The sequence below is a fragment of the Pseudomonas sp. Gutcm_11s genome, from assembly GCF_028649395.1.
Taxonomy (GTDB): domain Bacteria; phylum Pseudomonadota; class Gammaproteobacteria; order Pseudomonadales; family Pseudomonadaceae; genus Aquipseudomonas.
In genome coordinates this window covers 110,309-220,668 of sequence record NZ_JAQSUW010000016.1, presented here as the reverse complement: position 1 = coordinate 220,668, position 110,360 = coordinate 110,309, and the positions used below count along the sequence as shown (strand labels likewise).

Here is a 110,360-nt window from a genome sequence, read left to right as displayed (position 1 = left end):
GACTCGAACCAGGGACCCAATGATTAACAGTCATTTGCTCTACCGACTGAGCTATCGCGGAACTACTAACTTCCAACCTCTTCTACGTTTGGCTTTCGCCGTTTCCCGTATCAGAGGCGCGCCATTTTACGTAGCCGAACATTTATGTCAACCCTGGCAACGACTTATTTGATTCACAGCGTGCTGCCGCACCTTGGCGCCGAGGAAACGGCTAGGATATTGCGTATCTGGTTTGACACGGCGGCGACCCTCCGCCAGCAGGACGATCCCGCATGAGTTCACAGGACGCGCCACCTCCTCCCCCACAACCGGGCGTCGCCAACCGCGCCATCCAGCCGCGCTTCGGCGCACTGGTGCAGGACTGCCGCAAGCTGGTGATGAACAACCTCGCCGAACACCTGGCCGGATTGTTCGCCCAGGTCGACGACACCCTCTTCGACGGCGCGGAAAAGGCCGAGAACAACAAGGTCCAGACGCTGTTCTTCGACGCCATGCGCGATCTGCGCAAGCTGCGGCCGCAGATCGAGCGCAGCTATCACCAGCGCATCGCGCAGAACTTCTCCGACTTTCTGGAGGGCAGGCTCAAGCCGCGCCCCCAGATCAGCGAGGCAGACACCGCAAGCCTGGCGCTGGTGCACAACGACGAATATGAAGAAAGCCTGCAGATCACCAATATGGTCAGCAAGGTCCGGGCGCGCAGTGCTCAGACCCTGTTCCTTCTAGAGCAGCGCCTGGCCCTGCTCAACAATGGCCAGAAGCTGGTCGAGGACACCAACCCTTTCGGCCCCCAGGCCCTGGCCGAAGCCTTCCGCGAAGCGCTGACGCCCCATCCGCTGCCACTGCGGATCAAGGTGATCCTCTACATGCTCTTCGATCGTCACGTGATGCAGGGCCTGGACACCCTCTACGAGATGCTCAACCAGCGCCTGATCAACGCCGGCATCCTGCCCAACCTCAAGTTCACGGCGCAGCGTTCGGCCAACACCACAGCGCCGGCGAAACCGGCGGAGCCTGCACCGACCACCGCAGCCCAGCCCGGCACCTCACCGGCGGCACCCGCCAGCAGCTCGGCGACCGGCAGCACCCAGCCGGCATACACGGCGGCACCGGTGATCCAGGCTCCAGCCGATCTCGGTGCACCGCCGCCGCTGGACCCGGGCCAACTGCTCGGCGGCCTGGCCGCACTGCTCGGCGAGCGGCGCCAGCAGGACATCGACGCCCCGTTGCCCGGTGGCGCCCGCAGTATCGCTAGCTTCGCCCCGCGCACAGCTACCAGCACCTACAGCGCCGGCGAACTGCTGGAGGCGCTGACCCGCCTGCAACAGCAGTCCGCCAGCACCCTGAGCCAGCGCCTGCAGGGGCCGCAGCCGGTAGAAGAACTCAAGGTCAGCCTGCAGCAGCAACTCGACACCCACAGCAGCCTGCCCGGCCAGCAGAAGCTGGCCGATCAGGAGGCCGATGTGATCGACCTGGTCGGCATGCTGTTCGACTTCATCCTCGATGATGAAAACCTGCCGCACACCTGCAAGACTGCCCTCTCCCACCTGCACACGCCGTACTTGAAGGTGGCGCTGCAGGACAAGGCCCTGTTCACCCAGCACCACCACCCAGCGCGCCGCCTGCTCAACAGCATGGCCCAGGCCGGTGTGCTCTATGGTGGCGAAGGCGACGAGCGTGGCCTGGTGGCGAAGATCCACTGGGTCGTGGAGCGGGTGATTAATGGCTTCAACGGCGACCTGCAGCTGTTCGACAACCTGCTCGAAGAGTTCAACGAGTTCGTCGCCACCCTGCGGCACAAGGTCGAACTGCGCGAGAAGCGTGCAGTGGAAGCGGCCAAGGGCCGCGACCGCCTGCTCGGCGCGCGCCAACAGGCGGTCGACGTGATTCAGGGCGTGCTGCGCAACCGCCAGCTGCCCAGCGTGATCCACAACTTCCTCGAACTGACTTGGGCCGACGTGCTGGTCTTCATCCTGCTGCGTCACGGCGAGCGCAGCGCCGAATGGCAACGCGCTGGCGAAGTGGCGGAGCAACTGGCCTGGAGCGGCTCGCCGTTGGATGCCGACGGCCGCACCCGCCTGCAGAGCCTGCGCGTGCCGCTGCTCGATGAACTGCGCAAGGGCCTGGAGCTGCTCGGCGGCTATCACGAAGACGGCATCCGCCGCCTGCTGCAGGACATCGTCGCCTGCCAGCACGCGGTTCAGAATCAGCAGCCGCAACTGGCCGCGCAGATCAAAACCCAGCTGCAGGAAAGCCCGCTCGGCGCCATGCTCGGCGAGGACGCCGCGCTGGCCCAGCCAGTGAAGGCCGACACTCCACCACCCTCGCCACGCGCACAGGCGCTGATCCGTGAGCTGCAGCAACTGGAGTTCGGCACCTGGTTCGAGTTCGTGCAGGGCACGGGCAGCGTCATGCTCAAGCTGTCCTGGTTCAGCCCGACCACCCACAACTACATGTTCGTCGATCACAGCGGCCAGCGCGTGGCGGTCAAGCCAATACGCCAGCTGGCCAACGAAATGGAACAGGGCCTGGCGCGCATTGTCACACCAGAGCGCAATGCGCCACTGGTGGACCGCGCCCTGGGCGCCATCTACCGGGTCTTGCAGCGCTTCACCGGGCGCGCCACCGAAGTCGGACAAGGAGCTTGAATGGACGACCGTCGCCAGCACAGCCGCCACACCACGCAACTGGGCATCGATGTACTCGACCTGCATAGCGGTCGCCGCCTAGGCCGCGTGGTCGACCTCTCGGAAGAGGGCTTCATGCTGATCAGTGACAATCCCCCCGAGGCCGACTCGGTCTGGGAGTGTCGCCTGGTACTGGACCAGCCCCTAGATGATATCCACGAAATCCGCGCGGGCGCCGACTGCCTGTGGAGCCGCGCCGGCGAGGCCGGGCACAGTGGCTGGTGCGGGTTCCAGATCATCGACCTGGCCGATGACCAGGTCGCCCCGCTAGCCCTGCTGCTGCGCCAGCTGGAAGCCTGAACAAAAAAGCCCCGGCATCTGCCGGGGCTTTTTTCGTCCACCATCTCAGCCTCAGGCGAAGACGATCTCCTCGCCCTCGACCCGCGCCTGGATGGCCATGCCGGGCAGGAAGGTACCGGCGAGGATCTGCTGCGCCAGCGGGTTCTCGATCCAGCGCTGGATCGCCCGTTTGAGCGGCCGCGCGCCGTATACCGGATCGAAGCCAACCGCCACCAGCTTGTCCAGCGCCTCGGCTGACAGCTCCAGGCTCAGGTCGCGCTCGGCCAAGCGCTGACGCAGACGCGCCATCTGGATCTCGGCGATGCCGGCGATCTGCTCGCGGCCGAGCGGCTCGAACACCACCACCTCGTCGATACGGTTGATGAACTCGGGACGGAAGTGGCTGCTCACCGCATCCATCACCGCCGCACGCTGCGCCTCGCGATCGCCGACCAGCTCCTGGATCTGCGTCGAACCTAGGTTCGAGGTCATCACCACCACCGCATTGCGGAAGTCCACGGTGCGGCCCTGGCTGTCGGTCAGGCGGCCGTCTTCCAGCACCTGCAGCAGCACGTTGAACACGTCCGGATGGGCCTTCTCCACCTCGTCCAGCAGCACCACCGAGTAGGGTTTGCGACGGATCGCCTCGGTCAGGTAGCCGCCCTCCTCGTAGCCGACATAGCCCGGCGGCGCACCGATCAGGCGGGCCACCGAGTGCTTCTCCATGAACTCGGACATGTCGATGCGCACCATGGCGTCTTCGGTATCGAAGAGGAACTCGGCCAGCGCCTTGCACAGCTCGGTCTTGCCCACCCCGGTCGGGCCGAGGAAGAGGAACGAGCCGCTGGGGCGATTCGGATCGGCCAGGCCGGCGCGCGAACGACGCACGGCATTGGCCACCGCCACCACTGCCTCGTGCTGGCCGATGACACGCTTGTGCAGCTCGTCTTCCATGCGCAGCAGCTTCTCGCGCTCGCCCTCGAGCATCTTGGCCACCGGGATGCCGGTCCACTTGGAGACCACCTCGGCGATCTCCTCGTCGGTCACCTTGTTGCGCAGCAGCTGGTTCTCGCTCTTACCGTGCTGGTCGACCATCTGCAGGCTGCGCTCCAGGTCCGGGATCACCCCGTACTGCAGCTCGGCCATGCGCTGCAGGTCGCTCTTGCGCCGCGCGGCCTCGAGGTCGACCTTGGCCTGCTCGATCTTCTGCTGGATCTGCGCCGAGCCTTGCACCTCGGCCTTCTCCGACTTCCAGATGTCTTCCAGGTCGGCGTATTCCAGCTCCAGCTTGGCGATGTCGTCCTCGAGCTTCTCCAGACGCTTGCGAGTCGCCTCGTCGTCTTCCTTCTTCAGCGCCTCGCGCTCGATCTTCAGCTGGATCAGGCGGCGATCCAGGCGATCCAGCTCCTCCGGCTTGGAGTCGATCTCCATGCGGATGCGACTGCCGGCCTCGTCGATCAGGTCGATGGCCTTGTCCGGTAGCTGGCGGTCGGTGATGTAGCGGTGCGACAGCTTGGCCGCGGCGATGATCGCGCCGTCGGTGATGGTCACACCGTGGTGCACCTCGTAGCGCTCCTTGAGGCCGCGCAGGATAGCAATGGTGTCTTCCTCGGACGGCTCGTCCACCAGCACCTTCTGAAAGCGGCGCTCCAGGGCGGCGTCCTTCTCGATGAACTGGCGGTATTCGTCCAGGGTGGTGGCGCCAACGCAGTGCAGCTCGCCGCGGGCCAGGGCCGGCTTGAGCATGTTGCCGGCGTCCATCGCGCCCTCGGCCTTGCCGGCACCGACCATGGTATGCAGTTCGTCGATGAACAGGATGATACGGCCTTCCTGCTTGCCCAGCTCGTTGAGCACTGCCTTCAGGCGCTCCTCGAACTCGCCTCGGAACTTGGCGCCGGCGATCAGCGAGCCCATGTCCAGCGACAGCAGGCGCTTGTCCTTGAGCCCGTCCGGCACTTCGCCGTTGACGATACGCTGGGCCAGGCCCTCGGCGATGGCGGTCTTGCCCACGCCAGGCTCGCCGATCAGCACCGGGTTGTTCTTGGTTCGACGCTGCAACACCTGGATGGTGCGGCGGATCTCGTCGTCGCGACCGATCACCGGGTCGAGCTTGCCGTCCTCAGCGCGCTTGGTCAGGTCGACGCAGTATTTGTCCAGCGCCTGGCGCGACTCCTCGATATTGGGGTCATTCACCGCCTGGCCGCCGCGCAGGTTGGCCACGGCGTTTTCCAGCGCCTTCTTCGATACGCCCTGGCCGAGCAGCAGCTTGCCCAGGCGAGTGTTTTCGTCCATGGCGGCGAGCAGCACCAGCTCGCTGGAGATGAACTGGTCACCCTTCTGCTGGGCCAGGCGGTCGGCCTGGTTGAGCAGGCGCGCCAGGTCCTGCGACAGGTTCACGTCGCCGGTAGGGTTCTGCAGCTTGGGCAGGCCGTCCAGCTCCTTGGACAGGGCCTGGCGCAGGCTGTTGATGTCGAAGCCCACCTGCATCAGCAGCGGCTTGATCGAGCCGCCCTGCTGCTCCAGCAGGGCTTGCATCAGGTGCAGCGGCTCGATGGCGGAATGGTCCAGGCCCACGGCGACGGATTGGGCATCGGACAGGGCAAGCTGAAGCTTGCTGGTTAAACGGTCTATTCGCATGAATATGTCCTTCCTTCGATGAGCGGGTCGGAGCGCTGAACTGCTCCCGATAGTGAAGCCCGCAATGGCTCTCTAAACGAGGATGCTCTCTAGATAAGGACAGTTTTCACCGATTCAAGCATCAGTGAGTTGATGCGGGTCAGTCGGCCAGCCAGACCAACGAGGCGAAACGCCCGGTGCGCGCGGCGCGGCGGTAGGAGAAGAAGCGCGGATCAGTGAAGGTATCCAGGCCGCCGCCATGCACGGCGGTGACGCCGATGGCGGCCAGGCGGATGCGCGCCAGGGCATAGATATCGGCCATGAACTTGCCGGCGTTGCGACTCGCACTGAAGGCCTGCTCGGCCTGCGCATGCCGAGCCAGGAAGGCCTCGCGCACCTCGGGGCCGACCTCGAAGGAATCGGGGCCGATGGCTGGCCCCAGCCAAACCAGCAGCTCGCCGGGCTCGACGCCCAGCGCCGCGACGGTGTTTTCCAGCACGCCTGCCGCCAGACCACGCCAGCCGGCATGGGCGGCGGCCACGCGGGTGCCGGCGCGGTCACAGAACAGTGCGGGCAGGCAATCGGCGGTGAGCACCGCGCAGGCGATGCCCGGCGTAGCCGTCCAGCTGGCGTCGGCGATCGGCACCGAGGCCGGATCGGCCGCGACCACATCGGGGCTGTGCACCTGTTTCAACCAGGCAGGCTGGCAGGCGAGGCGCTCGACCAGGCGTTGGCGATTCGCGGCGACAGCGGCGGGATCGTCCTCGACATGGTCGCCGAGATTCAGGCTGTCGAAGGGCGACAGGCTGACCCCGGCGGCGCGGGTGGTGATGCAGGTACGGACATTGGCCGGCGCCGGCCAGTCCGGCTGCAGCCAATCAGACGAAGGACTCATTGTCCTGGCGCAGCAGCGAGAGCATCCACACCAGATCTTCGGGCAGCGGCGAAACCCATTTCATGCGCTGCCCGGTGGCCGGGTGTTCCAGCTCGAGGAAGCGTGCATGCAGCGCCTGACGCGGGAACTCCTTGAGGGTCTGCACCAGGGTCGGGCTGGCCGCCGGCGGAATGCGGAAGCGCCCGGCATACAGCGGATCGCCCACCAGCGGGTAGCCGGCGTGGGTCATGTGCACACGGATCTGGTGAGTACGGCCGGTCTCCAGCTTGACCCGCACGTGGGTGTGCGAGCGGAACCGCTCCAGCACCCGGTAGTGGGTCACGGCCGGCTTGCCGCCGTCGATCACCGCCATGCGCTGGCGGTTGGCCGAGCTGCGGCCGATCGGTGCGTCGATGGTGGCGCCGGAGGTGATCACGCCGATGCAGATGCATTCATAGATGCGGCTGACGGTGCGTTTCTGCAACTGGTCGACCAGCTTGGTCTGCGCCTGCAGGGTCTTGGCCACCACCATCAGGCCGGTGGTGTCCTTGTCCAGACGATGGACGATACCGGCGCGCGGCACATTAATGATATCCGGCACGTGGTGCAGCAGGGCGTTGAGCAGTGTGCCATCGGCATGCCCGGCCGCCGGATGCACGACCAGCCCGGCGGGCTTGTCGATCACCAGGATGTGCTCGTCCTCGTAGACGATGTTCAGCGGGATGTCCTGCGCCACCCACTCGCCCTGGGCCTCCTGCTCGGCCTCCAGGCTGAGCACGGCACCGCTGTGGACGATGTCACGCGGGCGAATGACAGAGCCATCGACGGTCAGACGACCGTCCTTGATCCAGCCGGACAGGCGCGAGCGCGAGTACTCGTCGAACAGCTGGGCGGCGACCTGGTCGAGGCGCTGGCCACCGAGGTCGGAAGGCACTTCGGCGGTGAGTTGGATGAGCTGATCGGAATCTTCGGACATGGGCTGCTGCGGAGGGCGGTGCGGCTTTTGGTTTCGGCGGCACGCTGTGGTTAAATACGGCGTCTTTGTCCCGGCGTTTTCCGGGGCGCCCATCATAACAGGACGGTCGAGGCCTAGACAGCCGCCGTCACAGGGACGCAAGCCACCATGCAAGTGAAACACCTGCTGCTGATCGCCACCCTCGCCTTCGTTACCGCGTGCTCCTCCAACAAGCCGGAAGTGGACGAGAACCTGAGCGAGACCGAGCTCTACCAGCAGGCCCAGGAAGACCTCAACAACAACAGCTATACCAACGCCGTTGCCAAGCTGAAGGCCCTGGAGTCGCGCTATCCGTTCGGCCGCTATGCCGAGCAGTCCCAGCTCGAGCTGATCTACGCCTACTACAAGAACGTCGAGCCCGAGGCTGCCAAGTCCGCTGCCGAGCGCTTCATCCGCCTGCACCCGCAGCACGCCAACGTCGACTACGCCTACTACCTCAAGGGTCTGGCCGCATTCGACCAGGACCGCGGCCTGATCGCCCGCTTCATTCCGCTGGACCTGACCAAGCGTGACCCAGGCGCCGCGCGCGACTCCTACAACGAGTTCGCCCAGCTCACCAGCCGCTACCCCAACAGCCGCTACGCCCCGGACGCCAAGGCGCGCATGATCTATCTGCGCAACCTGCTGGCCGCCTACGAGATCCACGCCGGCCAGTACTACCTGACCCGCCAGGCCTACGTCGCCGCCGCCAACCGTGGGCGTTACGTGGTGGAGAACTTCCAGGAAACCCCGTCCGTGGGTGACGGCCTGGCCCTGATGGTCGAGGCCTACGAGCGTCTGGAGCTGAACGACCTGGCTGCCAGCAGCCTGGAAACCCTGAAGCTGAACTACCCGGACCACCCGACTCTGGTCGATGGTCAATTCGTGCCGCTTGAAGAGGAAGCGGACAACCGCTCCTGGCTGGCCAAGGCCACACTCGGCCTGATCGAGTCCGACGCGCCGCTGCCGCCAGGCGAAACCCGCGCCAGCCAGGACGTGATCAAGCAGTACGAAGATGCCAAGGAGCAGATTCCGGAAGATCTGCTGCCGGAAAACCAGGAAGCGGCAGAGGAAGACCTGAGCAGCGAGGCCGAAGGCAACACCGGCGACCGCTCCTGGTTCAGCTACATGACCTTCGGTCTGTTCGACTGAGACAGTCCAGCGATACAACAAAGGGAGGCGCCAAGCCTCCCTTTTTCATTTCCGCCTGATCATGCCTGGAACCGGCGCTGGAAATACCGCACAGGACGACAGCCAACGGCTGCGCCCGGCCCGCCTCTTTGGCTAAACTGCCCGCCTGCCAACAAGAAGAGCACATCATGTTCCGTCTGCTGTTCTGGATCGCCCTGATCGCCGCCGCCGTCTGGCTGTGGCGCCGCTTCAACCGCCCTGCCCGCCCCACTCCAAGCGCGGCGCAGGAACATGAGGCCGCCCCCATGGTGCGCTGCGCCCAATGCGGCGTGCACGTCCCGCAGAACAAGGCGCTGCCGCAGGGCGCGCAGTGGTATTGCAGCCAGGCCCATCTGGACCAGCACCAGCAGTGAACGCCGAGCAGCTGTCCCTGCACGAGGTACCCGGCCGGCGCATCATGCGTCTGTACCACCTGTACCGGGTGACTGTCGGTCTGGCCCTGGTGGTGCTGATCTCCAGCCAGCTGGACAAGGAATTACTGGAGCTGGCCCACGCCCCGCTATTCCGCTACGGCAGCTGGGCCTATCTGATCCTCAACATCCTGGTGGCCGTACTGATGCAGCGGCCACGCCACCTGGCCCAGGTATTCACCCTGGCCCTGCTCGACGTGCTGATGCTCTGCGCCCTGTTCTATTCAGCAGGAGGCACGCCCAGTGGCATCGGCAACCTGCTGGTCATCGCCGTAGCCATCGCCAACATGTTGCTGCGCGGACGCATCGGCCTGCTGATCGCCGCTGTCGCGGCCATCGGCATGCTGGTGCTGACGTTCTATCTGGGATTGCAACGCCCGTCCGCCGCACAGTTCGTTCAGGCTGGCGCGCTAGGCGCACTGTGCTTCGCCGCCGCACTCTTCCTCCAGGGCCTGACCAAGCGCCTGCAGCAGAGCGAGAGCCTGGCCGAACAGCGCGCCGTCGACGTTGCCAGCCTGGAGGCCCTCAACTCGCTGATCCTGCAGCGCATGCGCACCGGCATCCTGGTGCTGGACAAGCAACAGAAAGTCCTGCTGGCCAACCAGGGCGCCCTCGGCATGCTCGGCCGCAACAAGCTGGAGAACAAGCTGCTCGCCCCAAACTGCCCGGAGCTGGTGCAGCGCCTGCAGCAGTGGCAGCACAACCCCACCCTGCGACCACAGAGCCTGCAGGCAATACCCGACGGCCCGCTGCTGCAACCGAGCTTCATCCCGCTGCAGCGCGGTGAAGAACGCCACACCCTGATCTTCCTCGACGATATCTCGCAGATCACCCAGCAGGCTCAGCAGCTGAAGCTGGCTTCCCTGGGGCGCCTGACCGCCGGCATCGCCCATGAGATTCGCAACCCGCTGGGCGCGATCAGCCACGCTGCACAACTGTTGCAGGAATCCGAGGAACTGGAAGAGCCGGACCGCCGCCTGGCGCAGATCATCCAGGACCATTCGCGACGCATGAACATGGTGATCGAGAACGTGCTGCAGCTGTCGCGCCGCCGCCAGGCCGAGCCGCAGCTGCTTGATCTGCGCTACTGGCTGCACCGCTTCGCCAGCGAGTTCCGCAACTCGGCGCGCCTGGACCAGAGCCTGCACCTGGACACCGTCAGCGGCAGCCTGCAGACCCGCATGGACCCGCACCAGCTGACGCAAGTGCTGACCAACCTGGTGCAGAACGGCTTGCGCTACAGTGCTCAGGTACATCAGCTGGGGCAAGTCTGGCTAAGGCTATACCGTGACACGGAGAGCGACCTGCCGGTACTCGAGATACTCGACGACGGCCCCGGCGTACCAGCCGAGCAGCTGCAGCACATCTTCGAGCCCTTCTACACCACGGACAACAAGGGCACCGGCCTGGGCCTGTATATTTCCCGCGAGCTGTGCGAAAGCAACCAGGCCCGTCTCGACTACAAACCCCGCGAGGGCGGTGGCAGTTGCTTCCGCATCACCTTCGCCCACCCACGCAAGCTGAGCTGAGCTGAATCATGAGCACCCGGCAGAGAGCCCTGATCGTCGACGACGAACCCGACATCCGCGAACTCCTCGAGATCACCCTGGGGCGCATGAAACTCGACACGCGCAGCGCGCGCAACGTCAAGGAAGCCCGCGAGTGGCTGGCCCGCGAGCCCTTCGACCTGTGCCTGACCGACATGCGCCTGCCCGACGGCACCGGCCTCGACCTGGTACAGCACATCCAGCAGCGCCACGCCCAGGTACCGGTCGCCATGATCACCGCCTACGGCAGCCTTGATACCGCGATCAACGCGCTCAAGGCCGGCGCCTTCGACTTCCTGACCAAGCCGGTCGACCTCGGCCGCCTGCGCGAGCTGGTTGCCACTGCCCTGCGCCTACGCAGTGGCGAGACCGAAGAAGGCCCGGTGGATACCCGCCTGCTCGGCGAGTCGCCGCCGATGAAGTCCCTGCGCAACCAGATCCAGAAGCTCGCGCGCAGCCAGGCGCCGGTCTACATCAGCGGCGAGTCGGGCAGCGGCAAGGAGCTGGTGGCCCGCCTGATTCACGAGCAAGGGCCACGCATCGAGCGCCCATTCGTACCAGTGAACTGCGGCGCCATCCCCTCCGAGCTGATGGAAAGCGAATTCTTCGGCCACAAGAAGGGCAGCTTCACCGGCGCCATCGAGGACAAGCAGGGCCTATTCCAGGCCGCCAATGGCGGCACTCTGTTCCTCGACGAGGTCGCCGACCTACCGCTGAGCATGCAGGTCAAGCTGCTGCGCGCCATCCAGGAAAAGGCCATACGCGCCGTCGGTGGCCAACAGGAAGTGGTGGTGGACGTGCGCATCCTCTGCGCCACCCACAAGGACCTGGCTGCGGAAGTAGCTGCCGGCCGCTTCCGCCAGGACCTGTTCTACCGACTGAACGTCATCGAGCTGCGCGTACCGCCGCTACGCGAACGCCGCGAGGACATCCCGCTACTGGCCGAAACCATGCTGCGCCGTCTAGCCGAAGGCAGCGGCCTGCCTGCCGCCAGGCTGAGCGGCGAAGCCCTGGACAAGCTCAAGTGCTATCGCTTCCCCGGCAACGTGCGCGAACTGGAGAACATGCTCGAGCGCGCCTACACCCTGTGCGAAAACGATCAGATCCAGGCCGCCGACCTGCGCCTGGCCGATGCCGCCCCTGCCGGGGAAGCCGGTGAGGCCTCGCTGGCACAGATCGACAATCTTGAGGATTACCTCGAGGAGATCGAGCGCAAGCTGATCATGCAGGCACTGGAAGAAACCCGCTGGAACCGCACCGCGGCAGCGCAGCGCCTGGGTCTGACCTTCCGCTCCATGCGCTATCGCCTGAAAAAACTGGGGATCGACTGAGTCTGAGGCGAGCTACGCCCACCTCTCAGCAACTCAACCCAGACGCCCTGCTGGCGAGTAGGGTGCCGGATCAACGATTGGCGTCTCGCCGAGCATCAGGTTCTTCAACAACTCGCAGGACGCCGGCGCCAACACCAGGCCATTGCGGTAATGCCCGCAGTTCAGCCACAAGCCTGGGAACTGCGGCACCTCCCCAATAAAGGGAATCCCCTCCGGCGAGCCCGGCCGCAATCCAGCCCAATGCCCGACCACCTCGGCATCGGCAAGCGCCGGGAGCAACTCCTCGGCCGACGCCTTGAGGCTGGCCAGCGCCTCTTCGGTAGGGGTCTTGTCGAAACCAACATGCTCCAGCGTACTGCCCACCAGGATGTGCCCATCCTTGCGCGGGATCGCATAGCGCCCCTTGGCCAACACCATCGCCGGCAGGAAATCCTCGGCGCATTTGTACAGAATCATCTGCCCCTTGACCGGTTCGACGGGGAGCTCTAGTCCCAAGGTTGCCAGCAACTCTCCGCTCCAGGCGCCTGCGGCGAGGACCACGTGATCGGCCTGAACAGCGCCCGCCTCCGTCATCACTCCAATGACTTGCTCCTCCTTGAGCAGAAAAGAACTCACTGCACAGTGTTCCAACACTTGTACGTTAGGACTCCCAGCCAATGACATCCGCAACGCCTGCAAAAGCCGCGGATTTCTGACATTAGCGACGTCCGCCATGTGCACCGCATGCTGAAAGCCGTCGCCTACCTGGGGTAGCTGCCGCCGCACCTCCGACCTGGCTACCGAATGCAGTGAAGCCCCCTCTCGAGCGGACCACTCCAAGGCATGCTGCTCATCCTCAAGATCAAGCCAATAGAGGCCTGTCTGCCGCACTTCAGGGTCCACCCCCGTAGCTCTATACAAACGAGCCCCCAGCGCTGGGTAGTAGGCACGTGACCAGTTCGACAGGGCGCTTACAGCCGCGCCGTAACGCCACGGATAGAGCGGAGAAACAATTCCGCCACCAGCCCAAGAAGCTTCACTACCCAACCCGAGGCGGTCGATCAACTGCACCGACCAACCCTCCGCGGCCAGCAAGCTCGCTGTCAGCATCCCGGCTACGCCGCCCCCCACAACCAAAACCTTCCCCACTCTTCCTCCAACTTGCAAAAGTAAAACTCGAAAGCTAAACCCTGTGACTGCCAGGACGGCACTTCAAAAAATGGACGAATAACATGCACAAACGCTCCCAACATGCGTTCAGCTTGGCTGAACAGATGCTGACCCTTGCCCTCATTTCCATTGCATGCGGCATCGCACTACCCAGCTTGAGTGCTGCAGTACAGAAAAATCAAAGCGAAGCCCTTCGCGACAGACTGCAGGCATCGCTGCATGCGGCCCGTACCTACGCAGTCCTACATCGACGTCCAGTAGAAATTTGCGCGAGTCAAAATGGCAAGCAGTGCAGTTCGAACTGGGATGAAGGCTGGATGACTCGTCTCAGCAAAAGCCCGAATAACCTCATCGAGCGCCATCAGATACTCCAACCCACGCAGTTGGACTGGCAAGGCTTCGGAGCAAACATCCGATTTCTTGCCAATGGCACCAGCCCAGCCAGCAATGGCCGGTTTTATCAATGCCAGGCAGGAGCAGTCTTCTGGCAATTGATCATCAACAGACAAGGCCGCGTCAGAGCTGGAAGCCGCGCTGAGAACCAAGCCCTATCGTCGAAGTGCCCGTAGTCCGAGGTTGACAACCAGTCATCCCGCTCGAAATACCAGTCGTCCAAGCTACTGCGACATCCAGCTTGAGCTCAGTGGATTATGCCTGCGGAAGACTATTAGGAGTACACCATGTCTCGACCTCAGGGCATGAGAGGATTCAGCCTTATCGAATTACTGACAGCGATTGTCCTCATGGGCATTGCGTTGGCCATTGCGGTGCCTAATTTTGCGTTTTTGATTCGCAAGAGTCAGATCGAAACCCAGGCTCAAACGCTCAATAGTCTTCTGCAGTTCGCCAGGTCGGAGGCAGTGGTTCGCCGAGCCCCCGTCACCGTTAGCAGGGCCGGTGATGTCTGGACGGTATCGACAGCTACTCAGCAACTTCGCCAGGAGACCTTCAACTCCGAGCAAGCAACCATCATGTCAGCCCCCAACCCCTTGGCACTGAGCTACACCTCCAGCGGCACTTCTTCTCTCGCCACAACAGCCAACATCACCATCTGCCGAGACAATGATCTGACGACAGCTTTCGTACTGACCGTTGACCGCAGTGGAAGCAGCAGGCTGCACACCCGCGGCCTGAAGAGCGATAACAAAACAGTCTTAGCGAGTTGCAACCCATGAAAACAACCAACTCGAGGCCAAATGGCTTCACCTTGATTGAAGTCTTGGTCACGCTCGTACTCCTGACAATCGGCATGCTTGGTCTAGTGGCCATGCAAGGGCGTGGAATCCAGTACACCAGCGACTCTGCGCAACGCAACAATGCGGTCATGCTGGCAAATGAGCTGCTTGAGCAAATTCGAGCAAACCCATCGGCACTGTCCGATTTTTCGATGAAAAAACTGCCGGAAATAGGCACCTGCGACACATCAACGGCCATTCAGGTAAATGATGTAGAGAAGCAATTGACCTGCTGGGCGAATAAAGTTCGCCTGATCCTCCCGGAAGCGGAAGCACTCAAAGACGAATTTTACGTTTGCCGCTCCGCCACACCTGGGTCTTGCGCTGCCGGCTCCGCCATAGAGATACAACTAGCCTGGAGAGCAGCCGGCGGTAATTGCCTGGACGACTCTGCCGAAGCCAATGCAGACACAAGCATTTGCCATTTCCGTCTACGCGGGGAACTTTAACCATGCCTAAACAATCCGGCATGTCCATGATCGAAGTCATGGTCGCCCTACTGCTTAGCAGTTTCCTGATCCTTGGAATCACCCAAGTTTACTTGGACAACAGAGAGAACAACCTTTTCCAACAGAGCCAAGGTAACAATATCGAGAATGCCCGTTTTTCCATACTAATTCTCGAGCAGGAGCTTTCAAAGACCGGTTACAGGCGCCAGCCTAGTCACACCCTAGAGCATGCATTCCCACAAATCACCGACACAAACTGTGGACTCATGACCAAGGGACAAATCGTCAAAAGAATCAGCGACACATCCTTTTGCATTCGCTATCAACCAGCCTTTACTGGCGCAAAAACATGTGACGGCAATGATATTACCGGCATCCCGAGCACTCCTTATAGCGACGCTGAGCCGGTAGTTGAGATATTCACCCTTAAAGACCTTGACACGACCGACGGAGTCAACACTCCACAGCTAACCTGTAACAACCAAGTCATCGCCAGCAATATCTCTGCTATTCGCTTCGAATACGGAGTTAATAGCAATGAAGAAAAAATTGTAGACAAGTACACAAGCAGCCCAACAAACACTGAAAACGTACGCGCTGTTCAATTTTCCGTCTTGAGCGCCAGCTCCACAGAGGTCACCAAGGAAGCAAGTAGCACAGTCTACAAGCACTGGTTCGGTAACGAGCCTACGGACAAGAAGCTCTATACAATGTTCTCCAACAGCGCCAGCATGAGGAATGTGATGCCATGAAATTAAAGCCTCATAGCCAACATTGGAGTTCTAAAACCAAGCAGTCTGGCGTTAGCTTGATCATCGCCCTCGTATTCTTACTTATTATAACTATCCTCGCAGTAGCCAACCTGAGGGAAGCGACTCTTGAGTCACGCATAACTGGCAACATGATCGAAAGCCGGCAACTTTTGAATGCCGCAGATGCGGCCGTGCGCGACGGAGAACGCCGCGCGGTAGAACGAGGCGTACAAGACCCCAAAGACGATTGCGCCAACATTGCACCACACAAGCTTTGCTTGCTAAATCGCGTTCCTGCGTATGCGCTCGACACATCAAACGTGCAAGTTTACTCCCCCAGTGACGGCACCACTCTCTCCACCACAGCGAATTGGTACGCCCAGCCTGCTCCTGGAGGAAAAGGCACAGGCGAGTCAGAAAACCCTCAATACTTGGAAGAGGGTGGGTTGGGGATTGGAATTTTCCGCTACGAAATTAATGGCATCGCATCGAAAGGCGATGCCAAAACCGCAGTCCGCTCAACCGTAGCCTATAACTCGAAAGGCACTGTTCAGCAAGCAGAATAATAGTAAATAAACTTACCCCACCCTAAACGCCCACGGGGATAGAAACATGAAAGAATACAGCCTCAATAATAGTGCCAAAATTAGCGCACTAGGCTTTTTTCTATATTTCGCAGCCACATTCCATGCCAGCGCTGCGGCTCTAAACATCAGTCAGAAACCATTGATTCTTAGTGAAACAGTGGCCCCAAACCTGCTACTCACCATTGACGACTCAGGCAGCATGCGCTGGGCTTTTGTGCCAGACAATGTCAATGGAACCAGTACATCTCGCAGAGCAAAGTCGGCCGCGTTCAACCCAATGTATTACAACCCGGATGTAACCTACCGGATTCCAACTCGTTACGATTCGGCTGGTGCCATTTCAGCAACTCCTTACACCACCGACTTTACTAACGCCTATAATAATGGATTCAACAACACTCGCGGAAGCTATGACCTGTCGAGCAGCTATCGTGTAACTTGGACATACAACCCCAAAGGCAGTTTAGACACCACCACCTCTTATACCTATAACAACACCACCAATGCGTTCGCAGCCAACGCTGCTGCAGACTTCAATTTCAGTAGCGGCAGCTTTGCCGGCCCAACAACAAACGGCTCGTCGCTCGCAAAAACTGTTTCAGGGGTTAGTTTCACAGTTACTCGGACCAGCGGCGGCTGTACAGTCAGCGTCTCCAGCGCCCCCACTGCACTAAGCGGCGTAACAGCTAGTTGCAGCAGAAGCAGTAGCAACTACACGGTGACCATTGATGCTCGGCAAGTCGGTCGCCCTGCCTACTACTATGTTCGTGATACCAGCCTTAGCAACTGCACCGCTACGGATAAGACAGATGAGGATTGCTACAAACTGGTATTTGTATCCTCGACATCCGGCAAGTCTCGGGCAGATGACAGCGCATCGGGAACTGATGAGCGTAAGAATTTCGCCATTTGGTATTCCTTCTACCGAAATCGGGCACTCGCTACACAATCGGCAGCACAAATTGCCTTTGCCACACTCCCTCCCGAGATTCGTCTCACTTGGCAAAACCTCGCCAACTGCACCAACCTCGACGGTAGCGACACAACCAACTGCAAAGACAACAAATTCCGCGAGTACACAACGGCCCATCGTGGCCGCCTGATGTCCTGGTTGCAGGATCCGCCTTTCGATGGAAGCACCCCCCTGCGTTCAGCCATGTATCGCGCCGGAGAGTTCTTCAAAACTGCAACGCCTTGGCAGAAATACCCGAACGACAGTACCCAGACCAATACAACAGCCAACACCTACGCCTGCCGCCCCAGCTATCACATTTTGATGACCGACGGCATCTGGAACCAAGCGTTCACCTATCCAAGCGGCGCCCTGCAAGACAACAGCAGCACAACGCTGCCTGACAGCACAAAATACGACGGAAAAACAACACCTTTCGCCGACTCGCAGACAGCAACGCTTGCCGACTTAGCATTCAACTACTGGGCAACCGATCTGCGTAGCGGGCTGGATAACAAGCTCCAGCCCTACTATCCCTTCAAGAGCAATGACACTGCAAAGAACTACTGGGATCCGCGCAACGACCCTGCAAACTGGCAGCACATGGTTAACTTCACCATGGGCCTGGGTCTATCTAGTGCCCTGAGCCAATCAGGACTGGAATGGGATGCCGAAAAAGGGACATTCGGAGGCACCGGATATGACAATCTGGTCAGCGGAGCCAAGTCTTGGCCCGCTGCCTCAGCTGACAGCGCCAACAACGTTTACGATCTGTGGCATGCCGCAATTAACTCGCGCGGTGAGTTTTTCAGCGTTGACAGTCCAGATGCCATGGTTCAGGCCTTCAAAGATATCCTCAACCGTATTGCTGACCGCACGACATCTGCGGCGCGTCCCGCAGTCTCCGCCTCATTCGTATCAGACTCCGATGCCAGCATTGAAAGTAATGTCTATGCCACACAGTTCTCCAGCAACGACTGGAGCGGAGAAATCATCAAGACCTGGATTGATGGTGGCGGCGCGCAAACAGTGAAGTGGAAGGCTCAAACTGCCAATCAGAGCATCAATCACTCGACCCGCACGGTGATGATGAAGGACCTCACCAACACAACCAGCAAACTCAAGAGCTTCACTTGGTCTAACCTCGGCACACTACAGCCATTAATGAGCGTTAACCCTGATAGTCTGGTCGGAGCGACGGATAGCCTAGGTGAAGCCCGCGTAGCATACATTCGCGGCGACCGTAGCAAAGAAGGTAGCGCCAGCCCAGCCTTCCGTACGCGCAGTACCGTACTAGGAGACATCATCAACTCCAGCCCAGTGATTGTATCCACTCCCACGTATCTATCTTACTGGGCAGATGGCATTGAGAATCCGACTGGCACGAATAGTGGTTACAAAACCTATGCCGCCTTTAAAGCCGCAAACAAAAAAAGCCTTCGCAAAGAAATGGTTTATGTGGGCGGAAATGACGGCATGCTGCATGGATTCAACGCTGCCACCGGCGTAGAAGAGTTCGCCTTCATTCCAACAGAGGTCATAAAAAATCTCTACCGATTGACCGGTCAAAACTATACCGGGGCAGAGCACCGCTACTTTGTCGACGGAACCCCTCTCGTACGTGATGTTTATTTTGGCAATGCAGCCAATGAGGGCTGGCGCACCGTTCTGATCGGCACTCTACGTGCTGGCGGAAAGTCCCTATTTGCCCTGGATATCACCGACCCCAACAACATCAAACTACTCTGGGAGTTTGATTCTACCAACGATAGTGATCTTGGTTACACCTTCGCCCAGCCGGAGGTCACCCGGCTTCATAGCGGACAATGGGCCGTACTGATGGGCAATGGCTACAACAGCACCAATGATAAAGCAGCAATGCTAATTATCGACCTCAAGACAGGTAGCCTACTGAAGAAACTAACCATCCCAGACATTGTTGAAAACGGTGTAACTCTACCAAACGGCTTGTCCAGTGTACGGGGCGCCGATAACAACGGAGACGGGCTGGTAGACTACGCCTATGCGGGTGACCTTCAGGGCAACATGTGGCGCTTTGATCTAGTGCCCACTACTACCGCCACGCTTACAGGAGACCCATTTGCCAGAAGCACCTTCACCACCACATTAACCGACTTTAAAATTGGCTATGGTGGTAACCCCATATTCACCGCTCGCGACTCCCAAACTGGCGTAGGTAAAAGACAAGCAATCACCATCCAACCATCGTTGGTACGCCACCCATTAGTCCGCGGATATCTTGTTCTATTCGGTACAGGGAAATACATAGAGAGCAGCGACGCCAATGTCGATACAAGTCGCGCGATGACTATATATGGAGTATGGGATAGAAACACCAAGCGCCAGGCAACGTCGACATCCACAGCTCGCGCTACAGACCGCAGCAAAACACAGTCTCAAAGCTTCACAGCACAGGTCGATAATGCGCTAATTGGCGAAGATGGACAGACGGACATCAACGACATCAGACTGCTAAGCCAGAACACCATTAAATGGCAGAAGGACTATGACGCCGCCAACCCTAGCAGCCCTGCCAACGACTCCAACAACGATGCATCCGTCAACCTGTGGGGCTGGTCGCTCAATCTATCTGTCAACAACCTACTATCTGGCGAGATGATAATTAACAACATGTCCGCAAGTGGACAGACGCTCTTCTTTAGCAGTCTAACCCCAAATCAAGACCCCTGTGCAGCTGGTGCCGATACTTGGCTCTACGCAATAGATGCGTACACAGGCGGCCGCACCAGATACAATGTCTTTGACCTTAACAATGACAAAACCGTTAGCAAACTAGATGCCTATGGCGCCAACAAAGACATAGTGTCAGGCAGACGATTCCCGGCCATTGGTGGATTTACCCTTGCCCCAGGCAACCAAGCATATGGCAGCGATGGGGCTAATGACCCAGCAGTTGTTGGCGACGACCCAAATAGCAACGGCCGCCAGAGCTGGCACATCATCCCAGAGGAGTTCCAATGATTAAGCAGCAAAAAGCATTCACACTCATCGAGGTAATGCTAGTAGTCGCCATTATTGGGATTCTGGCTGCAATTGCCGTCCCCAACTATCAGGAATACGTAACCCGTACCAAGCGTTCAGAGGGCATGACACTACTTAGCGATGCGGCCGCGCAACAAGAGCGCTTCTACGCACAGAACAACTCTTATGTAACCGACAATAACGATATCGCCAAACTAGGCTTGCGCAACACCGACGCAGGCAACAATAAGGTTATGTCGGATAACAGCTACTACACGCTAACAATAAGCTCTGATGCCGGTGACGGCGGCTATACGCTGACTGCAACCCAAGCCATTGGCGATACCGCGTGCGGCAACCTTACGCTGAATGCATTAGGAGTGAAGGGCAGAAGCGGCGCAGAAACCCTCGAAAAATGCTGGAAATGATAAAAAGCCCGGTTATCCGGGCTTTTATTTTTAGCGCAACGGCTTGAGAGACGGAGTGGGGCTAAGGCCGTTAAAGCCTTAGCCCCCACCAATAACAACGCAACTATAGCTAAGCTTTAAAGCGCTTTTACACGTAGCTCCTTCGGCATCGAGAAAGTTACATTCTCCGGTCGCCCCTCCAACTCTTCAGCGCCTACCGCCCCCCACTCTCGGAGCTGCGCGACAACACCAAGCACCAACACCTCTGGCGCCGATGCACCGGCGGTAATACCAATCCGCGGCTTACCCTCAAACCACTCCTGCTTGAGATCCTCAGCCCCATCAATCAGATAGGCCGGAGTATCCATGCGCTCAGCCAGCTCACGCAGGCGATTGGAGTTGGAGCTGTTGGGGCTGCCCACCACAAGTACAACATCGCACTCGCTCGCCAGCTGCTTGACCGCATCCTGGCGGTTCTGCGTGGCGTAGCAGATGTCGTCCTTGCGCGGACCGCCGATGGCGGGGAACTTGGCGCGCAGGGCGTCGATGACCTTGCTGGTGTCGTCCATGGACAGGGTGGTCTGGGTGACGAAGGCCAGGTTCTCAGGGTTTCGCACTTGCAGGGCTGCCACATCCTCTTCGTCTTCGACCAGATAGATGGAGCCACCATTGCTGGCATCGTACTGCCCCATGGTGCCTTCCACTTCCGGGTGACCTTCGTGGCCGATCAGGATGCACTCGCGACCGTCGCGGCTATAGCGACTGACCTCCATGTGCACCTTGGTCACCAGCGGACAGGTGGCGTCGAACACCTTGAGGCCACGGCGCTCGGCCTCCTGGCGTACGGCCTGGGACACGCCATGGGCGCTGAAGATGACGATGGTGTTGTCCGGGACCTGGTCCAGTTCCTCGACGAACACCGCACCGCGGGCACGCAGGTCCTCGACCACGAACTTGTTATGCACCACTTCGTGGCGCACATAGATCGGCGCACCGAAGACTTCCAGGGCGCGGTTGACGATCTCGATGGCGCGATCGACGCCGGCGCAGAAGCCGCGGGGGTTGGCGAGTTTGATTTGCATGCTGGGAATCTCGGCGCACGAAGGAGGCGATGGGGAGAGTGTACGCCTCTCCCCGGCGAAGCAGGTCAGGCTGGGCGAACCTCGATGATCTCCACATCGAAGCTCAGGGTCTTGCCGGCCAAAGGGTGGTTGAAGTCGATGGTCACCTGCGACTCATCGAAGGTTTTGACCACCCCCGGCAACTCGGTATTGGCTGCATCGTTGAAAATGATCAGCAGCCCCTCGGACAGCTCCATGTCCTGGAACTGGCTGCGCGGCATCACCTGCACGTTCTGCGGGTTGGGCTGGCCGAAGGCGTTCTCCGGCTCGATCTGCAGGCTGCGTTTGTCTCCGGCCTTGAAGCCGTAGAGCGCAACCTCGAAGCCCGGAAGCAGGTTGCCGTCACCGACCTTGAAAGTGGCCGGCTGCTTGTCGAAGGTGCTGTCGACCACATCGCCGTTTTCCAGCTTGAGGGCGAAATGCAGGGTGACTTCCTTGTCCGGCCCGATACGCAGCTCTTGAGAGAGTGGATCAGTCATGCGCGGGTTCTCCGGACTTCTTGCTCTTGAACATATCCAGCGCCAGCATCAAAGCACCGACGGTGATACCGCTGTCGGCCAGGTTGAAGGCCGGGAAACGGTGGCGGTCCTGCCAGTGCACCAGGATGAAATCGACCACATGGCCAAGCACGATACGGTCGTACAGGTTGCCCAGTGCGCCACCGAGGACCAGGGCCAGAGCGATGGCCAGCCAGGTCTCGTCGCTCTTGAGGCGCTTCATCCATACCACCAGCACCGCGCTGACACCGATGGCGATGGCGGCGAACAGCCAACGCTGCCAGCCGGACTCACCTGCCAGAAAGCTGAAAGCGGCGCCACGGTTATAGACGTGGACCCAGTCGAAGTAGCCGTCGATCACGGTAACGCGCTGACCGTACTCCAGCACCTGCAGCACGATCTGCTTGCTGCCCTGGTCGAGGACGAATACCAGCACCGCCAGCCATAGCCAGGCCAGGCGGCCGAAGCGCGAAGCGTCAGACATGCTTGCGCACCTCGCCCACACCTTCAATGTTGCTCACGCAGCGCTCGCACAGCTCCGGATGGGCGGCATTGCTGCCGACATCGGCGCGGAAGTGCCAGCAGCGACCGCACTTGGCGTGGGCCGATTTGACGATCTTCAGCTTCAGGCCTGGCACCTCGGTGACCACTGCATCGGCCGGCGCATCGGCCAGCGGCGCGACGGTGGCAGCAGAGGTGATCAGGGCGAAGCGCAGCTCGTCGTCGAGCTTGGCCAGGGACTGCTGCAGCGCGTCGTCACCGTACAGGGTGACCTCGGCCTGCAGGTTGCCACCGATGGCCTTGCTGTTGCGCAGGTTCTCCAGCTCCTTGTTCACCGCGGCGCGAACAGCGGTGAGCTGTTCCCAGTAGGCACGGTCCAGTTCGAAGCCTTGCGGCAGACGATCGAGGCCCTCGTACCAGGTGTTCAGCATCACCGACTCGTTGCGACTGCCCGGCAGGAACGACCAGATCTCGTCGGCAGTGAAGGCCAGGATCGGCGCGATCCAGCGCACCAGCGCCTCGGCGATGTGGTACTGCGCGCTCTGGCAGGAGCGGCGCGCCGCACTGTCGGCGGCAGTGGTGTACTGGCGGTCCTTGATCACGTCCAGGTAGAAACCACCCAGCTCCTGCACGCAGAAGTTGTGCACCTTGGAGTAGACGTTCCAGAAACGATATTCGCCATAGGCTTCGATGATTTCGGCCTGCAGACCTGCGGCGGCATCCACTGCCCAGCGGTCGAGGTCGAGCATCTGCTCCGCCGGCATCAGGTCCTTGGTCGGATCGAAATCGCCGAGGTTGGCCAGCAGGAAGCGCATGGTGTTGCGGATACGGCGGTAGGCGTCGGCGCTGCGCTGCAGGATGACCTTGGACACGGCCATCTCGCCCGAATAGTCGGTGGAGGCGACCCACAGGCGCATGATGTCGGCGCCCAGGCTGTCGTTGACCTCCTGCGGGGCGACCACGTTGCCGAGCGACTTGGACATCTTGCGGCCGTTCTCGTCGACCACGAAGCCATGGGTCAGCAGCGCCTTGTACGGCGCGTGGCCGTCGATGGCGCAGCCGGTCAGCAGCGAGGAGTGGAACCAGCCGCGGTGCTGGTCGGAGCCTTCCAGGTACAGGTCGGCGCGCGGACCGACTTCGTGGCCCAGCGGGTGCGAACCACGCAGCACGTGCCAGTGGGTGGTGCCGGAGTCGAACCAGACGTCCAGGGTGTCGCTGATCTTGTCGTAGTCGGCCGACTCATTGCCGAGCAGCTCGGCGGCGTCCAGCTTGAACCAGGCCTCGATGCCCTGCTCCTCGACGCGCTTGGCCACCTCTTCCATCAGCTCGACGGTGCGTGGGTGCAGCTCGCCGCTGGCCTTGTGCAGGAAGAACGGGATCGGTACGCCCCAGTTGCGCTGACGCGAGATGCACCAGTCCGGGCGGCCGGCGATCATGCCGTGCAGGCGCGCCTGGCCCCAGGTCGGTACGAACTGGGTCTGCTCGATGGCGCTCAAGGCGCGCTCGCGCAGGGTGCTGCCGTCGTTGGCCTGCTTGTCCATGCCGACAAACCACTGCGCGGTGGCGCGGTAGATCAGCGGGGTCTTGTGGCGCCAGCAGTGCATGTAGCTGTGCTGGATACTCTCGTGCTTGAGCAGCGCGCCGACTTCGCCCAGCTTGGCAACGATGGCCGGGTTGGCCTTCCAGATGAACTGGCCACCGAAGAACGGCAGGTCGGTGACATACACGCCGTTGCTCTGCACCGGGCTGAGGATGTCGTCGTTGTGCATGCCGTACTGCTTGCAGGTACGGAAGTCGTCCTCGCCGTAGGCCGGTGCGGAGTGCACCACGCCGGTACCGGCGCCCAGCTCGACGTACTCGGCCAGGTACACCGGCGAGAAGCGCTCGTACAGCGGGTGACGGAAGCGGATCAGGTCCAGCGCGCGGCCTTCGGCACGGGCGATGATCTCGCCGGTCAGGCCGTAGCGCTGCAGGCAGCTCTCGACCAGCTCCTCGGCCAGCACCAGCAGGCGCTCGCCGGTATCGACCAGGGCGTAGTTGAATTCGGGGTGGACGTTCAGCGCCTGGTTGGCCGGGATGGTCCAGGGAGTGGTGGTCCAGATGACGATGGACGCCGGCTTGCTCAGCTCGTTCAGACCGAAGGCGGCGGCCAGCTTGTCGGCATCCTCGACCTGGAAGGCCACGTCGATGGCGTCGGACTTCTTGTCCTGGTACTCCACCTCGGCCTCGGCCAGCGCCGAGCCACAGTCGAAGCACCAGTTGACCGGCTTCAGGCCCTTGAACACGAAGCCCTGCTTGACCATCTCGGCCAGCGCGCGGATCTCGCCGGCCTCGTTGGCGAAGGCCATGGTCTTGTAGGGGTTGTCCCACTCGCCCAGCACGCCGAGGCGGATGAAGTCGGCCTTCTGCCCTTCGATCTGCTCGCCGGCATAGGTACGGCAGCGCTCGCGGGTCAGGTCGGACGGTTGGTTCTTGCCGAAGGTGGTCTCCACCTTGTGCTCGATCGGCAGACCGTGGCAGTCCCAGCCCGGCACGTAGGGGGCGTCGAAGCCGGCCAGAGTCTTGGAGCGGGTGATCATGTCCTTGAGGATCTTGTTGACCGCGTGACCGATGTGGATGCTGCCGTTTGCATAGGGCGGGCCATCGTGCAGAACGAACTTCGGCCGGTTCGCGCCGATCTCCCGCAGCTTCTGGTACAGGCCAATGCTGTCCCAGCGCGCCAGGGTTTCCGGCTCGCGTTGCGGCAGGCCGGCTTTCATCGGGAAGGCAGTATCCGGGAGGTTCAGCGTGGCTTTGTAGTCGGTCATCTCAGGCTCTTCGATCAATCAAGCGGTTGGCCAAGCCAGTAGGCCCGGGCGGCGGCGACATCCGCGTCGATCGCCGTCTTCAGCGCCTCCAGGGAGGCGAAACGCTGCTCATCACGCAGCTTGTGGTGGAATTCCACCGTCAGGCGCTGGCCATACAGATCGCCAGCGAAATCCAGCAGATGCACCTCCAGGTGCGGGCTGCCGTCCCCTTGTACCGTCGGGCGCTGGCCGATATTGCCAACGCCGTGAAAATGCCGTGCGCCATCGCGCACGCTGACCAGAAACACCCCACGCAGCGGTGGCTTACGGCGCTTGAGCTGCACGTTGGCAGTCGGCGTGCCGAGCTGACGCGCCAGCTTCTGGCCATGCAGCACACGCCCGGCCAGAGCATAGGGGCGGCCCAGCAGGCGCTCGGCCACCTCTAGCTCACCGGCCTGCAAGGCCTCACGCACACGGGTGCTGCTGATCCGTTCGCCATCCAGCTCAACGGTCAGCGCCGCCTCGACGCTGAAACCATGGCGCTCACCAGCCTCGACCAGGAAGGCGAAATCGCCGGTGCGACCGGCGCCGAAGCGGAAGTCGTCACCGACTTCCAGATGCTTCACGTGCAGACCATCCACCAGCACCTGGCGCACGAACTCGTCCGCCGACAGCTCGCGCAAGCGGCGATTGAAGGCCAGGCACAGCACCCGATCCACGCCCTGTGCCGCGAGCAGCTCGAGCTTCTCGCGCAAGCGAGTCAGGCGCGCCGGGGCGCTGTCCGGGGCGAAGAACTCACGCGGCTGCGGCTCGAAGATCACCACGCAGCTCGGCACACCGAGCTCAATCGAACGCTCGCGCAGACGCGCCAGGATTGCCTGGTGACCACGGTGCACGCCATCGAAATTGCCGATGGTGGCAACGCATCCCTGGGTGAGGGGTAGCAGATTGTGGAGACCTCGAACCAGCTGCATAGCGCGCTTCTTGCTTACAAAGTGGTCGATTATACGCACAGCCGCCGGGCGGTGACAGGCGAAGCCATCGCCATCAGCGCACCGCGCGACGGGCGAAATCCCGCGGACGGAAGCCAAGCAGCGCGAGCATGGCGAAATAGGCCAGTGCACCGGAGGCCACCAGCACGCCGAGACGCAGCAGGCGCCAGAACATGTCGCCCTCCGCCCAGGCCGGCATCTGCTCCATGACCAGCAGCAGCACCCCAACCATGACCGCAACCGCCAGCAGCAGCTTGCCGAGGAACTTCAACCAGCCCAGTTGCGGCATATAGATGCGCTTGCGACACAGCTGCCAATAGAGCAGCCCGGCATTGAGGCAGCCCGCCAGGCTGATCGACAGGGCAAGCCCCGCGTGCTGCAGCTCGAAGACGAAAACGAACAGCGCATTCATCGCCTGGGTCGCCAGCAGGCTGACGATGGCGATGCGCACCGGCGTCTTGATGTTCTGCTGGGCATAGAAGCCAGGAGCCAGAATCTTCACCAGGATCAGCGGCAATAGGCCGACCGAGTAGGCAATCAGCGCCCGCTCGGCCATCAGCGCGTCGAAGGCAGTGAACTTGCCGTACTGGAACAGCGAGACCACCAGCGGCTCGGCGATGATCGCCAGAGCCAGGGTGCAAGGCAGCGCCAGCAGGAAGCACAGGCGCAGCCCCCAATCGAGCAGCTTCGAATATTCATCGCGATCGGCACTGGCGTAGGTCTTGGCCAGCGCAGGCAAAAGAATGGTACCGAGCGCCACGCCGAGCACGCCGGAAGGCAGCTCCATCAGGCGGTCGGCGTAATACATCCAGGACACCGAGCCCGCTACCAGGAAGGAGGCGAAGATGGTGTTGATGATCAGCGAGATCTGACTCACCGAGACGCCGAAGATCGCCGGCCCCATCTGTTTGAGCACGCGCCACACGCCGGTATCGCGCAAACTCAGGCGCGGCAGCACCAGCATACCGACGCGTTTCAACGCCGGCAGCTGCCAGAGCAGCTGCGCCAGCCCCCCCACCAGCACCGCCCAGCCCAGCGCCATGATCGGTGGATCGAAGAAGGGCGCGAGCCAGACGGCGAACACGATCATGCTGACGTTCAGCAGAGTCGGCACGAAGGCCGGCACCGAGAAACGGTTCCAGGTATTGAGCACCGCCCCGACCAGAGACGACAGCGAGATCAGCAAGATATAGGGGAAGGTCACCCGCAGCAGATCGGTCGTCAGATCAAAACGCTCGGCATCGTCGGCGAAGCCCGGGGCGCTGATCCAGACGATCCAGGGCGCTGCGAGGATGCCCAGCAGAGTGACCAGCGCCAGCACCAGGCTCAGCAGGCCGGCGACATAGGCCAGGAAAGTGCGCGTCGCCTCCTCGCCCTGCTGCGTCTTGTACTCGGCGAGAATCGGCACGAAGGCCTGAGAGAAGGCACCCTCGGCGAAGATGCGGCGCAGCAGGTTGGGCAACTTGAAGGCGACGACGAAGGCGTCCGAAGCCACCCCGGCACCGAAGGTTCGTGCGATGATAGTGTCGCGAACGAAGCCCAGCACGCGGGAAAGCATGGTCAGAGAGCTGACGGCGGCCAGGGATTTGAGCAGATTCATGGAGTCTCGGCGCTACAAGGAGCCGGCGCAGGGGCTCGGCTGACGAAGGCGACGAGTGTAACCAGCCGCCATCGGTCAGGCCAGCACACCGAGGCACTTATGCACTTGACATGTGCTTTCCGCATCGGCATGATTCGCGGCCTTATTTGTTTGCTATCCCCTAGTTTTCGAGGAGCTTGACGGTGGCCAATACACCTTCTGCCAAAAAACGCGCCAAACAGGCTGAGAAGCGTCGTAGCCATAACGCCAGCCTGCGCTCCATGGTTCGTACCTACATCAAAAACGTGGTCAAGGCTATCGACGCCAAAGACCTCGCCAAGGCACAAACCGCTTACACCCTGGCTGTTCCGGTCATCGACCGCATGGCTGACAAAGGCATCATCCACAAGAACAAGGCAGCTCGTCACAAGAGCCGCCTGAACGGCCACATCAAGGCAATGGCTACCGCCGCCTGATTGGTTGAGCTCTTGAAAAACCGGCTCTAGGGCCGGTTTTTTATTGCCCGCGATTTGACCAAGCGAATATCGCAGACAGAAAAAAGCCGGAGCATGCTCCGGCTTTTTTGCTTACTGCGCCGCCCAGGGCAGGATCGGAATAGCCGTCACCGCATTCTGCGGACTGCCTTCGATCACCCTGTCGCTGTACACCAGATAGACCAGGGTATTGCGCTTCTGATCGAAGAACCGCACCACCTGCATGGTCTTGAACACCAGCGAGGTGCGCTCCTTGAACACTTCCTCGCCATCCTTGAGCTTGCCAACGAAGCGAACCGGACCAACCTGGCGGCAGGCAATGGAGGCTTCGGCGCGATCCTCAGCCAAACCCAGGCCACCCTTGACCCCTCCGGTCTTGGCTCGCGACAGGTAGCAGGTCACACCCTCCACCTTGGGGTCATCGAAGGCCTCGACCACGATCTTGTCGTTCGGGCCGACCCACTTGAACACGGTGGAGACCTCGCCGATCTCCTCAGCCTGCGCCACCAGCGGCAAGGCCGCGCACAAAACCAGCAATCCCTTGATGATGCGCATCGCGCAACCTCCTCAGACCAGAATCAGGTTATCCCGATGCACCAGCTCCGGCTCATCGACGTAGCCAAGCAGCTTCTCGATGGCATCGGAGGACTGACCAACAATCTTCTGCGCCTCTAGAGCACTGTAGTTGGCCAGACCGCGCGCAACCTCGCGACCATCAGGCCCGACACACACCACCATCTCACCGCGACGGAAACTGCCCTGCACCTCGCGCACACCAACCGGCAACAGGCTCTTGCGATCAGCTGTCAGCGCCTTGACCGCACCCGCATCCAGCACCAGAGTGCCGCGGGTCTGCAGATGCCCCGCCAACCATTGCTTGCGCGCCGCCAACAGGCCGCGCTCAGGCGCCAGCAGAGTGCCGAGGCGCTCGCCCACCTTGAGGCGATCCAGTACGCGCTCGATACGCCCACCCACAATCACGGTATGCGCACCGGAGCGCGCCGCCAGACGCGCCGCACGCAGCTTGGTCTGCATGCCACCGCGCCCCAGAGCACCACCGGTACCGCCAGCCACCGCATCCAGCGACGGATCATCGGCGCGCGCCTCGAAGATCAACTGGGCATCGGGATTGTGGCGCGGGTCCGCATCGAACATGCCGTCGCGATCGGTGAGGATCACCAGCAGATCAGCCTCCACCAGGTTCGCCACCAGAGCAGCCAGGGTGTCGTTGTCGCCGAAGCGGATCTCGTCGGTGACGACGGTGTCGTTTTCGTTGATCACCGGCACCACGCCCAGATCGACCAAGGTGCGCAGGGTGCTACGGGCATTCAGGTAGCGCTTGCGATCGGAGAGATCATCGTGAGTCAGCAGCACCTGAGCCGTGTGCTTGCCATGCTCGGCAAAGCTGGACTCCCAGGCCTGCACCAGCACCATCTGCCCGATGGCCGCCGCCGCCTGCAACTCATGCATGGCACTCGGTCTGGCCGCCCAACCCAGGCGACTCATGCCCGCCGCCACGGCGCCGGAAGACACCAGCACCAGCTCGACGCCCGCCTCGCGCAGCGCCACCATCTGCTCGACCCACACCGCCATGGCGGAACGATCCAACCCACGACCATCGGCAGTCAGCAGCGCGCTTCCGATCTTCACCACCCAGCGCTGCGCGCCGGTCACCTTGTCCCGCATGATGCCCTCTGCATTCAAGCCAATCAGCAAAACGCCGCTGTGAAAGCGGCGCTGCAAGATACCCAGTCTCAGTCCCGAACGTAAATGATCTCGGGACCGTCTTCGTCATCCTCGAAGTCGTCCCAGTCATCATCTTCGCCCACATCGTCGACGCTCTTCAGACCCGCCTTACGCAGAGCTCGCTTGTCATCCAGCGCCTGCAGACGAGCACGCGCCTCGTCCTCGATGCGACGATCCAGATCGGCCAGCTCGGCAGCGAAGTCTGCCTCTTCCTCGATGCGCACAGCCCGCTCGTCCATGTAGCGCATGATGGCCTGGCTCAGCGCCTCGGTACCTTCACGCTCCAGGGCGGAAATGACGAAGACCGGCCCCTGCCAACCCAGGCGCTCGACTACCGCACGCATGCGCTCCTCGCGCTCGTCGTCGAGCAGTTGGTCCGCCTTGTTCAGTACCAGCCAACGCTCGCGCTCGGCCAGCGCCGGGCTGAATTTCTCCAGCTCGCCAATGATGACCTCGGCCGCATCGGCCGGATCACTCTCATCCAGCGGCGCCATGTCCACCAGATGCAGGAGCAGACGGGTACGCGCCAGGTGCTTGAGGAAGCGGATACCCAGACCGGCACCTTCGGAAGCACCCTCGATCAGACCCGGTATGTCGGCGATCACGAAACTCTTGTAGCGCCCGACACTGACCACACCCAGGTTCGGCACCAGGGTAGTGAAGGGATAGTCGGCAACCTTCGGCTTGGCCGCAGACACCGAGCGAATGAAGGTGCTCTTGCCGGCATTCGGCAGACCGAGCAGACCGACATCCGCCAACACCTTGAGCTCCAGCTTGAGATCGCGCTGCTCGCCCGGCTTGCCCGGCGTAGTCTGGCGCGGCGCGCGGTTGGTACTGGACTTGAAGCGCGTGTTGCCCAGGCCGTGCCAGCCACCTTGAGCCACCATCAGCCGCTGACCAGCCTTGGTCAGGTCACCGATGACCTCCTGGGTCGCCGCATCGATCACCGTGGTACCGACCGGCACCGGCAGGATCAGGTCCTCGCCCTTGGCACCGGTACACTCGGTACTGCCGCCCTTCTCACCATTCTGCGCATTGAAGCGACGGGTGTAACGGTAGTCCACCAGGGTATTGAGGTTCTCGTCGGCCTCGAGGAACACCGAGCCGCCGTCACCGCCGTCGCCGCCGTTGGGGCCACCCTTCTCGATGAACTTCTCACGACGGAAGCTCATCATGCCGTTACCGCCGTCGCCGGCTTTTACAAATATCGAAACTTCGTCGACGAATTTCATCGGGTCGCCTCCCACCACGACGGCGGGCTAGTTAACTCAGGAATACAGGATACACAGAAACAAAAAAGCCCCGTCGCGAGACAGGGCTTTTTCAGCAAGCTCGGACTTAGGCAGTCACGACGCTCACGTAACGGCGACCGAAGGCGCCCTTCACTTCAAACTTAACCACGCCGTCGACTTTCGCGAACAGGGTATGGTCTTTACCCATGCCAACGCCGTAGCCAGCGTGGAATTGGGTACCGCGCTGACGCACGATGATGTTGCCGGCTTTGATAACCTGGCTGCCATACATCTTCACGCCAAGGCGTTTACTTTCTGAGTCGCGGCCGTTACGAGTACTACCGCCAGCTTTTTTGTGTGCCATGAGTCATAGCTCCTAAAAAGGGATCAGGCCTGAATGCCGGTGATCTTGATTTCGGTGAACCACTGACGGTGACCCTGACGCTTCATGTGGTGCTTACGACGGCGGAACTTGATGATAGTCACTTTGTCGTGACGGCCTTGGGAGACCACCTCAGCAACAACCTTGGCACCATCAACCACCGGAGCGCCGATTTTCACGTCGTCACCGTTGCCAACCAGCAGAACGCGGTCGAAAGTCACGGATTCGCCGGTGGCGACTTCCAGCTTCTCAACCTTGAGGAATTCACCTTCGGCGACTTTGTATTGCTTGCCACCGGTAACAATTACTGCGTACATGGATTTTTCTCCGTTAAACCTGCTCACCCGACTCTTTATAGGAAGAGTTATTGGCCGGCATGGCTGCATGGGGCCGGACTGACACCCGTGCAATTGCGTAAGGCAGGGAGTTGCCCATAGAAGTTTGGGGCCGCGATTGTACGGAAACCGCCGTCGCGAGGCAAGCCCCGCCAGGCCTCGCCTTGACAGCCCCTAACCCGCCCCCTAGCATGCCGCGCAGCCCGGTCGGCCACGCCCGACCCGACTTTCGCCGCCTCCCGCCCGGGAGCGCCGCCCGATTCAGGAGCTCCCCTCACCCATGCAAGCCCAGGCCTTCCAAAGCGTGGTCGCGGACGATTTCGTCGCCGTCGACGGCATTATCCGCCAACAGCTGAAGTCCCGTGTGCCTCTGGTAGAGAAGATCGGCGACTACATCATCTCTGCCGGCGGCAAGCGTCTGCGCCCGTTGCTGGTGCTGCTCAGCGGCAAGGCCCTGGGCTATCAGGCCGACGACCTGCGCCTGCTGGCCGCCACCATCGAATTCCTGCACACCGCCACCCTGCTGCATGACGACGTGGTCGACATGTCCGGCATGCGTCGCGGCCGTGCCACCGCCAACGCGCAGTGGGGCAACGCCCCGAGCGTGCTGGTCGGCGACTTCCTCTATTCGCGCTCCTTCGAGATGATGGTCGAACTCGGCTCCATGCCGGTCATGAAGATCCTCTCCCACGCCACCCGCGTGATCGCCGAGGGCGAGGTGCTGCAGCTGTCCAAGGTGCGCGACGCGAGCACCACCGAGGAGACCTACATGGAGGTCATCCGCGGCAAGACCGCCATGCTGTTCGAAGCCTCAACCCATAGCGCCGCGGCGCTTGCTGGCGCTTCCGAAGGCCAGCGTGATGCCCTGCAGCGCTTCGGCGACCACCTCGGCATCGCCTTCCAGCTGGTCGACGACCTGCTCGACTACCAGGGCGACGCCACCACCCTGGGCAAGAACGTTGGCGACGATCTGGCCGAAGGCAAGCCGACCCTGCCACTGATCTACACCATGCGCGAAGGCAGCGCCGAGCAGGCCGCCCTGGTCCGCACTGCCATCCAGAAGGGTGGCATCGAAGACCTGGAAAGCATCCGCGCCGCCGTTCAGGCCTCTGGCTCCCTGGACTACACCGCGCGCCTGGCACGCGAGCATGCCGAGCAGGCGATTGCTTGCCTCGATGCCCTACCCAGCAACGTCTACCGCGACGCGCTGGTCGAGCTGAGCCGCTTCGCCGTCGCCCGCACTCACTGAGTCGCCGCGAAATCCAGAAGCCCGTCCTCGTGACGGGCTTTTTGTTTTTGCCGACAAGAGACGATTGGCACTTGCTATTTTGATAATAGGAATTATTCTCATCTCATAGTTATTCAAAGGAGATGAGCCATGACCTATCTGATCGACGCCTGGCTGGATCGCCCCCACCCCTATCTGCGCATCCTCAATCGCGAGACCGGCGAGGTCTGCGCCGTGCTGCACGAGGACGCCATCTGTGAGCTGCGCGAGCAGGGTGATCTAGATCTACACGACTTCGGCTCCAGCGAGCCGGGTGTACTCAAGGAGCTGGTGCGCGGGCTGTTCCTGTTCTGCTATGCGCGGGCGCTGAGGCCCCAGGGCGAGCTGCACTGAGCGACGCGCGACGGGAGCGGCCAACGGCGGCCGCCTCGTCGGCAAACCCGACGCCAGGACGGCATCGGGAGAGACCGGGAGCACAGGCGCTCCCACGGATGCCCGGCGCGATCAGGACGACCGCCTGGGCATCTCCTTTACAGGATGTCGAGCAGCTCGACGTCGAACACCAGCACGCTGTGCGGCGGAATGCTGCCGGCGGCCTGGCCACCGTAGGCCAGCTCGCTCGGTACGTGCAGGCGCCACTTGCTGCCAGTGTTCATCAGCTGCAGAGCCTCGACCCAACCGGCGATCACACCACCCACTGGGAATTCGGCCGGCTGGCCACGCTCGTAGGAGCTGTCGAACACAGTGCCGTCGATCAGGGTGCCGTGGTAGTGAGTACGCACGTGGTCCTCGCGGGACGGCTTGGCGCCCTCGCCCGCCACCAGCACTTCGTACTGCAGGCCGGACTCCAGCACGGTCACGCCATCACGCTTGGCGTTCTCGACCAGATATTCGCGACCTGCCGCAGCGGCTTTCTCGGCCTTGGCAGCGGCTTCGGCCTGCATGACTTCACGGATCACGCGGAAGCTGGCATTCAGCTCCTCGGCGGACACCTGGCTCGGCTCGCCATTGAAGGCATCACGCAGGCCGGCCACGATGGCCTCCAGGCTGGCACCGGGCGGCGGGTTGTCGCGCAGCTGGTCGCCCAATTGGCGGCCGATGCCGTAGCTCACACGGGTTTCGTCAGTAGACAGATTGAGTTCGGACATCGCCGTGCTCCAGATGGGGGTCGAAAAAGGCCGGCCAGACTAGCACAGCCATCCACAAACGAAACCGCCCGGGCGTCTTGCAACGGCCGGGCGGCGAATACGGCGTGAATCTCAGTCGTGCTTGGTCAGCTTGTCCAGGTAACCCATGGCGAAGGCCGAGACCACGAACGCCATATGGATGATCACGTACCACATCAGGTGGTCGGGATTAACGTTCTGCGCATCCATGAAGATCTTCAGCAGATGGATCGAGGAGATCGCCACGATGGAGGCAGCCACCTTCATCTTCAGCGAGCCTGAGTCCATCTTGCCCAGCCAGCTGAGCTTCTCCTTGCCTTCATCGATGTCCAGTTGGGAAACGAAGTTCTCGTAACCCGAGATCATCACCATCACCAGCAGGCCACCGACCAGCGCCATGTCGATCAGCGACAGAATCACCAGAATCAGGTCAGCCTCCGCCATGGCAAAGACGTTCGGCAGGATGTGGAAGATTTCCTGAAAGAACTTCAGCACCAGAGCCAGCAGGCCCAGCGACAGGCCGAAGTAGATGGGGGCCAGCAGCCAGCGCGAGGCGTACATCGCGTTCTCGATAAAGCGTTCCATGTTGTCTCGTCGAGTAGAGGGAAAACAGGCCGCGAGTATACCCAGCCAGGCATGACGGGCAAGGCGACAAGCGTTGCGGATTTTTTATCCCCGCTTACTGTGGATAACCTTGTGGGCAGGCGCGGGAACGATGGCTGCACACCTCTGCTTGCGGGCGAGCGCTACAGGTTGGGCAAAAACCGCTCAGCTTTCCGGGCGGAACTGATAATCGCCGAGCCGCCGCCTGCGTTCGCCGTTGAGCTTGCGCAGCTCGGCCTGCAGGTGCAGGCGCCAGATCATCGGCTCGGTACAGGGCTCATAGCCCTGTACGGCCAGGCACTGGGCGATCGAGTCGAGCACAGCTTCTGCCACGAAAGGCCCGTGGAATGGGCCCTGCGCCTTGATTGCCGAAGGTTGTGCCGCCGACATGCCGGCGGCACACAGCAGCGTCCACAGTCCTCGCTCGCCGGCCAGCGGGCGAATCTCGCACTCGATACGGGTGATCAGGCCGAGGCACTGACGGGTGAGACAGAGGCTGCGCGGCATGACGGCGATCCTCGCAAGGTCTGGCTTCAGACTACACCTCGTGGCGCCGCTTCGGAAAGGCAAAAGTTATCCCCGCGCACTGTGGATAACTCTGTGGATTGAGCGGGGGAAAAACCGTAGCGGCAGCGCCCGCCGTGGGCGCCGCCGGAATGGGTAACGACTGACCAGTTGTCGCCGTTACTCCTTGGCCGCTTTCGGTGCCGGTTTGGCGCGCGTCTTCACTTCCTTGATCTTCGGCTCCTTGTCCTTCTCGTCCTCCTCCAGGCCCATTTCGGCGATGCTGCGCAGACGCTCTACCACCCGCGCGTTGACGCTGCCCTTGGGGAACTGGCCCTTGGCGTCCGGCGCTCCGGCAGGCTCGCCCAGCAGCAAGCCGAGGGCCTCGTCGACATGGCGCACGGCGTAGACATGGAACTGGCCATTGCGTACCGCCTGCAACACGCGCTCGTCGAGCATCAGGTTGCTGACGTTGGAATGCGGGATGATCACGCCCTGCTCACCAGTCAAGCCCCGGGCCTCGCAGAGGCGGAAGAAGCCCTCGATCTTCTCGTTGACCCCACCGACCGCCTGCACCTCGCCGAACTGGTTGATAGAACCGGTGATGGCGAAGCACTGCTTGAGCGGCGTGCGCGACAGCGCCGAGATCAGGGTGCAGACCTCGCCCAGCGAGGCGCTGTCCCCATCGACATAGCCGTAGGACTGCTCCAGGGCGATGCTCGCCGAGATCTCCAGCGGGAACTCCTGGGCGTAACGGCTGCCGAGGAAGCCGGTGAGGATCATCACCCCCTTGGAGTGGATCGACTGGCCCAGGCTGACCTCGCGCTCGATGTCGACGATGCCGCTGCCGCCCGGATAGACGGTGGCAGAGATGCGCGCCGGTACGCCAAAGGCCGAGTCACCGACCTGCAGCACGGTGAGGCCGTTGCACTTGCCGATGGCCTCGCCGGCGCTGTCGATCAGGATGATGCCGGCCAGCATGTCGTCGATGATGCGCGCCGAGACCCGCCCGGTACGGTCCGACTTGGCCTTGAGCGCGCGCTCGATGTGGCCGACATCGGTGATCGCGTCACCGGCCAGCTGGCGCACGAAGTCGGCCTCGCTGACCAGCTGGAACAGGTCACCAATGCGCGCCGACAGGCGCCCCTGGTGCTCGGCCAGGCGCGCGCTGTAAGTGGCCAGGCGCGCCACTGCCGCTGCGGTCAGCGACGCCAGGCCCTCCTCCGAGGTACGTGTCTTGAGCAGTTGAGCGAACTGTTCGAGGCTGTCGTCGCCGACGGCGATCTCCTCGTCGAAGTCGACCAGCACGCGGAACATTTCCTGGAAGTCGGAATCCAGGTCCTGCAGCGTGTAGTACAGCTGGCGCGAGCCGATGATGATGACCTTGAGCTGCAGCGGGATCATCTGCGGGGTCAGGGTCACCGTGGCGATGCGACCGAGGTCGCCCAGCGGCGATTCCATCTTCAGCTGGCGCGAATGCAGGGCACGTTTGAGCGCATCCCAGACGAAGGGCTCGCTGAGCAGCTTCTCTGCCTCGACGATCAGGTAGCCGCCGTTGGCGCGGTGCAGCGCGCCGGGGCGCAGCTGGCGATAGCTGGTGTAGAGCGCGCCCTGGTCGGTGCTGTACTCGATGCGGCCGAACAGGTTGTCGTAGGTCGGATGCGACTCGAACACCACCGGCGCACCACCGTCGACATGGTGGCCGACCACCAGGCTGGGGCTGTATTGCTCCTCGAGCATCTCGCGGCGCTGCAGGTCCGGTTTGTCATCCAGCAACTGGTCGACCACGGTGCGCAGCAGGTTGACCTGCACCGCCTGCAGGTAGGCGCAGACGCCGGCGTTCTCCGCATACTGCGCCGACATTGGCGACAGCAGCGGCTGCAGGGCCAGGGTGATGGTCTCCTCGTTGAGTTGGCGCAGCTGGTTGCTGGTCTCGCGCTTCCACTGCGGCAAGCTGGCCAGCTCTTCGTTGAGGCGTTCTTCCAGCGCGGAGATGTCGTCGTGGAAGCGTTCGCGCTCGGCTTCCGGCAGCTGGGCAAAGTCCGCCTCGTCCAGGGCCTTGCCATCCTTCATCGGGGTGAAGGCGATATTGGTGCTGTCGCGGTACAGCGCCACGTCCTTCTCCAGCGCCAGCTTCTCGATCAGGTCCAGCGCCTTGTCGTAACGCTGGTTGAAGACGCGGTCGATGGCGCTCTTCTTCTGCTGATAGGTAGGCGTCTCGAATACCGCCGGGAAGGTCGCCAGCAGGTTGTCGATCAGGTGACCGATATCGGCGATGAAGGCCGCCGCGGTACCGGGCGGCAACTCCAGAGCGCGCGGCTCGCGCGATTCCTCGAAATGGTTGACATAGACCCGGTCCACCGGCGTGGCCTGGCGCTTGGCCTCGGCCTTGAGATAACGCTGCACGAAGGAGAAGCGACCGGTGCCCGGCTCGCCCATGACATACACGTTGTAGCCCGGGCGCGGCATGGCCACGCCGAACTGCAGGGCCTCGACGGCGCGTTCCTGGCCGAGCACACCACGGAAGGGCTCGAGGTCATCGGTGGTGGTGAAGTTGAACTGGTCGGGGGCGCAGGGGCGGGTCAGGGCATCGGGCGCCAGACGCAGGCTGGCAGCGAAGGATTCGGGCATCGGAAGTCCTTATCGAAGCGGTCTAGCCGCGAGGTGACTCCATAATGGCGCTGCCCCGGCGCCGCTGGCAAGGCGCCGTTCAGAGCGGCGCGCGATCGGCACAGGCGAGGCAGAATTCCGCCGCCGGCAGGGCCTGCAGCCGCGCTGGCTCGATCATTTCACCGCAGCGCTGGCACGTACCGTAACTGCCGTCGGCCAGGCGCAGACGCGCCAATCCGACCAGTCGCAGGCCCGCCTCGGCCTCCACCAGCAGGGCATTCAGCACCTCGTCATTCTGCCGCTCGCCGGCCTGTTCGGCGAAATCAGCGCTGCGCTGCAGACCGAGGTCGTGGCGGATGGCATTGGCGCGGCGGCTGTACTCGTCATACAGCCCATCCAGAGCGGCTCGGGGATCGAAGCTGGTCATGGCGAAGCTCCTGGTGGCCTTTCTTTCAGTGTGGCCCCGATTGCCCGCGGCGTACTGACTCCGATCAAGCCTTGCACACCAGAAGCAGCGGCAACCTGAGCGGCCCGCGAGCAGTGCTTTCCGACGGTGGAATAAATGGCGCCCATGAAAAAGGCCGCCAGATGGCGGCCTTCGGGCAGCGCGTGGGATCAGACCACGCCCTGGGCTAGCATGGCGTCGGCAACCTTCACGAAGCCGGCGATGTTGGCGCCCTTCACGTAGTTGATCCGGCCATTCTCCTCGCCATGCGTCACGCATGCGTGGTGGATGCTCTGCATGATGCCGTGCAGGCGCTGGTCCACCTCACCGGCGGTCCAGTGCAGGCGCATGGCGTTCTGGCTCATCTCCAGGCCGCTGGTGGCCACGCCGCCGGCGTTAGACGCCTTGCCCGGCGCATAGAGGATGCCGGCCTCGATGAACAGGTCGACGGCCTCCAGGGTCGACGGCATGTTGGCGCCTTCGGCGACGCAGATGCAGCCGTTGCGCAGCAGCGTGCGGGCATCGTCGGCGCCCAGCTCGTTCTGGGTGGCGCAGGGCAGCGCGATGTCGCACACGAGATTCCACGGGCGCTGGCCAACCAGGAACTGCAGGCCGAAATGCGCGGCCATCTCACTGATGCGGCCACGGCGCACGTTCTTCAGGTCCATCAGGTACTGCCACTGCTCATCGGTCAGGCCCGCCTCGGCGAACAGGGTGCCTTCGGAGTCGGACAGCGAGATGACCTTGCCGCCCAGCTCCATGACCTTCTGCGCGGCGTACTGGGCGACGTTACCCGAGCCGGAGATCGCCACGCGCTGGCCGTCGAAGCTGCGCCCCTGGCGCTTGAGCATTTCCTCGGCGAAGTACACGCAGCCATAGCCGGTGGCTTCCGGACGAATCAGGCTGCCACCGTAGGTCAGCCCCTTGCCGGTGAGCACGGAGGTGAACTCGTTGGCCAGGCGCTTGTACTGGCCGAACATGTAGCCGATCTCGCGTGCACCCACCCCGATGTCGCCCGCAGGCACGTCGAGATCGGCGCCGACATGGCGATACAGCTCGCTCATGAAGGACTGGCAGAAGCGCATCACCTCACCGTCGCTGCGGCCCTTTGGATCGAAGTCCGAACCGCCCTTGCCGCCGCCCATGGGCAGCGAGGTCAGCGAGTTCTTGAATACCTGCTCGAAGGCCAGGAACTTGAGTACACCCAGGTTCACCGACGGATGGAAGCGCAGACCGCCCTTGTACGGGCCGATGGCGCTGCTCATCTGCACGCGGAAACCGCGATTGACCTGGACCTGGCCACGATCATCGACCCACGGCACGCGGAACAGGATGGCGCGCTCGGGCTCGACGATACGCTCGACGATACCCGCCTCCACATAATGCGGATTGGCTTCGAGGAAGGGCCACAGGGAACGCAGCACCTCTTCCACCGCCTGGTGGAACTCGGGCTGATCGGGATCACGCTGCTTGAGGCGCGAGAGGAAAGCATCGACGGACTGGATCATGAAACACCCGCACTGGTTCGATATTTCAGGGGGCGAGACTCTAACAATCGAAATTGCACCAATAAAGAACAAAATGACGCCTTTATGAAACTTTTTGGTGCAAAATCATAAATCCAAGGGCTTAACCCATAAAAAATGGGGCCGAAGCCCCATTCTTTTTTGCACCAACTCAGCGCATCACGCGGTCATTGGGCCAGCTTCTTGTAGCGCACGCGATGCGGCTGCGCAGCGGCATCGCCCAGGCGTTTCTTGCGATCGGCTTCGTACTCGGTGTAGTTGCCCTCGAAGAACTCGATGTGCGAGTCATCCTCGTACGCCAGGATGTGGGTGGCCACGCGGTCCAGGAACCAACGATCGTGAGAGATCACGATGGCGGCGCCAGGGAAGTCGAGCAGCGCCTCTTCCAGCGAACGCAGGGTTTCCACGTCGAGGTCGTTGGACGGTTCGTCGAGCAGCAGCACGTTGGCGCCCTGCTTCAGGGTCAGGGCCAGATGCAGACGGCCGCGCTCACCACCGGAGAGGTCCTTGACGAACTTCTGCTGGTCGCCGCCCTTGAAGTTGAAGCGCCCGACGTAGCCGCGCGACGGAACTTCGTAGTTGCCAATCTTGATCATGTCGAAGCCGTCGGACACGGCTTCCCACACGGTCTTGCTGCCGTCCAGGTCGTCGCGGCTCTGGTCGACGCAGGCCAGCTGCACGGTATCGCCCAGCTCGATGCTGCCGGAATCCGGGGTTTCCTTGCCCATCAGCATGCGGAACAGGGTCGACTTACCGGCGCCGTTACCGCCGATCACGCCGACGATGGCGCCTTTCGGGATGCTGAACGACAGGTTGTCGATCAGCACGCGGTCGCCGTAGCCCTTGGTGACGTTGACGAAGTCGATGACCTTGTCGCCCAGGCGCGGACCAGCCGGGATGTAGATCTCGTTGGTCTCAGCGCGCTTCTGGAACTCCTGCGACTGCATTTCTTCGAAACGCTGCAGACGGGCCTTGGACTTGGACTGGCGGGCCTTGGCGCCTTTGCGCACCCACTCCAGCTCGTCCTTCATGGCCTTCTCGTGGGCCGACTGCTGCTTGGACTCCTGGGCCAGACGGTCGGACTTGGCCTCCAGCCAGCCGGAGTAGTTGCCTTCGTACGGGATGCCGGCGCCGCGGTCGAGTTCGAGGATCCAGCCGGCGACGTTGTCGAGGAAGTAACGGTCGTGGGTGATCGCCACCACGGTGCCCGGGAAGTCGTGCAGGAAGTGCTCCAGCCAGGCCACCGAGTCGGCGTCCAGGTGGTTGGTCGGTTCGTCCAGCAGCAGCATGTCGGGGGCCGACAGCAGCAGGCGGCACAGCGCCACGCGGCGCTTCTCGCCACCGGACAGGTGCTCGATGCGCGCATCCCAGGCTGGCAGGCGCAGGGCGTCAGCGGCGACTTCCAGCTGGCGCTCCAGGTTGTGGCCATCGCTGGCCTGCAGGATGGCTTCCAGCTTGGCCTGCTCGGCGGCCAGGGCGTCGAAGTCGGCGTCCGGCTCGGCGTAGGCGGCGTACACCTCGTCCAGGCGGGCCTGGGCCTGCTTGATCTGGCCTACGGCCTCCTCGACGATCTCGCGCACGCTCTTGCTGGCGTCGAGCTGCGGCTCCTGCGGCAGGTAGCCGACGTTGATGCCGGGCATGGCGCGTGCTTCGCCGTCGAACTCGGTGTCGACGCCGGCCATGATGCGCAGCAGGGTCGATTTACCGGCACCGTTCAGGCCGAGCACGCCGATCTTGGCGCCCGGGAAGAACGACAGGGAGATGTTCTTGAGGATTTCCCGCTTCGGCGGCACGACCTTGCCGAGCCGATGCATGGTGTAGACGTATTGAGCCATGGATGACCTTGGTGCTTTATAGCTGGGGGATATGAAGAGGGAAGCGTGCCGCCAACCTGTGCGGCGGGGCTAAACTCTGGGCAAGGGAGCATGATAGCTCCGCGCGCCCACGCGTGTGCGGCAAAGCTACCGGAATGCACCCTGCGGGGCAAACCGGGCGATGGACAGTAATGGCACTCTGCCGCTTTTCCGGGCATGCTATTTGATTGTTCCGCCCGCTCCTTGCCTCCTTCGGCAGCCTTATCAGCAGGGTTAAACGCTTGCCCCTATCGCGCTCCTCCTCCCCCGCCAGCAACGACCCGCTCGTCAGGTCAGCGCGCGGCTCGCTGAAAGGCATCCTGGCGCTGCTGGTAGCGCTGATGCTCGGTCTGCTGCTGTGGCAGCTGCAGCAGGAGGTGAGCAACCAGGAACAGAACGAACGCCAGCGCCACCTGGACCACGCCAGCCAGCTCAGCGACTACCTGAGCCTGGCCATGCGCATGAAGGCCGAGGCCGGACAGGCCTTTCTCGCCAGCAATGCCCCGCAACCGCTGGACGCCATCGCCCAGCGGGAGATGCTGATGCACCTGCGTGGCGTCTTCCCGGCCCTGCACAGCCTGGCCTGGTTCGATGCCAATGGCCGCGAGCTGAGCGACAGCCGGCCCGACATACAAGACAGCACGCCGTTCACCACCGATCGTCCCTACCACTTCTTCCTGGCCGACAAGCTGATCCAGCTCGACCTGCCGCGCCCCGATGGCAGCGGCGGCTGGCGTCTGCGTCTGACCAGCGAGGCGCTGTACAACTGGCTGCCGTCGCAGTCCAAGCAACTGCCCTGGATGCTGCAGGATGCGCGCAGCAAACAGGTGCTGCTGCGCCAACCGCGCGACGACAGCGCCGCGGGCTTCGGCACCAGCGAGCTGGCCAACGGCATCGCCGCCCTGCCACTGGCGCGGAGCGACTGGCAGCTGGTGCCACTGTTCGATGCTGCGGCCCTACGCGCCGAGATGCTGCCGCGCCAGGCCAGCAAGCTGCTGCTGTTCATCCTCTGTGGCGCGCTGGCCCTGCTCGCCCTGTTCGGCCTGCTGCGCGAACAGAGCCGCCTGCGCGCCTACCACGCCCTGTCGCGGCGCTCGATGGAGGACGCCATCGGCGCCCTGGGCGCGATCGACGAGCGAGTCCTGGTCACCCAGCCGGACGGCCATATCAGCTACCTCAACCCCCGCGCCGAGCGCATGTTCGGCCTGGACCTAGCCACCGCCAGCGAGATGCATGTGCTGGAGCTGTTGCCGGCCCTGGCGCCCTGGCTGGAGAGCGCCTTCCACGAACAGACCGAACCGGTCGAGGTGCTGCTGGACGGCGAACGCCGCCTGTTCGACGTCACCTGCCACGCGCTCTACACCGACAACCCCGAGCCGAGCCGCGCCTGGGTCCTGCGCGACGTCACCGAGCAGCACCAGGCCCTGCGCGTGCTGCAGGACACCCGCCGGCGCTACCAGGACATTTTCGAGGGCAGCGGCGTGGCCCTCTGCGTACTCGATCTCTCCGAACTCAAGGGCTTCCTCGAGTCCCAGGACCTGCAGCACAGCAGCCAGCTGCTGCCCTGGCTGGCCGAGGACGAGGCGCGCAATGCCGCGCTGCTGCGCTGCATCCGCATCAGCGAAGTGAACAAGGTCGCCCTGCAGCTGCTCGGCGTGGATGGCCCGCAACACCTCTGGGAACACCTGATCGGCTCGGCGCCGCTGCGCCAGGGCGGCGCCCGCCATGCGCTGGTCAGCGCCCTGCTCGATGGCGACCACGACATGATGGTCGAGAGCCGCATGCACACGCCGCAGGGCCATGAGCGCTACCTGTGGCTCAACCTGCAGTTCCCGCAGAGCCGCGAAGAGCTGCATGCGGTGACCCTCAGCGTGCACGACATAACCAGCCGCAAGCGCGTGGAGCTGTCGCTGGTGGAGCGCGAACGCTTCTGGTCCGATGTGCTGCGCGCCGTGCCGGATACCCTCTACGTGCACGACATGAGCACCATGCGGGTGATGTTCAGCAACAACCGCCTGGGCCCGGACCTGGGCTACAGCAAGGAAGAGATGTTCCGCCTCGGCGACCGCCTGTGGGAGAAGATCCTCCACCCGGACGACGTCGAGCTGTACCAGCGCATGCGCAACCTGCAGAAGGTGGTCGGCGAAGGCCAGCTGCTGCAGTTCCAGCTGCGCTGGCGCCATCGCAACGGCAGCTGGCACTGGTTCGATGTGCGCGAGCATGCGCTGAACCGTGACCGCCACGGCCGAGTCAGCCGCCTGATCGGCGTGGCCAAGGACATCACCGGCGAGATCGCCGCCCAGGCCAGCCTGCGCGACAGCGAGCGGCGCTACCGGATGCTGGCCGAGGGCATCAGCGACCTGATCCTGTCGAGCAACAGCGAGATGCAGCTCAACTACGTCAGCCCGTCGGCCGAGACCTTCTTCGGCTACAGCCCCGAGTGGTTCCTGGAGCACGGCGTGCTCAGCGCGGTCAGCAACTCGCGGCAGCTGAACGGCGTGCTGCAGCTGATGGCCGAGCTGCGCAGCTCGCTCGCCGACCACGACAAGCTGCTGGGCCTGCAGGAGCGCCTGGCGGGCAAGCCCTTCGTCGTCGACTGCCTGCGCGCCGACGGGCGCAAGATCACCGTGGAAATGCGCCTGTCGCTGATGTGGGACGAGCAGGAGCACTTCGAGGGCGTGCTCGGCATCGGCCGCGACATCACCCAGCAGCGCCGCGCCGAACGCGACCTGCGCATGGCCGCCACGGTATTCGAGCACTCCACCGCAGCCATCCTGGTGACCGACCCGGCCGGCTATATCGTGCGCATCAACGAGACCTTCCAGCGCATCACCGGCTATGCGAGCAAGGAAGTGCTCGACCAGATGCCCGGCATGCTCACCGCCGACCGCCAGCAGGCCGCCCAGCTCAACTACATCGTCAACCAGCTCAACCAGCACGGCAGCTGGGAGGGCGAGCTGTGGCTCAAGCGCAAGGGTGGCGACCAGTTCCCGGCCTGGGTCGGCATCACCGCCGTGCACGACGACGACGGCGACCTGTCCAGCTACGTGTGCTTCTTCAACGACATCAGCGAGCGCAAGGCCAGCGAGCAACGCATCCACCGCCTGGCCTACTACGACGCCCTGACCCTGCTGCCCAACCGCACCCTGTTCCAGGATCGCCTGCACACCGCCCTGCAGCACGCCGAACGGCATGAGGAATGGGTGGTGCTGATGTTCCTCGACCTCGACCGCTTCAAGCCGATCAACGACTCCCTCGGCCACGCCGCCGGCGACCGCATGCTCAAGGACGTGGCCGTGCGCCTGGCTGCCTGCGTCGCCGAGGACGATACCGTGGCGCGCATGGGCGGCGACGAGTTCACCCTGCTGCTGCAACCGCGCAACACCCGCGCCGGCGCACTGAACCGCGCCATCCACGTGGCCGAGCAGATCCTCGCCAGCCTGGCCCAGCCATTCGTGCTGCAGGGCCGCGAGTTCTTCGTCACCGCCTCCATCGGCATCGCCCTGGCGCCGCAGGACGGCAACGAGCTGAGCCAACTGATGAAGAACGCCGACACGGCGATGTACCACGCCAAGGAACGCGGCAAGAACAACTTCCAGTTCTACCAGGCGGAGATGAACGCCACCGCCCTGCAGCGCCTGGAGCTGGAAAGCGACCTGCGCCACGCCCTGGAGCAGGGACAGTTCGCTCTCTATTACCAGCCGCAACTGGCCAGCGACGGCAAGCGCCTGACCGGGGTCGAGGCGCTGCTGCGCTGGAACCACCCACGTCGCGGCCTGGTGGCGCCCTACGAATTCATCCCGGTACTCGAAGAGCTGGGCCTGATCGTCCAGGTCGGCGACTGGGTGATCGGCGAGGCCTGCCGCCAGCTCAAGGCCTGGCACGAGGCCAAAGTGCGCGTGCCCAAGGTCTCGGTCAACCTGTCCGCCCGCCAGTTCGGCGACGGCCAGCTGGGCATGCGCATCTCGCGCATCCTCAGCGACAGCGGGCTGCCGCCAGCCTGCCTGGAGCTGGAGCTGACCGAGTCGATCCTGATGCGCGACATCGGCGAGACCCTGCAGATGCTGGCCAGCCTGAAGAAGCTCGGTCTGTGCATCGCAGTGGACGACTTCGGCACCGGCTATAGCTCGCTCAACTACCTCAAGCAGTTCCCCATCGACGTGCTGAAGATCGACCGCAGCTTCGTCGACGGCGTGCCCGGTGGTGAGCAGGACTCGCAGATCGCCCGCGCCATCATCGCCATGGCCCACAGCCTGAACCTGGCGGTGATCGCCGAGGGCGTGGAGACCCAGGAGCAGCTTGATTTCCTGCGCGAACACGGCTGCGACGAGGTGCAGGGCTACCTGTTCGGCAAGCCGATGCCGGCCGAGCAGTTCGAGGCCCAGTTCGGCGGCAACGCCCTGTTCGTCCTGAGCTAGACCGGCCGCGGGCTGCTTGAGGCCCGCTTGTCCGCCACTTGACCGCCTTTCATGTGCCAGGCGGTAGGACATCGGGTAGAATGCGCGCCTTCCTTAGAACCTGTTTACGATCCGCCGCTCGTCGGCCATGGGTCGTCAGACAGACTCTTACTACCGCCCGCTGATAGATCAGGTGACCACCATGTTCAGCCGTGATTTGACCATTGCCCGCTACGATGCCGAACTCTTTGCCGCCATGGAGCAAGAAGCCCAGCGCCAGGAGCATCACATCGAGCTGATCGCCTCCGAGAACTACACCAGCCCGGCGGTGATGGAAGCCCAGGGCAGCGTGCTGACCAACAAATACGCCGAAGGCTATCCGGGCAAGCGCTACTACGGTGGCTGCGAGTACGTCGATATCGTCGAGCAGCTGGCCATCGACCGCGCCAAGGAACTGTTCGGCGCCGACTACGCCAACGTCCAGCCGCACGCCGGTTCCCAGGCCAACGCTGCTGTCTACCTGGCCCTGCTGAGCGCCGGTGACACCATCCTCGGCATGAGCCTGGCCCACGGCGGTCACCTGACCCACGGTGCCTCCGTCTCCTCCTCCGGCAAGCTGTACAACGCCGTGCAGTACGGCATCACCGACGCCGGCCTGATCGACTACGACGAAGTCGAGCGCCTGGCCGTCGAGCACAAGCCGAAGATGATCGTTGCCGGCTTCTCTGCCTACTCGCAGGTCCTGGACTTCGCCCGCTTCCGCGCCATCGCCGACAAGGTCGGTGCCTACCTGTTCGTCGACATGGCCCACGTGGCCGGTCTGGTTGCCGCTGGCGTGTACCCGAACCCGGTACCGTTCGCCGACGTGGTCACCACCACCACCCACAAGACCCTGCGCGGCCCGCGCGGCGGCCTGATCCTCGCTCGCAAGAACGAAGAGATCGAGAAGAAGCTGAACTCCGCCGTCTTCCCGGGCGCCCAGGGTGGCCCGCTGGAGCACGTGATCGCCGCCAAGGCCATCTGCTTCAAGGAAGCCCTGCAGCCCGAGTTCAAGGCCTACCAGCAGCAGGTCGTGAAGAACGCCCAGGCCATGGCCAGCGTATTCATCGAGCGCGGTTTCGATGTCGTCTCCGGCGGCACCCAGAACCACCTGTTCCTGCTCTCCCTGATCAAACAGGACATCACCGGTAAGGACGCCGACGCCGCCCTGGGTCGTGCCTTCATCACCGTGAACAAGAACAGCGTGCCGAACGACCCGCGTTCGCCGTTCGTTACCTCCGGTCTGCGCATCGGTACCCCGGCCGTCACCACTCGTGGCTTCCAGGAAACCGAGTGCAAGGAACTGGCTGGCTGGATCTGCGACATCCTGCAGAACATGGGCGACGAGTCCGTGGTCGACGCAGTACGCGAGAAGGTCAAGGCCGTCTGCGCCAAGCTGCCGGTATACGGCAAGTAAGCGTCAGCGCTGCAATGAAAAAGCCCGGCACACGCCGGGCTTTTTTGTGCGCGCCGTTCGACGCCCGCTCACTCTTTCAGGCCTGGAGGGCAGCGAAACCGGCGCGAATCTCGCCTTCCGGCAGGTCGTCGCCGATGAACACCAGCACGCTCTCGCGCGCCTCTCCTGCTGCCCAGGGCTCGTCCCAGTCGAAGCCGTACAGGCGCAGCACACCCTGGAACACCAGGCGGCGTTCGTCGCCGGCCACGCTGAGCACGCCTTTGTAGCGCAGCAGCGCGTTGCCGTGGCGCTCGAGCAGGTCTTCCATGTAGGCGCTCAGGCGCTCCATATCCAGCGACTGGTCGCTGTGCAGCACCAGCGTGCGAATGCGGTCCGTCGACTGGCCGACCGGCGCCAGCGGGCGCAGCAGCGGTGCGGGAGAGACATCGGCATTGAGGTTGAAGCCGCGGATATCCAGCAGCTCGGCCAGGTCGATGCGACCGTGCTCGACCACCCGCAGCGGCGCACGACGGTTGATCCGCGCCAGGCGCGCGCTCAGCGCCTCGACCTGTTCGGCACTGGCCAGGTCGGTCTTGCTCAGCAGGATGCGGTCGGCGAACCCGACCTGGGCCTGGGCGATGGCCTCCTGCAGGTGACGTTCGGCGTTCACCGCATCGACCAGGGTGACGATGCCGTCGAGCACGTAGCGCTGAGCCAGCTCCTCGTCGGCGAAGAAGGTCTGCGCCACCGGCGCGGGGTCGGCCAGGCCAGTGCACTCGATCACCAGACGGTCGAAGGCCAGTTCGCCGGCATCCAGCTTGTCGAGCAACAGGTACAGGGCCTTTTCCAGCTCGACATGGATCGAGCAGCAGACGCAGCCATTGGCCAGGGTCAGCAGCTCGACCGGCTTGTCGCCGAGCAGCTGGCCGTCGATCGGCGTGTCGCTGAATTCGTTCTCGATGACCGCCAGCTTGAGGCCGTGCTCGGCCTGCAGCATGTGGCGCAGCAGGGTGGTCTTGCCGGCACCGAGGAAGCCGGTGAGCACGGTGACGGGAATGGGTTCGGGATACATCGCGATCTCCAAAATGACACGCGCCACGACTAGGCGTGGCGCGTGGGTAACAACAACCTGCCTCGATAAGCGCAGTAGCTTACCGGGTTCAGCAGCAGCGGATGGGGCGTCCTTTCCCTCCGCCGTAACGAGCTTCCTGGCGTTCGCGGAAGAACGCCTCGTAGCTCATCACCGGCTTATCCGGATGCTTCTTGGCCATGTGCTCCACATAGTTGTCGTAGTCGGGCATGCCTACCAGCATGCGGGCGGCCTGCCCGAGGTACTTACCCATGCGACTCAGGTCGTTGAACATATCAGGCATCCGGAATCGGCTGGAACGGGGTTTCCTTGTCCGTGCGCTCCGGCTTGATCCAGGCGGCGCGGCCGACCTTGATTGCGTAGAACAGCACGCTGAGCACCACGAACAGGAACAGCACCGTCAGCACCGAGTTGGTGTAGGCGTTGAAGATCACGTGCTGCATCTGGCCGATGTCCTTGGCCGGGGCCAGGACCTGACCGGCGTCCAGCGCATCGCTGTACTTCTTGGCCAGGGCAAGGAAGCCGACGGCCGGGTTCGGATCGAGCAGCTTGATCAGGCCGGCGGTGGTGGTGCAGATCAGCAGCCAGCAGGCCGGTACCAGGGTGACCCAGACGTAGCGCTGACGCTTCATCTTGATCAGCACCACGCTGCCGAGCATCAGAGCGATGCCGGCGAGCATCTGGTTGGAGATGCCGAACAGCGGCCACAGGGTATTGATGCCGCCCAGCGGATCGACCACGCCCTGATACAGCAGCCAGCCCCACATCGCCACGCAGCCGGCGGTGGCGATCACGTTGGCGCCCCAGGATTCGGTTTTCTTCAGGGCCGGCACGAAGTTGCCGAGCAGGTCCTGCAGCATGAAGCGACCGGCACGGGTACCGGCATCCACCGCGGTGAGGATGAACAGGGCTTCGAACAGAATGGCGAAGTGGTACCAGAACGCCATGGTGTTCTCGCCCGGCAGCACGCTGTGGAGGATCTGCGCGATACCCACGGCGAGCGTCGGCGCACCGCCGGCACGGGCCAAGATGGTGTGCTCGCCGATGTCCTTGGCCACGGCTTCCAGCGCGTCAGGCGTGATGGCGAAGCCCCAGCTGCTGACGGTGGCGGCCACGGCGGCGGCATCGGAGCCGACCACGGCAGCCGGGCTGTTCATGGCGAAGTACACGCCCGGCTCGATCACCGAGGCGGCGACCATGGCCATGATGGCGACGAACGATTCCATCAGCATGCCGCCGTAGCCGATGTAGCGGGCATGCGACTCGTTGGCCAGCAGCTTGGGCGTGGTGCCCGAGCTGATCAGCGCATGGAAGCCGGACACCGCGCCGCAGGCGATGGTGATGAACAGGAACGGGAACAGGGTGCCCTTCCACACCGGGCCGGTGCCGTCGGTGAACTGGGTCAGCGCCGGCATCTTCAGCTCGGGCATGACCACCAGAATGCCGATGGCCAGGGCGATGATGGTGCCGATCTTGAGGAAGGTCGACAGGTAGTCACGCGGGGCGAGGATCAGCCACACCGGCAGCACGGCGGCAACGAAGCCATAGCCGATCAGCATCCAGGTGATCTGCACGCCGGTGAAGGTGAAGGCCGGGCCCCAGGTCGGGTCCGCGGCTACCTGGCCGCCAGCCCAGATCGAGGCCAGCAGCAGGATCACGCCGATCACCGAGATTTCACCGATGCGCCCCGGGCGGATGTAGCGCATGTACACGCCCATGAACACCGCGATGGGGATGGTCGCCATCACCGTGAACATGCCCCACGGGCTTTCGGCCAGGGCCTTGACCACGATCAGCGAGAGCACCGCGAGGATGATGATCATGATCAGGAAGGCGCCGAACAGGGCGATGGTGCCCGGTATCTGGCCCATCTCCTCGCGCACCAGCTCGCCCAGCGAGCGGCCATTACGACGGGTGGAGATGAACAGGACCATGAAGTCCTGCACCGCACCGGCCAGCACCACGCCGGCGATCAGCCAGAGCGTGCCGGGCAGGTAGCCCATCTGCGCGGCGAGCACCGGGCCGACCAGCGGGCCGGCGCCGGCGATGGCGGCGAAGTGGTGACCGAAGAGGATGTGCTTGTTGGTCGGCACATAGTCCAGACCATCGTTATTAAGCAGCGCCGGGGTAGCGCGGGTCGGGTCCAGCTGCATCACCTTGGTGGCGATGAACAGGCTGTAGTAGCGGTAGGCAACGAGATAGAGGGAGACGGCCGCCACCACTATCCACAACGCGTTGATGGCTTCGCCGCGGCGCAGCGCCACGACACCCAAGGCACAGGCACCCACCACTGCCAGCACTGCCCAGGGCAGGTGGCGCAGCAGGCTATTGTTATTGTTCATGATTACTCCTAACGGAAAGACAGACAGGCTGCCGCTCAAGCTTAGACCCTGGATGGCGTCTGCATTATTCGACCTAGGTCTAGTCCGCAATTTGTATCGCCGCCAGCGGTTACACTTCGCGCTCTTTTCGGCGACCGCCAGGATGCTACGCCGCATGTTGCATTGCCTTTACCGCCCCCTGATCGTCCTGCTGCTCGCCGGCCTGGCCGCCTGCAGCGACGAGCACGCGCCGCTCGACCAGCAACTCTACATCTGGCAGCGCCAGTGGCTGCCGAGCCATGCCAACGCCCTGACGCAGAGCCGTGCCGACTTCTCCACGCTGCGTGTGCTGGCGCTGCAGGCCCATCCGCAGGCCGGCTGGAGCCGCGCCCTGGTCGATGCAGAACTGCTCAGGCGCGATGGCCGCCCACTGATTGCCGTGGTCCGCCTCGACGGCCAGCTGCCGCAGCTGGACGGCGCCGAGATCGGCCGGCAGATCACCCGACTGCTGGCCGACTGGCGCGCCGCCGGGCTGCCGCTGCGCGGCCTGGAAATCGATCACGACTGTGCCAGCGCGCGCCTGCCAGCCTATGCCGAGCTGCTGCGCGAGCTGCGCCGCCAGTTGCCGAGCGAGCTGCAACTGAGCATCACCGCCCTGCCCGCCTGGCTGTCCAGCTCGGCGCTGGAAGAAGTACTGGCCGCCGTCGACAGCTCGGTGCTGCAGGTGCATGCAGTGAACGCCCCGCAGGACGGCCTGTTCGACCCCGAACAGGCCCAGGACTGGGCCGAGCGCTACGGCCAGCGCAGCGGCAAACCCTTCCTCCTGGCGCTGCCGGCCTATGGCGTCGCCCTCACCGAGAACGGCCAGGTGGAGAGTGAAGTGCCACTGCGCCAGGGTGGCCCGCGCCGTGAACTGCGCGCCGACCCCGAGCAGGTCAGCGCGTTGCTGGGCGAGCTGCGCCAGTCACCGCCACGCCATCTGGCCGGGATAATCTGGTTCCGCCTGCCGCTGGCCGGCGACCGCCGCGCCTGGCCGATGCCGACCCTGCTGGCCACGGTGCGCGGCCAGCCACTGGCTCCTGCCCTGGGCCTGCAACGCCAGCAGAAGGATGGCTTCAGCCAGCTGCAACTGTTCAACAACGGCACCCTGGCCAGCCAGCTACCCAGGCGCATCGAACTACCGGCACGGGCCTGCGCGGCGGCCGACGGGCTGGGTGACTACCGGGTGGAGCGCAGCGACGACCTGCTGACCTTCGTCCGCCGCCACAACGGTCGGCTGGATGCCGGCGAGCATCGAGCCCTGGGCTGGGCGCGCTGCGAACAGATCGATCAAGGAGGCATGCATGTCCTTTTCTAGAACCCTGCTCAGCGCCGCCATCGGCATGCTGCTGCCGCTGGGCGCCGCCCAGGCCTGCGGCCCGGACTTCCCCTACCGCCTGCTGTCCGACCGCGCCGGCGCGCTGAACGAGCTGCCGGAGGGCAACTTCGCCTTCGAGATCTCGCGCATCGGCCCGGACATCGATGGCCTGGCCAAGGCCGGCCCGGCCACCCTGGAGCTGTACTGGGACGAAGACAGCCAGCGCTACGTGGATGCCCGCATCGGCGTGGAGAAGGAGCAGTTCGACGAAGCACGCTACGCCCTGATCAGCCACCTGCGCACCCTGACCGACGCCCGTCAGGCCGAGGCCGAAGGCGCCCAGCTACCGGCCGAGCTGCGCCTGTACACCGCCGGCGCCGTGGCCTTCGCCGAACACGACATGGCCCTGGCCGCCGACTACTTCCGCCGCGTACTGGCCCTGGCCGAAGCCGAGCGCCCGCTGCGCGGTACCTGGGCCGCCTACTCCCTGGGCCGCGCGCTGGCCGAGCTGGCCGTCAGCGCACCAGAAGAAGTGCTGGACGATGCCGCCGCACTGCAGCGCCAACACGATCTGCGCCAGCAGGCCGTGCAGGCCTTCCAGCAGGCGCGCGCCCTGAGCGTCGCCGGCAACTCCGACCCGCTGGACCTCGGCGTCGCCAGCCTCGGCGAGGAAGCGCGCCTGGTGCTGGAGGACGGCGACTGGAACACGGCCATCCGCCTCTACGCCAGCCAGGCGCGCCAGGGCTCGACCACCGGCTACAGCTCGCTGCGCCAGCTCAGCAGCCGCCTCGCCCGCCTGGACGACGAGCAGCTGCGCCCACTGCTGGCGGGCGACGAAGTCCAGCAACTACTGGCCGCCCAGCTGTTCAGCCGCCTGGACGCCTATGACACCGAGGGCAAGGCCAGCCAGCGCCTGCTCGGGCTGCTGCAGGGCGCACCGATCCAGGCCGAAGTGGCCGACCGCCTGGCCGCGCTGAGCTACCAGCAGGGCGACTACCAGGCCACGCGCAACTTCCTCGAACGCGCCGGCGATGGCGGCCTGGCCTGGTGGCTGCGCGCCAAGCTGGCGCTGCAGGCCGGTGACAAGAACGCCGCCACCCAGGCCTACGCCCGCGCAGCCCAGGCCTTCCCCGCCGACGAGGACTGGGGCTGGCGACGCACCGCCAACTGGGACTACGAAACGCTCAAGCCGCGCTGCCGCATCGAGGGCGAGATGGCCATCCTGGCCCTGGAGCGCGGTGACTACCTGGAGGCCTTCGACCAGCTCTACCGCAGCGGCGAGATCTACTGGCAGGACGCCGCCCAGGTCGCCGAGCGCGTGCTGAGCAGCGACGAACTGAAGGGTTATGTCGATGCCCAGGTGGCGGCAGCTCCACCGCCCGCCGAGGGCAGCGAACAGGGCTACTGGAACCGCCAGCCGGCCACCTCCCTGCGCGAGCTGCTCGGCCGCCGCCTGTTGCGCGAGGGTCGTTACGCCGAGGCTGCGCCTTACTTCGCCGCGGCCGAGCTGCAACAAGCGGCCCGCGAATATGGCACGGCCCGCGAGCAGGCCGAGGACGCCTGGACCGCCATCAGCCGCGCCGAGGGCTACTACCGCGCCGCCAAGCTGGCCCGCACGCAGGGCCTGGAGCTGCTCGGCTACGAACTGTCACCGGACGAGGCCTGGGCCGGCGGCAACTTCGGCGTGGACACCCCGCAAGCCGTGCAAGCCGGCGGGCTGTTCACTGCCGCCGAAGCAGCCCTGTACAACGCCAACGGTGCCCAGCCGAACAAGCGCTTCCACTACCGCTGGGTCGCCGCCGACCTGGCCAACCGCGCCGCCGACCTGCTGCCGCCGAGCAGCCAGGCGTTCGCCGCCGTGCTGTGCAAGGCCAGCGGCTGGATCAACTATCGCGACCTCGAGGGCGCCCGTGGCTACTACCGCCGCTACGTGCAGCAAGGCCCCTATGTGGAGTGGGCGGGCAACTTTGGCTTCGCCTGCCAGGAACCAGACTTCGCCGGCGCCCGTCAACGTCTATGGGAGGACCGCGAACAGGCCGTGCGCCAGACCCTGCGCCCGTTCAAATACTGGCTGCCGCTGGGCCTGCTGGCACTACTCGTGCTGGCCATCTACTGGCAGCGCCGGCGGCGTGCCTTGGCTATAGTGGACAAAACCGCAGAGGAAAACCGTCATGAGTGATACGACCACCGAGCGTCGGCGCTTCCAGCGCATCGCCTTCGACGCCGCCACCGAACTCGTCCAGGGCGAGCGACGCTGGACGGTTGAGCTGCACGATGTGTCGCTGAAAGGTCTGCTGGTCAAACGCCCACGTGACTGGAACGGCGACCCCGACCAGCCCTTCAACGCCACCCTGACCCTGGATGACGCGACCCGCCTGCAGATGGAAGTGGTGCTGACCCGCACCCGCGACGAGCTGCTCGGCTTCGTCTGCCGGCATATCGACCTGGAGTCGATCAGCCACCTGCGCCGCCTGGTGGAACTCAACCTGGGTGACGAGAGCCTGCTGGAGCGTGAGCTCGCGGCCCTCGGCGACGAGGACTGACGGAGCCGTCAGCAGATAACAGAAGGGCGCCTATGGCGCCCTCGTTACATTTGGCGCTGCGCGCCATCCTGGCGTCGGCGCCGCTCCTGCACTCGCCGCGCACCCAGGCTCGCCTCACGGCGCCCCTCGGCACTGTCGCGTGGCCGCCCCGGCTCGTAGCTGAGGGTTTTGGCGAAGAAATCGAAGAACAGGAACATGGGGTCATCTCCGTTATGAACACGGGCCCATGCTCCTCCTCGTCTGTTACCGAATGATTGATCTGCGGCAAGCGCCGCAGGTCGCGGGCAGCGGCAGAGCGCCGCAGGGGCGTCACTCGAACAGAGCGTCCAGCGCCTGCTCCAGACGCGTCACCGCGATGATCTGCAGGCCCGGCGGCGCCTCCTTGGGCGCATTGCCCTTGGGCACGATGGCGCGCTTGAAGCCGTGCTTGGCCGCTTCCTTCAAACGCTCCTGGCCGCTCGGCACCGGGCGGATCTCGCCAGACAGACCGATCTCGCCGAACACCAGCAGGTCGTGCGGCAACGGCTTGTTGCGCAGGCTGGAAATCACCGCCGCCATCAGCGCCAGGTCGGAGGCGGTCTCCAGCACCTTCACGCCGCCGACCACGTTGAGGAACACATCCTGGTCGTAGGTGGGAATGCCGCCGTGGCGGTGCAACACGGCCAGCAGCATGGCCAGGCGGTTCTGATCCAGGCCCAGGGTCACCCGCTTGGGGTTGGCCATATGGCTGGTGTCGACCAGCGCCTGCACCTCCACCAGCATCGGTCGGGTGCCTTCCCAGGTGGCCATCACCACGCTGCCGGGCACTGCCTCCTGGGCGCGGGTGAGGAAGATCGCCGAGGGATTGGTGACTTCCTTGAGGCCCTTGTCGGTCATGCCGAACACACCCAGTTCGTTGACCGCCCCGAAGCGGTTCTTCACCGCGCGCAGCAGGCGCAGGCGGCCGTCGGACTCGCCCTCGAAATACAGCACCGTGTCGACCATGTGCTCGAGCACGCGCGGGCCGGCCAGGGCGCCCTCCTTGGTCACGTGGCCGACCAGGAAGATCGCCGTGCCGCTCTGCTTGGCGAAGCGCACCAGCAGCGCCGCGCTCTCGCGCACCTGGGCCACGCCGCCGGGGGCAGACTGCAGCTGCTCGGTGAAGATGGTCTGGATCGAGTCGATCACCATCACCTTGGGCTGCTCGCGGCGGGCCACGTCGATGATCGATTCGATGCAGGTCTCGGTCATCACCTTGAGCTTGTCCTGCGGCAGCTCCAGCCGGCGCGCGCGCATGGCCACCTGCTGCTGGGATTCCTCACCGGTGACGTACAGGGCCGGCAGGCGCTGGGCGATATTGCACAGGGTCTGCAGCAGGATGGTCGACTTGCCGATGCCGGGATCGCCGCCGATCAGCACCACCGAGCCATCCACCAGGCCGCCACCGAGGACGCGGTCCAGCTCGCCGGAGACGGTGGAGAAGCGCGGCACTTCCTCGACGCTGACCTCGGCCAGAGTCTTGATCTGCGCCTGCTGCCCGGCCCAGCCGCCACGCCCGCTGGGCGTCGCGGCGCCGGCCTCGAGCATGGTCTCGGTCAGGGTATTCCAGGCCCCGCACTCGCCGCACTGCCCGGCCCACTTGGGAAAGGTGGAGCCGCACTCGGTGCAGCCATACATGCGCTTGGCCTTGGCCATGGAAATCTCCGCCCGCTGAAAAACGGCGATAATAACGTCCGCACCGCCCCTAGTCGCCCTTGCGAGCCCGCCCATGCAGATCGAACTTGTCCCGACCACGGTCGACCAGCTACCGCTGATCGCCAACCTCTATCAGTTCTACGCCTACGAGTCGTCGGACTGGGAGGAGGAAGAGATCGAGGCCGACGGCCGCTTCTATATCCACGAGCCGCACCTGGCGCGCTACTGGAGCGATGAGGGGTGGAGCGCCAACCTGATCCTCGCCGATGGCTTCATCGCCGGCTTCCTGCTGATCGAGCGCAGCGAACTGCCGGGCATCGATGCCCGCGAGTTCGCCGACCTGTTCATCCTCAAGAAATACCGGCGCCTGGGCATCGGCCGCGCCCTGGCAGAACAGGTAATGAACGATGGCGGTACCTGGCTGGTCCGTTTCTATGCCGGTGATGAGCCGGCAGCAGGCTTCTGGCGCAACGTGCTGGCCACCCTGCCGCTAGGCTCGCGGCAGGTCTGGCTGGATGACGAGCCCGAACTGCTCAGCTACCTGGTCAACCCGCCGCTGCACTGAGCACGGCGGTTAGTGCGAACCGCAGGCGTTGCCACAGCCACAGCACTGCCCGATGGCACGATGGAAGTGCCGGGCCAGGGTGTCGCGGTAGACCTGACGAGAGCGTTTCAGGCGCCCGAGGGAAAGCTCGTCGAGCCGCTCCATGCCACTCTCGATGCGCTCGATGCGGGCGTCGAGCACATCGAACTGCTCGACCAGGCGGGCGAAATGGATGTCGTTCTGACGTAGACGCTGCAACTCCATGCGCAGCCGGGGAAGCTCCTGAGGAAAGATCTGGGCGTTGCTCTTCATGGTTATGACTCCTGAAAAGATGGTTAGATTTTAACCAGCCACGCCACCGCCCCAATTGACCGAGGTCAAGGCTGCCTCGCCCACTGGGCTAGGCTGAACAGGACACGTACGAAGAGGAGGACCCGCTATGCCACTCGAACACCATCCCCTGGCCCGCGAATTCCCCGAGTATCGCGAGCAGCTGCAGGCCCTGTACGCCAGCGACGCGCACTTCGCCCAGCAGGCGCAGCATTACGAGAGCCTGGACAAGCGCATCTATGAAGTGGAGGACGGCCGCGCCGCCCTGGACGATCAGGCCCTGCATGCCCTGAAGAACGAGCGGGTGACCCTCAAGGACCAGATCGCCGCACGCCTGCGCCAGGCCAGGGGCTGACACACCGCAGGCGCAACAGTGCTGGGGTACACTCCAGCCCATAACCAGAAACCAGGGAGTGAAACATGGGTATTCTCAACGAGTTCAAGGCCTTCGCGGTCAAGGGCAACGTGGTCGACATGGCCGTCGGTATCATCATCGGCGCGGCGTTCGGCAAGATCGTCAGCTCATTCGTCGGTGACGTGGTCATGCCGCCGATCGGCCTGCTGATCGGCGGGGTCGACTTCTCCGACCTGGCCATCACCCTCAAGGCCGCCGAAGGCGACATTCCGGCCGTGATGCTGAGCTACGGCAAGTTCATCCAGACGGTGCTCGACTTCGTCATCGTCGCCTTCGCCATCTTCATGGGCGTCAAGGTGATCAACAAACTCAAGCGCGAGGAAGCCGAGGCCCCGACCGTACCGCCGGTGCCGACTGCAGAGGAAGTGCTGCTGACGGAGATCCGCGATCTGCTGAAGAACCAGCAGAAACCCTAGGAATCCGCGCAAAGAAAAACGGCGCCCGCAGGCGCCGTTTTCATTTTCACCGCTGCTCGCGGGTGAGCAGCAGGCGGTTGACCCGCCGTTCGTGCACCTCTTCCACGCGCATGCGCCAGCCGGCGAACTGCACCTCATCACCGACCGCCGGCAGGCGGTCGAGCAGGCTCATCACCAGCCCGGCGAGGGTCTGGTAGTCCTCGGTGGCCTGGGCCTGTAGACCGATGCGCGAACGCAGCAGGGTCAGGTTGAGCGCACCGCTGACGCGGAAGCCGGCGCCCGCCGGCTCGATGTCCGGGCCGTCCACCTCGCTGGCGTCCGGCAGCTCGCCGGCGATGGCCTCAAGGATGTCGGTCAGGGTCAGCAGACCGACGAAGCCACCGAACTCGTTGACCACGAAGGCCACGTGGGTCGAGGCCTGGCGCATCTGTTCCAGGGCGCCGAGCACCGCACAGCTGTCCGGTAGGTTGAGCGGCTGGCGCAGCAGGCCCTCGATGTCCGGCTCGCGCTGGTCCAGCAGTTCCTTGAGCAGCTCCTTCTTGTGTACGAAGCCCAGCGGCTCGTCCACCTGGCCATCACGGATCACCAGCAGGCGCGAGTGCGGCGACTCCAGCAGGGCCTGGCGAATCTGCTCGGGGGCATGGCCCAGGTCGATGTGGTCGACCTCCATGCGCCCGGTCATCACCTCGGTGATCGGCTGCTCGGCCAGGCCCAGCACGCCACGGATCATCACCCGTTCGCGACGATCGAACAGCGCGGCCTCGCCGGCGCCGCCCTCGAGCATGTCGGCGATCTCCTCGCCCACCTCGTCGGCCTCGACCTTGCCACCAAGCAGGCGCAGCACGGCGTGGGCGGTACGCTCACGCATGCCACGGCCGTTCTGCATCTGCCGTTTGCGCTTGTGTCGCACCAGTTGGTTGGCCACCTCGATGAGGATGGAGAAGCCGATGGCCGCGTACAGGTAGCCCTTGGGAATATGGAAGCCCAGGCCTTCGGCGGTGAGGCTGAAGCCGATCATCATCAGGAAGCCCAGACACAGCATGATCACTGTCGGGTGGGCGTTGACGAAGGCGGTCAGCGGCTTGCTGGCGACGATCATCAGGCCGATCGAGATGATCACGGCGATCATCATCACTTCCAGGTGCTCGACCATGCCCACGGCGGTGATCACCGCGTCGAGGGAGAACACAGCATCAAGCACGACGATCTGCGCCACTACCGGCCAGAACAGCGCGTAGGTGCGGCTGCCGCCCGGCTGATGGGTACGGCCCTCGAGGCGCTCGTGCAGCTCCATGGTGGCCTTGAACAGCAGGAACACACCACCGAACAGCATGATCAGGTCACGCCCGGAGAAGCTGTGGCCGAACACCTCGATCAGCGGTTCGGTCAGGGTCACCAACCAGGAAATACTGGCCAGCAGGCCCAGGCGCATGATCAGCGCCAGGCTCAGGCCGATCAGCCGCGCGCGGTCACGCAGGTGCGGCGGCAGCTTGTCGGCGAGGATCGCGATGAACACCAGGTTGTCGATGCCCAGGACGATCTCCAGGACGATCAGCGTCAGCAGGCCGAGCCACGCAGTGGGGTCGGCCATCCATTCGAAGATCATGCTTTCCTCCGGGCAGGCGTAGACGCAGCGCGGGCACGGCAGGCGTGGCGCTGGGCGTATCGTTCAGGCGAAATCAGGGAGTGACGCGCGCGGGCGTCGAAGGAAGGGAGGCCACTCGGGGGTGGCTGGCAACAATCGCTGTCCATGGGTTCCATCAGGGAAAAAGGGACGGCCATCCTAGCGGTGCTGCCGCCAATCCCTAAGCGGCAAAGCGTTACCAATTCTTAACGCCGGGCGCGAACCGCTCTACCAGTAGTTCTCCACCGCCACGGCGCCGGGCCTGCGACTCAAGGATAGCTGCATGTCGCGAGCCTTGAGCACAGCGCGGGTGTCTTCGATCATCTGCGGGTTGCCGCAGAGCATCACCCGCGAATGCTCGGGGCTCAGCGCCAGACCGGCGGCGCGCTCCAGCTCGCCGTTTTCGATCAGCGTGGTGACCCGAGCGTTGAGTGCGCCGGGCACCTGCTCGCGAGTCACCACCGGGATGTACTGCAGCTTGTGCCCCGCACCCTCCAGCCACTCGCGTTGCGGCAGCTCGGCGATCAGCTCCTGGTAGGCCAGCTCGCCACGGTCACGGGCGCTGTAGACCAGCAGGATGCGCTCGTAGCGCTGCCAGGCCTCGAGGTCCTGCAGGATCGAGAGGAACGGCGCGAGGCCGGTGCCGGTGCCGATCAGCCACAGGTCGCGGCCATCGGGGAAACGGTCGAGGGTAAGGAAGCCGGTGGCCTGCTTCTCCACCAGCAGCTCGTCGCCGGCCGCCAGACGGCTCAGCTCGCTGGTGAACTCACCACCGGGCACGACGATGGAGAAAAACTCCAGGTAGTCGTCATGCGGCGCCGAGACGATCGAGTAGGCGCGCCAGACGATGCAGCCGCTGGCCTTGCGCACGCCCAGGCGGACGAACTGCCCGGCGCGGAAACGGAAACCGGCATCGCGGGTACAGACCAGGCTGAACAGGCTGGGCGACCAGACGCGCACCTCGGTGAGCGTCTGGCGGGTGAACTTCTCTTCGCTGGCGGTCATACTTTCCCCTTTCTCGTACCCCGGCAGTCTGGCGCAAAGCGCCGGCGGCTAACACCGACAGTTTTCATGCCTATTCTCGCTACCCCCTTCGCCCAGCTCGACCTGATCCGCCAGCCGGAGATGGCCAACGAGCCGCTGCAGGCCTTCGACGCCGCCGACGAGTACCTGCTCGCCCATGTCCACGAACTGGGCCTGACGGCGGACAGCCGTGTGCTGCTGCTCAACGACGGCTTCGGCGCCCTGGCCTGCTCGCTGGCCGCGCATTGCCGGGTGACCAGCAGCGGCGACTCGCACCTGGGCCACCTGGCCCTGCAGAAGAACCTCGCGCGCAATGGCCTGCCCGCTGACAGCGTGCGCTTCGTACCGGCCAGCGAGACCGCGCAGGGCCCGTTCGACCTGGTGCTGCTGCACGTACCCAAGACCCTGGCCCTGCTCGAGGAACAGCTGATCCGCCTGCAGGGCCAGCTGGCGCCCGGCGCCAGGGTGATCGCCGGCGCCATGATCAAGCACCTGCCGCGCACTGCGGGGGAGCTGATGGAGCAGTACATCGGCCCGCTGCAGGCCTCGCTGGCGGTGAAGAAGGCGCGCCTGCTGACGACCACGGTCGAAGCCCGGCCGACGCCGACCTCGCCCTACCCGACCCGCTACCGGCTCGACAAGCCAGCCCTGGAGCTGGTCAACCACGCCAACGTGTTCTGCCGCGAGGGCCTGGACATCGGCACCCGCGCCTTCCTGCCGCACCTGCCCAAACGCCTGCAGGCGCAACGGGTGGCCGACCTCGGCTGCGGCAACGGTGTGCTGGCCATAGCCTTCGCCCAGGCCAACCCAGCCGCGGAGCTGACCCTGGTGGACGAGTCCTACATGGCCGTGCAATCGGCCGAGGAAAACTGGCGCGCGGCGCTCGGCGAGCGTCCGGCCACCTTCCGCGCCGCCGACGGCCTGGCCGACCAGCCCGCCGACTCGCTCGACCTGGTGCTGTGCAACCCGCCCTTCCACCAGCAGCAGGTGGTCGGCGACTTCCTCGCCTGGCGCATGTTCCAGCAGGCCCGCGCAGCGCTGGTCACCGGCGGCGAGCTGTGGATCGTCGGCAACCGCCACCTGGGCTACCACGCCAAGCTCAAGCGCCTGTTCCGCGGCGTCGAACAGGTCGCAGCCAATCCCAAGTTCGTGGTGCTCAAGGCCACCAAGTAAACGAACCGGGAAAACGAAAAAGGGCGCCAGCGGGCGCCCTTTTTCATGTGGCAACGCGACTCAGAAGTCGACGGTAGCCGACACCTTGAAGGTGCGCGGCGCGCCCTGGGTCAGGTAGCCGCCGTTGGTCGAGGCCCAGTAGTCCTTGCCGGCGACGTTCTCCACGCCAGCCCGCAGGGTCACTTCACGCTGCTCGACCTCGAAGGCGTAGCGGGCGCCCAGATCGACGCGGGTCCAGGCCGGGATGCTGTAGATGTTGGCCGTGTCGTAGTACTGCCCGCCGGTGCGTAGCAGCATGCCGTTGAGCGCCAGGCCCTGCACGCCCGGCACATCCCAGTCGGCACTCAGGTTGAACTGGAATTCCGGCACACCCACCGCGCGCTTGCCCTCGGTACCACTGGCGCCGCCAGTGAGTTCGGAGTCGATCCAGGTGCCGCCGGCGATCACGCGCAGGCCGGCCAGCGGTTCGCCGAACAGGTTCAGCTCCACACCACGGTTACGCTGCTGCGCGTCGACCCGGTAGGTGTTGTCGCTACCGAGCACGCCCTGCGGCAGCTCGATCTCGTAGATACCCAGGCCGCCGCCATAGGTGCCCCAGTCCAGCTTGATGCCGGCCTCGGTCTGCTTGGCCCGGTAGGGCGCGAACATCTCACCGGGGTTGTTGGCGGTGTTCGGCGCCGTCTGCCCCTGCTGCAGCGATTCGATGCGGTTGGCGTACAGCGACAGGTACTCGGTCGGCTTGATCACCAGGCCATAGGCCGGCGTGGTGATGCTCTCCTGATAGTTGGCGGTGCGCGCGCCATTGAGGGCGCTCCAGGCATCCGAGCCGACGGTCTGGTGGCGCGCACCCAGCGTCAGCAGGATGCGGTCATCGAGAAAGCCCAGGGTGTCGGAGATCGCCACGCTGCGCGTCGCTACCTTGGCGGTGGTGTCCGGATCGTTGATGTCGCCGGCCTTGGTATTCGCGGGCGGCGGCGCCACGACCACCGGGTCGTAGAGATTGCCGAAGCGGCGATTGGCCGCCAGGGTCGACTCGTAGGCGTTGCGCTTCTCCTGCCACAGGCCGTTGTACGCCAGATTGAGCTGGTGGCTGACCGGGCCGGTGACCAGGTTGCCACGCAGGCCGGCGGCGGTGCTGATGGTCTCCTGGTCGAGCGGCGAGTAAAGGCGACCGATGCGGGTCGCGCCGCTCGAGCTATAGATGTAGGAGGAGCCGTAGATGCCGTTTTCGCGCGTGTACTTGCCGCCAGCAGCCAGGTAGGCAGTCCAGTTGTCGCTGAGATCGTACTCGGCGTTGAACATCGCGTAGGTGTCTTCGAGCTGCGACCAGCTCCAGGGCTGGGCGTAGTTGGTCTTCGAGTCCGGGGCGTCCGGAATCTTGCCGCCCAGCGCCGGGCCCACGGTCAGATAAACCGGGGAGCGGCCCTCGTTGACGCGCTGCTTCTGGTAGCCGAAGTCGGTGGAGAGGCGCAGGCGCTCGCCGCGAAAGTCCAGGCCGAAGGCGGCCAGGGTGAAGTGGCTGCTTTCGTCATCGACGCTGGTCTCGCCTTCGCGCTGGGCCAAGTTGACGCGCACGCCGAAGCGATTGTCCTCGCCGAAGCGCTGGCCCAGGTCGACATGGCCGCCCACGCGGCTGTCGCTGGCGTAGTCCAGGGTCGCGCTGCGGGTGGGCGTGTCTTCGGCACGCTTGGATACCACGTTGATCGCGCCGCCGATGCCGCTGCCGCCCGGCGCGAAGCCATTGAGGAAGGCGTTGGCGCCCTTGAACACCTCGACCCGCTCGACCGACTCGGTGGAAATGATCTGCCGCGGCAGGATGCCGTACAGGCCGTTGAAGGCGATGTCATCCGTGTACAACTGGAAGCCACGCACCACGAAGACCTGGGCGAAGTTGCCGAAGCCGTAGGACTGGCGCACCGCCGGATCGCTGTTGAGCACGTCGCCCAGGCTCTGCGCCTGGCGGTTCTCGATCAGGTCGGAGGTGTAGCTGCTGAAGCTGAACGGCACGTCCTGCATGTCCTGATTGCCCAGCATGCCCATGCGTGCGCCACGGGCCACCTGGCCGCCTGCATACTCGCCCGGCAGGTCGCTGCGACCGTCGGCGACGCCGCTGATGGTGCTGGAACCCAACTCCACCGCGCCCTGTGCGGCTGGCAGCGGCACCAGGGTGACGGTGCCGTCGGCGCCAACCTGGAAGGTCAGACCGCTGCCCTGCAGCAGGCGCTGCAGCCCCTCGCTCACCGAGTAGTCGCCCTTCAGCGCCGGGGCCTCGCCACTGCTGCGGGTCAGGCCGGCGTCATACAGCAGACGCACATCGGCCTGTTCGGCGAAGTCGGTCAGGGCCGCGTCGAGGCGCTGGGCCGGCACGTCGAGCTCGACCGCCTGCGCGTGAGCGGCGGCGAGTGCCAGGGGAAGGGCGGCGAGTGCCGGGAAGTAAGAGATCGACCGCATGCTGGGTGTCCTTGGCTATTTCATGCGAAGAAGTCGCATTTGCAGGGACAGAAGACGAAAGCGCGTCTGGTTTCTGAACCACACCATGAAAATATTTTCTGTTCGCTCGCCAGCCCAGGCGTGGCGGGGCTTCTAACCGCGCGAGGCGACCAGGATCAGCCCCGGCAGACGCACCAGGCGCACCGGCAGGGTGGTCTCGACGGCGCGCAGAACCGCCTGCGGATCGTCCAGGGCGAACACCCCGGTCACCTGCAGGGCCCGCGCCGCATCGTCGACGAACAGCACACGCGTGGCCTGGCTGCGCTCGAGCTCGGCGAACACCTGCTCCAGAGGCCGGTCACGGAACACCAGCTTGCCGCGCTGCCAGGCCAGGCGCTGCCGCGCGTCCAGTGCCTGCACGGCTTGCAGTTCACCGGCGCGCCACTGCACCTGCTGGCCAGCCACCACCGGCTGTGGCTCGCGGCCCGCGCTGGAGGCCAGCACTCGTCCCTCGCTCACCGCGAGGTCGACGCCGCCCTCCTCCAGGCGCACATCGAAGCGCGTGCCGGTGACGCGGATATGCGCCTCGCCGGCACTGACCGTGAACGGCCGCGCCGGGTCATGAGCGACCTGGAAGTCCGCCTCGCCGCGGTACAACTTGACCTCGCGACGACCGTCGACGATCTGCCAGTCCAGCGCCGAGTCGCCGTTGAGGGTCAGCAGCGAGCCGTCCTCCAGGCGCAGCTCGCGCACCTCGCCAGGCCGGGTGCTGACATCGGCATACAGGCCGACCCAGGTGCCCTGCGGCAACCACAGGGCGAGCAGCAGCACGGCCGCGCTGGCCAGTGGAATCGCCCAGCGCCTCTGGCGGCGCACTGTGCGCACCTGCGGCAGCTCGGACGGGCGCTCGATCTGGCCGAGCTGCGCCCACAGCCCTTCCACCTCGCGCAGCGCCTGCTCGTGCTCGGGCGCGGCCTGGCGCCAGGCCTGCACGGCGTCGCGGTCGGCGGCGGTGGCGCGGCCGGAATGCAGCAGCACCTGCCATTGCCGGGCCTGGTCGAGGAGCGAGGAGTGGGTCACGGCTGCGGGTCCATCTGCTGCTGGCAGTGTTCGAGGGCCTTCAGGATATAGCGTCCGGCCATGCTTTCCGAGACACCCAGGCGCTCGCCGATCTCGCGCTGGGTCAGCCCGTCCAGGCGATTCCACAACAGCGCCTGGCGCAGGTGCGGCGGCAGGTCCTGCACCACACGCTGCAATTGCTCCAGGCGCTGGGCATCGCTAGCCGCGCGCTCCGGCCCCGGCTGGGCGCTGACCAGTTCGGTGGAGATTTCCTCCTCGATCGGTCGTGATTCCTGCTGGCGGTGGTGGTCGATGATCAGGTTGCGCGCGATGCGGTAGAGAAAGGCGCGCAGGTTGCCGATCTCCTCGCCCGATTCACGCCGGCGGAAACGCAGCCAGGTTTCCTGGCGCAGGTCGGCCGCCAGTTCCGCGCACTTAACCCGCCGCGTAAGGAAACGCAGCAGTTCGGCGGAGTGGCTCTCGAACTGGCCGTCGGCAGAATGGGGATCGGTGGGCGCGGACACAGCAGACTCTTACATCTCGCGAAGGACGCGAAAATATATCCACTGAGAACAACTTTCAATTGCTGCCGATTATCGGCAGACCAACGCACCTCGCCCGACCGCACCACGGCCGGGCGACGGTGGCCGTTACGGCGTGCTCAAACCTGCCGCATTCATGAACAGGCGCAGCAGGTAGGACAGCGCGCCCAGCGCCAGCACGCTGGCGCTCCAGATCAGCACCAGCCAGCCCAGGCGCTGCCACAGTGGTTTCTTCTCGACGTTATCCATCGCGTGCCCGCCTCTAGTGGTAGCCATGTTCGGGGGTGACCTTGCCGCGGAACACGTAGTAGCTCCACGCGGTGTACATCAGGATGAACGGGATGATGAACAGCGCGCCGACCAGGGCAAAGCCCTGACTCTGCGGTGGCGCGGCAGCCTCCCAGATGGTCAGCGAACCAGGCACGATGTTCGGCCACAGGCTGATGCCCAGGCCGCTGTAGCCGAGGAAGATGAGGATCAGGGTGAGCACGAACGGCTTGATGTCGTCGTCGTTGGCCACCGAGCGCAGCAGGTAGAAGAAGGTCACCAGCACCAGCAGCGGCACCGGCATGAACCAGAACAGGTTGGGCATGCTGAACCAGCGCTGGGCGATGGCGTCATGCGACAGCGGGGTCCAGATGCTGACGATGCCGATCACGCCGAGCAGCACCAGCGCCAGCGGCCGCGCCATGTCGTGCATCTGCCGCTGCAGGCGGCCTTCGGTCTTCATGATCAGCCAGGTGCAGCCGAGCAGCGCGTAGGCGGCGACCAGGCCCAGGCCGCTGAACAGCGGGAACGGCGCCAGCCAGTTCAGCGAATCCCCGGCGAAGGCGCGGTTCTCCACTGGGATGCCCTCGATGAAGGTGCCCAGCGCCACGCCCTGGAAGAAGGTCGCCATCAGCGAACCGCCGATGAACGCCTTGTCCCAGATGTGCCGCTTGTGGTCCTTGGCCTTGAAGCGGAACTCGAAGGCCACGCCACGGAACACCAGGCCGATGAGCATGAACATCAGCGGCAGGTACAGCGCGCTGAGGACCACCGAGTAGGCCAGCGGGAAGGCCGCGAACAGGCCAGCGCCGCCGAGCACCAGCCAGGTCTCGTTACCATCCCAGACCGGCGCCACGGTGTTCATCATGATGTCGCGCTCGCCCTTGTCCGGCACGAACGGGAAGAGGATGCCGATGCCCAGGTCGAAGCCATCCATCACCACATACATCATCACGCCGAAGACGATGATGACGGCCCAGATCAGTGAAAGGTCGATGCCCATGGTTCAGTTCCTCTCGCCCAGCTCGTCTTTGCTGTCGTCGTCTTCCATGCCCTCGTCGGCGGCCGAGATCGGCCGTGCCGGAGTGCGTTGCTGGCCAGGGCCACCGATGCCCTGCTCCTTGCCTTCGTTGGTGATCGGGCCCTTGCGCACCAGGCGCATGACATAGCTGAAGCCCGCGCCGAACACGGCGAAATACACCACCACGAACATCACCAGGGTCAGCCCCATCTGCGCCACGCTATGCCCGGAGGAGGCATCGGCGGTGCGCATCAGGCCGTAGACCACCCAGGGCTGGCGACCGATCTCGGTGGTGAACCAGCCGGCGAGGATCGCCAGTATCCCGGACGGGCCCATCCACAACACCAGCAGGAGGAACGGCCGCGAGGTGAAGAGCCGGCCGCGCAGGCGCAGCCACAGGCTCCACACGCCGACCAGGATCATCAGCATGCCCAGGCCGACCATGATGCGGAACGACCAGAACACAATGGTCGAGTTGGGCCGGTCTTCCTTGGCAAACTCCTTCAGCGCCGGCACCTGCTTGTCCAGGCTGTGGGTCAGGATCAGGCTGCCGAGGTAGGGAATCTCCACCTTGAAGCGGGTCTCCTCGCGTTCCATGTCCGGCCAGCCGAACAGGATCAGCGGGGTGGCCTCGCCGGGCGGGTTCTCCCAGTGGCCCTCGATGGCGGCGATCTTCGCCGGCTGATGCTCCAGGGTGTTGAGGCCATGGAAGTCGCCGATCACCGCCTGAATCGGCGCGACGATCAGCGCCATCCACATGGCCATCGACAGCATCTGACGGATCGCCGGGTTGTCGCGCTTGCGCAGCAGGTGCCAGGCCGCCGATGCGCCGACGAAGAAGGCCGTGGCGAGGAACGCCGCGGTGGCCATGTGCATCAGGCGATAGGGGAACGAGGGGTTGAACACCACGGCGAACCAGTCGGTGGGGATCACCCGGCCATCGACGATCTCGAAGCCCTGCGGGGTCTGCATCCAGCTGTTGGAGGCAAGGATCCAGAAGGTCGAGATCAGCGTGCCGACCGCCACCATCACCGTGGAGAAGAAGTGCAGGCCGGGGCCGACGCGGTTCCAGCCGAACAGCATGACGCCGAGGAAGCCGGCCTCGAGGAAGAATGCGGTGAGCACCTCATAAGCCAGCAGCGGCCCGGTGACCGAGCCGGCGAAGTCGGAGAAGGCGCTCCAGTTGGTACCGAACTGGTAGGCCATGACCAGGCCGGAAACCACGCCCATGCCGAAGTTGACGGCGAAGATCTTCGACCAGAAGTGATAGAGGTCGCGGTAGACCTCCTGACCGGTCTTCAGCCACAGCCCTTCGAGCACCGCCAGATAGCTGGCGAGACCGATGGTGATGGCCGGGAAGATGATGTGGAACGAGATGGTGAAGGCGAACTGTATTCGCGCCAGGTCCAGGGCTTCTAAGCCGAACATGGGACTTCCTCGGTCAGGTTGTATCCGCGGCTGACAATGCGTCGAACCCGCACCGCGTGAGCCAGAACTCGACTCGCGGGCTGGTGATGCCTGCAGACCGTCCGGCGGCTCCAGGTTTTTTGGAGTCCGCTGTTGGAAAATTGTTCTTATGAAATGGGGGCGTCGCGCGCCGCCGGCCAAGACAGCCAGCATGCCGTCCCGAGCCGGTCATTGACCCAGATCAAGAGACAATCGAAGAGTAGCGCGGCGCAATCGGCGCAACCCTGTGGTGGATTGCCACTGCGGTGGATTGCCACTGTGGCGGACTGTCGCTGCGCCGTCCGCCGGATACCCGCGCGAGGAGGCGCGGGGTCGCATCAGCCCAGTAGCCGGCGCATCTCGTCGCTGAGCGGCATGGGACGGAACGCGCTGACCCGCGCCCGGCCACTGTTGCCCAGCGGCACCCAGATCAGCGAGAACAGCAGCGCGGCGAGGATGCGCGGCAACTGCCCCGCCACCTCGCGCCAATCGCGCAGGGCCCAGCCGGCCCGCAGCATCAGCCAGTGTGCACGCGCATGGCGCAGTGGCATGCGCTGGCTGAGGATGTGCGCGCGCTCCAGCCAGATCAGCGCATCCGCGGGCTCGCCCCGTTTCAGCGAAGCCTTGGCCTCGGCGAAGGCCTGCTGCAGTGCGGCTTCCAGTTCAGTGCGCATGGCCGTGACCGTCCTTCAGCTCGCCATCGGCCTGGCGCAGCACCTGGATCGCGGCACTGATGGCCAGGGTCGCCATGATGCTGGCGACGATCAGGTCAGGCCAGGCGCTGCCGGTGCCGAACACGCCCAGCGCCGCGGCCAGCACGGCCAGGTTGCCGAGGGCGTCGTTGCGGGTGCACAGCCAGACGCTGCGCATATTGCTGTCGCCCTCGCGGTACGCATACAGCAGCACCGCCACGCCGAGGTTGGCCAGCAGCGCCAGAGTGCCCACCACGCCCATGGTCGGCGCGCTCGGCACCTCGCCCTGCCACCAGTGCCAGAGCGCCGCGCCCAGTACGCCGATACCGAATGCCAGCATGCTCGCCGCCTTGAGCTGCGCGGCACGTGCCCGCCAGGTCAGGGCCATGCCCAGTACCCAGAGGCTGATGGCGTAGTTGGCGGAGTCGCCGAGGAAATCCAGCGAGTCGGCCAGCAGCGAGACCGAACCGGCCTTGAGGCCCGCGCCTATCTCCACGGCGAACATCGCCAGGTTGACCAGCAGCGCGATCCACAGAATGCGCCGGTAGCGCCCGTCGTTGTGCGCGGGGCCGGTGTCGTGATTGCAGCAGTGAGCACCCATTTGGCATCTCCTCGTTCCAGGTGCAGACTAGGCTAAACCCTGTAGTCGCTACGGAGTCAACATGAGCAAGCCCATCACCATCGGTGTGCTGGCCCGCGACAGCGGCGTCAACCTGGAAACCATCCGTTTCTACGAGCGTAGCGGGCTGCTGCCGGCCCCACAGCGCAGCCCCTCGGGCTATCGCCACTACCAGACAGTCGATGTGCGACGCCTGCGCTTCATTCGCCGTGGCCGCGAGCTGGGCTTCAGCCTGGAGGAGATTCGTGGCCTGCTCGACCTGGCCGCCCACCCCGAGAGCCCCTGCGATGCGGCCGACCGCATGGCCCGCGAGCACCTGGACGCCATCGAGGCACGCATCCGTGACCTGCAGAACATGCGCGCCGAACTGAGCAAACTGGCCGACTGCCACAGCGGCCACGCCGAACATTGCCGCCTGCTGGAGGCCCTCGACGAGCGCGACTGCTGCCACCCGCCGTGCTGAAACGCAGCGCTGGCAAGGGTTGCTTCAATCATTATCGAGATCGATTCCTACTATGGAAAAGGCTGACTTCCGTCAGGGCGGGTCAGCCACGACCATAGGCCCCGTACTCCTCAACCACCCCCCAGTACGAGGTCACCGATCATGAAAAAGCTTCTTCTCACCACCGCCCTGATTACCGCCACCCTGTCCGCCGGCGCCTATGCCGACAGCGGCTACTTCAACACCAAGCAAGGCCGCACCGTCGCTGACAGCGGTTACTTCCAGACCAAACAAGGTCGTGACGTTGCCGACAGTGGTTACTTCCAGACCAAGCAAGGCCGCGACGTCGCCGACAGTGGCTACTTCCAGACCAAGCAAGGTCGTGACGTCGCCGACAGTGGCTACTTCCAGACCAAGCAAGGTCGCGACGTTGCCGACAGTGGTTACTTCCAGACCAAACAAGGCCGTGACGTTGCTGACAGCGGTTACTTCCAGACCAAGCAAGGCCGCGACGTTGCCGACAGCGGTTACTTCCAGACCAAGCAAGGCCGTGATGTTGCCGACAGCGGCTACTTCCAGACCAAGCAAGGCCGTGACGTCGCCGACAGCGGTTACTTCCAGACCAAGCAAGGCCGTGATGTTGCCGACAGCGGTTACTTCCAGACCAAGCAAGGTCGTGATGTTGCCGACAGTGGCTACTTCCAGACCAAGCAAGGCCGTGACGTTGCCGACAGCGGCTACTTCAACACCAAACAAGGCAAGGCCGTCGCCTGACCCCAGGCCGGCCACCACAGAACAGGCGTTCCTCGTACTGCAGAAGGATGTTCGCGTGAAGTGCCCCAGACGAACCGGTGATCGCCCCGCGCTCACCGGTTCTTCGTTTTTGGCCTAGCGATTCCAGTCCTGCACCAGCGCTTCGGCTTCCTGCAGCGAGTCGAAACCGGTCAGGGCCGCGCGGCCCTCCAGCACCGGCTGCGGCGCCTCCCATTCGTTATTTGTTCGACTCACCAGAAAAATCGCACCCGCCGTACTGAGTGCTATTGCAGGACACCGTTTTTGGAACCGTGAGTTCGAAAGGCCCTTGGTTGCCGCTGAAACGCGGTACGGAGCGCTGGGGCTGGCTTGGTGGACTCTGTGTGCCGCGTTGCTGACTGACACGCGGCACAGAGCGCTCGGGCTGGCTCGGCGGGCTCTGCGTGGCGCGTTGCTGGCTGACACTCGGCACAGAGCGCTCGGGCTGGCTCGGCGGGCTCTGCGTGGCACGCTGCTGGCTGACACTCGGTACAGAGCGCTCGGGCAGGTTTCCCAGAACCTGCGTGCTGCGCTGCTGCATGCTCCAGAACACGGCCATGGCAAACAGCATGAGGCCAGCTAGCACCAGTGCCTTGTTCCAGTGCTTGAAGCTACCGAGATATGCCCGGAGTAGCACCAGAGATGGACCGACCTTGGTGTTGAAGTCCACGTAGGCGAACGCGACGAGTCCAGCCAAGACTCCCGCAAGCCAATCAATTTTTGCTCCCTTCGTTCCAATGATCGATACAACCCCGGCAATGGCGAGGCAAGGCAGTAGATGGCGAATGATCAGGACGCCGGTGCCTTGGCGGGTTAAGGAGGCGGGCAAGAGCAGCATACTGATCAGCACATCGGTTCGAGTCAGCCAACTGGTGCAATAACTCCATGCCCGATGCCCCATCACCAGAACACCGGCCAGCAGAGCGGACATAGTCGAGGCTGCAAGAACAGCAGGCCAGACCGCCGCATTTTCGAGGCCGCCGCCACGCGCGACGAGATCCAGCCACATGGGCCCCAGCAACAGCAGCCAAAGACAGACTCCCGTCCCTTCCCACTGGCTGCTACGCATCCATCTGCGCCAATCCTGCGCACCCTGCGGAGCCAGCTCCGTCAGCAACTCCGGTGCGTCCTGCTGCAGTGTCTCCTCCAGCAGCTGGCATCCGGCCCAATCCTTGTCGGTGAAGCTATCCACCATGCGCTTGCGCTGACCATTGCTGAGCGGCTTGAACAGTAGCCAGGCTGCCCTGGCCTGAGGGCTGTCGGGTTTGCGCAGGTTCAGGCGACTGTTGATTCGCTCATGCAAGCCCCTCAGTTCCAGACGATGCAGGAGCTGGTCCCACTCCTGCAGCCAGCCCTCCTGGCGGGCCAGTACATCGTCCCACTGGCATCGACCGATGACGTCCCGGAGGAACTCTTCGGACCAGCTCGGCACTGCAAGCAGCACGTCGACCAGCTGGCGCTTGAAATAGCTGCGACGCTCGAAAGGCTGCAGCCAAGCCTGCCCGAACAAGGCCTCCAACCGTTCCTGGAAGCCGGCCTCGTGACCCTCGGCCAGCAGGTCGTGTAGCGCGTGCAGCTCCGTCGCCAGCAGGCGATTGAGCAGGGCGTCGAGCTGGTCACCGGGCAGCGAAGGCTCCTGCCAGGGAGTCAGCCAGTGCAGGCAGGTGAGCGCCCAGTGCGCAGCTGCATAACCGCGCTCGTTGTCTGTCAGACAGCGCCCCAGCAGGCAACACTCGAACAGCGCCAGCTGGCCCTGGTCACGCGCCTGAATGGCAGCAGCCTCCAGGGTTGGCGGCGCGAGGTCGCCCAGGCTGGCGTCGATGCGAGCCCGCAGGTCCTGGTCGAGGGGCGCGACAACTGCCCGTTCGAGCACGTCCCCCAGGCCGATGTCATCCTCGGCCTCATCCTGCTCGACCCTCCGACGCGCCAGGCCCAGTGCCTGCTCATAAGCCTCGCGCAGACGCTGGAAAGCATCCAGGTCCTCGTCGGGGCGGTGCACCTTGAGCAGGGCGGCGTAGCTGCGCTTGATCGTGCGCTCGTCGGCATCGGCGCGAATGCCGAGAATGTTCCAGCAGTTCATGGCAGCCCCCCCGTCAGAACCCGCGTTCCAGCTGATCCAGACGCTCGTTCACCGCCACCCTGGCCTCGCGGATCTGCCGCTCGTCCTGTCCCTCCAGCACCCGCTGGAACTCACCTGTCAGACGGTCGACGTACTCGCGCATCTCGCCCAGGCACTCCTGGTACAGGCGATCGAGCCGAGCCAACAGCACACTATTCACTTGCTGCTCACGAGGGTGAACCTTGAGCCCTTCCAGGGCCTTGAGCTTGGTGGCGATCTCCTCCTTGCTCAGTACACCGGGATTGTTCTCGATGACCAGACGGTGATTCTCGCCGGTCAGCGGGATGCTCACATCAGCCTCCAGCAGACCGTTGCTGTCATAGGTGAATCGGATATCCAGGCATACCTCGCCGGCCTTGCGCGGCGGCACCGGCACGCTCAGCTCGCCGAGGAAGATGTTGTCCCTCACCAGGCGGCTCTCGCCCTGGAAAATCTTCACCAACACTTGCTTCTGGTTGTCATGCAGCGTCTGCACCTGCTCCACCCGGCTGACGGGCACCACGCAGTTGCGCTCGATAATCGGCAGGTAGTGGCCGCTCTCCATGCGTTCGCCATGCTGATGGGTCGTCTCGATGCCCATGCTGTAGGGGCAGACATCGGTGAGCACCACTTCGTCGAGCGCGGCATCACGTGCCTTGAGCGCAGCCTGGATGGCCGCGCCCTGGGCGATGACCTCGTCCGGGTTCAGATGCATGGACGGGAAGCGGCCGAACAACCCGGCTACAAGCTTGCGCACCAGCGGCATACGCGTGGTACCGCCGACCAGCAGGATCTCGTCGAGGTCGGCGACGCGAATCCTTGCATCGCGCAAGGCACGTTCGATGGGCCCGCGCAGACGTTCGAGAAAGGGCTCAAGGACTTGGCGCATGCGCTCCTGAGTGAAGGTCTCGCTCCACTCGCGGCCCGCGTCACGCAGGCTGAAGGTGGCGCTGTCGTCCTGACCCAATGCATGGCGCACCCGCTGGGCCTCACGGCGCAGGCGGTGGCGCAGCAGCGGCTGGCTGGCGTCAGGCAGATCGGTTCCCTGCTGGTCGAGGAAGCTTTTGACCAGCGCGTCGTCCAGATCCTCGCCACCGAGGAAGTTGTCGCCCGAACTGGCACGTACCTCCATCACGCCCTCGAAACGTTCCAGAATCGAGACGTCGAAGGTGCCGCCACCCAAGTCGAAAACCAGGAAGGTGGTTTCGTCCCTCTGGTGCACGCCATAGGCCAGTGCGGCGGCGGTGGGCTCATTGATCAGCTTGTCGACCTTGAGGCCGGCCAGTTCTCCAGCCACCCGGGTCGCCTTGCGCTGGGCATCGCTGAAGTAGGCGGGCACGCTGATCACCGCCTCGGTGACCGGCTCGCCGAAGGCACGCTCGACATCCGCCTTGAGGCTCTTCAGCACCAGCGCCGACAGCTCCTCGGGGCGGAAGCTGCGCTTGCCCAGACGCACTTCATGGGCACTACCCATGTAGCGTTTGAACAGCGCGGTGGTCAGCTGTGGATGGGTCTGCAGGCGTTCGCGGGCCACCTCACCGACCAGTACCTGGCCGTCGTCATCGAGACCGACCACGCTAGGAGTGATAAAGCTGCCAAGAGCATTGGCAACGAGTTGCGGAGCGCCATCGCGCCAAACGGCAACCAGGCTATTGGTGGTGCCAAGGTCTATACCGACGATCATGCCGGACATCACTCCTTTGACGTTAGAAGGCAGCCGCCCCGCATGCCGGAGCTGGCCAAAAGCCGGTATTTGAACTCAAGGCTGAGGGCCGGTAAAGCGCGAGCTATCAGCCGTTTCGCGCTCAGCGATTCCAGTCCTGCACCAGCGCTTCGGCTTCCTGCAACGAATCGAATCCGGTCAATGCCACGCGGCCATCGACCACCGGCTCCTGGATGATCGGCGCCAGGCGCAGTTCGCCATCGACTAAGAAAGCCAGCGGCTGCCCAACCTGGGCCCGGGTCAGCTCGGCCAGCCTATCCCGCCCATTGTCCGTTAGGGTCAGCACCACCGCCGGCTCACCCGCCGGGGTCAGCGCCATCTCCGCCAGTTGCACGTCCGCCTCGGTCAGCACTGCCTGTGGGGTTATCCACAAGCGCACGCCACTGTGGCGATCGGTCATGGCCTGCAGGCCGTCGGCATTGGCGGCACGCGCCGGATGAATGCCCAGGCGGTGTTCCGCCGAGGGCAGGCGCGCCTCGCTGGCGCAGCCGGCCAGCAGCGACAGGGATAAAGCTACGAGCAGCGCCCTCATGCCGGCACCAGCATGGCTTCGGCCACGGACTTGCGCGTGCCTCTGCCAACCAGTTGCTCGACCAGGGTCAGGGAAAACTCCAGTGCGGCCGCCGGGCCCTGGGCGGTGATGCAGTTGCCGTCGACCACCACCGGCGCATCGACGAAGGTGCAGCCGGACAGGCGGTCGCTGAACGCCGGGTAGCAGGTCATCCGCCGCTGGCGCAGCACGCCGTAGCCCTGCAGGGCCAGGGCCGGGGCCGCGCAGATGGCAGCGAACAGCTTGCCGGCCCTGGCCTGCTCGCGCACCTTGTCGGCCAACGGCTCGTGCTCGGCCAGGTGCTGCGCGCCGGGCATGCCGCCGGGCAGCACGATCAGGTCGAAGTCCTGGGCCAGCACGTCGACCAACATGGTGTCGGCGGTCACCCGGGTGCCGCGGGCGCAGGTGAACATGCGCCGGCTCTCGATGCTGGCGACCACCACCTCCACTTCGGCGCGGCGCAGCACGTCGATCAGGGTGATGGTTTCGATGTCTTCCACGCCGTCGGCGACGGCGATCAGGGCGCGACGGGTCATCTGCCTCCTCCACGGACGGAAACCGATACTGTCCGTCCGGTCATAAATTCACCGTTCGAGGGTGAGCTGGTATAGTGCGCGGCTTTTCCGGACCCGGCCCAAATTCGCCCTCGTGATCCTTCGAGCAGGCGGCCTTTGTGCTTTGCTTTCGCAGTCCGCAGACCATTGCCGCACCAGCCCCAAGGGGAGTTCACCATGCTGGAAAAGCTGTTCCAACTCAAGGCACACAACACCAACGTGCGCACCGAGATCCTGGCCGGGATCACCACCTTCCTGACCATGGCCTACATCCTCTTCGTCAACCCGGCGATCCTCGGTGAAACCGGCATGGACAAGGGTGCGGTGTTCGTCGCCACCTGCCTGGCCGCGGCCATCGGCTCGGCGGTGATGGGCCTGATCGCCAACTACCCGATCGCCCTGGCGCCCGGCATGGGCCTCAACGCCTTCTTCACCTACACCGTGGTCCTGCACATGGGTTACACCTGGCAGACCGCACTGGGCGCGGTGTTCATCTCCGCCACCCTGTTCTTCCTGCTGTCGATCTTCCGCATCCGCGAGTGGATCGTGAACAGCATCCCGCTGCCGCTGCGCTCGGCCATCGCCGCCGGTATCGGCCTGTTCCTGGCGCTGATCGCGCTGAAGGAAGCCGGCCTGGTGGTAGACAACCCGGCGACCCTGGTCGGCCTCGGTGACCTCACCTCCCCCGGCCCGCTGCTGGCGATCCTCGGCTTCTTCCTGATCGTCGCCCTCGAGGCTCGTCGCGTCACCGGCGCAGTGATGATCGGCATTCTGGTCGTCACCGCCATTGCCATCGCCATCGGCGTCACTCCGTTCGGCGGCATCGTTTCCATGCCTCCGTCGCTGGCCCCGACCTTCCTCCAGCTGGATCTGGCCGGCGCCTTCGAAGTGGGCATGATCAGCGTGATCTTCGCCTTCCTCTTCGTCGACCTGTTCGACAACACCGGTACCCTGATCGGCGTGGCCAAGCGCGCCGGACTGATGGACAAGGACGGCAACCTGCCGAAGATGGGCCGTGCCCTGATCGCCGACAGCACCGCGGCCATGGGCGGCTCGCTGCTCGGCACCAGCACCACCACCAGCTACATCGAGTCCGCCTCGGGCGTGGCCGCCGGTGGCCGCACCGGCCTGACCGCCATCGTGGTCGCCGTGCTGTTCCTGCTGGCACTGTTCTTCGCCCCGCTGGCCGGCACAGTTCCCGCGTTTGCTACTGCGCCGGCGCTGCTGTTCGTCGCCGTGCTGATGACCTCCGGCCTGGCCGAGATCGACTGGGACGACATCACCGTCGCCGCCCCGGTGGTGATCACCGCCCTGGCCATGCCGCTGACTTTCTCCATCGCCAACGGCATCGCCTTCGGCTTCATCGCCTGGGTGGTGATCAAGGCCATGGCCGGTCGCTTCAAGGAGATCAACCCGGCGCTGGCCATCCTCGCCGCGATCTTCGTCGCCAAGTTCGCCTTCGGCGTCAACGCATGATCCGCATTGGTGACCAGGCGGCCTACGCCGCCCAGCTGGACGACAAGGTCGCCCGCCTGCGCGAGCTGCTGGCGCCCTTCTCCGCGCCGGAGCCGGCGGTATTCGACTCGCCGCGCGAGCATTACCGCCTGCGCGCCGAGTTCCGCCTGTGGCGCGAGCAGGAAGAGCGCCACTACGCGATGTTCGAGGCTGGCGACAAACACACGCCGATCCTGATCGACGAGTTCCCCATCGCCAGCGTGCGCATCAACCAGCTGATGCCTCAGCTCAAGGCTGCCTGGCAGGCGAGCAAGGTACTGGCGTTCAAGCTGTTCCAGGTCGAGTTTCTCACCACCCTGAGCGGCGATGCGCTGATCACTCTGTGCTACCACCGCCCGCTCGATGCCGAGTGGCAGGCCGAAGCCGAGCAGCTGGCGGCCAAGCTGGGCGTCAGCCTGGTCGGCCGTTCGCGTGGCCAGCGCCTGGTGATCGGTCGTGATTACGTGCAGGAAGAAATGACCGTGGCCGGTCGCACCTTCAGCTACCGCCAGCCGGAGGGCGCCTTCACCCAGCCCAACGGCACGGTCTGCCAGAAGATGCTGCAGTGGGCCTACGACGCCCTCGGCGAGCGCCAGGAAGACCTGCTCGAGCTGTACTGCGGCAACGGCAACTTCACCCTGCCGCTGTCCACCCGCGTGCGCAAGGTACTGGCCACCGAGATCAGCAAGACCTCGGTGAATGCTGCGCTGGCCAACCTGGCCGACAACGGCATCGACAGCATCGAGCTGGTGCGCCTGAGTGCCGAGGAACTGACCCAGGCCCTCAACGAGGTGCGCCCGTTCCGCCGCCTGGCCGGCACCGACCTGAAGTCCTACGACTTCGGCACCGTGTTCGTCGACCCGCCGCGCGCCGGCATGGACCCGGACACCTGCGAGCTGACCCGGCGCTTCGACAACATCCTGTACATCTCCTGCAACCCGGAGACCCTGGCCGCCAACATCGCCCAGCTCAACGATACCCACCGTATCGAACGCTGCGCCCTGTTCGACCAGTTCCCCTGGACGCACCACATGGAAAGCGGTGTATTGCTGGTGCGGCGCTAAGCGCCGCGTCAGGTCAGGAGCGGCAAGCGAAAGCCATTCAGCGACAGCACCAATGCATGCCGGTCGGCCACCACCACTTCGGCCCGGTTGTTCTCATGCGCCAGGTAATCGCGCAGGGTGAACGGCAACTCCACCGGAACGCCGGCAATGGAAAGCTGCTCGCTGTGGATGCCGGTGAACTCGAAGCCACGCATCTCGGCGGCCCCTTGCAGCAGATACACATCGTCGCTCAGTGGCCGATACGACGGTGCGTGATTACCCAGGCAGGCCAGCGACGCCGCGTATGACGCCAGGCTGCTGCGCTCGTGTTCGGTAATGGCGCGATGTGGTTTGCCGTGACGGCGAAGGTCTTGCAGGTTCATGCGGTGCGATAGCGCACCGGCATAGATGCGCGACGCCTGAACTAGAAAAATGGCGACCAGCCCTACGCCGATCAGACCCAGAACGATATCCATATCGTGAGCTCCTTGTTGATGCGCGCGCATCATGCGGAGCCCAGGGCGAGCCTGCAATCTGCATGTCTCAGGCTGTGACCCAAACCTCAGCCATGAAAAAGCCCCGGCATGCCGGGGCTTTTTCGTTTCAGCCTGACGCTCAGTCCGCAGGGGCTCTGGCCACCTGGGTCTGCTCGTGCCAGCCGCCACCGAGGGCCTTGTACAGCTCGACCTCGCTGGTCAGCTGGTTGAGGCGGTCGCTGATCAGTTGCTGCTGGGTGCTGAACAGCTGGCGCTGGGCATCGAGCAGGGTCAGGTAGCTGTCCACGCCGGTGCGGAAACGGCGCTCGGCGAGGCGGTAGTACTCCTCGCTGGTGCTCACCAGGGCGCGCTGGGCGTCCAGCTGCTGGGCGTAGGTGGTACGCGCGGCGAGGCCGTCGGCGACTTCCTGGAAGGCGATCTGGATCGCCTTCTCGTAGCTCGCCACCTGGATGTCCTTCTGCACCTCGGCATAGTCGAGGCTGGCCTTCAGGCTGCCGGCGGTGAAGATCGGCAGGTTGATCTGCGGCTGGAACAGCCAGGTGCCGGAGCCGCCGTCGAACAGGCCGGACAGCTCGCCGCTGGCGCTACCGGCATTGGCGGTCAGGCTGATGCTCGGGAAGAACGCCGCCCGCGCAGCGCCGATGCTGGCGTTGGCCGCCTTCAGCGAATGCTCGGCCTGGAGCAGGTCCGGGCGACGCTGCAGCAGATCGGACGGCAGGCCGGCCGGTACTTCGGCCAGCAGGTCCTGATTCAGCACCTCACCCTGCGGCAGGTCGGCTGGCACGCCACCGCCAAGCAGGGTCGCCAGGGCGTTGCGGTCCTGGGCGACCAGGCGGCTGTACTGCGCCAGGCTGGCTTCGGCGCCCTGCACCGCGGTGCGCGCCTGGCTCAGCGACAGGGCATCGGCGACACCGACGTTGAAGCTGCGCTCGGTGAGGGCGTAGCTCTTGCGGTAGGTGTCCAGGGTGTCGCGGGTCAGTTGCAGGCGCTGCTGGTCGGCCTGCAGGGTCAGGTAGGCGTTGGCCACGCTGGCCACCAGGCTGATCTGCGCGCTGCGCTGCGCCTCTTCGCTGGCGAAGTACTGCTCCAGGGCCTGCTCGTTGAGGCTGCGCAGGCGCCCGAAGAAGTCGATCTCCCAGGCGTTGACGCCGACTGTGGCGCTGTACTGGCCGCTGGTGGCGGCCTCACCGCTGCTCGACAGGTCGGCAGGCAGGCGCTGGCGGGTGCCACTACCGGCGGCGGAGACGTTGGGGAACAGCTCCGCACGCTGGATGCGGTGCTGGGCGCGGTAGGCCTCGACGTTGAGCGCAGCGATGCGCAGGTCGCGGTTGTTGGCCAGGGCGGTTTCCACCAGGCGCTGCAGCGCCGGGTCGCGGAAGAATTCGCGCCAGCCCAGGGCATCCGCCGCGGTATTGGTTTCGCTGACACCGCTGGCGGTGTAGGCCTCGCCCACCGGCCACAGGCCGTCTACCGGCGCCTGCGGGCGCTGGTAGTCGGGGATCATGCTGCAGCCGCCGAGCAGGACGCTGGCGACGGCAAGGGACAACAGGGACTGCCTCACTGGACGGCCTCCTTCGACTCGGTTGCTTGCGCGCGCTTGTCCTTGAACATCGCGCTGACCATTACGTAGAACAGCGGCACCCAGAAGATCGCCAGCACCGCCGCGGTGAGCATGCCGCCGATCACGCCGGTACCGATGGCGTGCTTGCTGCCGGCACCGGCACCGCTGGAGATGGCCAGCGGCACGACGCCGAGGATGAACGCCAGCGAGGTCATGATGATCGGGCGCAGACGCATGCGGCAGGCCTCCACGGCCGCCTCGACGTAGCTCTTGCCCTGCTCGTGCAGCGCCTTGGCGAACTCGACGATGAGGATCGCGTTACGCGCCGACAGGCCGATGGTGGTGATCAGGCCGACCTGGAAGAACACATCGTTGGACAACCCGCGGCCCAGGGTGAACAGCAGCGCGCCGAACACGCCGAGTGGCACCACCAGCATCACCGAGAACGGGATCGACCAGCTCTCGTACAGCGCCGCCAGGCAGAGGAACACCACCAGCAGCGACAGGGCGTAGAGCGCCGGTGCCTGGGAGCCGGACAGGCGCTCCTCGTAGGACTGGCCGGTCCACGAATAACCCACGCCGGCCGGCAGCTGCTTGGTGATCTCCTCGACCGCGGCCATGGCATCACCCGAGCTGTAGCCCGGTGCCGGCTCGCCGAGTATCTCGATGGCGCTGACACCGTTGTAGCGCGACAGCTTCGGTGCACCGTAGACCCACTTGCCGCTGGCGAAGGCGCTGAACGGCACCATCTGCTCGGCGTCGTTGCGCACGAACCACTTGTCCAGATCTTCCGGATTCATCCGCGCGTTGGATACGCCCTGCAGGTAGACCTTCTTCACCCGTCCCTGGTCAATGAAGTCGTTGACGTAGCTACCGCCCCAGCCGATGGACAGGGTGGCGTTGACGTCGGACAGCGACACGCCGAGGGCGCGCACCTTCTCGTCGTCGATCAGCAGCTGGTACTGCGGCTCGTCGCGCAGGCCGTTGGCCCGTACGCGGGTCAGCACCGGGTTCTGCCCGGCCAGTTCGAGGAACTTGTCGCGCGCCTGGTTGAGCGTCTCGTGGCCGACACCGGCACGGTCCTGGAGGAACAGGTTGAAGCCAGTGGCGTTACCCAGTTCCATCACCGCCGGCGGGGCGAAGGCGAACACCATGGCATCGCGGAAGCCGAAGAAGTGCTGCTGGGCGCGCTGCGCCAGCTCGGCGACGTTCTGCCCGGCGGCGGTACGCTCACCCCACGGACGCAGCATGATGAAGGCCATGCCCGAGCTCTGGCCGCGACCGGCGAAGTTGAAGCCGGTGACGGTGAACACCGACTTGACCGTGTCGCCTTCGTCATCCAGCAGGTACTCGCGCATGTCGTCGACCACCGCCTGGGTGCGCTCGGCACTGGCGCCGGACGGCGTCTGCACCTGGGCGAACAGCACGCCCTGGTCTTCCTCGGGGAGGAAGGCGGTGGGGATCTTGGTGAACATCCAGGCCATCACCGCGACCAGCACCGCGTACACCAGCAGGTACGGCGTCTTGCGCTTGAGCATGGCGCGCACGCCACGCTCGTAGCCGTCGACGCTGCGCTCGAAGGTGCGGTTGAACCAGCCGAAGAAGCCGCGCTTCTCGTGGTGCTCGCCCTTGGCGATGGGCTTGAGCAGGGTGGCACAGAGCGCCGGGGTGAAGATCAGGGCGAGGATCACCGAGATCACCATGGCCGAGACGATGGTGATGGAGAACTGCCGATAGATCACACCCACCGAGCCGCCGAAGAAGGCCATCGGCAGCAGTACGGCAGACAGCACCACACCGATACCGACCAGCGCGCCCTGGATCTGGCCCATGGACTTGCGCGTCGCCTCGAGCGGCGACAGGCCCTCCTCACGCATCACCCGCTCGACGTTCTCCACCACCACGATGGCGTCGTCCACCAGCAGGCCGATGGCCAGGATCATGGCGAACATGGTCAGGGTGTTGATGCTGTAGCCGAACATCGCCAGCACGCCGAAGGTACCGAGCAGCACCACCGGCACCGCCAGGGTGGGGATGATGGTGGCGCGGAAGTTCTGCAGGAACAGGAACATCACCAGGAACACCAGGACGAAGGCCTCGACCAGGGTGCTCACCACCCCTTCGATGGAGGCCGAGATCACCGGCGTGGTGTCGTACGGGTAGACCACCTTCATGCCCGCCGGGAAGAACGGCTCCAGGTCACTGATGGTCTGGCGCAGCGCCTTGGCGGTATCCAGGGCGTTGGCGCCGGTAGCCAGCTTGACCGCCAGGCCGGAGGCCGGCAGGCCGTTGAACTGGGCGTTGATGCTGTAGTTCTCGCCACCCAGCTCGACCTTGGCCACGTCGCCCAGGCGTACCTGGGAACCGTCGCGGTTGACCTTGAGGAGGATGTTGCGGAACTCCTCCGGGGTCTGCAGGCGGGTCTTGCCGATGATGGTGGCGTTGAGCTGCTGACCTTCGCCGGCCGGCAGGCCGCCGAACTGGCCAGAGGAAATCTGCACGTTCTGCGCCTGGATCGCCGTCTTCACGTCGACCGGGGTCAGCTGGAAGTTGTTCAGCTTGGCCGGATCGAGCCAGATGCGCATGGCGTACTGGGCACCGAATACCTGGAAGTCGCCGACGCCCTTGGTCCGCGAGATCGGGTCCTGCATGTTGGACACGATGTAGTTGGCCAGGTCGTTACGGTCCATCGAACCGTCTTCGGAGACCACGCCGATGACCATCAGGAAGTTCTTCACCGCCTTGGTCACGCGGATGCCCTGCTGCTGCACTTCTTGCGGCAGCAACGGGGTGGCCAGCTGCAGCTTGTTCTGCACCTGGACCTGGGCAATGTCGGGGTTGGTGCCCTGATCGAAGGTCACGGTGATGGTCATGCTGCCGTCGGAGTTGCTCTCCGAGGACATGTAGCGCAGACCGTCGATGCCGTTCATCTGTTGCTCGATCACCTGCACCACGGTGTCCTGCACGGTCTGTGCAGAGGCACCCGGGTAGCTGACCTGGATGCCCACGGCGGGCGCGGCGATGCTCGGGTACTGGTTGATCGGTAGCTTGAGCACGGACAGGCCGCCCGCCAGCATGATCACCAGCGCGATCACCCAGGCGAAAATCGGCCGGTCGATAAAGAAGTTAACCATGGTCGTCGTTCCTTAGCGGCTGGCCTGATCCGGCTTGGCGGCCGGTGCGTCGGCGACGTTCTTCGCCGGGCTGGCCTCGACCTCGTCGCCCGGGCGGACGAACTGCAGGCCCTCGGTGATCAGCTTGTCGCCCGGCTGGAGGCCTGCGCTCACCAGCCAGCGATTGCCGCTGGTGCGCTCGGCGCTCAGCTCGCGCAGCTCGACCTTGTTCTCGCCATTGACCACCAGCGCGGTGGGCTGGCCCTGGCCGTTGCGGGTCACGCCTTGTTGCGGCGCGAGGATGGCCTGCTGGTTGACGCCGGCATTCAGGCTGGCGTGGACGAACATGCCCGGCAGCAGGTCGTGCTCGGGGTTGGGGAACACGGCGCGCAGGGTCACCGAGCCGGTGCCTTCGTCGACCGTCACCTCGGAGACTTCCAGGGTGCCCTCGTGCTGGTACTCGCTGCCGTCTTCCAGTTTCAGGGTGACCTTGGCGGCGCTGTCGCCGGCCTTCTCCAGCTGACCGTTGGCCAGCTCGCGACGCAGGCGCAGCAGATCCTTGATCGGCTGGGTAACGTCGACGTAGATCGGGTCGAGCTGCTGGATGGTCGCCAGCGCGGTGGCCTGGCCGTTGCTGACCAGCGCGCCCTCGGTTACCGCCGAACGGCCGACACGGCCGGAGATCGGCGCCAGTACCTTGGTGTAGCGCAGGTCGATACGCGCGCGCTCCAGCGCGGCCTCGGCGGAAAGCTGGGCGGCCCGCGCCTCGTCATAGGCCTGCTTGCTCACGGCCTGGTCACTGACCAGATCCTTGTAGCGCTCGGCCAGCGAACCGCTGGAGGCCAGGGTCGCCTGGGCGCTCTTGTAGCTGGCCTGATAGACGGCGGCGTCGATCTGGTACAGCTGCTGGCCGGCCTTGACCTCGGAGCCTTCCTTGAACAGGCGCTTCTGCAGGATGCCATCGACCTGCGGGCGGACCTCGGCGACGCGGAAGGCGGCGGTGCGCCCCGGCAGCTCGGCGGTCAGGGTGTAGGGCTGGGCCTGCAGGGTAACCACGCCCACGGCGGGCTTGTGGCTGACCGGCGGCGGGGTGCTCTCCTGGCAACCGGCGAGAATGAGCGTAGCCAGAGCGACGGCGGGAGCCATCACTGTCAGGGCAGGCTTCTTGGACATCTGAATCGACCTCATGTCAGGGACGGCCCGGTCGTGGGAGGACCGGGCGCGGGGCACGAAAGGACTGTTTAGCTGGCTAACGAATATACTTACATACTAGAATGTTTGTAAACGAGCAGAACTGCCGTATTCGTAACTTTTCTCATCCTTTACATAAAACTGCCCAACCATGGTCCGACGCACCAAAGAGGAAGCCGAAGAAACCCGCCAGCGGATACTGGATGCCGCCGAGCACCTGTTCCACGAACGGGGCGTCTCGCGCACCTCGCTGGCCGATATCGCCAGCGGCGCGGGGGTTACCCGTGGCGCCATCTACTGGCACTTCGAGAACAAGGTCGACCTGTTCCAGGCCATGCTCGAGCGCCTGCACCTGCCGCTGGAGGAGCTGGCCCAGGCCAGCGAGCGCGAGGACGAACCCAACCCGTTGGGGCAGACCCGCGAGCTGCTGGTGCGCCTGCTGCGCAACGTGGAAGTGGACGCGCAGAGCCGGCGCATCCAGGAAATCCTCGCGCACAAATGCGAGTACACCGACGACCTCGGCGACCTGCGGCAGAAGATGCAGGCCCTGCATGTGGAGTGCGACGAGCGTATCGAGAAATCGTTACGCAATGCGGTCAGCAAGGGCCAGCTACCGGCCGACCTCGACTGCCGCCGCGCCACCCTGTGCCTGCACGGCTACATCCACGGCCTGCAGGCCAACTGGCTGCTGGCGCCGGGCGGCGACTCGCTGGCGGCGCAGGCCGAGCCGCTGGTCGACGCCCTGCTCGACATGCTGCGCTGCAGCCACGCGCTACGTCGGCGTTGAGTCGCGCCGCAGCAGCCAGAACGCCAGGCCGGCCGAGACACCCTCGAAGAGCATGGCGTAGAGGTTGAAGGTCTGCTGCGCGCCGCCGTCCAGCCACATCCCGCCGATACGGGCAACGCACAGGCTGGCGTAGAGCAGCACCAGCAGCATCAGCGCCGGGCGCAGCAGCTCGCTACGCGCCAGCGCCAAACCCAGCCACGCCGCCAGCCCCAGCTGCAGGCCGCCGTAATAGGCGCGCACGTCGGTGATGGCGGCCGGCTCCATCAGCAGCATGCCACTGAGATTGGCGGTCTCCTGCGGGCGGATGAAGTAGGCCAGGCCGAAGCCGGCGAGCAGCAGGATCTGGACGATCAGGAACAGGCGAACGGGCAGCATCGGCGGTCTCCATGACGGGCGCAGAGCGAGCATAGGCCGAGCCGAAGCAGACGGAAACAGTCACGGCCTGGGACTGGCGATTACCCCGCGCTATCCTGCCGCGCATCCATTTCCCGAGGAATCCGCCATGCGCCTGCTGCCTCTCGCCGCCCTCCTGTTCGCCAGCGCCACCCAGGCCGCCGAGCCCATCACCATGGACGTCCACCGCGACGCCAACTGCGGCTGCTGCAAGGCCTGGATCAGCCACCTGGAAGAGAACGGCATCAAGGTCAACGACCTGGTCGAGGACGACATGAGCGCGGTCAAGCAGCGCCTCGGCGTGCCGCCGCGCCTGGCCTCGTGCCACACCGGCGTGATCGACGGCAAGTTCGTCGAAGGCCACGTACCGGCCCGCGACATTCTCGCCCTGCAGGGCCGCCCCGACCTGATCGGCGCCGCCGCACCGGGCATGCCGCACGGCTCGCCGGGCATGGAAACCGGCCGGGTGGATGCCTACCAGGTGATTGGCCTGGGCAAGGACGGCAAGGAAAGCGTGCTCGCCGACTATCCGGCCAAGTAATAGCAGGCTGGCGCCCTTCGCCGGCGAGGACGACACTGTCAGCCTCGGACGAATGAAGGAGCACGACCATGCGCTGGGAACGAGGTAGACGCAGCGACAACGTGGTGGATGCCCGTGGCGGCGGTGGCGGCATGCGCTTCGGTGGCGGCAAGGGCCTGAGCCTCGGTGGCATCGCCATCGTCGTGGTGGTCGGCCTGCTGATGGGCCAGGACCCGCTGACCATCCTCGGCAACGTGGTCAACCAGGGCGTGCAGCAGGGTGCCCCGGTGCAAGAACAGCGGGCGCCGGCAGCCAATGACCCGCAGACCGAATTCGTCCGTGCCGTGCTCGGCGACACCGAGGACACCTGGCGCGCCCTCTTCCAGGCCGCCGGCAAGCAATACCAGGACCCCAAGCTCGTGCTGTTCAATGGCGGAGTGCGCTCGGCCTGCGGCTTCGCGGATGCCGCCGTGGGCCCTTTCTATTGTCCCGGCGACAAGCAGGTCTACCTCGACCTGTCGTTCTTCCGCGAGATGGAAACCCGCTTCTCCGCCGCTGGCGACTTCGCCCAGGCCTATGTCATCGCCCACGAGGTCGGCCACCACGTGCAGACCCTGCTCGGCGTCTCGGCCAAGGTCAACGCGGCGCGCCAGCGCGGCGAGCGGGTGGAGGGCGACAACGGCCTGCTGGTGCGCCAGGAGCTGCAGGCCGACTGCCTGGCTGGCGTCTGGGCACACCACGCCCAGCAGCGCCTGAACTGGCTGGAGCCGGGCGACCTGGAAGAAGCGCTGAACGCTGCCAACGCCATCGGCGACGACCGCCTGCAGAAGCAGAGCCGCGGCACCGTGGTGCCGGACTCCTTCACCCACGGCACCTCGGCCCAGCGCGTGCGCTGGTTCAGCGCCGGCTTCGACAGCGGCCAGCCGGGCCGCTGCGATACCTTCAAGGCCGCCCGCCTCTAAGCGTCGCGGCCGTCCTGATAGGCCTTGGGTGACACGCCGAACCAGCCCTTGAACGCCTTGTAGAAGGCACTCGGTTCGGCGAAGCCCAGCTCGCGGCTGAGCTGCTCGACCCGGCAATCCGCCTGCTGCAGGCGACGCAACGCATGTTCGCGGCGCACCTCGGCGAGCAGTTCCGAGAAGCTGCAGCCCTCCTCGCGCAGATGGCGGTGCAGGGTCTGCCGGCTGGTGTGCAGCCGCCGGGCCACGGCCTGCACCGAGAAGGCGCCGTCGACCAGCCCCAGTTCGATCAGGTGCAGCACCTGCTGGCGCAGGCTGTGGTGGCTCGGCAAATGCGCCTGCATGTCGCTGACCCGCTGCAGCAGCAGGCCCTTGATGTAGTCGTTGCCACCGAGCAGCGGCAGGCGCATGTCGGCCGCCGCCATCTCGATGTAGTCCAGCGGCTCGCCGAAGCGCACCGGGCAACCCAGCACCTGGCGATAGCTGGCCGCCGCGGACAGCGGCATATGACGGAAGCCCACCCGCAACGGCACCAGCCGCGTGCCGCTCATCTGCCGGCCCCAGCACAACGCCGAACTCAGGCTGTATTCGCAGGCCGGGGGATGGCCGGCCAGGGGCGCGGTGAACAGGAAGTCGATGCGCACGTGGTCGGTGTATTGCTCGACCCGCAGGTTCTCGCACTCGCTCATCACCGGGCTGTGCCGGCGAAACAGCTCCAGCGCCTCGCCGAGGGTGGCGCTCATCGCTGCCAGGTTGGCCACCGGGCCGCGGCTCTGCAGGCCGCGCTGCTGGCCCAGTTGCAGGCCGAGATCGGCCGGCGCGCCACGCTCGGCGGCGAGCTGCCACAGGCGCAGCAGCCAGGCCACCGGGATGCGCGCCTCCAGGTCCAGCTGCGTGTCCGGCGCCAGGCCCAGTTCGGCGAGATCGGCCGGGCCGGCCAGCTGCAGGCGGCGCAGGCTCTGGTACAGGTCGAGGAGGAGCGACGCGGTGGCGCTCGGGGCGGTGTCCAGCATGGCAAATCCTTTCACCTGCGACGGAGGGTGATCGATTGTGCGCCGTCCGTGAGACGGATTGCCAGTTCCTTGCGACCGCAGGCTATCAACAGCCCGCTACCCCCTTGCGTAGATTGCCGGCAATAACAACAACATCGCGGGAATCCTGCCCATGCCCCATGCCGACCTGATCACCCTGCCCCACCTGCTCCATCGCCTGCCGCGCCTGCTGCTCAACCTGCCGGGCATCATCAAGGGCCTGCACATCGCCAGCCGCAGCCGTGGCGAGCGGCCCGGCGGCCTGGCCGACTGCGTAGAGCAGGCAGCGCGGCGCAACCCCAACGGCGTGGCGCTGATCCAGGGTGACGAGCAACTGACCTACGCCGAGTTCGACCGCTGGGCCAACCGCCTGGCCCAGCGCCTGCGTGCCGGCGGCCTGGAGCAGGGCGACTGCGCCGTGCTGCTGATGGAGAACCGCCTGGAGTTGCTGGCCTGCGTCACCGCCTGCACCAAGCTCGGCGTGGCCGTGGCGCTGCTCAACACCAGCCAGCGCGGCCAGGTGCTGGCGCACAGCATCAACCTGGTGAAGCCGCGCGTGGCCCTGGTCGGCGAGGAACTGCTGGAAGCCTTCGTGGAAGTGCAGGACAGCCTGACCCTGTCCGCAGACGCACGCTACTTCCTCGCCGACCGCCCGACCTGGCGCGACCCCGGCCAGGCCCCGGCCGGCTGGCACCACCTGGCGGCCGAGCAAGCGGGCCTGGCGGAACAGGCCCCTACGCCGTTGCGCCCGGTGTGCGCCGACGACCCGTGCTTCTACATCTACACCTCCGGCACCACCGGCCTGCCCAAGGCCGTGGTGTTCAACCACGGGCGCTTCCTCAAGGGCTATGGCGTGTTCGGCTTCGGCGCCGTGCGCCTTGGCCGCGAGGATCGCCTCTACGTCAGCCTGCCCTTCTATCACGCCACCGCCATGGTGGTGTGCTGGGGCTCGGTACTGGCCGGCGGCGCGGCGCTGATCATGGTGCGCAAGTTCAGCGCCAGCCGCTTCTGGGACGAGGTGCGCCGCCACGGCGCCACCGGCTTCGGCTACGTCGGCGAGCTGTGCCGCTACCTGCTGGACCGCCCGGCCCAGGCCGACGATGCCGACAACCGCGTGCGGGTGATGGTCGGCAACGGCCTGCGCCCGGCCATCTGGCAGACCTTCAAGCAGCGCTTCGGCATCGAGCGGGTAATGGAGCTGTACGCCTCCAGCGAGGGCAACATCGGCTTCACCAACCTGCTCAACCTGGACAACACGGTGGGTTTCTCGCCCTACCCCTACGCCATCGTCCACTACGACCGCGACAGCGAGGCACCCCGGCGCGACGCCCAGGGCCGCCTGCAGCGCGTAGCACGCGGCGAGGCCGGCCTGCTGCTCGGGCAGATCACCGAGAAGACCCCGTTCCACGGCTACACCGATGCCGGCAAGACCGAGAGCTGCATCCTGCGTGACGTGTTCGAGCCGGGCGACGCCTGGTTCAACACCGGCGACCTGATGCGCGACATGGGCTTCCGCCACGCCCAGTTCGTCGACCGCCTGGGCGATACCTTCCGCTGGAAGGGCGAGAACGTTTCCACCACCCAGGTGGAGGCGGTGCTCGACAGCATCGACGGAGTCAGCGAGGCGGTGGTCTACGGCGTGGAGATCGCCGGCACCAACGGTCGCGCCGGCATGGCCTGCATCCGCCTGGACCGCGAGCCGGCACAGGTCGATTTCCAAGCCCTGCTCACCGAGCTGCGCCGCGAACTGCCGGCCTATGCGGTGCCGCTGTTCCTGCGCCTGAGCGAGCAGATGGAAACCACTGGCACCTTCAAACACAAGAAGGCACCGCTCAAGGAACAGGGCTTCGACCCCAGCCGCTGCACCGACCCGCTGTACGCCTGGCTACCCGGCACGGAGAGCTATGTGGCAGTGAATGCCGAGCTGCATATGGCGATCCAGGGTGGCGAGTATCGCTACTGAAGGTCGGCCAGCAGCGCCGCACAGTCCACCGCGTGATGGTCAATCAACTCCGGCCAGGGATTGTCCGGCAGGTTGACCAGCACGCCCAGGGCGCCTGCGGCGCGGGCGCAGTCCAGGTCGAAGCGGTAGTCGCCGACCATCACCATCTCGCCCGGCTGCACGCCCCAGCGCTCTGCCAGTTGCAGCAGGCCGTCCGGGTCGGGCTTGGGAATCGCCTCGCCGCGACCGATCACATCGGCCGTGGCGAAGCAGTCACCGAGGCCGATGGCGGCCAGGGTCAGCAGCGCCAGTTCGTGGGCGTTGCGGGTGAGAATGCCAAGGCGGCAGCCGCGCTTGTGCAGCGCGCGCACCAGATCCACGGCGCCGACAGCGGCCACCGAACCGATGGCCAGCTCGCGCTCGTGCTCCAGCAGCCAGGCGTGCTTGGCCTGGGCTTCGGCCTCCGGCAAGGCGGCCAGATGATGGAGGATGTCCTCGTCCTGGGGAATGCCCAGTGCCCGCTTGATCGCCGGGAAGTCATGCACGGCCACCGTCAGGGTGCCGTCCATGTCGAATACCCAGTGGCGCGCTTCTCCTAACCTCACTTCCAGTCCTCGCGCAGGCGGGTCAGCCCCTCCTGACAGGACGAGGCGACCAGCTGGCCGGCGCGACTGAAGATGCTGGCGCGGGCGAAGCCGCGGGCATTGCCGGCCCAGGGGCTGTCCATGGCGTACAGCAGCCAGTCGTCCATGCGCAGGTCGCCGTGGAACCACAGGGCGTGGTCGAGACTGGCCACCTGCATGAACTTCTGGAACACCGACACGCCGTGGGGCTGCATCGAGGTAGTCAGCAGGTTGAAGTCGCTGGCGTAGGCCAGCAGCAGCTTGTGCAGCTGCGGCTCGGCCGGCAGTTCGCCGGCGGCGCGGAACCACACGTACTTCACCGGATCGCAGGGCTGTGGGGCGAAGGGGTTGATGCGTGTCACCGGACGGATCTCGATCGGCTTGTCGCTGGTCATCCGCTCGCGCATGCGCTCGGGGATCAGGTGCGCCACCTGGCGCGCCAGGTCGGTCTCCGAGGGAAGGCCCTCGGGGCCCGGCACGTCGGGCATCTGCAGCTGGTGGTGGAAGCCGTTCTCCTCGGCCTGGAACGAGGCGCTGCAGGTGAAGATCGGCTGGCCCTTCTGGATCGCCGTGACCCGCCGGGTGCTGAAGCTGCCGCCGTCGCGCACGCGGTCGACGCTGTACACCACCGGCAGCGCGGCGTCGCCGGGGCGCAGGAAATAACCGTGCAGCGAGTGCACATGGCGCGCCTCCTCCACCGTCTGGTTGGCCGCCGACACGCATTGGCCGAGCACCTGGCCGCCGAACAGCTGACGGAAGCCCAGGTCCTGGCTGCGCCCACGGAACAGGTTTTCCTCGATCTGCTCCATGCTCAGCAGGGACACCAGATCATCCAGCACTTGGCTCATACATCGCTCCTCGGCGGCACACGCAATTCAGAATAGGCCGGCGCGCTGGAGAGTCTCGTGTCCCATACGGCGCGGCCAATGGTGAAATGGTAAAGGCTTTGCCAGCGGCTGTCGGCCAGTTCCAGCAATTCGTGTACCTGATCGTCGAAGAAACAGCCGATTCCGGTACCGGACAGCCCCGCCGCCTCGGCCTCCAGATACAACAGCTGACCGATCTGCCCGCACTCCCAGAACAGCCGTGGATAGCACCACGGCCCCTCGGCCAGCGCCGTATCGAAGCGCGCCAGCATGGCCAGGGCCACGCAGCCATCGCTGGCGATGTCCTGGCCGCAGGAGAGGAAGCCGGCCAGACCACGGGCGTCGCCTTCGAGCAGGCGATACAGCGGCAGCTCGTCATGCGCGCGCTGCCAGGCAAAGTCGCCGCGCAGCCCTTCCGGCTGGGGCTGGCCGTCGCAGCGCGCCAGCCAGTACAAGCCCGGCTCAAGGCCCTGAACACGATGGACGAACAGCAGCAGATCCACCTGCGCCGGTTCACCCGTCACGGCGAAGGGCACCGGCGAGTTCTCCGGCAACAAGCGGCGCAGCCAGGCGAACAGCAGCTCGGCCTGGATGCCGGAGCGACCATCAAAGGCCTGGGCGCTGCGCCGCCGATGCAGAATCGGCCGCAGCGGCAGGCCGGGATTGTCGCTGCCGTCATGGCCGCTCGGGGCCTGCCAGTTCAATCCCGCCAGGGCCGGCGCACGACACAGCGCATGCACTCGCGCCAGTTCCGGCCACTCGCGGTACTGGCGCGACAACCGATTGGGCGTGCCGCTTAGCTCCAGAGCGGCCAGGCTGCGCAGCAGTGTTTCAGGCAAAGAGAACTCTTCCGTCGGCGGGCCGATCCACAGCAGGCAGTCGCCATGCTCGGCCTCGTGGAAGCCGTCGCGATCCAGCCCCAGCAAACCATCCAGCCGCACCTCGGCGACGCCGCGCAGCAGGCGCACCTGCCAGCCCTGGATCGCGGCAGCGATGCTCAGGCAGGCCAGCGCATGGCCGAGGTCGTGCTGGCAGTAGCGGTAGGCCCGCTCGCCGTACTTCCAGGCCTCGCGCCAGGGAATGCTGCCCAGCCCCAGGAGGAAACCGCCGGTCGGAAGTGCCGCGGCCAACTGCTCACCCAACGGAGCTGGCAGCTCGGCGCGAATCTCCAGGCCATGCGCATCCGGCGCGTAATGTGCCAACAGGCCTGGCTCCTCGATGCTGCCCGGCGGCAACAGCAGATAGGCCTCGGTCGGGTGCAGATTGCCGGACGACGGATTGACCCGCAGCGCCCAGCGGTTGCCACCGGATTCCTTCCAGGCGGACAGGGCCAGGCTGTCGTACAGCAGTTGCGAAATGCTGGTTCGATTGAGCGGCTGCGCCTGCCCAATCGGCCCGGCGAACGGCGCGTCGTAACCCGGCGTCTCCTCCAGCGGGCGCTGCCACAGTTCGATCAGACGAGCACCAGCGTAGCGCCGGAAGGGGGCCGGCTGGGTCGCCCAGTCCAGCTGACCGGGGCCTGGCGCATAGGCATTCGGCGCGTGCTTGCTCAGCACGTGGTAGGCGCGCACCTGCTGCTCAGCGTCCATCCCAGTCCTCCCGCTTGATGCGATAGAGCAGATGCGGGCGCAACGGATGCCCAGCCGGCAGGCTGGGATGCTCGAAGTCATCGGCCGGATCGCGGCACATACCCAGGCGCTCCATCACTCTCCAGGAGCGCAGGTTGGCCGGCGTGGTAAAGGCCACCACCTCGCCCAACTCCAACTCCTCGAAAGCGAACTGCAGCGAACGCCGCGCCGCCTCCAGCGCATAGCCCTGGCCCCAGTAGGGCCGGGCCAGGCGCCAGCCGGTCTCCACCGCTGGCACGAAGGGCGCGGCAAAACCTACCCGCGCCAACCCGGTGAAGCCGACGACGGCACCATCCTCGCGCCGCTCCAGGCACCAGAAGGTGAAGCCATGCTCGGCCTGGTGCGCCATCAACTTGCCGAGCAGCTCGGCGCTGCCGGCGCGATCCAGCACGGCGGGGAAATGCGCCATCACCTCGGGGTCGGCGCACAGCTGCGCCAGGGCATCGAGATCGTCGTCGCGCCAGGGGCGCAGGATCAGGCGCTCGCTGGTCAGGGTCGTGGTCATATACTGGGCTCGCCTAGTTTTTCAAATGGCTGCGAGAGTTGCTCATTATGCTGCCGCTGGTTTACCACGACGACTACAGCCCGCCCTTCCCGGCCAACCACCGCTTCCCCATGGAGAAGTTCCGCCTGCTGCGCGACCACCTGGTGGACAGCGGCCTGGTGCGCGACGAAGAGCTGCATCGCCCCGATATCTGCCCGCCGGACATCCTCGCCCTGGCCCACTGCCCGGACTATATCGAGCGCTTCGCCAGCGGCGAGCTGACCTACCAGGAACAGCGCCGCCTGGGCCTGCCCTGGAGTGAAGCGCTGGCCCGGCGCACCGTGCGCGCGGTAGGCGGCTCACTACTGGCAGCCGAACTGGCGCTCGAACAGGGCATCGCCTGCCACCTGGCCGGCGGCACTCACCATGCACACTTCGACGAGGCCTCCGGCTTCTGCATCTTCAACGACCTGGCGGTGATGGCCCGCTACCTGCTGGAGAGCGGCCGCGTCGGCCGGGTGCTGATCTACGACTGCGACGTGCACCAGGGCGACGGTACCGCGCGCCTGCTGGAGAACGTGCCCGACGCCATCACCGTGTCGCTGCACTGCGAGAAGAACTTCCCGACGCGCAAGGCCAGGAGCGACTGGGACATCGGCCTGCCGATCGGCATGGACGACGCCAACTACCTCAAGGTGGTGCACGACAGCCTGGGCTACCTGCTGGCCCTGTACCAGCCGGATATCGTGCTCTACGACGGCGGCGTCGACGTGCACAAGGATGACCGCCTCGGCTACCTGCAACTGACCGACGCCGGCATCGCCGCCCGCGACGAGGCAGTGTTCCGCCACTGCCTGGAGCGCGAAATCCCGGTGGTAGGGGTGATCGGCGGCGGCTACGACCAGGACCGCGCCCTTCTCGCCCGCCGCCACGGCATCCTGCATCACAGCGCCGCGCGGGTGTGGCGCGCGGCGGGGCTGCGTTAGCTCGCTAATACCTTGTCGAGCGCCTGTTCGAGGGTGGCCACGGTACGATCGACATTGCCCAGCTTGTCCAGGCCAAACAGGCCGAGGCGGAAGGTCTGGAAGTCAGCCGGCTCATCGCACTGCAGCGGCACGCCGGCAGCGATCTGCAGGCCCTGGGCGGCGAACTTGCTGCCGTTCTTGATCTGCGCATCGTCGGTGTAGCAGACCACCACGCCAGGCGCCTCGAAGCCCTCGGCGGCGACACTCTTGAAGCCCCTGCTGGCGAGCAGCGCACGTACGCGGCGGCCCAGTTCGCGCTGCTGCTCGCAGACCTTGGCGAAGCCATTGGCCTCGGCCTCCTGCATGGCGTCGCGGAAGCGCGCCAGAGCGTCGCTGGGCATGGTCGCGTGGTAGGCATGGCCACCCTGTTCGTAGGCCTGCATGATCTGCAGCCACTTCTTCAGGTCACAGGCGAAGCTGCTGCTCTGGGTCGCTTCGACGCGGGCCTGGGCAGCCTCGCTGAGCATCACCAGGGCACAACAGGGCGAGGCGCTCCAGCCCTTCTGTGGCGCGCTGATCAGCACGTCGATACCGCACGCCTGCATATCCACCCAGAGGGTGCCGGAGGCAATGCAGTCGAGCACGAACAGACCGCCCACCGCGTGTACGGCATCGGCCACGGCGCGCAGGTAATCGTCGGGCAGGATCATCCCCGACGAAGTCTCCACATGAGGCGCGAACACCACTTGCGGCTTCTCTGCCGCAATGGTCGCCAGCACCTCGTCCAGCGGCGCCGGTGCATAGGCCGCCTGAGCACCAGCAGTTACCGGACGCGCCTTGAGCACGGTGGACTCGGCAGGGATCTGGCCCATCTCGAAGATCTGCGTCCAGCGGTAGCTGAACCAGCCATTGCGGATCACCAGGGTCTTCTGCCCGGTCGCCAACTGGCGTGCCACCGCCTCCATGCCGAAGGTGCCGCTGCCGGGCACCACGGCCACGGCGTGGGCGCTGTAGACCCGCTTCAGGGTGCTGGAGATGTCCCGCATCACGCCCTGGAAGGACTGCGACATGTGGTTGAGGGAGCGGTCGGTGTAGACCACCGAATATTCGAGCAGACCTTCGGGGTCGACACTGGGATAGAGGCCGGACATGGCACTGGCTCCTGCTGGGATTAAAGCCCCAGACCCTGCCCGAAGCCCGCGCAGATGACAAGGCTGGCGGCCGATGCCTCGGGTAGAATGCCGCCTTCCCATCGCCTTTTCCCGACTCGCCATGACCGATTCCACCAGCCGTTCCGCCCCTTGCGTCGCCGTCATCGGCGGCGGCCCCGCCGGGCTGATGGCCGCCGAGGTGCTGGCCGCCGGTGGCGCGCATGTCGAGCTGTTCGACGCCATGCCCTCGGTCGGGCGCAAGTTCCTCCTGGCCGGCGTCGGAGGGATGAACATCACCCACTCCGAAGCCAAGGCGCCGTTCCTCGCCCGCTACCGCGAGCGTGAACAGGAGATCGCCGCGCTGCTGGCGGACTTCGACGCCGAGGCCTTGCGCGCCTGGATTCACGGCCTGGGCATCGACACCTTTGTCGGCACCTCGGGTCGCGTTTTCCCTACCGATATGAAGGCCGCCCCGCTGCTACGCGCCTGGCTCAAGCGCCTGCGCGAGACCGGCGTGGCGATTCATACGCGCAGCCGTTGGATGGGCTGGGACGCGAGCGGCGCATTGCGCATCGCCGGTGCCGATGGCGAACGCCTGCTGCAAGCAGATGCCTGTGTGCTGGCCCTCGGTGGCGGCAGCTGGGCACGGCTTGGCTCGGACGGCGCCTGGGTGCCGCTGCTGGAGCAGCGCGGAGTCGAGGTCTCGACACTGCGCCCGGCCAACAGCGGCTTCGAGGTGGCCGGCTGGAGCGAGCACCTGCGCGGCAAGTTCGCCGGTGCGCCGCTGAAGAACGTCACCCTGGCACTCGACGGCGAACCGTCGCGGCGCGGCGAATTCGTCCTCACCGAGCACGGCATCGAGGGCAGCCTGGTCTATGCGCTATCCGCGGCCATCCGCCAGCGCATCGAGCAGGATGGCAGCGCCCTGGTCCGCCTGGATCTGCAGCCGGATCGCAGCATCGATAAGGTCGAAGCGCTGCTGAGCAAGCCGCGCGGCTCGGCATCGATGGCCAAGCACCTGCACCGCCAGCTAGGCCTCGACGGCGCCAAGGCCGCGCTGCTGCGCGAGCTAACCAGCGCCGAAGACTTCACCGACATGCCGCGCCTGGCGCGAGCGATCAAAGCGCTGCCGATCGAACTGCTGTACACCCGCCCGCTGGACGAGGCCATCTCCAGCGCAGGTGGCGTGACCTTCGCGGCGCTCGATCAGAATCTGATGCTGCGCCAGCTGCCCGGCACCTTCTGCGCCGGTGAGATGCTCGACTGGGAAGCGCCCACCGGCGGCTACCTGCTCACCGCCTGCTTCGCCAGTGGCCGCGTCGCCGGGCTGGGTGCACTGCAGTGGCTGCGCCAGCGCGGCGCGCTGTAAACCACCGACAAGAGGCCCGGCAGCAGCCGTGTGCCCTTCAGCACAGTCGCTGAATCACTCCCGAGGCAATAACGGCAGCAACTCGCCAGCCGGCAGCATGAGGGTGTTGGAGAAGTAGGCCCGATAGCCATAGGCGGTCATCACCACCTTGCACGGCACGGTCGTGCGACCGGCCAGGGCCTCATTGAAGCGGCGCTGATCGATGAATCGCTCCGACCGCCCCTCATCCGTGGTTTCCGCGAAATGCAGGTTGGAGCGGTAGAGAAAGCGCCCCTGCTCCTGACCGACTCGCTCCACCGTGCCGGAGCCAAAGAGTGGAATCACATGGTCCATGGCAAACACCGGCTCGCGCTCCAGGGAACAGCTGAGCGACTGGCCGATCTTGCCGCTGCCGTCCAGGCGCGAATAGACCTCGTCGAGATCAATATCGGATGCAAAGAACAGGTTGAAGCTGACGCGCTCGGCCTCGGGCTCGGCGCGCAGATAGGCGAGGTTGGCGATGGGCTGGTGATGGTCCTTCATGCAGGCCGAGCAGCTCAGCGCGATCAGCAGCGGAGCCAGGATCTTTCTCAGGCTCATGGCCCCAGGTACTCCTGAATAGAGCGTTTCACATAGTCGTACGGCGAGTACCCCGCGGGCATCATGACGCTGAACATCCGCCCCGCGTCGTAATGGTGGATATCGGCGACGACGCTGATATTGGCGCCCTGAGGAATCCAGCGCTCACCGAAATCGGCAACGCCATCCGAGCTATCGGGCTTCTTGGCGTCAGCTCGGACATTGATCCAGAACTCGGCCTTGGGCGCCGGTTTGCTCAGGTAGATGTCCGACCCCATCCACACCATCATGCCCTCCCCTACAGGGTCCAGGGTGACCAGAGCCTTCACCTTGTAGCCTTTCTCCGCGAGGATCTGCGACAAATGGGCGCCGTTCCAGCCCCCCAGGCTGTGCCCCACCAGGTAGACCGGCAAGGCCTTGGTGGTGAGCGGTTTCAGCACATATTCGTCGATGTCGAAGCTGCCGCGCACATCGCTGTAACCCAGGTGGTAGGAGACGTAGTTTCCCGCCTTTTTCTGAGTCTCAAAGTCCGCATCCAGCTTGCTTCGCGCTTCGGCCACGTTGTTGTTGGGCCCCTGCAGGTAATAGGACTCCTTGTCCGCAGCGCCACCGATGAAGAACACCACGGCCTTCTTCACCTCCACCGGAACGGTCTTCACCGCCTGGTCCGTGGCCGGGGTCAGTGTGTGCGATCCGGCAATCTTGGTGCATTCCTTGTCAGCACTGCTCATGGCTGATTACCCACGAGAACCTGCACCGTTTCGGCCTTGCCCATCTGGCTCACCACATGGGTGAAACCCTGCGCATCGGTAACGCCCTTCTCCATGGCGCCGCTGGCGCGGCGAATGGCATAGGGGTAATTGGCCAACGGCTCGCCCGTTTGCGAACAGACCAGCTGCAAACTGTCCTGGAACATACCCGCCAGCGGCGCAGGTGCGACGAACGGGGCCGAGGTGTGCTGCGTGCCGACCAGCACATTCCCCGAACCGCTGATGATCACGCCGCCATGCGCGGTGCTGCTGCCAAGGAAGGCGACAGGACGGCCATTGATCAGAATGCTGCCGATACCTTCGACGACGGAATCGCCGCAGCCGCTGCTGTCGCCCACGCGCAGCGTCGGCAAGCCGTTGATGATGACATTGGGGGAACCGGTGACGGTCGGGTTGACGCCGTGCCCCGGCAGGGGACACGCATTGCTATCGCTCTGGCGAGCGGCGGGCTTGCTCATGGACGACTCCTTGTCGAGATCCGAGGCGCCTTCCCGGCGCACCGGCAGCATTATGCCTCCGCCCAACAAGAGGTTTCGCGTACTGGGTCAGCTTTGCGACATGCGCGCCTATCGCAACAGCCGCATCCCTGGCGGCAGGCTCAGCCCACCGCCGGCAACGGCGCATCCAGCGGTGTGACCGTCACCCGCACGTCCGGATCGTGGCTGCCGCCGCCGAGAATCACCCCGCGCAGCGGTGACACGTCGGCGAAGTCGCGGCCCCAGCCGAGGGTGATGTGCTCCAGATTGGGCAGCAGATTGTTGGTCGGGTCGAAGTCGACCCAGCCCTGGCGCGGGCAGTACAGCGAGATCCACGCGTGCGAGGCGTCGGCACCGATCAGCCGGGGTTGGCCGGGTGGTGGCTGGGTCAGCAGATAGCCGCTGACGTAGCGCGCCGACAGGCCCAGCGAGCGCAGGCAGGCCAGCATCAGGTGAGCGAAGTCCTGGCACACACCGCGGCGCTCCTCCAGCACCTGGGTCAGCGGGGTCGCAACCTGGGTGGCGGCGGCGTCGAAGCTGAATTCGCGGAAGATCTTCTGCATCAGCGCCGAAGCCGCCTGCAGCAGTGGCCGGCCAGGCGGGAAGCAGTCGGCAGCGAAGTCCGCGAACACCTGCTTGATATGCACGTAGGGCGACTGGAAGCGGTAGCGCGCCGCCTCCAGCAGCTCAGTGGACAATGGCTGGCCGCTGTAGCCGAGGGCTGCCGCCACCTCTTCCCAGGCCGGCGAGTCGTCCAGCAGCAGGCTGTCGCGGGCGCGCACCTCGATGCGCAGCCAGGCGATCACCCGCAGCTCGTCATGCGGGCGCTCGAAGGCCAGGCGGGTCAGCGGGTTGCCGAACAGGTCGAGGCCATCCTGGCGCACGGTCGGCTGCGGGGTGATGGTCAGGTGCCGTTCGTGGCAGGTCTGCCGGGCGCTGTCGCGCGGCCACAGGTGGGCCAACTGCTGGGCCAGGGAGACCGGCGCCGAGTAGCGATAGTGGGTGTCGTGGAGGACCTGATAGTGCGCCTGCTTCATGAGGAGAGTGTCCCGCGGCTGGCGTCCACATGCACGAAGAAGCGCAGGGCCAGCTGGTCGGAGACTTCGGCAGAGACGGCGCTGATCTGCAGCAGCAGGTCGGCCAGGCCGGTGAGCACGGCGCGCTGGCCGGAGCTGCCGAACAGCGGGTTCTCCAGGGTGCTCAGGCGGAACCCGGCGAGCTTGGCGCTCAGCTCGGCCAGGGCATCGCCGCTGGCGAAGGCGAAGTTCTCCTCCAAGCGTTCCAGCGAGCGCAGCAGCTGGCGCAGCTGGAACAGCACGGCATGCGGGTTCTGCTCATCGAGCAGCAGCAGGTCGAGCACCGGGATCAGCTGCGGCGCGGCCAGGTAGCGGGTGCGGTAGGTGATGATGCTGTTGCCCAGTTCCAGCAGCCATTCCAGCGCCGACTGGTCATGCACCGCGTGGCTGCGCAGCAGCTCGGCGATACTCTCGCAGAGGAACTGCAGGCGCTCCAGGCAGCGACCGAGCATGAGGAAGCGCCAGCCGTCGTCGCGGGTCATGTCGTCGAGGGCGAAGCCGGACAGCGCCGCCAGCGACATCAGCAGGCGTTCGAGGAAATCCAGCTGGTCGCCGAAGTCGGCGCCCTCGCGCTCCAGGCTCTGCGCCTCGCGCTGCAACTCCACCAGCGCCTGCCAGTTGGCCTGGGACAGCTTGCCGCGCACGCTGCCGGCGGCCCACTGCAGGCGCTGCAAGTTGGCGCGCAGACTGGTCGGCCAGTCGGCGCCGAGCAGGGCCTGGTGCAGGCGCTCCTCCAGCGAACCCTGGGCCGCGCCGGGCAGCAGGCCGAGGCTCTCGGCCAAGGCCAGGGCGGCCTGCAGCGCCTGCGGGTCGTCGTCATCGTCGACATAGCGGTCGAGCAGGATACGCAGCAGGCGCGCGCCGTCCTCGCAGCGCTCGCTGTAGCGGCCGAACCAGAACAGGTTCTCCACCACCCGCGACGGCAGATAAGGGTCGCTGCGCACCAGGTCGGCCACGCCGAGCGGGCGCAGCCACTGCCAGGGTTCGCCGCCGGGATTGCGCTCGCCGAGCACCCAGGTGTCCTTGCTCGCACCGCCGCGCTGCATCGACACCACTTCGGCGTCGGCATCAGCCGCCACGCGGGTCAGGCCGCCGGGCAGCACGCGGTAGCCATCTGCGCTGGCCACGGCGTACACGCGCATGCCGATGGCGCGCGGCACCACGCCACCCTCCTCGGCCTGCCACACCGGCGCCTGCGACAGCTGGGCGCGGGCCTGCGCCACATAGGCATAGGGGCGTGCCTGGATGCGTTCGGCCAGGGCTTCGCGCTGCGCCTCGTCGAGATCGCGGCCGAACACCGGGGCGAAACTCTGCGACGGGAAGCTGGGGCGCACCAGCAGTTCGTCGAGCTTGTCCAGCGCCTCGTCCAGCACCGGCGCCTCGCCGCACCACCAACTGGCGACGGTGGGCAGCAGCAGCTCCTCGCCGAGCAGCTTCTCGGCAATCGCCGGCAGGAAGCCGGGCAGCCCCGGCGACTCCAGCACGCCACTGCCGAGGGCATTGGCCACCAGCACGTTGCCCTGGCGCACCGCCTCGAGCAGGCCGGGCACGCCGAGGGCGGAGTCGGTGCGCAGCTCCAGCGGGTCGCAGTAATCGTCGTCCAGGCGGCGCAGCACGGCGTGCACGCGGCGCAGGCCGGCCAGGGTCTTCAGATAGAGTTTGGCGTCGCGCACGGTGAGGTCGCTGCCCTCGACCAGCGGATAGCCGAGCTGGCGCGCCAGGTACAGGTGCTCGAAGTAGCTCTCGTTAAAGCGCCCGGGGGTGAGCAGCACTACCAGCGGCGTTTCGCCGTCGGCCGGGGCTTGGCGCGCCAGGGTGTCCTGCAGGGTGCGGAAGAAGCCGGCCAGGTACTGCACGCGCAGGTCGCGGTACAGCTCGGGGAAAGCGCGCGAGAGGATCTGCCGGTTCTCCAGGGCGTAGCCGGCGCCGGAGGGCGCCTGGGTACGGTCGGCAGTGACCCACCAGCGGCCGTCCGGCGCCCGCGCCAGGTCCACCGCGTACAGGTGCAGGAAGGTGCCGCCCGGCGGCTGGATGCCCTGGCAGGGCCAGAGGAAGTTGTCGTGGCCGAACACCAGCTCGGTCGGCAGCAGGCCCTCGGCGAGCAGTTGCTGCGGGCCGTACAGGTCCGCCAGCACGGCGTTGAGCAAACCGGCGCGCTGGGCCACGCCGGCGGCGATCTGCTGCCACTCCTCGGCGGGGATCAGGTTGGGCAGCAGGTCTAGCTCCCAGGGGCGGTCGGCGCCCTCCGGGTCGGCGTAGACGTTGTAGGTGACGCCGTTCTCCTGGATCTGCCGCGCCAGCATGGCCTGGCGCTGCTGCAGCTGTGCCGGACTGCTGCGGCGCAGCTGGTCGAACAGGCGGCGCCAGTGCGGGCGCACCTGGCCCTGGGCGTCGAGCAATTCGTGGTAGGCCGCGTCGGAACGCGGGTAGTCGGCAAGCAGATCAGGCATGCAAGTCTCGCAAGGCGCCCTGGCGCCGGGCATCAGCCGCGGCGCAGGTCCAGGGTCATGGGCAGTTCATTATTGTTGATCGCTGTCTCCACCGACAGCTCGCCCGGGCTATGCCCGTGACGGAAGAAGCGCGCCATGCGCCGGCTCTCGGCGGCGTAGGCGTTGACCGGCAGTGCCTCGAAGTTGCGCCCACCGGGATGCGCCACGTGGTACTGGCAGCCACCGAGGGAGCGCTGCATCCAGGTATCGACCAGGTCGAACACCAGCGGTGCGTGCACGCCGATGGTCGGCTGCAGGCAGCTCGCCGGCTGCCAGGCGCGATAGCGCACTCCACCGACGAACTCGCCGACCTTGCCGGTCGGCCGCAGTGGCACCGGCACGCCGTTGCAGGTGAGCAGGTAGCGATCCGGGGCCAGCCCGGCGAGGCGCACCTGCACCCGCTCCAGCGACGAGTCCACGTAGCGCACGGTGCCACCGACGGCGCCCTCCTCGCCCAGCACGTGCCAGGGCTCCAGGGCCTGGCGCAGCTCCAGGTCGATGCCCTTCACCGCGTAGTCGCCCAGCTTGGGGAAGCGGAACTCCAGGTGCGGCGCGAACCACTCGGCGCGCAGCGGATAGCCGGCGGCGTTGAGGTCGAAGATCACATCGGCGAAGTCCTGCTCGACGAAGTGCGGCAGCAGGAAGCGGTCGTGCAGCTCGGTGCCCCAGCGCGCCAGCCGGGCCGGGCGATAGGGCTCGTTCCAGAAGCGCGCGACCAAGGCGCGCAGCAGCAGTTGCTGGACCAGGCTCATGCGCGCGTGCGGTGGCATCTCGAAGGCGCGCAGCTCAAGCAGGCCGAGGCGGCCGCTGCTGGAGTCCGGCGAGTACAGCTTGTCGATGCAGAACTCGGCGCGGTGGGTGTTGCCGGTGACGTCCACCAGCAGGTTGCGCAGCAGGCGGTCGATCAGCCAGGGCGGGCACTCGCGGCCCGGCTCGGGCATCTGCGCGAAGGCGATCTCCAGCTCGTAGAGGGCGTCGTTACGCGCCTCGTCGACTCTGGGTGCTTGTGACGTGGGGCCGATAAACAGGCCGCTGAACAGGTAGGACAGCGAGGGGTGGTTGTGCCAGTAGCTGATCAGGCTGCGCAGCAGGTCCGGACGGCGCAGGAACGGCGACTCGGCCGGCGTGGCGCCGCCGAGAACGAAGTGGTTGCCGCCACCGGTGCCGGTGTGACGGCCGTCGAGCATGAACTTCTCGCTGGAGAGGCGGCACTGGCGCGCGGCCTCGTAGAGAAACTCGGTGCGCTCGACCAGCTCGTCCCAGTTGGCGGCCGGGTGGATGTTCACCTCGATCACGCCCGGGTCCGGGGTGACGCGGAAATAGGTCAGGCGCGGGTCCTGCGGCGGCTCGTAGCCTTCCAGCAGCACCGGGCAGCGCAGCTCGCGGGCAGTGGCCTCGATGGCGGCGACCAGCTCCAGGTAATCATCCAGGCGGTTCAGCGGCGGCATGAACAGGTACAGGCGGCCGTCGCGCGGTTCGGCGCACAGCGCGGTGCGCACGATGCTGACAGCCGACTCGTTGAGCCCGGGCGCCTGCGGGCCCTCGCCTTCCAGCGGCTGCTTGCCATTGCCACCGGGGTGCAGCGGCATGCGCAGTTGCTGGCGGATGCTCTGCCGGCTGGGCAGCGGCGGGAACGGCTGGTGCGGGTCCTGGCCGGTGACGTAGGGGTAGTCCAGCTCGCCGACCCAGGGCTGCGAGTCCAGCGGCAGGCGATAGCCCAGCGCCGAGTCGCCGGGGATCAGCCGGCAGTGTTCGTCGCGCAGGAACCAGGGGCCGGTCAGCCAGGCGTCTTCGCCGGCGCTGCGCATCAGCGGCAGCACATGGCCGACCACCTCGCCGAGGCCACGGCAGAACACCTTGCGCAGGCGCTCGCGCTCCAGCGGGTCAGCGAGGCGCGCATCGTCCGGGGCGACGTTGGCCGGCAGGCGGCGTTCGCGCCACAGGTAGTAGAGCCAGTCTTCGTAAGCCGGGAACACATGTTCGGCTTCCAAGCCCAGGTGCCCGGCCAGGGTGCCGAGGAAGCGCGCGGCCAGGCGCGCATCGGCGCCGTAGTAGCGGGTCTCGTCGGCGTACAGCGCCGGGTCCTGCCAGATCGGCTCGCCATCCTTGCGCCAGAAGCAGTTGAGCGACCAGCGCGGCAGCTGCTCGCCCGGGTACCACTTGCCCTGGCCGAAGTGCACCAGGGCCTGCGGCGCGTAGTGGGCGCGCAGGCGATGGAACAGGTCGGCGGCCAGGGCACGCTTGTTCGGGCCCATGGCCGCGGTGTTCCATTCGGCGTCGTCCGGGTAGTCGAGGGAGACGAAGGTCGGCTCGCCGCCCATGGTCAGGCGCACGTCGCCGTAGGTCAGCTCGGCGTCGACCTGGCGGCCGAGGCTGAGGATGTCCTGCCACTGCTCCTCGTCGTACGGCTTGGTGACCCGCGGCGCCTCCCAGATGCGCTCGACGCGCATGTCGTGCTCGAACTCGCATTCGCACTCGTCGAGCACGCCGCTGATCGGCGCCGCCGAGGACGGCTCCGGGCTGCAGGCCAGCGGCACGTGGCCCTCGCCGGCGAACAGGCCGGAAGTCGGATCGAGGCCGATCCAGCCGGCGCCGGGCAGGTACACCTCGCACCAGGCGTGCAGGTCGGTGAAGTCGTGCTCGGTGCCGCTGGGACCGTCGAGGGATTTGACGTCGGCAGTGAGCTGGATCAGGTAGCCGGAGACGAAGCGCGCCGCCAGGCCCAGGTGGCGCAGCAGCTGCACCAGCAGCCAGGCCGAGTCGCGGCATGAGCCGGAGGCCAGTTCCAGGGTCTGCTCGGGCGTCTGCACGCCCGGCTCCATGCGGATCAGGTAGCGGATGTCATGGGACAGGCGCTGGTTCAGCGCCACCAGGAAGTCGACGCTGGGCGTGGGCTTGCGCTCGACCCCGGCCAGGTACTTGGCGAACAGCGGCCCGCCGGCCTCGGTGACCAGGTAAGGCGCCAGCTCGCGCAGCTCACCCTCGACATAGGCGAAGGGGATCTTCTCGGCGTGCGGCTCGAGGAAGAAATCGAAGGGGTTGAACACCGCCATCTCGGCGACCAGGTCGACGGTGACGCGCAGCTCCTCGGTCTTCTCCGGGAACACCAGACGCGCCAGGTAGTTGCCCTGCGGGTCCTGCTGCCAGTTGACGAAGTGCTCGCCGGGCGAAACCTGCAGCGCGTAGGAGAGGATGCGCGTGCGGCTGTGCGGCGCCGGGCGCAGGCGCACGACCTGCGGGCCGAGGTTGATCGGGCGGTCGTAGCGGTAGTGCGTGACGTGCTGCAGTGCGACATGGATCGACACGGCGTGCCTCCTGCGAGCCAGGGCGATACCGGGAAGGGGCAAGAGTTGTGCCACCGGCATTGACCGGGATCAACGAGCCCGCGCCGCTGGCGGGCAAGATCGGCAAAAGACCAAGAAGGGAGCAGGAACGCATGACCTTCATGCCGTGGACGCAAGCGCTTGAGGTGGGGATAGCGGAGATCGACGAACAGCACCGCTGGCTGGTGGAGCAGACCAACGCGCTGCACGAGGCGCTGCAGGGCGACGCCTCGCGGGCGCAGGTCGGCGCGCTGCTGGAGGGGCTGATGGACTACGTGATCAACCACTTCATCGTCGAGGAGAACCTGTTCGCCCGCCTGGGCTACCCCGAGGCCGAGGCGCACCAGGCCCAGCATGACCTGTTCAACGGCCAGGTGATGTCGCTACTGGATCGCCACGAGGCCGGCGAGGCGGTGGGCGCGGACGCCCTGGAGCTGCTCAAGGACTGGCTGGTGCACCACATCCTCAAGGTGGACAAGGCCTACGTGGAGCACTTCCGCGCCCACGGCCTGGGCTGAGGGCGCCACGCACCAACAAGGTGCGGACGCCCCGGGCCCGACTCAGCGCGGGGCAACCGGGCGCTTGGTCGGCTTCCTGTCCTTGCCGGCGCCGGCTTTCTCCGCCTTGCGCCGAGCCTCGGCGGCGGCCTTGGCCTGCTCGCGCTTGTCCCAGGCCTTGCTGCCGTCGCTGCCACGCGGTGGCAGGCCGGTGTGCTGGGTGAGGATGCGCCCGCCGCCCTGCGGCTTGCCGCCACCGTTGCCGGCGACCTTCTTGCTGCCGGCCGGAGTCGAGTTCTTGCGCCGGGCGCTCTGGTACTCGTCGGTCTGCGGCTGGTAGGTCGGGATCAGGTGATGCTTGCCGTTGCCGATCAGGTCGCTGCGGCCCATGCGCTCCAGCGCCTCGCGCAGCATCGGCCAGCCCTTCGGGTCGTGGTAACGCAGGAAGGCCTTGTGCAGGCGGCGCTGCTGCTCGCTCTTGACGATGGTCACGCCGTCGCTCTTGTAGGTGACCTTGCGCAGCGGGTTCTTGCCCGAGTGGTACATGGCCGTGGCCGACGCCATCGGCGACGGGTAGAAGGCCTGCACCTGGTCGGCGCGGAAGTCGTTGCGCTTGAGCCACAGGGCGAGGTTCATCATGTCCTCGTCGGTGGTGCCCGGGTGCGCGGCGATAAAGTACGGGATCAGGTACTGCTCTTTGCCTGCTTCCTTCGAGTACTTCTCGAACATGCGCTTGAACTTGTCGTAGCTACCGATGCCCGGCTTCATCATCTGATTCAGCGGGCCTTCCTCGGTGTGCTCCGGGGCGATCTTCAGGTAGCCACCGACGTGGTGGGTGACCAGCTCCTTGACATACTCCGGCGACTCCACGGCGAGGTCGTAGCGCAGGCCGGAGGCGATCAGGATCTTCTTCACGCCCGGCAGGGCGCGGGCCTTGCGGTACAGCTCGATCAGCGAACTGTGGTCGGTGTTCAGGTTCGGGCAGATGCCGGGGAACACGCAGGACGGCTTGCGGCAGGCGGACTCGATTTCCGGGCTCTTGCAGGCGATGCGGTACATGTTGGCGGTCGGCCCGCCGAGGTCGGAGACCACGCCGGTGAAGCCCGGCACCTTGTCACGCATCTCCTCGATCTCACGGATGATCGACTCATGCGAGCGGTTCTGGATGATGCGGCCCTCGTGCTCGGTGATCGAGCAGAAGGTGCAGCCACCGAAGCAGCCACGCATGATGTTGACCGAGAAACGGATCATGTCGTAGGCCGGGATCTTCGCCTTGCCATACGCTGGGTGCGGCACGCGCGCATAGGGCATGCCGAACACGTAGTCCATTTCCTCGGTGGTCATCGGGATGGGTGGCGGGTTGAACCACACATCCACCTCGCCATGCTTCTGCACCAGGGCGCGGGCGTTGCCCGGGTTGGTCTCCAGGTGCAGCACGCGGTTGGCGTGGGCGTAGAGCACCGGGTCGTTGCGCACCTTCTCGAACGACGGCAGGCGGATCACAGTCTTGGCGCGGGTCATCTTCGGGCTGGCCAGCAGCTCGACGACCTTGGCTTCGTTGGGATCTTCCTGCGGGCCTTTTTCCTGCTCGATGGCGCAGGCGGCGGTGTCCTGGGTGTTCACATAGGGGTTGATGATCTTGTCGATCTTGCCCGGGCGGTCGATGCGGGTGGAGTCCACCTCGTACCAGCCTTCCGGCGTATCACGGCGGATGAAGGCGGTGCCGCGGATATCGCTGATGTTCTCGATCTTCTCGCCGAAGGCCAGGCGCTGGGCGATCTCGACCACGGCGCGCTCGGCGTTGCCGTACAGCAGGATGTCGGCAGTGGCGTCCATCAGGATCGAGCGACGCACCTTGTCCTGCCAGTAGTCGTAGTGGGCGATGCGGCGCAGCGAGGCCTCGATGCCGCCGAGGACCACCGGGGTCTGGCTGTAGGCTTCCTTGCAGCGCTGGCTGTACACCAGGCTGGCGCGATCCGGGCGGGCGCCGGCCAGGCCGCCAGGGGTGTAGGCGTCATCGCTGCGGACCTTCTTGTCCGCGGTGTAGCGGTTGATCATCGAGTCCATGTTGCCCGCCGCCACGCCGAAGAACAGGTTCGGCTGGCCGAGCTTCATGAAATCGTCTTTCGACTGCCAGTTCGGCTGGGCGATGACGCCCACGCGGAAGCCCTGGGATTCGAGCAGGCGGCCGATGATGGCCATGCCGAAGGACGGATGGTCGACGTAGGCGTCACCCGTGACGATGATGATGTCGCAGCTGTCCCAGCCGAGCTGATCCATCTCTTCCCGGCTCATCGGCAGGAAAGGCGCGGGTCCGAAACACTCGGCCCAGTACTTCGGGTAATCGAACAGCGGCTTGGCGGCTTGCATATTTTTTGATCAGGTGCGCTCTCACGGGGGCGCGGAATATAGCACAAAAAATATACAGAGTCCGACTAGCACGCTTGGTCGCATTGCACGAGCCGTTTGTGATCACGATCACTTACATGGCTATACTCCAGCCTGATTGCCCACACCAATAAGAACCCGGTTCAAGGAGTCCCCCGGTGCGATGCCTTACTGCGCCCGCGCTGCTACTGATGCTGTGCCTGAGCGTGCTCGGCGGGCAACTACAGGCAGCGCCCATACAGCTGCAGGCCGACAGCAGCGGCCAGGAACTGAACACCAACGTCCAGTTGCTGCAGGACGCCAGCGGCCAGCTGCGCATCGAAGACATGGCGGACCCGGCCGTACAACAGCGCTTCGAGCCGGCCAAAGGCCGCGCCAGCGTCGGGCAGAATCCCAATCCCTGGTGGATCAAGCTGGAGCTGCAGCGTGGCGCGGACGCCCCCGCAGACTGGTGGCTGGAAATCGGCTCGGTGACCCAGCTCGACCTGCAGCTCTACACGCCTGACGGCAAGGGCGGCTGGAGCATGCG

General features: G+C 65.1%; 97 protein-coding genes (1 of these 97 cut by a window edge). 37 read left to right on the top strand and 60 right to left on the bottom strand.

Going from position 1 to position 110,360, the window contains the following annotated elements; genetic code table 11:
- Positions 1-272 precede the first annotated feature (272 nt).
- Positions 273-2,645 carry a DUF1631 domain-containing protein gene (locus tag PTT45_RS17250; protein WP_273814910.1) on the top strand — a complete coding sequence of 791 codons (2,373 nt, stop codon included), beginning with the start codon at positions 273-275 and terminating at the stop codon, positions 2,643-2,645.
- Positions 2,646-2,984: a PilZ domain-containing protein gene (locus PTT45_RS17245; RefSeq protein WP_273814908.1), complete on the top strand. Its 339-nt coding sequence runs from the start codon at positions 2,646-2,648 to the stop codon at positions 2,982-2,984.
- Positions 2,985-3,035: 51 nt separating this feature from the next.
- On the opposite strand, the gene clpB is transcribed toward PTT45_RS17245, so the two are convergent.
- The 3 genes from clpB to rluD form a co-directional block, all read right to left on the bottom strand.
- The gene (gene clpB, locus PTT45_RS17240) at positions 3,036-5,600 is read right to left on the bottom strand and encodes an ATP-dependent chaperone ClpB (protein ID WP_273814905.1); all 2,565 of its coding nucleotides are present in this window, start codon (positions 5,598-5,600) and stop codon (positions 3,036-3,038) included.
- A 139-nt stretch (positions 5,601-5,739) separates the two neighbouring features.
- Positions 5,740-6,474: a peptidoglycan editing factor PgeF gene (gene pgeF / locus PTT45_RS17235; RefSeq protein WP_273814904.1), complete on the bottom strand. Its 735-nt coding sequence runs from the start codon at positions 6,472-6,474 to the stop codon at positions 5,740-5,742.
- Complete coding sequence (gene rluD, locus PTT45_RS17230) at positions 6,458-7,429, bottom strand: 23S rRNA pseudouridine(1911/1915/1917) synthase RluD (protein ID WP_273814902.1); 972 nt, start codon at positions 7,427-7,429, stop codon at positions 6,458-6,460. The genes pgeF and rluD overlap by 17 nt, the downstream gene beginning before the upstream one ends.
- A gap of 147 nt (positions 7,430-7,576) precedes the next feature.
- Between rluD and PTT45_RS17225 the strand changes: the two genes are divergently transcribed.
- From PTT45_RS17225 to PTT45_RS17210, 4 genes are all read left to right on the top strand, one after another.
- The gene (locus tag PTT45_RS17225) at positions 7,577-8,599 is read left to right on the top strand and encodes an outer membrane protein assembly factor BamD (protein WP_273814901.1); all 1,023 of its coding nucleotides are present in this window, start codon (positions 7,577-7,579) and stop codon (positions 8,597-8,599) included.
- 167 nt (positions 8,600-8,766) lie between these two features.
- Entirely contained in the window at positions 8,767-8,991 is a 225-nt protein-coding gene (locus PTT45_RS17220) for a PP0621 family protein (RefSeq protein ID WP_273814899.1), read from the top strand.
- 44 nt (positions 8,992-9,035) lie between these two features.
- Positions 9,036-10,577, top strand: coding sequence for a sensor histidine kinase (locus PTT45_RS17215; protein ID WP_273815265.1), 1,542 nt, complete (start codon positions 9,036-9,038; stop codon positions 10,575-10,577).
- 8 nt (positions 10,578-10,585) lie between these two features.
- The gene (locus PTT45_RS17210) at positions 10,586-11,926 is read left to right on the top strand and encodes a sigma-54-dependent transcriptional regulator (RefSeq protein ID WP_273814897.1); all 1,341 of its coding nucleotides are present in this window, start codon (positions 10,586-10,588) and stop codon (positions 11,924-11,926) included.
- Positions 11,927-11,959: 33 nt separating this feature from the next.
- Here PTT45_RS17210 and thiO read toward each other — a convergent pair whose 3' ends face one another.
- Positions 11,960-13,015 (bottom strand): glycine oxidase ThiO, encoded by a 1,056-nt coding sequence (gene thiO / locus PTT45_RS17205; protein ID WP_443218204.1) that lies wholly within the window; start codon positions 13,013-13,015, stop codon positions 11,960-11,962.
- A gap of 122 nt (positions 13,016-13,137) precedes the next feature.
- On the opposite strand from thiO, the gene PTT45_RS17200 reads away from it, so the two are divergent.
- The 7 genes from PTT45_RS17200 (at position 13,138) to PTT45_RS17170 (ending at position 20,481) form a co-directional block, all read left to right on the top strand.
- Positions 13,138-13,644, top strand: a complete 507-nt coding sequence (locus tag PTT45_RS17200) for a GspH/FimT family pseudopilin (RefSeq protein WP_273814892.1) — start codon at positions 13,138-13,140, stop codon at positions 13,642-13,644.
- Between the two features lie 111 nt (positions 13,645-13,755).
- Entirely contained in the window at positions 13,756-14,250 is a 495-nt protein-coding gene (locus PTT45_RS17195) for a GspH/FimT family pseudopilin (protein WP_273814890.1), read from the top strand.
- Entirely contained in the window at positions 14,247-14,759 is a 513-nt protein-coding gene (pilV, locus tag PTT45_RS17190) for a type IV pilus modification protein PilV (protein ID WP_273814888.1), read from the top strand. Before PTT45_RS17195 ends, pilV begins: the two co-directional genes overlap by 4 nt.
- Positions 14,760-14,761: 2 nt before the next feature.
- On the top strand, positions 14,762-15,511 hold the full coding sequence (locus tag PTT45_RS17185) for a PilW family protein (RefSeq protein ID WP_273814887.1): 750 nt from the start codon (positions 14,762-14,764) through the stop codon (positions 15,509-15,511).
- Complete coding sequence (locus PTT45_RS17180) at positions 15,508-16,077, top strand: pilus assembly PilX family protein (RefSeq protein WP_273814885.1); 570 nt, start codon at positions 15,508-15,510, stop codon at positions 16,075-16,077. The genes PTT45_RS17185 and PTT45_RS17180 overlap by 4 nt, the downstream gene beginning before the upstream one ends.
- A gap of 46 nt (positions 16,078-16,123) precedes the next feature.
- Entirely contained in the window at positions 16,124-20,053 is a 3,930-nt protein-coding gene (locus PTT45_RS17175) for a pilus assembly protein (protein WP_273814882.1), read from the top strand.
- Positions 20,050-20,481, top strand: a complete 432-nt coding sequence (locus PTT45_RS17170; protein ID WP_273814880.1) for a type IV pilin protein — start codon at positions 20,050-20,052, stop codon at positions 20,479-20,481. Before PTT45_RS17175 ends, PTT45_RS17170 begins: the two co-directional genes overlap by 4 nt.
- Before the next feature lie 116 nt (positions 20,482-20,597).
- Here PTT45_RS17170 and ispH read toward each other — a convergent pair whose 3' ends face one another.
- The 6 genes from ispH to murJ all read right to left on the bottom strand — a co-directional run bounded on the left by ispH (position 20,598) and on the right by murJ (position 27,957).
- Positions 20,598-21,542, bottom strand: a complete 945-nt coding sequence (ispH, locus tag PTT45_RS17165; RefSeq protein WP_273814878.1) for a 4-hydroxy-3-methylbut-2-enyl diphosphate reductase — start codon at positions 21,540-21,542, stop codon at positions 20,598-20,600.
- Positions 21,543-21,607: 65 nt separating this feature from the next.
- Complete coding sequence (fkpB, locus tag PTT45_RS17160) at positions 21,608-22,060, bottom strand: FKBP-type peptidyl-prolyl cis-trans isomerase (protein ID WP_273814876.1); 453 nt, start codon at positions 22,058-22,060, stop codon at positions 21,608-21,610.
- Entirely contained in the window at positions 22,053-22,562 is a 510-nt protein-coding gene (lspA, locus tag PTT45_RS17155; protein ID WP_273814875.1) for a signal peptidase II, read from the bottom strand. The genes fkpB and lspA overlap by 8 nt, the downstream gene beginning before the upstream one ends.
- Complete coding sequence (gene ileS / locus PTT45_RS17150; protein WP_273814874.1) at positions 22,555-25,386, bottom strand: isoleucine--tRNA ligase; 2,832 nt, start codon at positions 25,384-25,386, stop codon at positions 22,555-22,557. Before ileS ends, lspA begins: the two co-directional genes overlap by 8 nt.
- A 14-nt stretch (positions 25,387-25,400) precedes the next feature.
- Complete coding sequence (gene ribF / locus PTT45_RS17145) at positions 25,401-26,339, bottom strand: bifunctional riboflavin kinase/FAD synthetase (protein WP_273814872.1); 939 nt, start codon at positions 26,337-26,339, stop codon at positions 25,401-25,403.
- A gap of 73 nt (positions 26,340-26,412) precedes the next feature.
- On the bottom strand, positions 26,413-27,957 hold the full coding sequence (gene murJ, locus PTT45_RS17140; RefSeq protein WP_273814870.1) for a murein biosynthesis integral membrane protein MurJ: 1,545 nt from the start codon (positions 27,955-27,957) through the stop codon (positions 26,413-26,415).
- Positions 27,958-28,139: 182 nt separating this feature from the next.
- Between murJ and rpsT the strand changes: the two genes are divergently transcribed.
- On the top strand, positions 28,140-28,412 hold the full coding sequence (rpsT, locus tag PTT45_RS17135; RefSeq protein ID WP_273814868.1) for a 30S ribosomal protein S20: 273 nt from the start codon (positions 28,140-28,142) through the stop codon (positions 28,410-28,412).
- Between the two features lie 111 nt (positions 28,413-28,523).
- Here the strand turns inward: rpsT and PTT45_RS17130 are convergent, their stop codons facing one another.
- The 5 genes from PTT45_RS17130 to rplU form a co-directional block, all read right to left on the bottom strand.
- The gene (locus PTT45_RS17130) at positions 28,524-28,985 is read right to left on the bottom strand and encodes a CreA family protein (RefSeq protein ID WP_273814866.1); all 462 of its coding nucleotides are present in this window, start codon (positions 28,983-28,985) and stop codon (positions 28,524-28,526) included.
- A gap of 12 nt (positions 28,986-28,997) precedes the next feature.
- A complete protein-coding gene (gene proB, locus PTT45_RS17125; RefSeq protein WP_273814864.1) occupies positions 28,998-30,116 on the bottom strand; it encodes a glutamate 5-kinase in 1,119 nt (372 codons plus the stop codon).
- A gap of 68 nt (positions 30,117-30,184) precedes the next feature.
- On the bottom strand, positions 30,185-31,408 hold the full coding sequence (gene cgtA / locus PTT45_RS17120) for an Obg family GTPase CgtA (RefSeq protein ID WP_273814863.1): 1,224 nt from the start codon (positions 31,406-31,408) through the stop codon (positions 30,185-30,187).
- Between the two features lie 106 nt (positions 31,409-31,514).
- Complete coding sequence (gene rpmA, locus PTT45_RS17115) at positions 31,515-31,772, bottom strand: 50S ribosomal protein L27 (RefSeq protein WP_183088944.1); 258 nt, start codon at positions 31,770-31,772, stop codon at positions 31,515-31,517.
- Positions 31,773-31,795: 23 nt separating this feature from the next.
- Positions 31,796-32,107 (bottom strand): 50S ribosomal protein L21, encoded by a 312-nt coding sequence (gene rplU / locus PTT45_RS17110; RefSeq protein WP_043308929.1) that lies wholly within the window; start codon positions 32,105-32,107, stop codon positions 31,796-31,798.
- A gap of 298 nt (positions 32,108-32,405) precedes the next feature.
- Here rplU and PTT45_RS17105 point away from each other — a divergent pair, with 298 nt between their 5' ends.
- Entirely contained in the window at positions 32,406-33,374 is a 969-nt protein-coding gene (locus PTT45_RS17105; protein WP_273814861.1) for a polyprenyl synthetase family protein, read from the top strand.
- A 129-nt stretch (positions 33,375-33,503) separates the two neighbouring features.
- Complete coding sequence (locus PTT45_RS17100; protein ID WP_273814859.1) at positions 33,504-33,746, top strand: PA4570 family protein; 243 nt, start codon at positions 33,504-33,506, stop codon at positions 33,744-33,746.
- Positions 33,747-33,883: 137 nt separating this feature from the next.
- On the opposite strand, the gene PTT45_RS17095 is transcribed toward PTT45_RS17100, so the two are convergent.
- From PTT45_RS17095 to ettA, 7 genes are all read right to left on the bottom strand, one after another.
- On the bottom strand, positions 33,884-34,501 hold the full coding sequence (locus PTT45_RS17095; RefSeq protein WP_273814857.1) for an FKBP-type peptidyl-prolyl cis-trans isomerase: 618 nt from the start codon (positions 34,499-34,501) through the stop codon (positions 33,884-33,886).
- Positions 34,502-34,612: 111 nt separating this feature from the next.
- On the bottom strand, positions 34,613-35,104 hold the full coding sequence (locus PTT45_RS17090; RefSeq protein WP_273814856.1) for a TIGR00645 family protein: 492 nt from the start codon (positions 35,102-35,104) through the stop codon (positions 34,613-34,615).
- Between the two features lie 183 nt (positions 35,105-35,287).
- A complete protein-coding gene (locus PTT45_RS17085; RefSeq protein WP_273814854.1) occupies positions 35,288-35,629 on the bottom strand; it encodes a PA4575 family protein in 342 nt (113 codons plus the stop codon).
- Between the two features lie 177 nt (positions 35,630-35,806).
- Positions 35,807-38,257, bottom strand: coding sequence for a Lon protease family protein (locus tag PTT45_RS17080; RefSeq protein WP_273814852.1), 2,451 nt, complete (start codon positions 38,255-38,257; stop codon positions 35,807-35,809).
- Between the two features lie 79 nt (positions 38,258-38,336).
- Positions 38,337-38,663 (bottom strand): TraR/DksA family transcriptional regulator, encoded by a 327-nt coding sequence (locus PTT45_RS17075; RefSeq protein ID WP_273814851.1) that lies wholly within the window; start codon positions 38,661-38,663, stop codon positions 38,337-38,339.
- A 188-nt stretch (positions 38,664-38,851) separates the two neighbouring features.
- Positions 38,852-40,189 (bottom strand): NADP-specific glutamate dehydrogenase, encoded by a 1,338-nt coding sequence (gdhA, locus tag PTT45_RS17070; RefSeq protein ID WP_273814849.1) that lies wholly within the window; start codon positions 40,187-40,189, stop codon positions 38,852-38,854.
- A gap of 185 nt (positions 40,190-40,374) precedes the next feature.
- Positions 40,375-42,042 carry an energy-dependent translational throttle protein EttA gene (gene ettA / locus PTT45_RS17065; protein ID WP_273814847.1) on the bottom strand — a complete coding sequence of 556 codons (1,668 nt, stop codon included), beginning with the start codon at positions 42,040-42,042 and terminating at the stop codon, positions 40,375-40,377.
- Between the two features lie 359 nt (positions 42,043-42,401).
- Here ettA and PTT45_RS17060 point away from each other — a divergent pair, with 359 nt between their 5' ends.
- Together PTT45_RS17060 and glyA are read left to right on the top strand one after the other, a co-directional pair.
- Complete coding sequence (locus PTT45_RS17060; RefSeq protein WP_273815264.1) at positions 42,402-46,478, top strand: sensor domain-containing protein; 4,077 nt, start codon at positions 42,402-42,404, stop codon at positions 46,476-46,478.
- Positions 46,479-46,659: 181 nt separating this feature from the next.
- The gene (glyA, locus tag PTT45_RS17055; protein WP_273814846.1) at positions 46,660-47,913 is read left to right on the top strand and encodes a serine hydroxymethyltransferase; all 1,254 of its coding nucleotides are present in this window, start codon (positions 46,660-46,662) and stop codon (positions 47,911-47,913) included.
- Positions 47,914-47,989: 76 nt separating this feature from the next.
- Here the strand turns inward: glyA and yjiA are convergent, their stop codons facing one another.
- The 3 genes from yjiA to PTT45_RS17040 form a co-directional block, all read right to left on the bottom strand.
- On the bottom strand, positions 47,990-48,964 hold the full coding sequence (gene yjiA / locus PTT45_RS17050) for a GTPase (protein WP_273814845.1): 975 nt from the start codon (positions 48,962-48,964) through the stop codon (positions 47,990-47,992).
- 88 nt (positions 48,965-49,052) lie between these two features.
- Entirely contained in the window at positions 49,053-49,256 is a 204-nt protein-coding gene (locus tag PTT45_RS17045) for a YbdD/YjiX family protein (RefSeq protein WP_043308942.1), read from the bottom strand.
- Between the two features lies 1 nt (position 49,257).
- Positions 49,258-51,324, bottom strand: coding sequence for a carbon starvation CstA family protein (locus tag PTT45_RS17040; protein WP_273814843.1), 2,067 nt, complete (start codon positions 51,322-51,324; stop codon positions 49,258-49,260).
- A 154-nt stretch (positions 51,325-51,478) separates the two neighbouring features.
- Here PTT45_RS17040 and PTT45_RS17035 point away from each other — a divergent pair, with 154 nt between their 5' ends.
- The 3 genes from PTT45_RS17035 to PTT45_RS17025 are packed head-to-tail and all read left to right on the top strand — an operon-like array spanning position 51,479 to position 55,203.
- Positions 51,479-52,660, top strand: a complete 1,182-nt coding sequence (locus PTT45_RS17035) for a DUF3142 domain-containing protein (RefSeq protein ID WP_337961743.1) — start codon at positions 51,479-51,481, stop codon at positions 52,658-52,660.
- Entirely contained in the window at positions 52,647-54,839 is a 2,193-nt protein-coding gene (locus PTT45_RS17030) for a hypothetical protein (protein ID WP_273814840.1), read from the top strand. Before PTT45_RS17035 ends, PTT45_RS17030 begins: the two co-directional genes overlap by 14 nt.
- The gene (locus PTT45_RS17025) at positions 54,832-55,203 is read left to right on the top strand and encodes a PilZ domain-containing protein (protein ID WP_273814838.1); all 372 of its coding nucleotides are present in this window, start codon (positions 54,832-54,834) and stop codon (positions 55,201-55,203) included. Before PTT45_RS17030 ends, PTT45_RS17025 begins: the two co-directional genes overlap by 8 nt.
- A 44-nt stretch (positions 55,204-55,247) precedes the next feature.
- Here PTT45_RS17025 and PTT45_RS17020 read toward each other — a convergent pair whose 3' ends face one another.
- Both PTT45_RS17020 and radA read right to left on the bottom strand, forming a co-directional pair.
- A complete protein-coding gene (locus PTT45_RS17020) occupies positions 55,248-55,400 on the bottom strand; it encodes a hypothetical protein (RefSeq protein WP_273814836.1) in 153 nt (50 codons plus the stop codon).
- A 112-nt stretch (positions 55,401-55,512) separates the two neighbouring features.
- Positions 55,513-56,877 (bottom strand): DNA repair protein RadA, encoded by a 1,365-nt coding sequence (gene radA / locus PTT45_RS17015; protein WP_273814834.1) that lies wholly within the window; start codon positions 56,875-56,877, stop codon positions 55,513-55,515.
- Between the two features lie 73 nt (positions 56,878-56,950).
- Here radA and PTT45_RS17010 point away from each other — a divergent pair, with 73 nt between their 5' ends.
- A complete protein-coding gene (locus PTT45_RS17010; RefSeq protein ID WP_273814832.1) occupies positions 56,951-57,442 on the top strand; it encodes a GNAT family N-acetyltransferase in 492 nt (163 codons plus the stop codon).
- A 9-nt stretch (positions 57,443-57,451) separates the two neighbouring features.
- On the opposite strand, the gene PTT45_RS17005 is transcribed toward PTT45_RS17010, so the two are convergent.
- Positions 57,452-57,733 carry a YdcH family protein gene (locus PTT45_RS17005; RefSeq protein WP_273814829.1) on the bottom strand — a complete coding sequence of 94 codons (282 nt, stop codon included), beginning with the start codon at positions 57,731-57,733 and terminating at the stop codon, positions 57,452-57,454.
- A gap of 127 nt (positions 57,734-57,860) precedes the next feature.
- Between PTT45_RS17005 and PTT45_RS17000 the strand changes: the two genes are divergently transcribed.
- Both PTT45_RS17000 and mscL read left to right on the top strand, forming a co-directional pair.
- A complete protein-coding gene (locus PTT45_RS17000; RefSeq protein WP_273814828.1) occupies positions 57,861-58,106 on the top strand; it encodes a YdcH family protein in 246 nt (81 codons plus the stop codon).
- Positions 58,107-58,171: 65 nt separating this feature from the next.
- The gene (gene mscL, locus PTT45_RS16995; RefSeq protein WP_273814826.1) at positions 58,172-58,582 is read left to right on the top strand and encodes a large-conductance mechanosensitive channel protein MscL; all 411 of its coding nucleotides are present in this window, start codon (positions 58,172-58,174) and stop codon (positions 58,580-58,582) included.
- A 46-nt stretch (positions 58,583-58,628) separates the two neighbouring features.
- Here mscL and PTT45_RS16990 read toward each other — a convergent pair whose 3' ends face one another.
- Both PTT45_RS16990 and PTT45_RS16985 read right to left on the bottom strand, forming a co-directional pair.
- Entirely contained in the window at positions 58,629-60,188 is a 1,560-nt protein-coding gene (locus tag PTT45_RS16990; protein ID WP_273814824.1) for a TerC family protein, read from the bottom strand.
- A gap of 246 nt (positions 60,189-60,434) precedes the next feature.
- Complete coding sequence (locus PTT45_RS16985; RefSeq protein WP_273814823.1) at positions 60,435-61,211, bottom strand: ferredoxin--NADP reductase; 777 nt, start codon at positions 61,209-61,211, stop codon at positions 60,435-60,437.
- Positions 61,212-61,277: 66 nt separating this feature from the next.
- Here PTT45_RS16985 and PTT45_RS16980 point away from each other — a divergent pair, with 66 nt between their 5' ends.
- Positions 61,278-62,402: a methyltransferase gene (locus PTT45_RS16980; RefSeq protein ID WP_273814821.1), complete on the top strand. Its 1,125-nt coding sequence runs from the start codon at positions 61,278-61,280 to the stop codon at positions 62,400-62,402.
- A gap of 60 nt (positions 62,403-62,462) precedes the next feature.
- Here the strand turns inward: PTT45_RS16980 and PTT45_RS16975 are convergent, their stop codons facing one another.
- The 8 genes from PTT45_RS16975 to PTT45_RS16940 form a co-directional block, all read right to left on the bottom strand.
- Positions 62,463-64,853 carry a TonB-dependent siderophore receptor gene (locus tag PTT45_RS16975; protein ID WP_273814819.1) on the bottom strand — a complete coding sequence of 797 codons (2,391 nt, stop codon included), beginning with the start codon at positions 64,851-64,853 and terminating at the stop codon, positions 62,463-62,465.
- Between the two features lie 132 nt (positions 64,854-64,985).
- A complete protein-coding gene (locus PTT45_RS16970; protein ID WP_273814818.1) occupies positions 64,986-65,912 on the bottom strand; it encodes a FecR family protein in 927 nt (308 codons plus the stop codon).
- Positions 65,909-66,415, bottom strand: coding sequence for an RNA polymerase sigma factor (locus tag PTT45_RS16965; RefSeq protein ID WP_273814814.1), 507 nt, complete (start codon positions 66,413-66,415; stop codon positions 65,909-65,911). The genes PTT45_RS16970 and PTT45_RS16965 overlap by 4 nt, the downstream gene beginning before the upstream one ends.
- 126 nt (positions 66,416-66,541) lie before the next feature.
- Positions 66,542-66,682: a DUF2474 domain-containing protein gene (locus PTT45_RS16960; protein ID WP_043308962.1), complete on the bottom strand. Its 141-nt coding sequence runs from the start codon at positions 66,680-66,682 to the stop codon at positions 66,542-66,544.
- A 13-nt stretch (positions 66,683-66,695) separates the two neighbouring features.
- Positions 66,696-67,703, bottom strand: coding sequence for a cytochrome d ubiquinol oxidase subunit II (gene cydB / locus PTT45_RS16955; RefSeq protein WP_273814811.1), 1,008 nt, complete (start codon positions 67,701-67,703; stop codon positions 66,696-66,698).
- Positions 67,704-67,706: 3 nt separating this feature from the next.
- A complete protein-coding gene (locus tag PTT45_RS16950) occupies positions 67,707-69,149 on the bottom strand; it encodes a cytochrome ubiquinol oxidase subunit I (RefSeq protein ID WP_273814810.1) in 1,443 nt (480 codons plus the stop codon).
- A gap of 356 nt (positions 69,150-69,505) precedes the next feature.
- Positions 69,506-69,841 (bottom strand): DUF3703 domain-containing protein, encoded by a 336-nt coding sequence (locus tag PTT45_RS16945; RefSeq protein WP_273814809.1) that lies wholly within the window; start codon positions 69,839-69,841, stop codon positions 69,506-69,508.
- Complete coding sequence (locus PTT45_RS16940; protein ID WP_273814808.1) at positions 69,831-70,460, bottom strand: cation transporter; 630 nt, start codon at positions 70,458-70,460, stop codon at positions 69,831-69,833. The genes PTT45_RS16945 and PTT45_RS16940 overlap by 11 nt, the downstream gene beginning before the upstream one ends.
- Positions 70,461-70,521: 61 nt before the next feature.
- Between PTT45_RS16940 and PTT45_RS16935 the strand changes: the two genes are divergently transcribed.
- Together PTT45_RS16935 and PTT45_RS16930 are read left to right on the top strand one after the other, a co-directional pair.
- On the top strand, positions 70,522-70,941 hold the full coding sequence (locus PTT45_RS16935) for a MerR family DNA-binding protein (RefSeq protein ID WP_273814807.1): 420 nt from the start codon (positions 70,522-70,524) through the stop codon (positions 70,939-70,941).
- Positions 70,942-71,082: 141 nt separating this feature from the next.
- Positions 71,083-71,694 carry a hypothetical protein gene (locus PTT45_RS16930; protein ID WP_273814806.1) on the top strand — a complete coding sequence of 204 codons (612 nt, stop codon included), beginning with the start codon at positions 71,083-71,085 and terminating at the stop codon, positions 71,692-71,694.
- 217 nt (positions 71,695-71,911) lie between these two features.
- On the opposite strand, the gene PTT45_RS16925 is transcribed toward PTT45_RS16930, so the two are convergent.
- The 4 genes from PTT45_RS16925 to PTT45_RS16910 form a co-directional block, all read right to left on the bottom strand.
- Positions 71,912-73,792: a hypothetical protein gene (locus PTT45_RS16925; RefSeq protein ID WP_273814804.1), complete on the bottom strand. Its 1,881-nt coding sequence runs from the start codon at positions 73,790-73,792 to the stop codon at positions 71,912-71,914.
- 13 nt (positions 73,793-73,805) lie between these two features.
- Positions 73,806-75,494 (bottom strand): Hsp70 family protein, encoded by a 1,689-nt coding sequence (locus PTT45_RS16920; protein ID WP_273814802.1) that lies wholly within the window; start codon positions 75,492-75,494, stop codon positions 73,806-73,808.
- A 121-nt stretch (positions 75,495-75,615) separates the two neighbouring features.
- Entirely contained in the window at positions 75,616-76,065 is a 450-nt protein-coding gene (locus tag PTT45_RS16915; protein ID WP_273814801.1) for a SecDF P1 head subdomain-containing protein, read from the bottom strand.
- Positions 76,062-76,619, bottom strand: a complete 558-nt coding sequence (locus PTT45_RS16910; protein ID WP_273814799.1) for a DJ-1 family glyoxalase III — start codon at positions 76,617-76,619, stop codon at positions 76,062-76,064. The genes PTT45_RS16915 and PTT45_RS16910 overlap by 4 nt, the downstream gene beginning before the upstream one ends.
- Before the next feature lie 195 nt (positions 76,620-76,814).
- On the opposite strand from PTT45_RS16910, the gene PTT45_RS16905 reads away from it, so the two are divergent.
- A complete protein-coding gene (locus tag PTT45_RS16905) occupies positions 76,815-78,113 on the top strand; it encodes an NCS2 family permease (protein ID WP_273814797.1) in 1,299 nt (432 codons plus the stop codon).
- The gene (gene trmA, locus PTT45_RS16900; protein ID WP_273814795.1) at positions 78,110-79,195 is read left to right on the top strand and encodes a tRNA (uridine(54)-C5)-methyltransferase TrmA; all 1,086 of its coding nucleotides are present in this window, start codon (positions 78,110-78,112) and stop codon (positions 79,193-79,195) included. The genes PTT45_RS16905 and trmA overlap by 4 nt, the downstream gene beginning before the upstream one ends.
- An 8-nt stretch (positions 79,196-79,203) precedes the next feature.
- On the opposite strand, the gene PTT45_RS16895 is transcribed toward trmA, so the two are convergent.
- The 4 genes from PTT45_RS16895 to PTT45_RS16880 all read right to left on the bottom strand — a co-directional run bounded on the left by PTT45_RS16895 (position 79,204) and on the right by PTT45_RS16880 (position 85,518).
- Entirely contained in the window at positions 79,204-79,650 is a 447-nt protein-coding gene (locus PTT45_RS16895) for a hypothetical protein (protein ID WP_273814794.1), read from the bottom strand.
- A gap of 139 nt (positions 79,651-79,789) precedes the next feature.
- Complete coding sequence (locus PTT45_RS16890; protein WP_273814792.1) at positions 79,790-81,232, bottom strand: AdeC/AdeK/OprM family multidrug efflux complex outer membrane factor; 1,443 nt, start codon at positions 81,230-81,232, stop codon at positions 79,790-79,792.
- Positions 81,229-84,366 carry an efflux RND transporter permease subunit gene (locus PTT45_RS16885; RefSeq protein ID WP_273814791.1) on the bottom strand — a complete coding sequence of 1,046 codons (3,138 nt, stop codon included), beginning with the start codon at positions 84,364-84,366 and terminating at the stop codon, positions 81,229-81,231. The genes PTT45_RS16890 and PTT45_RS16885 overlap by 4 nt, the downstream gene beginning before the upstream one ends.
- Positions 84,367-84,378: 12 nt before the next feature.
- Positions 84,379-85,518 (bottom strand): efflux RND transporter periplasmic adaptor subunit, encoded by a 1,140-nt coding sequence (locus PTT45_RS16880; protein WP_273814789.1) that lies wholly within the window; start codon positions 85,516-85,518, stop codon positions 84,379-84,381.
- Positions 85,519-85,687: 169 nt separating this feature from the next.
- On the opposite strand from PTT45_RS16880, the gene PTT45_RS16875 reads away from it, so the two are divergent.
- Complete coding sequence (locus PTT45_RS16875) at positions 85,688-86,323, top strand: TetR family transcriptional regulator (RefSeq protein WP_273814788.1); 636 nt, start codon at positions 85,688-85,690, stop codon at positions 86,321-86,323.
- On the opposite strand, the gene PTT45_RS16870 is transcribed toward PTT45_RS16875, so the two are convergent.
- Entirely contained in the window at positions 86,309-86,698 is a 390-nt protein-coding gene (locus tag PTT45_RS16870; protein ID WP_273814787.1) for a DUF4345 domain-containing protein, read from the bottom strand. The genes PTT45_RS16875 and PTT45_RS16870 overlap by 15 nt on opposite strands.
- 127 nt (positions 86,699-86,825) lie before the next feature.
- On the opposite strand from PTT45_RS16870, the gene PTT45_RS16865 reads away from it, so the two are divergent.
- On the top strand, positions 86,826-87,257 hold the full coding sequence (locus tag PTT45_RS16865) for a DUF411 domain-containing protein (protein ID WP_273814786.1): 432 nt from the start codon (positions 86,826-86,828) through the stop codon (positions 87,255-87,257).
- Positions 87,258-87,325: 68 nt separating this feature from the next.
- Positions 87,326-88,198, top strand: a complete 873-nt coding sequence (gene ypfJ / locus PTT45_RS16860) for a KPN_02809 family neutral zinc metallopeptidase (RefSeq protein WP_273814785.1) — start codon at positions 87,326-87,328, stop codon at positions 88,196-88,198.
- Here the strand turns inward: ypfJ and PTT45_RS16855 are convergent.
- The gene (locus PTT45_RS16855; RefSeq protein WP_273814784.1) at positions 88,195-89,208 is read right to left on the bottom strand and encodes an AraC family transcriptional regulator; all 1,014 of its coding nucleotides are present in this window, start codon (positions 89,206-89,208) and stop codon (positions 88,195-88,197) included. The genes ypfJ and PTT45_RS16855 overlap by 4 nt on opposite strands.
- A gap of 151 nt (positions 89,209-89,359) precedes the next feature.
- Between PTT45_RS16855 and PTT45_RS16850 the strand changes: the two genes are divergently transcribed.
- On the top strand, positions 89,360-91,189 hold the full coding sequence (locus PTT45_RS16850) for a long-chain-acyl-CoA synthetase (protein ID WP_273814783.1): 1,830 nt from the start codon (positions 89,360-89,362) through the stop codon (positions 91,187-91,189).
- On the opposite strand, the gene PTT45_RS16845 is transcribed toward PTT45_RS16850, so the two are convergent.
- Genes PTT45_RS16845 through PTT45_RS16830 form a run of 4 tightly spaced genes read right to left on the bottom strand, consistent with a single transcriptional unit; the run spans position 91,183 to position 94,790 of the window.
- Positions 91,183-91,773, bottom strand: a complete 591-nt coding sequence (locus PTT45_RS16845) for an HAD family hydrolase (RefSeq protein ID WP_273814782.1) — start codon at positions 91,771-91,773, stop codon at positions 91,183-91,185. The genes PTT45_RS16850 and PTT45_RS16845 overlap by 7 nt on opposite strands.
- Complete coding sequence (gene tesB, locus PTT45_RS16840) at positions 91,770-92,639, bottom strand: acyl-CoA thioesterase II (protein WP_273814781.1); 870 nt, start codon at positions 92,637-92,639, stop codon at positions 91,770-91,772. The genes PTT45_RS16845 and tesB overlap by 4 nt, the downstream gene beginning before the upstream one ends.
- On the bottom strand, positions 92,636-94,246 hold the full coding sequence (locus tag PTT45_RS16835; RefSeq protein ID WP_273814780.1) for a SagB/ThcOx family dehydrogenase: 1,611 nt from the start codon (positions 94,244-94,246) through the stop codon (positions 92,636-92,638). Before PTT45_RS16835 ends, tesB begins: the two co-directional genes overlap by 4 nt.
- Positions 94,236-94,790, bottom strand: coding sequence for a GNAT family N-acetyltransferase (locus tag PTT45_RS16830; RefSeq protein ID WP_273814779.1), 555 nt, complete (start codon positions 94,788-94,790; stop codon positions 94,236-94,238). The genes PTT45_RS16835 and PTT45_RS16830 overlap by 11 nt, the downstream gene beginning before the upstream one ends.
- Before the next feature lie 44 nt (positions 94,791-94,834).
- Here PTT45_RS16830 and PTT45_RS16825 point away from each other — a divergent pair, with 44 nt between their 5' ends.
- Positions 94,835-95,755 carry a histone deacetylase family protein gene (locus tag PTT45_RS16825; protein ID WP_273815263.1) on the top strand — a complete coding sequence of 307 codons (921 nt, stop codon included), beginning with the start codon at positions 94,835-94,837 and terminating at the stop codon, positions 95,753-95,755.
- Here PTT45_RS16825 and PTT45_RS16820 read toward each other — a convergent pair.
- A complete protein-coding gene (locus tag PTT45_RS16820; RefSeq protein ID WP_273814778.1) occupies positions 95,752-96,885 on the bottom strand; it encodes an aminotransferase class V-fold PLP-dependent enzyme in 1,134 nt (377 codons plus the stop codon). The two genes, PTT45_RS16825 and PTT45_RS16820, sit on opposite strands and share 4 nt — an antisense overlap.
- Before the next feature lie 121 nt (positions 96,886-97,006).
- Between PTT45_RS16820 and PTT45_RS16815 the strand changes: the two genes are divergently transcribed.
- Positions 97,007-98,254 (top strand): TIGR03862 family flavoprotein, encoded by a 1,248-nt coding sequence (locus PTT45_RS16815; protein WP_273814777.1) that lies wholly within the window; start codon positions 97,007-97,009, stop codon positions 98,252-98,254.
- Positions 98,255-98,308: 54 nt separating this feature from the next.
- On the opposite strand, the gene PTT45_RS16810 is transcribed toward PTT45_RS16815, so the two are convergent.
- The 6 genes from PTT45_RS16810 to PTT45_RS16785 form a co-directional block, all read right to left on the bottom strand.
- Entirely contained in the window at positions 98,309-98,833 is a 525-nt protein-coding gene (locus PTT45_RS16810) for a hypothetical protein (protein WP_273814776.1), read from the bottom strand.
- On the bottom strand, positions 98,830-99,543 hold the full coding sequence (locus PTT45_RS16805) for an alpha/beta hydrolase (protein ID WP_273814775.1): 714 nt from the start codon (positions 99,541-99,543) through the stop codon (positions 98,830-98,832). The genes PTT45_RS16810 and PTT45_RS16805 overlap by 4 nt, the downstream gene beginning before the upstream one ends.
- Positions 99,540-100,040: a PAAR domain-containing protein gene (locus PTT45_RS16800; RefSeq protein ID WP_273814774.1), complete on the bottom strand. Its 501-nt coding sequence runs from the start codon at positions 100,038-100,040 to the stop codon at positions 99,540-99,542. The genes PTT45_RS16805 and PTT45_RS16800 overlap by 4 nt, the downstream gene beginning before the upstream one ends.
- Before the next feature lie 140 nt (positions 100,041-100,180).
- Entirely contained in the window at positions 100,181-101,095 is a 915-nt protein-coding gene (locus tag PTT45_RS16795; RefSeq protein WP_273814773.1) for a transglutaminase family protein, read from the bottom strand.
- Positions 101,092-103,584: a circularly permuted type 2 ATP-grasp protein gene (locus tag PTT45_RS16790; protein ID WP_273814772.1), complete on the bottom strand. Its 2,493-nt coding sequence runs from the start codon at positions 103,582-103,584 to the stop codon at positions 101,092-101,094. Before PTT45_RS16790 ends, PTT45_RS16795 begins: the two co-directional genes overlap by 4 nt.
- Positions 103,585-103,616: 32 nt before the next feature.
- Complete coding sequence (locus PTT45_RS16785) at positions 103,617-106,928, bottom strand: transglutaminase family protein (protein WP_273814771.1); 3,312 nt, start codon at positions 106,926-106,928, stop codon at positions 103,617-103,619.
- A gap of 131 nt (positions 106,929-107,059) precedes the next feature.
- Between PTT45_RS16785 and PTT45_RS16780 the strand changes: the two genes are divergently transcribed.
- Positions 107,060-107,464: a bacteriohemerythrin gene (locus tag PTT45_RS16780; protein WP_273814770.1), complete on the top strand. Its 405-nt coding sequence runs from the start codon at positions 107,060-107,062 to the stop codon at positions 107,462-107,464.
- A gap of 42 nt (positions 107,465-107,506) precedes the next feature.
- Here PTT45_RS16780 and PTT45_RS16775 read toward each other — a convergent pair whose 3' ends face one another.
- Positions 107,507-109,813, bottom strand: coding sequence for a YgiQ family radical SAM protein (locus PTT45_RS16775; RefSeq protein ID WP_273814769.1), 2,307 nt, complete (start codon positions 109,811-109,813; stop codon positions 107,507-107,509).
- Between the two features lie 209 nt (positions 109,814-110,022).
- Between PTT45_RS16775 and PTT45_RS16770 the strand changes: the two genes are divergently transcribed.
- Positions 110,023-110,360 carry the 5' end (the start) of a diguanylate cyclase domain-containing protein gene (locus PTT45_RS16770; protein WP_273815261.1) on the top strand. 1,543 nt of this gene lie beyond the right edge of the window, so 338 of the gene's 1,881 nt are visible here — the first part of the coding sequence; the start codon lies at positions 110,023-110,025; its stop codon lies off the right edge, out of view.

Excerpts from the sequence above, each read along its gene's own strand:
- PTT45_RS17250 (WP_273814910.1), top strand. The coding sequence starts at position 273 with ATGAGTTCACAGGACGCGCCACCTCCTCCCCCACAACCGGGCGTCGCC.
- PTT45_RS17245 (WP_273814908.1), top strand. The coding sequence starts at position 2,646 with ATGGACGACCGTCGCCAGCACAGCCGCCACACCACGCAACTGGGCATC.
- clpB (WP_273814905.1), bottom strand. The coding sequence starts at position 5,600 with ATGCGAATAGACCGTTTAACCAGCAAGCTTCAGCTTGCCCTGTCCGAT.
- pgeF (WP_273814904.1), bottom strand. The coding sequence starts at position 6,474 with ATGAGTCCTTCGTCTGATTGGCTGCAGCCGGACTGGCCGGCGCCGGCC.
- rluD (WP_273814902.1), bottom strand. The coding sequence starts at position 7,429 with ATGTCCGAAGATTCCGATCAGCTCATCCAACTCACCGCCGAAGTGCCT.
- PTT45_RS17225 (WP_273814901.1), top strand. The coding sequence starts at position 7,577 with ATGCAAGTGAAACACCTGCTGCTGATCGCCACCCTCGCCTTCGTTACC.
- PTT45_RS17220 (WP_273814899.1), top strand. The coding sequence starts at position 8,767 with ATGTTCCGTCTGCTGTTCTGGATCGCCCTGATCGCCGCCGCCGTCTGG.
- PTT45_RS17215 (WP_273815265.1), top strand. The coding sequence starts at position 9,036 with ATGCGTCTGTACCACCTGTACCGGGTGACTGTCGGTCTGGCCCTGGTG.
- PTT45_RS17210 (WP_273814897.1), top strand. The coding sequence starts at position 10,586 with ATGAGCACCCGGCAGAGAGCCCTGATCGTCGACGACGAACCCGACATC.
- thiO (WP_443218204.1), bottom strand. The coding sequence starts at position 13,015 with ATGCTGACAGCGAGCTTGCTGGCCGCGGAGGGTTGGTCGGTGCAGTTG.
- PTT45_RS17200 (WP_273814892.1), top strand. The coding sequence starts at position 13,138 with ATGCACAAACGCTCCCAACATGCGTTCAGCTTGGCTGAACAGATGCTG.
- PTT45_RS17195 (WP_273814890.1), top strand. The coding sequence starts at position 13,756 with ATGTCTCGACCTCAGGGCATGAGAGGATTCAGCCTTATCGAATTACTG.
- pilV (WP_273814888.1), top strand. The coding sequence starts at position 14,247 with ATGAAAACAACCAACTCGAGGCCAAATGGCTTCACCTTGATTGAAGTC.
- PTT45_RS17185 (WP_273814887.1), top strand. The coding sequence starts at position 14,762 with ATGCCTAAACAATCCGGCATGTCCATGATCGAAGTCATGGTCGCCCTA.
- PTT45_RS17180 (WP_273814885.1), top strand. The coding sequence starts at position 15,508 with ATGAAATTAAAGCCTCATAGCCAACATTGGAGTTCTAAAACCAAGCAG.
- PTT45_RS17175 (WP_273814882.1), top strand. The coding sequence starts at position 16,124 with ATGAAAGAATACAGCCTCAATAATAGTGCCAAAATTAGCGCACTAGGC.
- PTT45_RS17170 (WP_273814880.1), top strand. The coding sequence starts at position 20,050 with ATGATTAAGCAGCAAAAAGCATTCACACTCATCGAGGTAATGCTAGTA.
- ispH (WP_273814878.1), bottom strand. The coding sequence starts at position 21,542 with ATGCAAATCAAACTCGCCAACCCCCGCGGCTTCTGCGCCGGCGTCGAT.
- fkpB (WP_273814876.1), bottom strand. The coding sequence starts at position 22,060 with ATGACTGATCCACTCTCTCAAGAGCTGCGTATCGGGCCGGACAAGGAA.
- lspA (WP_273814875.1), bottom strand. The coding sequence starts at position 22,562 with ATGTCTGACGCTTCGCGCTTCGGCCGCCTGGCCTGGCTATGGCTGGCG.
- ileS (WP_273814874.1), bottom strand. The coding sequence starts at position 25,386 with ATGACCGACTACAAAGCCACGCTGAACCTCCCGGATACTGCCTTCCCG.
- ribF (WP_273814872.1), bottom strand. The coding sequence starts at position 26,339 with ATGCAGCTGGTTCGAGGTCTCCACAATCTGCTACCCCTCACCCAGGGA.
- murJ (WP_273814870.1), bottom strand. The coding sequence starts at position 27,957 with ATGAATCTGCTCAAATCCCTGGCCGCCGTCAGCTCTCTGACCATGCTT.
- PTT45_RS17130 (WP_273814866.1), bottom strand. The coding sequence starts at position 28,985 with ATGCGCATCATCAAGGGATTGCTGGTTTTGTGCGCGGCCTTGCCGCTG.
- proB (WP_273814864.1), bottom strand. The coding sequence starts at position 30,116 with ATGCGGGACAAGGTGACCGGCGCGCAGCGCTGGGTGGTGAAGATCGGA.
- cgtA (WP_273814863.1), bottom strand. The coding sequence starts at position 31,408 with ATGAAATTCGTCGACGAAGTTTCGATATTTGTAAAAGCCGGCGACGGC.
- rpmA (WP_183088944.1), bottom strand. The coding sequence starts at position 31,772 with ATGGCACACAAAAAAGCTGGCGGTAGTACTCGTAACGGCCGCGACTCA.
- rplU (WP_043308929.1), bottom strand. The coding sequence starts at position 32,107 with ATGTACGCAGTAATTGTTACCGGTGGCAAGCAATACAAAGTCGCCGAA.
- PTT45_RS17105 (WP_273814861.1), top strand. The coding sequence starts at position 32,406 with ATGCAAGCCCAGGCCTTCCAAAGCGTGGTCGCGGACGATTTCGTCGCC.
- PTT45_RS17100 (WP_273814859.1), top strand. The coding sequence starts at position 33,504 with ATGACCTATCTGATCGACGCCTGGCTGGATCGCCCCCACCCCTATCTG.
- PTT45_RS17095 (WP_273814857.1), bottom strand. The coding sequence starts at position 34,501 with ATGTCCGAACTCAATCTGTCTACTGACGAAACCCGTGTGAGCTACGGC.
- PTT45_RS17090 (WP_273814856.1), bottom strand. The coding sequence starts at position 35,104 with ATGGAACGCTTTATCGAGAACGCGATGTACGCCTCGCGCTGGCTGCTG.
- PTT45_RS17085 (WP_273814854.1), bottom strand. The coding sequence starts at position 35,629 with ATGCCGCGCAGCCTCTGTCTCACCCGTCAGTGCCTCGGCCTGATCACC.
- PTT45_RS17080 (WP_273814852.1), bottom strand. The coding sequence starts at position 38,257 with ATGCCCGAATCCTTCGCTGCCAGCCTGCGTCTGGCGCCCGATGCCCTG.
- PTT45_RS17075 (WP_273814851.1), bottom strand. The coding sequence starts at position 38,663 with ATGACCAGCTTCGATCCCCGAGCCGCTCTGGATGGGCTGTATGACGAG.
- gdhA (WP_273814849.1), bottom strand. The coding sequence starts at position 40,189 with ATGATCCAGTCCGTCGATGCTTTCCTCTCGCGCCTCAAGCAGCGTGAT.
- ettA (WP_273814847.1), bottom strand. The coding sequence starts at position 42,042 with ATGGCTCAATACGTCTACACCATGCATCGGCTCGGCAAGGTCGTGCCG.
- PTT45_RS17060 (WP_273815264.1), top strand. The coding sequence starts at position 42,402 with ATGCTCGGTCTGCTGCTGTGGCAGCTGCAGCAGGAGGTGAGCAACCAG.
- glyA (WP_273814846.1), top strand. The coding sequence starts at position 46,660 with ATGTTCAGCCGTGATTTGACCATTGCCCGCTACGATGCCGAACTCTTT.
- yjiA (WP_273814845.1), bottom strand. The coding sequence starts at position 48,964 with ATGTATCCCGAACCCATTCCCGTCACCGTGCTCACCGGCTTCCTCGGT.
- PTT45_RS17045 (WP_043308942.1), bottom strand. The coding sequence starts at position 49,256 with ATGTTCAACGACCTGAGTCGCATGGGTAAGTACCTCGGGCAGGCCGCC.
- PTT45_RS17040 (WP_273814843.1), bottom strand. The coding sequence starts at position 51,324 with ATGAACAATAACAATAGCCTGCTGCGCCACCTGCCCTGGGCAGTGCTG.
- PTT45_RS17035 (WP_337961743.1), top strand. The coding sequence starts at position 51,479 with ATGTTGCATTGCCTTTACCGCCCCCTGATCGTCCTGCTGCTCGCCGGC.
- PTT45_RS17030 (WP_273814840.1), top strand. The coding sequence starts at position 52,647 with ATGTCCTTTTCTAGAACCCTGCTCAGCGCCGCCATCGGCATGCTGCTG.
- PTT45_RS17025 (WP_273814838.1), top strand. The coding sequence starts at position 54,832 with ATGAGTGATACGACCACCGAGCGTCGGCGCTTCCAGCGCATCGCCTTC.
- PTT45_RS17020 (WP_273814836.1), bottom strand. The coding sequence starts at position 55,400 with ATGTTCCTGTTCTTCGATTTCTTCGCCAAAACCCTCAGCTACGAGCCG.
- radA (WP_273814834.1), bottom strand. The coding sequence starts at position 56,877 with ATGGCCAAGGCCAAGCGCATGTATGGCTGCACCGAGTGCGGCTCCACC.
- PTT45_RS17010 (WP_273814832.1), top strand. The coding sequence starts at position 56,951 with ATGCAGATCGAACTTGTCCCGACCACGGTCGACCAGCTACCGCTGATC.
- PTT45_RS17005 (WP_273814829.1), bottom strand. The coding sequence starts at position 57,733 with ATGAAGAGCAACGCCCAGATCTTTCCTCAGGAGCTTCCCCGGCTGCGC.
- PTT45_RS17000 (WP_273814828.1), top strand. The coding sequence starts at position 57,861 with ATGCCACTCGAACACCATCCCCTGGCCCGCGAATTCCCCGAGTATCGC.
- mscL (WP_273814826.1), top strand. The coding sequence starts at position 58,172 with ATGGGTATTCTCAACGAGTTCAAGGCCTTCGCGGTCAAGGGCAACGTG.
- PTT45_RS16990 (WP_273814824.1), bottom strand. The coding sequence starts at position 60,188 with ATGATCTTCGAATGGATGGCCGACCCCACTGCGTGGCTCGGCCTGCTG.
- PTT45_RS16985 (WP_273814823.1), bottom strand. The coding sequence starts at position 61,211 with ATGACCGCCAGCGAAGAGAAGTTCACCCGCCAGACGCTCACCGAGGTG.
- PTT45_RS16980 (WP_273814821.1), top strand. The coding sequence starts at position 61,278 with ATGCCTATTCTCGCTACCCCCTTCGCCCAGCTCGACCTGATCCGCCAG.
- PTT45_RS16975 (WP_273814819.1), bottom strand. The coding sequence starts at position 64,853 with ATGCGGTCGATCTCTTACTTCCCGGCACTCGCCGCCCTTCCCCTGGCA.
- PTT45_RS16960 (WP_043308962.1), bottom strand. The coding sequence starts at position 66,682 with ATGGATAACGTCGAGAAGAAACCACTGTGGCAGCGCCTGGGCTGGCTG.
- cydB (WP_273814811.1), bottom strand. The coding sequence starts at position 67,703 with ATGGGCATCGACCTTTCACTGATCTGGGCCGTCATCATCGTCTTCGGC.
- PTT45_RS16950 (WP_273814810.1), bottom strand. The coding sequence starts at position 69,149 with ATGTTCGGCTTAGAAGCCCTGGACCTGGCGCGAATACAGTTCGCCTTC.
- PTT45_RS16945 (WP_273814809.1), bottom strand. The coding sequence starts at position 69,841 with ATGCGCACTGAACTGGAAGCCGCACTGCAGCAGGCCTTCGCCGAGGCC.
- PTT45_RS16940 (WP_273814808.1), bottom strand. The coding sequence starts at position 70,460 with ATGGGTGCTCACTGCTGCAATCACGACACCGGCCCCGCGCACAACGAC.
- PTT45_RS16935 (WP_273814807.1), top strand. The coding sequence starts at position 70,522 with ATGAGCAAGCCCATCACCATCGGTGTGCTGGCCCGCGACAGCGGCGTC.
- PTT45_RS16930 (WP_273814806.1), top strand. The coding sequence starts at position 71,083 with ATGAAAAAGCTTCTTCTCACCACCGCCCTGATTACCGCCACCCTGTCC.
- PTT45_RS16925 (WP_273814804.1), bottom strand. The coding sequence starts at position 73,792 with ATGAACTGCTGGAACATTCTCGGCATTCGCGCCGATGCCGACGAGCGC.
- PTT45_RS16920 (WP_273814802.1), bottom strand. The coding sequence starts at position 75,494 with ATGATCGTCGGTATAGACCTTGGCACCACCAATAGCCTGGTTGCCGTT.
- PTT45_RS16915 (WP_273814801.1), bottom strand. The coding sequence starts at position 76,065 with ATGAGGGCGCTGCTCGTAGCTTTATCCCTGTCGCTGCTGGCCGGCTGC.
- PTT45_RS16910 (WP_273814799.1), bottom strand. The coding sequence starts at position 76,619 with ATGACCCGTCGCGCCCTGATCGCCGTCGCCGACGGCGTGGAAGACATC.
- PTT45_RS16905 (WP_273814797.1), top strand. The coding sequence starts at position 76,815 with ATGCTGGAAAAGCTGTTCCAACTCAAGGCACACAACACCAACGTGCGC.
- trmA (WP_273814795.1), top strand. The coding sequence starts at position 78,110 with ATGATCCGCATTGGTGACCAGGCGGCCTACGCCGCCCAGCTGGACGAC.
- PTT45_RS16895 (WP_273814794.1), bottom strand. The coding sequence starts at position 79,650 with ATGGATATCGTTCTGGGTCTGATCGGCGTAGGGCTGGTCGCCATTTTT.
- PTT45_RS16885 (WP_273814791.1), bottom strand. The coding sequence starts at position 84,366 with ATGGTTAACTTCTTTATCGACCGGCCGATTTTCGCCTGGGTGATCGCG.
- PTT45_RS16880 (WP_273814789.1), bottom strand. The coding sequence starts at position 85,518 with ATGTCCAAGAAGCCTGCCCTGACAGTGATGGCTCCCGCCGTCGCTCTG.
- PTT45_RS16875 (WP_273814788.1), top strand. The coding sequence starts at position 85,688 with ATGGTCCGACGCACCAAAGAGGAAGCCGAAGAAACCCGCCAGCGGATA.
- PTT45_RS16870 (WP_273814787.1), bottom strand. The coding sequence starts at position 86,698 with ATGCTGCCCGTTCGCCTGTTCCTGATCGTCCAGATCCTGCTGCTCGCC.
- PTT45_RS16865 (WP_273814786.1), top strand. The coding sequence starts at position 86,826 with ATGCGCCTGCTGCCTCTCGCCGCCCTCCTGTTCGCCAGCGCCACCCAG.
- ypfJ (WP_273814785.1), top strand. The coding sequence starts at position 87,326 with ATGCGCTGGGAACGAGGTAGACGCAGCGACAACGTGGTGGATGCCCGT.
- PTT45_RS16855 (WP_273814784.1), bottom strand. The coding sequence starts at position 89,208 with ATGCTGGACACCGCCCCGAGCGCCACCGCGTCGCTCCTCCTCGACCTG.
- PTT45_RS16850 (WP_273814783.1), top strand. The coding sequence starts at position 89,360 with ATGCCCCATGCCGACCTGATCACCCTGCCCCACCTGCTCCATCGCCTG.
- tesB (WP_273814781.1), bottom strand. The coding sequence starts at position 92,639 with ATGAGCCAAGTGCTGGATGATCTGGTGTCCCTGCTGAGCATGGAGCAG.
- PTT45_RS16835 (WP_273814780.1), bottom strand. The coding sequence starts at position 94,246 with ATGGACGCTGAGCAGCAGGTGCGCGCCTACCACGTGCTGAGCAAGCAC.
- PTT45_RS16830 (WP_273814779.1), bottom strand. The coding sequence starts at position 94,790 with ATGACCACGACCCTGACCAGCGAGCGCCTGATCCTGCGCCCCTGGCGC.
- PTT45_RS16820 (WP_273814778.1), bottom strand. The coding sequence starts at position 96,885 with ATGTCCGGCCTCTATCCCAGTGTCGACCCCGAAGGTCTGCTCGAATAT.
- PTT45_RS16815 (WP_273814777.1), top strand. The coding sequence starts at position 97,007 with ATGACCGATTCCACCAGCCGTTCCGCCCCTTGCGTCGCCGTCATCGGC.
- PTT45_RS16810 (WP_273814776.1), bottom strand. The coding sequence starts at position 98,833 with ATGAGCCTGAGAAAGATCCTGGCTCCGCTGCTGATCGCGCTGAGCTGC.
- PTT45_RS16805 (WP_273814775.1), bottom strand. The coding sequence starts at position 99,543 with ATGAGCAGTGCTGACAAGGAATGCACCAAGATTGCCGGATCGCACACA.
- PTT45_RS16800 (WP_273814774.1), bottom strand. The coding sequence starts at position 100,040 with ATGAGCAAGCCCGCCGCTCGCCAGAGCGATAGCAATGCGTGTCCCCTG.
- PTT45_RS16795 (WP_273814773.1), bottom strand. The coding sequence starts at position 101,095 with ATGAAGCAGGCGCACTATCAGGTCCTCCACGACACCCACTATCGCTAC.
- PTT45_RS16790 (WP_273814772.1), bottom strand. The coding sequence starts at position 103,584 with ATGCCTGATCTGCTTGCCGACTACCCGCGTTCCGACGCGGCCTACCAC.
- PTT45_RS16780 (WP_273814770.1), top strand. The coding sequence starts at position 107,060 with ATGACCTTCATGCCGTGGACGCAAGCGCTTGAGGTGGGGATAGCGGAG.
- PTT45_RS16775 (WP_273814769.1), bottom strand. The coding sequence starts at position 109,813 with ATGCAAGCCGCCAAGCCGCTGTTCGATTACCCGAAGTACTGGGCCGAG.